Annotated in this window: 104 protein-coding genes, 1 tRNA gene and 1 pseudogene; 50 read left to right on the forward strand and 56 right to left on the reverse strand. The window is 57.6% G+C overall.

The genetic code is table 11. The annotated features are described in order from the left end of the window. The first annotated feature begins 213 nt into the window (after positions 1-213). The 5 genes and pseudogenes from VRY85_RS12750 (at position 214) to VRY85_RS12770 (ending at position 2,800) form a co-directional block, all read left to right on the forward strand. Positions 214-468: a type II toxin-antitoxin system Phd/YefM family antitoxin gene (locus VRY85_RS12750; protein WP_414598980.1), complete on the forward strand. Its 255-nt coding sequence runs from the start codon at positions 214-216 to the stop codon at positions 466-468. Further along, complete coding sequence (locus VRY85_RS12755) at positions 461-724, forward strand: Txe/YoeB family addiction module toxin (RefSeq protein ID WP_414598981.1); 264 nt, start codon at positions 461-463, stop codon at positions 722-724. The genes VRY85_RS12750 and VRY85_RS12755 overlap by 8 nt, the downstream gene beginning before the upstream one ends. A 348-nt stretch (positions 725-1,072) precedes the next feature. Continuing rightward, a pseudogene (locus VRY85_RS12760) lies at positions 1,073-1,347 on the forward strand (catalase); the annotation flags it as partial. An 18-nt stretch (positions 1,348-1,365) separates the two neighbouring features. Then, positions 1,366-1,821 (forward strand): catalase, encoded by a 456-nt coding sequence (locus VRY85_RS12765; protein WP_414598982.1) that lies wholly within the window; start codon positions 1,366-1,368, stop codon positions 1,819-1,821. A 235-nt stretch (positions 1,822-2,056) separates the two neighbouring features. Continuing rightward, positions 2,057-2,800 carry a metallophosphoesterase gene (locus VRY85_RS12770; protein ID WP_414598983.1) on the forward strand — a complete coding sequence of 248 codons (744 nt, stop codon included), beginning with the start codon at positions 2,057-2,059 and terminating at the stop codon, positions 2,798-2,800. Between the two features lie 40 nt (positions 2,801-2,840). On the opposite strand, the gene VRY85_RS12775 is transcribed toward VRY85_RS12770, so the two are convergent. The 4 genes from VRY85_RS12775 to VRY85_RS12790 all read right to left on the reverse strand — a co-directional run bounded on the left by VRY85_RS12775 (position 2,841) and on the right by VRY85_RS12790 (position 6,205). After that, positions 2,841-4,751, reverse strand: coding sequence for a DUF2207 domain-containing protein (locus tag VRY85_RS12775; RefSeq protein ID WP_414598984.1), 1,911 nt, complete (start codon positions 4,749-4,751; stop codon positions 2,841-2,843). 11 nt (positions 4,752-4,762) lie between these two features. Continuing rightward, positions 4,763-5,323: a LemA family protein gene (locus VRY85_RS12780; protein WP_414598985.1), complete on the reverse strand. Its 561-nt coding sequence runs from the start codon at positions 5,321-5,323 to the stop codon at positions 4,763-4,765. 45 nt (positions 5,324-5,368) lie between these two features. Further along, a complete protein-coding gene (locus VRY85_RS12785) occupies positions 5,369-5,791 on the reverse strand; it encodes a hypothetical protein (protein ID WP_414598986.1) in 423 nt (140 codons plus the stop codon). A gap of 102 nt (positions 5,792-5,893) precedes the next feature. Beyond that, positions 5,894-6,205, reverse strand: coding sequence for a hypothetical protein (locus tag VRY85_RS12790; RefSeq protein WP_414598987.1), 312 nt, complete (start codon positions 6,203-6,205; stop codon positions 5,894-5,896). 299 nt (positions 6,206-6,504) lie between these two features. Here VRY85_RS12790 and VRY85_RS12795 point away from each other — a divergent pair, with 299 nt between their 5' ends. From VRY85_RS12795 to VRY85_RS12805, 3 genes are all read left to right on the forward strand, one after another. Then, complete coding sequence (locus VRY85_RS12795; protein WP_414598988.1) at positions 6,505-7,266, forward strand: LuxR C-terminal-related transcriptional regulator; 762 nt, start codon at positions 6,505-6,507, stop codon at positions 7,264-7,266. Next, positions 7,263-9,131, forward strand: a complete 1,869-nt coding sequence (locus VRY85_RS12800) for a 7TM diverse intracellular signaling domain-containing protein (RefSeq protein ID WP_414598989.1) — start codon at positions 7,263-7,265, stop codon at positions 9,129-9,131. The genes VRY85_RS12795 and VRY85_RS12800 overlap by 4 nt, the downstream gene beginning before the upstream one ends. A 171-nt stretch (positions 9,132-9,302) precedes the next feature. Continuing rightward, positions 9,303-10,430 carry a hypothetical protein gene (locus tag VRY85_RS12805; protein WP_414598990.1) on the forward strand — a complete coding sequence of 376 codons (1,128 nt, stop codon included), beginning with the start codon at positions 9,303-9,305 and terminating at the stop codon, positions 10,428-10,430. Positions 10,431-10,831: 401 nt separating this feature from the next. Here VRY85_RS12805 and VRY85_RS12810 read toward each other — a convergent pair whose 3' ends face one another. From VRY85_RS12810 to VRY85_RS12830, 5 genes are read right to left on the reverse strand one after another with little or no spacing between them, the layout of a single operon-like run. After that, entirely contained in the window at positions 10,832-11,341 is a 510-nt protein-coding gene (locus VRY85_RS12810; RefSeq protein WP_414598991.1) for an acyl-CoA thioesterase, read from the reverse strand. After that, positions 11,292-11,990 (reverse strand): tRNA-uridine aminocarboxypropyltransferase, encoded by a 699-nt coding sequence (locus tag VRY85_RS12815; RefSeq protein ID WP_414598992.1) that lies wholly within the window; start codon positions 11,988-11,990, stop codon positions 11,292-11,294. The genes VRY85_RS12810 and VRY85_RS12815 overlap by 50 nt, the downstream gene beginning before the upstream one ends. Then, positions 11,959-12,783, reverse strand: coding sequence for a MetQ/NlpA family ABC transporter substrate-binding protein (locus VRY85_RS12820; RefSeq protein ID WP_414598993.1), 825 nt, complete (start codon positions 12,781-12,783; stop codon positions 11,959-11,961). Before VRY85_RS12820 ends, VRY85_RS12815 begins: the two co-directional genes overlap by 32 nt. 49 nt (positions 12,784-12,832) lie before the next feature. Further along, on the reverse strand, positions 12,833-13,495 hold the full coding sequence (locus VRY85_RS12825; RefSeq protein WP_414598994.1) for a methionine ABC transporter permease: 663 nt from the start codon (positions 13,493-13,495) through the stop codon (positions 12,833-12,835). 4 nt (positions 13,496-13,499) lie between these two features. Next, the gene (locus VRY85_RS12830) at positions 13,500-14,342 is read right to left on the reverse strand and encodes a methionine ABC transporter ATP-binding protein (protein WP_414598995.1); all 843 of its coding nucleotides are present in this window, start codon (positions 14,340-14,342) and stop codon (positions 13,500-13,502) included. Positions 14,343-14,781: 439 nt separating this feature from the next. Between VRY85_RS12830 and nrdA the strand changes: the two genes are divergently transcribed. Genes nrdA through yfaE form a run of 3 tightly spaced genes read left to right on the forward strand, consistent with a single transcriptional unit; the run spans position 14,782 to position 18,504 of the window. Next, entirely contained in the window at positions 14,782-17,061 is a 2,280-nt protein-coding gene (nrdA, locus tag VRY85_RS12835; RefSeq protein ID WP_414598996.1) for a class 1a ribonucleoside-diphosphate reductase subunit alpha, read from the forward strand. 10 nt (positions 17,062-17,071) lie between these two features. Then, a complete protein-coding gene (nrdB, locus tag VRY85_RS12840) occupies positions 17,072-18,205 on the forward strand; it encodes a class Ia ribonucleoside-diphosphate reductase subunit beta (RefSeq protein WP_414598997.1) in 1,134 nt (377 codons plus the stop codon). Next, positions 18,202-18,504: a class I ribonucleotide reductase maintenance protein YfaE gene (yfaE, locus tag VRY85_RS12845; RefSeq protein ID WP_414598998.1), complete on the forward strand. Its 303-nt coding sequence runs from the start codon at positions 18,202-18,204 to the stop codon at positions 18,502-18,504. The genes nrdB and yfaE overlap by 4 nt, the downstream gene beginning before the upstream one ends. Positions 18,505-18,530: 26 nt before the next feature. Here yfaE and VRY85_RS12850 read toward each other — a convergent pair whose 3' ends face one another. The 5 genes from VRY85_RS12850 to VRY85_RS12870 form a co-directional block, all read right to left on the reverse strand. Further along, the gene (locus VRY85_RS12850) at positions 18,531-20,231 is read right to left on the reverse strand and encodes a diguanylate cyclase domain-containing protein (protein WP_414598999.1); all 1,701 of its coding nucleotides are present in this window, start codon (positions 20,229-20,231) and stop codon (positions 18,531-18,533) included. Positions 20,232-20,646: 415 nt separating this feature from the next. Next, positions 20,647-21,885 (reverse strand): TIGR03862 family flavoprotein, encoded by a 1,239-nt coding sequence (locus VRY85_RS12855; protein ID WP_414599000.1) that lies wholly within the window; start codon positions 21,883-21,885, stop codon positions 20,647-20,649. 83 nt (positions 21,886-21,968) lie between these two features. Next, positions 21,969-23,105, reverse strand: coding sequence for an aminotransferase class V-fold PLP-dependent enzyme (locus tag VRY85_RS12860; RefSeq protein ID WP_414599001.1), 1,137 nt, complete (start codon positions 23,103-23,105; stop codon positions 21,969-21,971). Positions 23,106-23,184: 79 nt separating this feature from the next. Then, positions 23,185-24,150: a 2-hydroxyacid dehydrogenase gene (locus VRY85_RS12865; RefSeq protein ID WP_414599002.1), complete on the reverse strand. Its 966-nt coding sequence runs from the start codon at positions 24,148-24,150 to the stop codon at positions 23,185-23,187. Between the two features lie 62 nt (positions 24,151-24,212). Next, the gene (locus VRY85_RS12870; protein ID WP_414599003.1) at positions 24,213-25,115 is read right to left on the reverse strand and encodes a spermidine synthase; all 903 of its coding nucleotides are present in this window, start codon (positions 25,113-25,115) and stop codon (positions 24,213-24,215) included. A gap of 251 nt (positions 25,116-25,366) precedes the next feature. Here VRY85_RS12870 and VRY85_RS12875 point away from each other — a divergent pair, with 251 nt between their 5' ends. Then, entirely contained in the window at positions 25,367-27,061 is a 1,695-nt protein-coding gene (locus VRY85_RS12875) for a methyl-accepting chemotaxis protein (RefSeq protein ID WP_414599004.1), read from the forward strand. A gap of 50 nt (positions 27,062-27,111) precedes the next feature. Here the strand turns inward: VRY85_RS12875 and VRY85_RS12880 are convergent, their stop codons facing one another. After that, positions 27,112-28,707, reverse strand: coding sequence for an FMN-binding glutamate synthase family protein (locus tag VRY85_RS12880; protein ID WP_414599005.1), 1,596 nt, complete (start codon positions 28,705-28,707; stop codon positions 27,112-27,114). 237 nt (positions 28,708-28,944) lie between these two features. On the opposite strand from VRY85_RS12880, the gene VRY85_RS12885 reads away from it, so the two are divergent. The 3 genes from VRY85_RS12885 (at position 28,945) to VRY85_RS12895 (ending at position 31,585) form a co-directional block, all read left to right on the forward strand. After that, complete coding sequence (locus VRY85_RS12885; protein WP_414599006.1) at positions 28,945-30,144, forward strand: CaiB/BaiF CoA transferase family protein; 1,200 nt, start codon at positions 28,945-28,947, stop codon at positions 30,142-30,144. A 77-nt stretch (positions 30,145-30,221) separates the two neighbouring features. After that, positions 30,222-30,659: a hypothetical protein gene (locus VRY85_RS12890; protein ID WP_414599007.1), complete on the forward strand. Its 438-nt coding sequence runs from the start codon at positions 30,222-30,224 to the stop codon at positions 30,657-30,659. Between the two features lie 74 nt (positions 30,660-30,733). Continuing rightward, positions 30,734-31,585 (forward strand): EcsC family protein, encoded by an 852-nt coding sequence (locus VRY85_RS12895; protein ID WP_414599008.1) that lies wholly within the window; start codon positions 30,734-30,736, stop codon positions 31,583-31,585. 52 nt (positions 31,586-31,637) lie between these two features. Here VRY85_RS12895 and VRY85_RS12900 read toward each other — a convergent pair whose 3' ends face one another. Further along, a complete protein-coding gene (locus tag VRY85_RS12900) occupies positions 31,638-32,192 on the reverse strand; it encodes a hypothetical protein (protein WP_414599009.1) in 555 nt (184 codons plus the stop codon). Between the two features lie 136 nt (positions 32,193-32,328). Here VRY85_RS12900 and VRY85_RS12905 point away from each other — a divergent pair, with 136 nt between their 5' ends. The 6 genes from VRY85_RS12905 (at position 32,329) to VRY85_RS12930 (ending at position 37,897) form a co-directional block, all read left to right on the forward strand. After that, positions 32,329-32,610 (forward strand): peptidylprolyl isomerase, encoded by a 282-nt coding sequence (locus VRY85_RS12905; RefSeq protein WP_414599010.1) that lies wholly within the window; start codon positions 32,329-32,331, stop codon positions 32,608-32,610. Between the two features lie 181 nt (positions 32,611-32,791). After that, positions 32,792-33,520: a response regulator transcription factor gene (locus VRY85_RS12910; RefSeq protein ID WP_414599080.1), complete on the forward strand. Its 729-nt coding sequence runs from the start codon at positions 32,792-32,794 to the stop codon at positions 33,518-33,520. Beyond that, entirely contained in the window at positions 33,510-34,931 is a 1,422-nt protein-coding gene (locus tag VRY85_RS12915) for an ATP-binding protein (RefSeq protein WP_414599011.1), read from the forward strand. Before VRY85_RS12910 ends, VRY85_RS12915 begins: the two co-directional genes overlap by 11 nt. Before the next feature lie 86 nt (positions 34,932-35,017). After that, the gene (locus VRY85_RS12920) at positions 35,018-35,476 is read left to right on the forward strand and encodes a tripartite tricarboxylate transporter TctB family protein (RefSeq protein WP_414599081.1); all 459 of its coding nucleotides are present in this window, start codon (positions 35,018-35,020) and stop codon (positions 35,474-35,476) included. A 20-nt stretch (positions 35,477-35,496) separates the two neighbouring features. Next, positions 35,497-37,002: a tripartite tricarboxylate transporter permease gene (locus VRY85_RS12925; RefSeq protein WP_414599012.1), complete on the forward strand. Its 1,506-nt coding sequence runs from the start codon at positions 35,497-35,499 to the stop codon at positions 37,000-37,002. Positions 37,003-37,138: 136 nt separating this feature from the next. Then, entirely contained in the window at positions 37,139-37,897 is a 759-nt protein-coding gene (locus tag VRY85_RS12930) for an IclR family transcriptional regulator (protein WP_414599013.1), read from the forward strand. Between the two features lie 14 nt (positions 37,898-37,911). On the opposite strand, the gene VRY85_RS12935 is transcribed toward VRY85_RS12930, so the two are convergent. Beyond that, complete coding sequence (locus VRY85_RS12935) at positions 37,912-38,910, reverse strand: Bug family tripartite tricarboxylate transporter substrate binding protein (protein WP_414599014.1); 999 nt, start codon at positions 38,908-38,910, stop codon at positions 37,912-37,914. Positions 38,911-38,937: 27 nt separating this feature from the next. Then, positions 38,938-39,318, reverse strand: a complete 381-nt coding sequence (locus VRY85_RS12940; protein ID WP_414599015.1) for a cupin domain-containing protein — start codon at positions 39,316-39,318, stop codon at positions 38,938-38,940. Positions 39,319-39,639: 321 nt separating this feature from the next. Between VRY85_RS12940 and VRY85_RS12945 the strand changes: the two genes are divergently transcribed. The 5 genes from VRY85_RS12945 to VRY85_RS12965 all read left to right on the forward strand — a co-directional run bounded on the left by VRY85_RS12945 (position 39,640) and on the right by VRY85_RS12965 (position 43,765). Then, the gene (locus VRY85_RS12945; protein ID WP_414599016.1) at positions 39,640-40,443 is read left to right on the forward strand and encodes a transporter substrate-binding domain-containing protein; all 804 of its coding nucleotides are present in this window, start codon (positions 39,640-39,642) and stop codon (positions 40,441-40,443) included. 33 nt (positions 40,444-40,476) lie between these two features. Further along, positions 40,477-41,130 (forward strand): amino acid ABC transporter permease, encoded by a 654-nt coding sequence (locus VRY85_RS12950; protein WP_414599017.1) that lies wholly within the window; start codon positions 40,477-40,479, stop codon positions 41,128-41,130. A 37-nt stretch (positions 41,131-41,167) separates the two neighbouring features. Next, a complete protein-coding gene (locus tag VRY85_RS12955; protein WP_414599082.1) occupies positions 41,168-41,920 on the forward strand; it encodes an amino acid ABC transporter ATP-binding protein in 753 nt (250 codons plus the stop codon). 8 nt (positions 41,921-41,928) lie between these two features. Next, entirely contained in the window at positions 41,929-43,185 is a 1,257-nt protein-coding gene (locus tag VRY85_RS12960; RefSeq protein ID WP_414599018.1) for a DUF445 domain-containing protein, read from the forward strand. A 160-nt stretch (positions 43,186-43,345) separates the two neighbouring features. Beyond that, on the forward strand, positions 43,346-43,765 hold the full coding sequence (locus tag VRY85_RS12965; protein ID WP_414599019.1) for an Hsp20/alpha crystallin family protein: 420 nt from the start codon (positions 43,346-43,348) through the stop codon (positions 43,763-43,765). 91 nt (positions 43,766-43,856) lie between these two features. Here VRY85_RS12965 and VRY85_RS12970 read toward each other — a convergent pair whose 3' ends face one another. Then, positions 43,857-44,594: an FUSC family protein gene (locus VRY85_RS12970; protein WP_414599020.1), complete on the reverse strand. Its 738-nt coding sequence runs from the start codon at positions 44,592-44,594 to the stop codon at positions 43,857-43,859. Between the two features lie 388 nt (positions 44,595-44,982). On the opposite strand from VRY85_RS12970, the gene VRY85_RS12975 reads away from it, so the two are divergent. Continuing rightward, positions 44,983-45,738 (forward strand): SDR family oxidoreductase, encoded by a 756-nt coding sequence (locus VRY85_RS12975; protein WP_414599021.1) that lies wholly within the window; start codon positions 44,983-44,985, stop codon positions 45,736-45,738. Positions 45,739-45,978: 240 nt separating this feature from the next. Further along, positions 45,979-46,491 (forward strand): lipocalin family protein, encoded by a 513-nt coding sequence (locus VRY85_RS12980; RefSeq protein WP_414599022.1) that lies wholly within the window; start codon positions 45,979-45,981, stop codon positions 46,489-46,491. A 65-nt stretch (positions 46,492-46,556) separates the two neighbouring features. Here VRY85_RS12980 and VRY85_RS12985 read toward each other — a convergent pair whose 3' ends face one another. Together VRY85_RS12985 and VRY85_RS12990 are read right to left on the reverse strand one after the other, a co-directional pair. Continuing rightward, positions 46,557-46,766, reverse strand: a complete 210-nt coding sequence (locus tag VRY85_RS12985; RefSeq protein WP_414599023.1) for a dodecin — start codon at positions 46,764-46,766, stop codon at positions 46,557-46,559. An 89-nt stretch (positions 46,767-46,855) separates the two neighbouring features. Beyond that, on the reverse strand, positions 46,856-47,203 hold the full coding sequence (locus VRY85_RS12990) for a hypothetical protein (RefSeq protein WP_414599024.1): 348 nt from the start codon (positions 47,201-47,203) through the stop codon (positions 46,856-46,858). A 145-nt stretch (positions 47,204-47,348) separates the two neighbouring features. On the opposite strand from VRY85_RS12990, the gene VRY85_RS12995 reads away from it, so the two are divergent. Together VRY85_RS12995 and VRY85_RS13000 are read left to right on the forward strand one after the other, a co-directional pair. Continuing rightward, positions 47,349-47,840, forward strand: coding sequence for a CinA family protein (locus VRY85_RS12995; RefSeq protein WP_414599025.1), 492 nt, complete (start codon positions 47,349-47,351; stop codon positions 47,838-47,840). 211 nt (positions 47,841-48,051) lie between these two features. After that, complete coding sequence (locus VRY85_RS13000) at positions 48,052-49,101, forward strand: cytochrome-c peroxidase (protein WP_414599026.1); 1,050 nt, start codon at positions 48,052-48,054, stop codon at positions 49,099-49,101. A 160-nt stretch (positions 49,102-49,261) separates the two neighbouring features. Here the strand turns inward: VRY85_RS13000 and nadE are convergent, their stop codons facing one another. Beyond that, positions 49,262-50,101: an ammonia-dependent NAD(+) synthetase gene (gene nadE, locus VRY85_RS13005; RefSeq protein WP_414599027.1), complete on the reverse strand. Its 840-nt coding sequence runs from the start codon at positions 50,099-50,101 to the stop codon at positions 49,262-49,264. A gap of 20 nt (positions 50,102-50,121) precedes the next feature. Beyond that, complete coding sequence (gene ilvD, locus VRY85_RS13010; protein ID WP_414599028.1) at positions 50,122-51,807, reverse strand: dihydroxy-acid dehydratase; 1,686 nt, start codon at positions 51,805-51,807, stop codon at positions 50,122-50,124. Between the two features lie 149 nt (positions 51,808-51,956). On the opposite strand from ilvD (VRY85_RS13010), the gene VRY85_RS13015 reads away from it, so the two are divergent. The 3 genes from VRY85_RS13015 (at position 51,957) to VRY85_RS13025 (ending at position 54,907) form a co-directional block, all read left to right on the forward strand. Beyond that, positions 51,957-52,394, forward strand: coding sequence for a CopD family copper resistance protein (locus VRY85_RS13015; protein WP_414599029.1), 438 nt, complete (start codon positions 51,957-51,959; stop codon positions 52,392-52,394). A gap of 138 nt (positions 52,395-52,532) precedes the next feature. After that, a complete protein-coding gene (locus VRY85_RS13020; protein ID WP_414599030.1) occupies positions 52,533-53,282 on the forward strand; it encodes an SDR family oxidoreductase in 750 nt (249 codons plus the stop codon). 14 nt (positions 53,283-53,296) lie between these two features. Continuing rightward, positions 53,297-54,907 (forward strand): HD domain-containing phosphohydrolase, encoded by a 1,611-nt coding sequence (locus VRY85_RS13025; RefSeq protein ID WP_414599031.1) that lies wholly within the window; start codon positions 53,297-53,299, stop codon positions 54,905-54,907. A gap of 36 nt (positions 54,908-54,943) precedes the next feature. Here the strand turns inward: VRY85_RS13025 and ilvD (VRY85_RS13030) are convergent, their stop codons facing one another. After that, positions 54,944-56,821 carry a dihydroxy-acid dehydratase gene (ilvD, locus tag VRY85_RS13030; RefSeq protein ID WP_414599032.1) on the reverse strand — a complete coding sequence of 626 codons (1,878 nt, stop codon included), beginning with the start codon at positions 56,819-56,821 and terminating at the stop codon, positions 54,944-54,946. A gap of 153 nt (positions 56,822-56,974) precedes the next feature. Between ilvD (VRY85_RS13030) and ppc the strand changes: the two genes are divergently transcribed. Beyond that, positions 56,975-59,902 (forward strand): phosphoenolpyruvate carboxylase, encoded by a 2,928-nt coding sequence (gene ppc / locus VRY85_RS13035; protein WP_414599033.1) that lies wholly within the window; start codon positions 56,975-56,977, stop codon positions 59,900-59,902. Between the two features lie 12 nt (positions 59,903-59,914). Here the strand turns inward: ppc and VRY85_RS13040 are convergent, their stop codons facing one another. Then, on the reverse strand, positions 59,915-60,379 hold the full coding sequence (locus VRY85_RS13040; protein WP_414599034.1) for a hypothetical protein: 465 nt from the start codon (positions 60,377-60,379) through the stop codon (positions 59,915-59,917). A gap of 41 nt (positions 60,380-60,420) precedes the next feature. Here VRY85_RS13040 and VRY85_RS13045 point away from each other — a divergent pair, with 41 nt between their 5' ends. From VRY85_RS13045 to VRY85_RS13055, 3 genes are all read left to right on the forward strand, one after another. Next, on the forward strand, positions 60,421-61,620 hold the full coding sequence (locus VRY85_RS13045) for a GGDEF domain-containing protein (RefSeq protein ID WP_414599035.1): 1,200 nt from the start codon (positions 60,421-60,423) through the stop codon (positions 61,618-61,620). Between the two features lie 85 nt (positions 61,621-61,705). After that, positions 61,706-62,395, forward strand: a complete 690-nt coding sequence (locus VRY85_RS13050) for an AzlC family ABC transporter permease (RefSeq protein WP_414599036.1) — start codon at positions 61,706-61,708, stop codon at positions 62,393-62,395. Between the two features lies 1 nt (position 62,396). Further along, positions 62,397-62,720: a branched-chain amino acid transporter permease gene (locus VRY85_RS13055; protein ID WP_414599037.1), complete on the forward strand. Its 324-nt coding sequence runs from the start codon at positions 62,397-62,399 to the stop codon at positions 62,718-62,720. Positions 62,721-62,733: 13 nt separating this feature from the next. On the opposite strand, the gene VRY85_RS13060 is transcribed toward VRY85_RS13055, so the two are convergent. Together VRY85_RS13060 and VRY85_RS13065 are read right to left on the reverse strand one after the other, a co-directional pair. Then, a complete protein-coding gene (locus VRY85_RS13060; protein WP_414599038.1) occupies positions 62,734-63,597 on the reverse strand; it encodes a zinc-dependent peptidase in 864 nt (287 codons plus the stop codon). Between the two features lie 22 nt (positions 63,598-63,619). After that, complete coding sequence (locus tag VRY85_RS13065) at positions 63,620-64,237, reverse strand: exopolysaccharide biosynthesis protein (protein ID WP_414599039.1); 618 nt, start codon at positions 64,235-64,237, stop codon at positions 63,620-63,622. A 114-nt stretch (positions 64,238-64,351) separates the two neighbouring features. On the opposite strand from VRY85_RS13065, the gene panB reads away from it, so the two are divergent. Beyond that, positions 64,352-65,173, forward strand: a complete 822-nt coding sequence (gene panB, locus VRY85_RS13070) for a 3-methyl-2-oxobutanoate hydroxymethyltransferase (protein ID WP_414599040.1) — start codon at positions 64,352-64,354, stop codon at positions 65,171-65,173. Between the two features lie 17 nt (positions 65,174-65,190). On the opposite strand, the gene VRY85_RS13075 is transcribed toward panB, so the two are convergent. Both VRY85_RS13075 and VRY85_RS13080 read right to left on the reverse strand, forming a co-directional pair. Next, on the reverse strand, positions 65,191-65,595 hold the full coding sequence (locus VRY85_RS13075; RefSeq protein WP_414599041.1) for a hypothetical protein: 405 nt from the start codon (positions 65,593-65,595) through the stop codon (positions 65,191-65,193). Between the two features lie 69 nt (positions 65,596-65,664). Next, the gene (locus VRY85_RS13080) at positions 65,665-66,339 is read right to left on the reverse strand and encodes a class I SAM-dependent methyltransferase (protein WP_414599042.1); all 675 of its coding nucleotides are present in this window, start codon (positions 66,337-66,339) and stop codon (positions 65,665-65,667) included. Between the two features lie 236 nt (positions 66,340-66,575). On the opposite strand from VRY85_RS13080, the gene VRY85_RS13085 reads away from it, so the two are divergent. From VRY85_RS13085 to VRY85_RS13095, 3 genes are all read left to right on the forward strand, one after another. Continuing rightward, positions 66,576-66,950, forward strand: a complete 375-nt coding sequence (locus VRY85_RS13085; RefSeq protein WP_414599043.1) for a tautomerase family protein — start codon at positions 66,576-66,578, stop codon at positions 66,948-66,950. A 122-nt stretch (positions 66,951-67,072) separates the two neighbouring features. Continuing rightward, positions 67,073-67,864: a crotonase/enoyl-CoA hydratase family protein gene (locus VRY85_RS13090; RefSeq protein ID WP_414599044.1), complete on the forward strand. Its 792-nt coding sequence runs from the start codon at positions 67,073-67,075 to the stop codon at positions 67,862-67,864. Positions 67,865-68,078: 214 nt separating this feature from the next. Further along, on the forward strand, positions 68,079-69,008 hold the full coding sequence (locus tag VRY85_RS13095; protein ID WP_414599045.1) for a LysR family transcriptional regulator: 930 nt from the start codon (positions 68,079-68,081) through the stop codon (positions 69,006-69,008). Between the two features lie 73 nt (positions 69,009-69,081). On the opposite strand, the gene VRY85_RS13100 is transcribed toward VRY85_RS13095, so the two are convergent. From VRY85_RS13100 to VRY85_RS13130, 7 genes are all read right to left on the reverse strand, one after another. Further along, entirely contained in the window at positions 69,082-70,239 is a 1,158-nt protein-coding gene (locus VRY85_RS13100; RefSeq protein ID WP_414599046.1) for a thiolase, read from the reverse strand. Further along, positions 70,236-70,640: a Zn-ribbon domain-containing OB-fold protein gene (locus VRY85_RS13105; protein WP_414599047.1), complete on the reverse strand. Its 405-nt coding sequence runs from the start codon at positions 70,638-70,640 to the stop codon at positions 70,236-70,238. Before VRY85_RS13105 ends, VRY85_RS13100 begins: the two co-directional genes overlap by 4 nt. Positions 70,641-70,697: 57 nt before the next feature. Then, on the reverse strand, positions 70,698-71,654 hold the full coding sequence (locus VRY85_RS13110) for a tripartite tricarboxylate transporter substrate binding protein (protein WP_414599048.1): 957 nt from the start codon (positions 71,652-71,654) through the stop codon (positions 70,698-70,700). Between the two features lie 54 nt (positions 71,655-71,708). Next, positions 71,709-72,350, reverse strand: coding sequence for a 3-oxoacid CoA-transferase subunit B (locus VRY85_RS13115; RefSeq protein WP_414599049.1), 642 nt, complete (start codon positions 72,348-72,350; stop codon positions 71,709-71,711). After that, a complete protein-coding gene (locus VRY85_RS13120; RefSeq protein ID WP_414599050.1) occupies positions 72,343-73,008 on the reverse strand; it encodes a 3-oxoacid CoA-transferase subunit A in 666 nt (221 codons plus the stop codon). Before VRY85_RS13120 ends, VRY85_RS13115 begins: the two co-directional genes overlap by 8 nt. 84 nt (positions 73,009-73,092) lie before the next feature. Further along, positions 73,093-74,106: an acyl-CoA dehydrogenase family protein gene (locus tag VRY85_RS13125; protein WP_414599051.1), complete on the reverse strand. Its 1,014-nt coding sequence runs from the start codon at positions 74,104-74,106 to the stop codon at positions 73,093-73,095. 10 nt (positions 74,107-74,116) lie between these two features. Continuing rightward, entirely contained in the window at positions 74,117-75,268 is a 1,152-nt protein-coding gene (locus tag VRY85_RS13130) for an acyl-CoA dehydrogenase family protein (protein ID WP_414599052.1), read from the reverse strand. Positions 75,269-75,553: 285 nt separating this feature from the next. Between VRY85_RS13130 and VRY85_RS13135 the strand changes: the two genes are divergently transcribed. Continuing rightward, positions 75,554-76,534 (forward strand): Bug family tripartite tricarboxylate transporter substrate binding protein, encoded by a 981-nt coding sequence (locus tag VRY85_RS13135; protein ID WP_414599053.1) that lies wholly within the window; start codon positions 75,554-75,556, stop codon positions 76,532-76,534. A 61-nt stretch (positions 76,535-76,595) separates the two neighbouring features. On the opposite strand, the gene cls is transcribed toward VRY85_RS13135, so the two are convergent. Next, positions 76,596-78,041 carry a cardiolipin synthase gene (cls, locus tag VRY85_RS13140; RefSeq protein ID WP_414599054.1) on the reverse strand — a complete coding sequence of 482 codons (1,446 nt, stop codon included), beginning with the start codon at positions 78,039-78,041 and terminating at the stop codon, positions 76,596-76,598. A 226-nt stretch (positions 78,042-78,267) separates the two neighbouring features. Between cls and chrA the strand changes: the two genes are divergently transcribed. Then, positions 78,268-79,485 (forward strand): chromate efflux transporter, encoded by a 1,218-nt coding sequence (gene chrA / locus VRY85_RS13145; protein ID WP_414599055.1) that lies wholly within the window; start codon positions 78,268-78,270, stop codon positions 79,483-79,485. A 62-nt stretch (positions 79,486-79,547) separates the two neighbouring features. Beyond that, positions 79,548-81,791: a heavy metal translocating P-type ATPase gene (locus tag VRY85_RS13150; RefSeq protein ID WP_414599056.1), complete on the forward strand. Its 2,244-nt coding sequence runs from the start codon at positions 79,548-79,550 to the stop codon at positions 81,789-81,791. Here VRY85_RS13150 and VRY85_RS13155 read toward each other — a convergent pair. After that, the gene (locus VRY85_RS13155; protein ID WP_414599057.1) at positions 81,788-82,720 is read right to left on the reverse strand and encodes a LysR family transcriptional regulator; all 933 of its coding nucleotides are present in this window, start codon (positions 82,718-82,720) and stop codon (positions 81,788-81,790) included. The genes VRY85_RS13150 and VRY85_RS13155 overlap by 4 nt on opposite strands. A 193-nt stretch (positions 82,721-82,913) precedes the next feature. On the opposite strand from VRY85_RS13155, the gene VRY85_RS13160 reads away from it, so the two are divergent. Continuing rightward, entirely contained in the window at positions 82,914-83,333 is a 420-nt protein-coding gene (locus VRY85_RS13160) for a DUF4148 domain-containing protein (protein WP_414599058.1), read from the forward strand. A gap of 118 nt (positions 83,334-83,451) precedes the next feature. On the opposite strand, the gene wrbA is transcribed toward VRY85_RS13160, so the two are convergent. The 5 genes from wrbA to VRY85_RS13185 form a co-directional block, all read right to left on the reverse strand. Beyond that, a complete protein-coding gene (gene wrbA, locus VRY85_RS13165) occupies positions 83,452-84,051 on the reverse strand; it encodes an NAD(P)H:quinone oxidoreductase (protein ID WP_414599059.1) in 600 nt (199 codons plus the stop codon). A gap of 273 nt (positions 84,052-84,324) precedes the next feature. Continuing rightward, the gene (locus tag VRY85_RS13170) at positions 84,325-85,299 is read right to left on the reverse strand and encodes a Bug family tripartite tricarboxylate transporter substrate binding protein (RefSeq protein ID WP_414599060.1); all 975 of its coding nucleotides are present in this window, start codon (positions 85,297-85,299) and stop codon (positions 84,325-84,327) included. Positions 85,300-85,582: 283 nt separating this feature from the next. Continuing rightward, positions 85,583-85,882: a helix-turn-helix domain-containing protein gene (locus tag VRY85_RS13175; RefSeq protein ID WP_414599061.1), complete on the reverse strand. Its 300-nt coding sequence runs from the start codon at positions 85,880-85,882 to the stop codon at positions 85,583-85,585. Between the two features lie 311 nt (positions 85,883-86,193). Then, positions 86,194-86,270, reverse strand: a tRNA-Pro gene (locus VRY85_RS13180). Between the two features lie 21 nt (positions 86,271-86,291). After that, positions 86,292-87,257: a polyprenyl synthetase family protein gene (locus VRY85_RS13185; RefSeq protein ID WP_414599062.1), complete on the reverse strand. Its 966-nt coding sequence runs from the start codon at positions 87,255-87,257 to the stop codon at positions 86,292-86,294. 250 nt (positions 87,258-87,507) lie between these two features. Here VRY85_RS13185 and VRY85_RS13190 point away from each other — a divergent pair, with 250 nt between their 5' ends. Together VRY85_RS13190 and VRY85_RS13195 are read left to right on the forward strand one after the other, a co-directional pair. After that, positions 87,508-88,374, forward strand: a complete 867-nt coding sequence (locus VRY85_RS13190) for an ATP-binding protein (protein WP_414599063.1) — start codon at positions 87,508-87,510, stop codon at positions 88,372-88,374. Beyond that, the gene (locus VRY85_RS13195) at positions 88,367-89,338 is read left to right on the forward strand and encodes a Nudix family hydrolase (RefSeq protein ID WP_414599064.1); all 972 of its coding nucleotides are present in this window, start codon (positions 88,367-88,369) and stop codon (positions 89,336-89,338) included. Before VRY85_RS13190 ends, VRY85_RS13195 begins: the two co-directional genes overlap by 8 nt. A gap of 8 nt (positions 89,339-89,346) precedes the next feature. Here VRY85_RS13195 and VRY85_RS13200 read toward each other — a convergent pair whose 3' ends face one another. From VRY85_RS13200 to VRY85_RS13230, 7 genes are all read right to left on the reverse strand, one after another. After that, complete coding sequence (locus tag VRY85_RS13200) at positions 89,347-90,771, reverse strand: efflux transporter outer membrane subunit (protein ID WP_414599083.1); 1,425 nt, start codon at positions 90,769-90,771, stop codon at positions 89,347-89,349. 161 nt (positions 90,772-90,932) lie between these two features. Then, entirely contained in the window at positions 90,933-94,076 is a 3,144-nt protein-coding gene (locus tag VRY85_RS13205) for an efflux RND transporter permease subunit (protein WP_414599065.1), read from the reverse strand. Next, the gene (locus tag VRY85_RS13210; protein ID WP_414599066.1) at positions 94,073-97,180 is read right to left on the reverse strand and encodes a multidrug efflux RND transporter permease subunit; all 3,108 of its coding nucleotides are present in this window, start codon (positions 97,178-97,180) and stop codon (positions 94,073-94,075) included. The genes VRY85_RS13205 and VRY85_RS13210 overlap by 4 nt, the downstream gene beginning before the upstream one ends. 8 nt (positions 97,181-97,188) lie before the next feature. Beyond that, complete coding sequence (locus VRY85_RS13215) at positions 97,189-98,481, reverse strand: MdtA/MuxA family multidrug efflux RND transporter periplasmic adaptor subunit (RefSeq protein WP_414599067.1); 1,293 nt, start codon at positions 98,479-98,481, stop codon at positions 97,189-97,191. Between the two features lie 115 nt (positions 98,482-98,596). Beyond that, on the reverse strand, positions 98,597-99,385 hold the full coding sequence (gene zapD / locus VRY85_RS13220) for a cell division protein ZapD (protein WP_414599068.1): 789 nt from the start codon (positions 99,383-99,385) through the stop codon (positions 98,597-98,599). Then, a complete protein-coding gene (gene coaE, locus VRY85_RS13225; protein WP_414599069.1) occupies positions 99,364-99,969 on the reverse strand; it encodes a dephospho-CoA kinase in 606 nt (201 codons plus the stop codon). Before coaE ends, zapD begins: the two co-directional genes overlap by 22 nt. A 14-nt stretch (positions 99,970-99,983) precedes the next feature. Then, positions 99,984-100,694 (reverse strand): prepilin peptidase, encoded by a 711-nt coding sequence (locus VRY85_RS13230; protein WP_414599070.1) that lies wholly within the window; start codon positions 100,692-100,694, stop codon positions 99,984-99,986. Positions 100,695-100,787: 93 nt separating this feature from the next. On the opposite strand from VRY85_RS13230, the gene VRY85_RS13235 reads away from it, so the two are divergent. Next, positions 100,788-101,456, forward strand: coding sequence for a hypothetical protein (locus VRY85_RS13235; protein ID WP_414599071.1), 669 nt, complete (start codon positions 100,788-100,790; stop codon positions 101,454-101,456). Here VRY85_RS13235 and VRY85_RS13240 read toward each other — a convergent pair. The 6 genes from VRY85_RS13240 to metH form a co-directional block, all read right to left on the reverse strand. Continuing rightward, positions 101,396-101,797 (reverse strand): response regulator transcription factor, encoded by a 402-nt coding sequence (locus VRY85_RS13240; protein WP_414599072.1) that lies wholly within the window; start codon positions 101,795-101,797, stop codon positions 101,396-101,398. The two genes, VRY85_RS13235 and VRY85_RS13240, sit on opposite strands and share 61 nt — an antisense overlap. Positions 101,798-102,029: 232 nt before the next feature. Beyond that, complete coding sequence (gene panC / locus VRY85_RS13245) at positions 102,030-102,878, reverse strand: pantoate--beta-alanine ligase (RefSeq protein WP_414599073.1); 849 nt, start codon at positions 102,876-102,878, stop codon at positions 102,030-102,032. A gap of 36 nt (positions 102,879-102,914) precedes the next feature. Further along, positions 102,915-103,793, reverse strand: a complete 879-nt coding sequence (locus VRY85_RS13250) for a segregation and condensation protein A (protein ID WP_414599074.1) — start codon at positions 103,791-103,793, stop codon at positions 102,915-102,917. 11 nt (positions 103,794-103,804) lie between these two features. Next, positions 103,805-103,993, reverse strand: a complete 189-nt coding sequence (locus VRY85_RS13255) for a DUF3460 family protein (RefSeq protein WP_414599075.1) — start codon at positions 103,991-103,993, stop codon at positions 103,805-103,807. 43 nt (positions 103,994-104,036) lie between these two features. Next, entirely contained in the window at positions 104,037-104,855 is an 819-nt protein-coding gene (locus VRY85_RS13260; protein ID WP_414599076.1) for a helix-turn-helix transcriptional regulator, read from the reverse strand. 9 nt (positions 104,856-104,864) lie between these two features. After that, positions 104,865-108,638, reverse strand: a complete 3,774-nt coding sequence (gene metH, locus VRY85_RS13265) for a methionine synthase (RefSeq protein WP_414599077.1) — start codon at positions 108,636-108,638, stop codon at positions 104,865-104,867. Between the two features lie 550 nt (positions 108,639-109,188). Here metH and VRY85_RS13270 point away from each other — a divergent pair. Continuing rightward, positions 109,189-111,012 (forward strand): TonB-dependent receptor domain-containing protein, encoded by a 1,824-nt coding sequence (locus tag VRY85_RS13270; protein ID WP_414599078.1) that lies wholly within the window; start codon positions 109,189-109,191, stop codon positions 111,010-111,012. A gap of 126 nt (positions 111,013-111,138) precedes the next feature. Continuing rightward, positions 111,139-112,080, forward strand: a complete 942-nt coding sequence (locus VRY85_RS13275) for a cobalamin-binding protein (RefSeq protein WP_414599079.1) — start codon at positions 111,139-111,141, stop codon at positions 112,078-112,080. The last annotated feature ends 245 nt before the right edge of the window (positions 112,081-112,325 follow it).

Consider the following 112,325-nt stretch of genomic DNA (forward strand, 5'->3'; position numbering starts at 1 on the left):
GCGGCATCAATTTCCTGACGGCTTGTTCTTTGAATTCTGGGCTGTAACTGGGCACTTCTTCACTCCGACCGCTCCCTCAAATATTAACGAAAAACGAGCGGACATCTATTGTGACGCAGGGGGCAGGCAACGCACACCAAACACGTACAACTTCTTGTACATCCCATACGCGTCGCGTAAACTTGTACAGTAAATTGAACAAGTGAGGTCAAGATGAAAGTTGTCTCTTTTACAGAAGCGCGCAACAGCTTAAAAGCCGTTCTTGATCGCGTCGTTGAGGATGCGAACCCGACCATCATCACTCGTCGAGACTCCCCTGATGCAGTCGTGATGTCACTCGACTATTACAACAGCCTGATGGAAACCGTGCATTTACTGCGCTCTCCGGCTAATACTCAGCACCTCAGCCGCTCTATTGAGCAATACCAAGCAGGAAAAACGAAGGCGCGGGGGTTGGTGGATGCCTGAACGTCTATTGAGTTGGACTGATGAAGCATGGAGCGACTACATTTACTGGCAGGGCCAAGATGGCAAAACGCTGAAACGTATCAACACTCTTATCAAGGATGTCATGCGTTCGCCGTTTGAGGGCATCGGCAAGCCTGAGGCCCTGAAAGCGAACCTGACAGGCTTTTGGTCACGACGAATTGATGATGTTAACCGCCTCGTCTACGCCGTTGATGACTCGGCAATTACGATTATTTCCTGCCGCTACCATTACTAGCTACATGCCAAACTTCTACAGTATCGCCCCCCTACCGCGAGGCGTGCCGGTTCGATTCCGGCCTAATCCCGTCGCTGGGAAACATCAATGGTCGGGATTGACTCCCAACATCCAATCAACTGCCAATAGCGTAGCCATCAGGTGCCCGAGGTTGCTGTTCGCTGCTTGTCGTTTCGATACTGGCATATTACGTGCCTAACTCCGCCGGCTGGGAACCCGTGCACTGCACGGCAGCGCCTGCCGAATTCTGCGCGTAACGAAAAAGCGGGCATCGTCGCCGGTCTGGCCTCGGTGACGGGCGGCAAGGCAGCGCTGGGGGTGAATGCTGTTAAGGAGGACTTACCCCGCGTGCGAGCCGACAGTACTGGCCAAATACTGACAACCAACCAAGGCGTTCCCATCGCGGATAACCAGCACTCGCTGACAGCGGGCTTGCGCGGGCCGGCGCTACTGAAGGATTTCATCCTTAGGGAAAAGCTTACACACTTCGACCACGAGCGCATTCCCGAGCGCGTCGTGCACGCCCGTGGCTCCGCCGCGCATGGTTACTTCGAGTGCTATGAAGCGCTGACCCGGACTTTCACCGCCGAGACTTATGGGAAGCCATCAAGGCGGGCGAGTACCCAGAGTGAGAGCTCGGCGTGCAGATCTTCGACGAAGAACAAGCCGAGCGATTCAGCTTCGACGTTCTCGACTCTACGAAGATCATTCCCGAGGAATTGGTGCCTGTTACGCCCATTGGCCGCATGGTACTCAACCGTAACCCGGACAACTTCTTCGCCGAAACCGAGCAGGTTGCATTCTGTACGGCGCATGTTTTGCCCGGCATCGACTTCACCAACGACCCTTTGCTTGCTGGGCGCATTCATTCTGGCCAAGCCCTTGAGTTTGTGAGAGAGCCATTCCGCCATGCCAAACCCATCATGGTGATCAACGACGGCCGGCAAGTATTGGAGGACGCAGGCGTGCCCTTAGATGAGGGAGATAGCGGGTTGGTCATCACCCAAAGGGCAACACGCAATGACATCAATGCATTCATTGAAGCCATCGCTCAGCACCGCCACCCTGCGCGAGAAACAGACCCGCCAAAAGTGTAAATACGGTGTCTCGCCTGACCACGCCTCCATAACATTGAAGCGGTCAGGCAAATTACTGAGCCACATCGAGCACGAGCCGATGTGGCTCAGTGCCGTTATGCATTAATCGTTCTAACAGCCTGCCCGCTGACAGGCAGACACAACGCGCCCACGCGCTTATGATTAAAGCGCACCCCGTGTGTCAGTAACCCCCGTTCAATTAACCGGAGCCTCTCCACCCTTCTCGCCCTTACCCATGCGCATCCACGTTCTCTCCGACCTGCATAATGAGTTTCAGCCTTTTCAGCCTTCCCAGGTAGAAGCGGATCTCGTCGTTCTGGCCGGCGACATTCACTCCAAAGGGCGCGCTGCGCAATGGGCGCTCGACACTTTCTCCGGGCCGATTCTGTTAGTGGCGGGGAATCACGACTACTACCAGTCCACCATCGAGAAAACGGACGCCGCCTTGCGGGAAGCCGCAGCGCAAAGTGGTGGCCGCTTACATTATTTGCAGCGAGACAGCATTGTGATTGATGGCGTGCGCTTCCTGGGTGCCACGGCCTGGACAGACTATCAAATTGATGAAGACCCGGCCCATGCGATGTACGAGATCGGCCAAATGCTGAATGATCATCGCAAGATCAGGGTGGGCCCGCAGTATCGGCGCTGGTCGACTCGGGATGCTGCACAAGAAGCCCACAAGACCCGCCACTGGCTGGAAAGCACGCTTAAGACGCCGTTCGCGGGGAAAACCGTCGTGGTCACGCATCACCCGCTCAGCGTCCGGTCGCTCGACCCTTTCCACCGCGGCTCCGTCCTGGATGCCGCTTTCGCCAATTCATGGGAACACCTGTTTGGCAATCACCTGGCGCTGGCCATTCATGGCCACACGCATTTCGCAGTCGATTACACAATCAACGGAACACGCATTGTCAGCAATCCCGCAGGCTATCCGGGAGAGGGAACGGGTTTTAACCCGAGCTTTATCGTGGAGGTCTGAACCCCACTGGCACAATCTGGCTGCAATTACCTGGCTAACCTCACCAGCCACTGACGCCCCCACCCCCACGGCCGCTCCCGCTGCTGCCGGACGAGCCCGAGCCAGAAGAATCTTGCTCTCTTGGCAGGCTATCTTGGATGCGGTTGGCCATGCTAGAGCTGAACCCACTGACATCGTATGAGCGGCCGCTCGTTCCGTACCAGACGGGCTGATAGCTCGCCTGCGCTTCCGCTGTATTGGCCAGAGCCGTTTCAAAGTGAGTCGTCCACGCTTTCTCGACGCCGAGCGCGACAGCATAGGGCAGCAAGGTTTCGTAGTGGGCGGGCGACAACGTGGGTGCATCTGCCAGAGCCATCCGTTCTTTTTCGGCAAGCTCCAGGTACAGCCGCAAGCCGTCGATGTCGTCCATCACCTTGCGCCCCTCGCGGCTCAGCCGCCCGATGAACGCCCATAGCAGGGTGGTAATCATCAACACAGCGAAAGCTAGCAGCAGGTTGTCGCGGGTGACGGGAGCATCGTCGTAAATAAATTCGGTAAATAGCAGCAAAATGGCAGCGGAAATCAGCAGGTTCCGCAAAATCGAGACGCGTGCCTTGCGACGCTTGTAGCGTGCTGCCGAAGGCTGTTGCCGCCACGTTTTCACCGCTTTCAAGGCGAAGTACCAAGCTACAACGGCGGTCACCCAATGGGCTGGGATCCAGCCATCCATGTATTCGACACCGGCGCTATGGTCGGATTCGTGCACGATCAGGACCAACAGCATCAGAATACCGAAACACATCCAGATCGCTTTTCTGGGCTTATAGAATGTGTGGCCGATTTCTTTCTCCACCGCATTGGAAAAAGCCTCTCCCAACTCAAGCGTTTTCACGCCGTTCTGTATATTGAACCGGAGGCTTTCCCCAACCGGTGGCAACATCTGCATGATGACCGCTTGTTCTGTGGGTAACGCTGCGTCCTCTTGGTCGGAAAGCTTGCGAACAGAAATACCTTCTTCAAGGTCTTCCAGAACCACCTTGCCTTTCACGGCCAGATCAATGATGGAAGCAGAGAATGCCGTCCAAAAGCCTGCTTCAAAATTCTTAGAAGCGTTGTAATTGACGCTGGCCGGCGACAAGCCAGCAGGCGGGTTCCATTGGGGAACCACAACGCCGGGACGAGGGTCGCGGCCAAACATCAACCACAGGGTGAACGCCAGCAGCGCACTCCAGGTGAATGTGGTCGCCCCCGCAATCGCAGATGCATAATCCTCCGACTCCCATTCACTCAGGGTTGCCTCATCGGGGGGCTGAATCACCCCCTTGGGAAGCAACAACTCAATCGTCATGTTTTCACCCGCCTCATAGGGCCGGGTTGCCGAGAACGTCACCTCGTTGCCATAGGCCTCGAATTCGGCCTCATTGCCGTCGTCACCGAAATACCCCGTATATACATTCACCGCGAGCGGCTCCACACCATCGGGCAAGACGACACGAGCCGAGAGCGCATCGATGGGGAACTCATTTTCGTTGCCGTTGACGTTCCAGATCAACCGGTCGTGGTTATCTGAAAAACTAATGACGCGGTTGATTGTGTACCGGATCTCATACTCGTAATCGCCCGGTGCCAGCTCAACATCCGCGCTTCCAATGCGGATCACCACACCACGATTGGTCTGCGTAGTGATATGGTGCTCCGCATTGCCATCGCGCTCGACGCCATACACCCACAGCCGGGATCTGGCGCGTCGCCCTTCAGCGGTGATAAAGGCAAGCGGGATTTCTCGTTGAATCCCATGCACGATCTCATCACGCTCTGCCGTAACGTGGATACGCTCAGTGACGTCGAGCTGCCCGTCCTCCAAGACCTCGATGTCGACGTGAAAATCGTTAATCCGTTCCTCAGCCTGCAGGGTCAAGGGTGCAACAAGCAGGGCAGCGGCACAGACGAGGCCCGCGATCAACCTTCCCATCACGGCCATGATTAGAACGAGACTTCGGGTACCGCGCGCTCGGCGGCGTCGGCGATTTCAAAAAACTCTTTCTTGGTAAAGCCGAAATGGGCGGCGACCAAGCTGGAGGGAAAGCTTTCTATGAGGATATTCAAATCGCGCGCTGCTGCGTTGTAATAGCGCCGTGCCATTTGAATTTCACTTTCCAAATTCTCAAGCGAGTTTTGCATCCCCAGGAAATTCTCGCTGGCCTTGAGGTCCGGATACGATTCGGCCAGTGCAAAGAGCTTGCCTAGCGCCTGGCCCAACGCCCCTTCGGCAGCCGCACGCTCCGCGACATCGCCCCCCGCAACGTTGAGCGCGTGGTTTCTTGCGTTCACCACGGCATCCAATGTTTCGCGCTCATGCGCAGCATAGCCGCGCAGCGTATTCACAAGGTTGGGAATAAGGTCGGCGCGCCGCTTAAGCTGCACATCAATGCCGGACCAGCCTTCTTCGGCAAGCTGCCGCGAACGTACCAGGCTGTTGTACAGGTAAATGACGTAGACGACTGCCGCCACGACAAGGGCGAGAACGATGAGAAGGTTTTCCATGAGACTCGTTTTTTTATTCTAGTCATCACCGCGCACCCATTCGCACTACCTCGACGCTGTTCTGGACTTGCGGCATATAAACGTAGCGGCAATCCACCCGACGAGAAACCCCAGCAGCAAAACACCAAGGTTAATCACCGGAACGACCAGCAAAACCAAGGATGATGTAGAGGTGGACGGTGTGATGAATGCCTCGTGAAATGCGAGGATATCCAGCAGGAGTATGGGCAGAATCGCGCAGACAGCCATCAACGGCCCGCGTGAGTGCCTCAACCCGACAATCACACAAGCGAGATACGGCAGAATCGACAGCATGAACAAGCCAGACGTAAAGACGTCTGGCCCGCCTTCCGGTACGAAAAAGCACGTATAAGCATGCAGAACGCACCCGGCAAGGACACCCGGCAATACGCCCCAGCGAAAAACAGCGTGAAGCGCGTCGCACCGACGCAGAACAAGGGGTTTCATTCCGCCTCCATGCGGCTCAACAGCCTTCAGCGTGCGCCAAGACTGCTGCCGGGTCGCCTGCCTTCGGACACGGTTGTGCCGTTGGAAAAAAAAGGGGTGTTCTTATTGTGTGAATGAGAACTCGCTGACGGTGCAAACGTCAACGTTCTTTTTCACGACTTCGTCACCGTCCTCGAACTCGCCTTTGAAGTCGAATTTGCAGGCGCCGCTACCGTCGTCGATATTAATCCTGATCGACTCTCCCGGCATGATGACGTCGTCGCCCAGGATGTCCTCTTCCCAGTCATTGCTGGAGGTGCGCGATGCATAGAAAGCGAAAAGGGCCGTCTTGGTTTTGTTGATAACGGTGACGTGGCGGTCCGCCGCCAGTGCAACATTGGTTCCCGCCAGGGCGGCGACGGCGATGGATGACATCAAAAGAAAACGCTTGAGCATAACTAAGCCTTATTAAAACGTTGAAAGGACAGCGGTTGTGTGCGTCGTACTGTACGATTCTGAAAAATTTCGCAACATCCCTGAAATTGGGTAATTTTGCGGTTTATCGCTAAAAACCCTGTTTCTACAGATGACAGGCGGCGTTCAGTCTCATACGATTCCGTAGCTGCGAGGTATTTAAAAATTCGCCTAGCCTGACCGCGCCACGCAGGGTGAGCCTTGCGCATCCTTGCATAGTCAATAAGGGCGCCAATGCGGCAGATCCAAAGGAACTTCGTATGAGTGACTCCCTTCCCCAACTACAGGCTGTGTTGCCGTCTCCGGTGCTCGTCGTAGAGGATGAACCCCTGCTGCAACAGCGCCTGCATGGAATTCTGTTGGGGCTTGGCTATGCTCCGGAGGCGCTGCATTGCGCAGCTAGTCTGAGCGAAGCCCGTCGATACTTGGCCAGCCACCCTGTCACACTGGCATTGGTCGACTTGATGCTGCCCGACGGCAACGGGCTGGACCTCATCGCCCAGATGCGCGCCGAGGTGCCGGACATGGGCATTTTGGTTGTCTCCGCCTGGAGTTCTGAGGAATCCATCTTGAGCGCCTTACGTGCAGGCGCTACGGGCTACGTGCTGAAGGAGCGGGACGATATCGAAGTGTCTATGGCCATTCGCAGCGTGCTGCGCGGCGGCGCACCGATCGACCCTTTTATTGCCCGCCGGATTCTGCAGTTGCTGCCCTTGGGCAACGCTAACCAGGGGGCGGGGCTGCCAAAGGCAACGCACTTCCCTCAGATGTCGCAACAATCCGGGCGCCCCGGCCCTGCCGCCATGGCTCCCGACGTCACTCCAAGCGACTCCCTCAGTGAACGCGAAGAACAGATTCTTTGTCTGGTCGCGGATGGGCTGACAAACCGGGAAATCGCCGAACACTTATTTATCTCGCGCTATACGGTAGAAAGCCACGTCAAACGCATCTACCGCAAACTGTCGGTTTCCTCTCGAACCATGGCAGTACGCGCAGGCCGGGCACGCGGGGTCATCGAATGACCCGTCTGCTAGCCTTTTGGCTGGCTCTGTGCGGATTCTGTTTAACGCTGGGTGCAACGCCTGCCCTGGCGGAATCAGTACAAGACTGTGCGCCGCAAGTGCTGTCCATTGAAGCAGCGCGCGCCGGCACTGAAGATATGCAGCGCCCCGTCGACGGCTGGGTGCCGGTAACATTGCCCGATATCTGGCTGCAGCGCTGGCCCGGCTACGAAGGCACGGTGTGGTATCGCATCATGTGGAAGCGCAGCTGCGAGCTCGAGACGTCCACGGCAGAGAACCCGCCGCTTGGGTTGAGCCTGGGAGGCATCAGCATGGCGGGCGAAGTCTACCTGAACGACGATCTGCTGTGGCGCGATGCGTCTCTGGTGGAGCCCTTGTCACAGTCATGGAATATGCCCCGCCGCTGGGTGCTGCCGGAATCCGCGCTGCGCGACGGCGTCAATACGATCTGGGTACGTGTGGTCGGCATGGCTGCGTACACGCCCGGTCTTGGGCCAATGTATTTGGGCACTGCAGCTGAAGCCGAAGCGGTTCATACCGCCAACCTTTGGCGTCAGCGCAATGTGCATTACATCGCCCTTGGCCTGTCGGCGGCTATGGGTTGTATCTACTTGGTAGTCTGGTGCCTGCGGCGTTCTGAGCAAGCGTTCGGCTGGTATGCGCTGATGTCACTGTGCTGGGTGGTTTACATGGCCACCATTCTTGCAACCGATGCCTGGCCATTTAACAGCATTCAGGCGCATTCACGCTTGAACAACATCAGCTTCTTGCTATACGTGACGGCTTTTTGCCTGTTTACCTGGCGTTTTGGCGCGCAACACCTGCCGCGTACGGAAAAAGCATTGTGGGTCGTTACAGGGCTTGGGCTGATCGTGTCGTTAGTTGCGCCCCGCTCGGCCATGGAACTGGTGTGGGCCGTTTTTGTACTGATTTTCCTGGCAAACTGCCTGCAATTTCAATGGCATGCCTGGCGCACACGCGATCCGCAGCATTTACTTTTGGCGCTATGCTGGCTGATCTTCTTAGTGGTCGGCACTCACGATGTCGTTGTGCTGCTTAACGGCTGGGGCTCACACGAGATGTGGGGAGCGGTTTCTAGCCCGATCACCGTCCTGTTCATGGCACTGCTGCTAGGCGGGCGGCTGGCTTCCAGCATGCATCGCATCGAACACTTCAACCAGGAATTGCAGGAACATGCTTCCCAGGCGCGTGCTGAGCTGGCAGACGTTCTGGCACGAGAACACGATCAGGCGCTCTTCCACGCTAGGCTGCGAGAACGAATGGCGATTGTCCATGATCTGCACGACGGCTTGGGCGGCAGTCTGGTACGCAGCATGGCGCTAGTCGAGCAGACACAGCAGCCTCTGAGCAACGAGCGCATGCTATCTCTATTGAAAGTCCTGCGCGACGACCTGCGCCAAGTGATAGATTACGAATCCAGCGCCAGCACAGTCGTGCCGGATACACCAACTCAGTGGATCGCGCCCTTACGCCATCGTTTCACGCGTCTGTTTGATGAGCTCGGGATCGATATTTCATGGCAAGTAACCGGCCAGTGGCAGGCAAGGCCTAGCGCTATCCATTGCCTCGGTTTGGCCCGTGTTATCGAAGAAGCCCTATCCAATGTCATCAAGCACAGTCGCGCGCGCCAAGTCCACGTGACCTGCTCGCAACCGACAGCGGACACCTTGCGTATCACTGTCGAAGACGATGGGTTGGGCTTCGATCTGGAAGCCGTGCGCGAAGCCGGGCTAGGCGTGGGCATGCGCAGCATATCGGCACGCGTCGAACGCATGGGCGGGAACCTGGATGTGTCGTCAGGCCCGAATGGAACCCGTGTGTGCGTGGTGATTCAACTGGCTTAAAGCATTCCGCCCTGGCAGAACAACAGGAATAACAACGCCCTGAAGCCTTTTGCTCTGGCAGAAAACAAGCCAATCAAAAACCGGCTTTTCTCAATCCAGCAAACAAACTATAAATTTCAGCCCAATTCTTCCGTTAATAAATCATTGCTTAAGAAACTTAACGGAGCCGTCATGAAAATTGCCGACTACAGCATCGGTATGAACAGCGAGCATACCTATGCCAGGCAAGTCAGCCGTACGGAAACGCTGCGCGCCTGGGTGGGCGACCAACGCCCAGACTTCGAAGCGCAGGCCAACCCCGGCCAAACCACCACAACATCCGCACAAGTAGCGATTTCCGAAGCCGCCCGCCAGGCTGTAGCCGCCGCTGCGGAACAACAGAAAACAGCCCCCTCAGAAGCTGAAGCGGAGCAGGCCGCAGCCGTCGAATCCATCAATGACGACACGATCACCGACCCCAAGCTAGGCTTGCTGATAAAAATTGTCGAGGCGCTGACCGGGAAAAAGGTCAAGCTCATGGATGCGGGAGAAATCGGCAAAATAGCCGGCTACAACGATGAGCTTGCCGAGGTTGAATCTCAAAAGATTAACCTCCAGGCTAACCACGGTAGCGGTGAGGCTGAATTGCAAGGCTGGGGCGTGGAATACGACTTCCACGAAGAAATATACGAGTCCGAGAAAACCTCATTCAGCGCCAGCGGTGAAATTCATACTGCAGACGGCAAGCGCATCCAGTTCGATATCACCCTGCAGATGAGCCGCGAGTTTTATCAGCAAACTTCTGTCTCATTCCGGGCAGGTGACGCCCAACGCAAAGACCCTCTGGTCATCAATTTTGAGGGCAATGCGGCCGAGCTCACCGACCAAAAGTTTGATTTCGATATTGATGCCGACGGCCAGGTAGACCGCATTTCCTTCCTCAGTTCCGCCAGCGGCTTTCTGGCGCTGGATAAAAACGGCAATGGCACAATTGACGATGGCAGTGAGCTGTTCGGCACCCGCACGGGTAACGGCTTCGCTGAGCTGGCTGCTTACGACAGCGACGGCAATGGCTGGATAGACGAGAACGACGCCATCTTCGCCAGCCTGCGTATCTGGACCAAAGACGCCAACGGTGACGATCACCTGAGCACGCTGGCCGAACGCAATATCGGCGCCCTATATCTGGGGCAAACCGCTACGCCGTTCGACCTTAAAGACAAGCGCAACAACCAGCACGGCCAGATACTGAGCACCGGCCTATATTTGTCTGAAAATGGTCGGGTAGGCACCATGCAACAGCTAGACTTATTCGTCTAAGGCAGGCACAAAACCGTTCAAGCTTGAAAAACATTCCTCATCTGATATTATGAAATGTCGTTTAATAACAATGAGGTATGCCTTTGTTTACATTAATTCTTCCAAATTCCCGTGCACATCACCGTTCACATCACGCCCTGCACGACAAAGGGAAACCCTCTTTTGTCAGGCGTGTTTTCTCGCGTGGCCAGGCTTTCGGCCAGCGCAACGGCTTAGAAAAAAATCATATCAACGCCGATAATCAGGGCAGCCCCGCCACAAGCACTCAGGGCTGATCACCTCTCACCCGCAGAACTCGCGGGTTGATCTCTCTTCCAGTCGCATCGGCAGGTGCCTTCCCACATCGCAGCTTACAAGCAGCTACGGGCTCGCCGGACTGGAGATACGCGTGCAACTGAGGGCTATTGAGCCGCCCCATGTTCCGCTTCTGAATACGGCGCCAACATTTCTTTTTGACGCTTTTCCATTTCCTTACGCAATTGGCGCCGCACCTGGGCCGCGGCAAAGCGACGCTTTTCATCGTACGTGGACGGCTGCAGGGGTGGCACAGCCACCGGCTTGTGGTTGTCGTCCACAGCGACCATAGTAAAAAAACAGCTGTTTACGTGCCGCACCACCCCATCGCGGATGTTTTCGGCAATCACCTTGATGCCGATTTCCATAGACGAATTACCGGTGTGGTTCACACTGGCAAGGAAGGTCACCAGTTCACCCACATGCACAGGCTGGCGGAAGGTGACCTGGTCAACGCTTAGGGTAACGACATAACGCTTGGCGTAGCGGCTGGCACAGGCATAAGCCACTTGATCAAGTAACTTGAGTATTGTGCCGCCATGCACGTTTCCAGAGAAGTTCGCGGTGTCAGGGGTCATCAGTATCGTCATGGATAGCTGATGTGCGGGCAAGTTCATGTCTTTCCTCAGTATGATTTCTGCGATAGGTGTCTTCACCCATGGCCTGAATCTGCTGCGCTACCATTTTATTGAAAGGTTTCAATAAAGGCTGGAAATCTTGCTCAGGCTCCAGAATATGCAGCGCGCGCACGATGGCTTCGATGCTGGCCACCGCCGCAGGCTCGCTGGCTTTACGCACCCGGTATGCAGAGGGCTCGCCCGGAGGCAAGCTCAGGCGCAGCAAGGTGTTCAGAATGGGGTTTGAACGAATGAGGCGACGGGCCTTGCGCCAGGTTCCATCCGGCACAACCAGAATCGTGGACGCCTTGGCCGCCACCGTCGGCGCTTGCAACACACTGCTTTCATTTTCTGCTGGAAACAGCAGCAAGGCCTGTTCGGCCACGGCGAGCTTGTCGGCCAGTTGCGGGAAGGTTTCTCCCACCAACAGTTCGGCCCTGGCCAGCCCTAACACCGCCAAGCGAGCGGTGTTCAAAGGGTGGCGGGCTTCATCGGGGTGTTGCAGCACAAGCACATGCGTGTGATTGTGCAGATTTGGAATGTCGGCGCACAGACAGTGCGAGGCGGGCCGCAAACAGCGGCCACAGCGTGGCCTGCGCGCCTTTTCCTGTTCCAGCTTACTTGCCTGCCAATGCGGCCGGGCGCACATAGCCGGGGAAGTGCTTATCGAGCGCTTCCTTGAAGAACGGCGACTCGAACGCTTTGGCCAGATCCTGAGCCCAGGGCTTTTCAGCGTCTTCCGTGCGCACCGCTACGACTTGCTGGTACTCAATGGGCGGCTCTTCCAACACCAGGGCGCTGGTCAAGTCCAGGCCTGCGGCAATCGCGAAGTTGCCGGGCACGATGGAAAACTCGGAATCACCGACAGTACGCGGCAATTGCGCAGCTTCAACAGGCTGCAGCTTGATTTTCTTGGGATTCTCCGTGACATCGCGTTCAGCAACGCGCAGCGGGTCGATATCCTGCTTGACTTTCACCATGCCGTGGACTTGCAGCAGCTGCAGGGCACGAGCCAGATTGCTCGGGTCGTTAGGCAGCGTGTAGCGGTCGCCTTCCTGCGTTTCTTCCAGGCTCTTGCGTGACTTGGAATAAATGCCCATGGGCGCGGTGGTGCTTTGCGCCAGGTCGATGAGGTCCAGCTTCTTATCGGTCTTGAAGCGGTTCAGATAAGCAATGTGCTGAAACAGGTTGGCATCCAGCGAACCTTGTGCCAACGCCAGGTTGGGCTGCACGTAGTCGTTGAACTCAACCAGTTTGACTTTATAGCCTTGCTCTTCGAGCTGGGGCACGATGGCCAGCTTGAGAACGTCGTAGTTATAGCCAGCGGTGGCCCCGAAGACCAAGCTGGTTTTGTTGGGATCTGCTGCTTGTACGGCGGTAGTGCCCAGTGCCACGGCGGCAGCGAATGCTGCCAGGACGGTACGGCGACGAAGATTCAACATGGAACGACTCCTGGAGTGTCAAGAACGATAATAAAAACAAGCAAGCGGATCAGCGTTTGTCGAGCCGGTGGGCAATCGCGTTGCCGCCAAACTGAATGATCTGCACCAGCACAATCAGCAACGCCACGGTCAGCAGCATGACGTCTGTCTGGAAGCGGTAATAGCCATAGCGAATGGCCAAGTCGCCAATTCCGCCGCCGCCCACCACACCGGCAACGGCTGAATAAGAAAGAAAGCTTACGGCCAGAACGGTGAGCGCCAGCACCAGCCCGGCGCGCGCTTCACGCACCAGTACGCGGCGCACAATCTGCAGTTGCGAGGCCCCCATGGCTTCGGCGGCTTCAATCACGCCACGCGGCACTTCACGCAAGCTTTGCTCAACCAAACGCGCGAAGTACGGCACCGCCGCCACAGAAAGCGGCACGGACGCCGCCAGCGGCCCGATAGATGTGCCCACCAACGCTGCGGTGACAGGGGTCAGCACCACCAGCAAAATGATGAAGGGGAAAGAACGCACCGTATTAACGACCCAACTGACAATCAGGTAGGCGCTGCGATTTTCCAATGTCTGGTTCGGCCCCATCTGGAACAGCAATACACCCAGTGGGCCGCCCAGGACGATGGCGCAAGCCACGCCGATACCCAGCATGAGAAAGGTCTGAGCGATGGACACCCAAAGCTCGGGCAAAATGGCGATGATGTTTTCACTCATGGGATTAGGCTTCGCTGAAAGACTTGGCAGGTTCACCGATACGGGCGGCGTGCTGACTCAAAATAACGGCCTTTTGGCGCTCACGCTCCAATTCGCGCCCCAGCACGCTGATGCGCTGAATCGAATGGTCGTCGGTATCAAACTGTTCCACCAACTCGCCGTTTTCCAAAACGGCCACGCGTGTGCAAAGGGCCTGCACGACCGGCAGCTCATGGGTCACGATCACAATGGTGACGCCGAGCTTCTCGTTAATGTCGCGCAAGGTATCCAGCACGGTGCGCGTGGTGTCGGCATCCAGCGCAGAAGTGGGCTCATCGCACAGCAGCACCTGCGGGCGCGGCGCCAGCGCACGGGCAATCGCCACACGCTGCTTCTGCCCGCCCGACAACTGCGCGGGGTAATGCTGTAGTTTGTCGCTCAACCCCACCAGCGCCAAGCACTCATGCACCCGTTCCTTCAATGCTTTCTTGCTAAAACGGCCATGCAAGGTGAGCGGGAACGCCACGTTTTCGTACACTGTGGCGTTTTGCAGCAAATTGAACTGCTGAAAAATCATGCCCAGATTTTGTCGGGCAACACGCAATTGCTTCTTTGAAAGCTGGGTGAGATCTTCACCATTCAGAAGCACTTTCCCGGTATCGGGCCGCTCCAGCAGGTTGATCAGTCGCAATAAGGTAGACTTGCCCGCGCCGCTGCGGCCGATCAGCCCGAAAATCTGTCCTTGAGCGATATCCAGCGTCACGGGGCGTACGGCATTGAATGTGCCGCCGTCCGGAAGAACAAACGTCTTGCTGACCTCCATCAAACGTATCAGGGGAGGCGCATCGGATTGATTTAGTGAATGCATGTGAGATCGGTTGACTACCGAACGGTCTAAAGGCGCGGTGGTAACAAACATTAAATTATAACGCGCCGCCGCTGGCGCCGAATGCATTGTCCTACCATTATTTACTTATAAGCTTATGCCGGAGCTTTTGCTCACCCCACCCTCTTCCCACTCAGCGACGCCAGAGGCTTGGCCCTCTCTAAGCCCTTGAAACGCAAATTATTCAAGTTGGTACACGATGTTTGTTAAAGTAATTTATCACTAGATGTAGTAAGGCAGCATATTGCGCACACTACATATAGTTTATAAACTGTGGCTTCAAAAACAGACGACGCGGGTGCATTAAGCCCTCCAAACCAGCGATCGCAGCGGCTTTAACAGCCTCCACAAAACATCCCCACGCCTGTCATCATCAGCGTTGACGGGCGCCTCCAAAGACAGAATTGAGGTTTTAAACCAAATGAACCAGCCAAAGACATTGAACGTCACCAAACGTGACGGCCGAACAGAACCCATTGATCTGGACAAAATCCACCGCGTCGTCGAATGGGCAGCCAAAGATCTGGACAACGTTTCGGTGTCTCAAGTCGAGCTGCGTTCGCACATCCAGTTCTACGATGGAATCCGCACCAGCGACATCCACGAAACCATTATTAAATCGGCTGCCGACCTCATCTCGGAAGACACTCCCGACTATCAATACCTGGCCGCCCGTCTAGCTATTTTCCATCTGCGCAAGATCGCCTATGGTCAGTTTGAGCCGCCTCATCTGTACGACCACGTGCAGCGGCTGACTGAAATGGAAAAGTACGACGCTCACCTGCTGGCCGACTACAGCCGCGCCGAATTCGATGAGCTGAACGATCATATCGACCACTGGCGCGATATGAACTTTTCGTATGCGGCAGTCAAGCAGCTGGAAGGTAAATATCTGGTCCAGAACCGCGTCACCAAGGAAATCTACGAAAGCCCGCAGTTCCTGTACATGCTGGTGGCCATGTGCTTGTTTTCCAAGTACCCAGCCGACACGCGACTGGATTACATCAAACGTTTCTACGATGCGGTATCGCAGTTCAAGATCTCTCTGCCCACGCCGATTATGTCCGGTGTGCGCACCCCCACCCGCCAGTTCAGTTCCTGCGTGCTGATCGAATGCGGCGACAGCCTGGACAGCATCAATGCTACGACCAGCGCCATCGTGCGGTACGTCTCGCAACGCGCCGGCATCGGCATTAATGGCGGCCGTATCCGCGCACTGGGTAGTGAAATCCGTGGTGGCGAAGCTCAGCATACGGGCTGCATCCCCTTCTTCAAGATGTTCCAAGCCGCCGTCAAATCGTGCTCCCAGGGTGGGGTCCGGGGCGGCGCAGCCACATTGTTCTACCCCCTATGGCACCTTGAGGTGGAAAGCCTGCTGGTCTTGAAGAACAACCGGGGCGTGGAAGAAAACCGTATCCGCCATCTGGATTACGGCGTGCAGATCAACCGCCTGATGTATCAGCGCCTGATCAAAGGCGGCAACATCACCCTGTTCTCGCCGCACGATGTGCCCGGCCTGTACGATGCCTTCTTTGCTGATCAAGACGAATTCGAACGCCTTTACGAACAGTACGAGCAAGACCCCGCCATTCGCAAGCGCAGCTTGCCCGCCGTTGAACTGTTCTCCCTGATGATGCAGGAACGTGCCGGCACCGGCCGCATTTACATCCAGAACGTTGACCACTGCAATACGCACAGCCCCTTCGACCCCAAGCAAGCGCCCGTGCGTCAGTCGAACCTGTGCATGGAAATCGCCCTGCCGACCAAGGCATTGAACGACCTCAACGACCCGGAAGGCGAAATCGCCCTGTGCACGCTGTCGGCCATCAACCTAGGCGAGCTGGAATCGCTCGATGAACTCGAAGGCCTGACCGACCTCATCGTGCGCGCACTGGATGCCCTGCTCGATTACCAGGACTACCCCGTAAAGGCCGCTCTGAACGCAACAGAAAAGCGCCGCTCCCTGGGCGTCGGCGTTATTAACTACGCCTACTACTTGGCCAAAAATGGTGTGCGTTATTCCGATGACTCTGCGCTGGGCCTGACCCACCGCACATTCGAGGCCATGCAGTACTACCTGCTCAAGGCGTCGGTACAACTGTCGCAGGAATACGGGCCTTGCAAAGCGTTCAACGAAACCACCTACGCGGCCGGCATCCTGCCTATCGACACCTATAAGAAAGACCTGGACACCCTCTGCAATGAGCCTCTGCAATTGGATTGGGAAACGCTGCGCGCCGATATCCAGAAGCATGGCCTGCGTAACTCCACCCTCACGGCCCTGATGCCTTCCGAAACCTCCAGCCAGATCGCCAATGCCACCAACGGTATTGAGCCGCCGCGTGGCCTGGTTTCGGTCAAGCAATCCAAAGACGGCATTCTGCGCCAAGTCGTGCCCGAGTTTGAACGCCTGAAAGGTCAGTACGAGCTGCTATGGCAAATGCCCAGTAACGATGGCTACCTGAAACTGGTGTCCGTCATGCAGAAGTTCGTTGACCAATCCATTTCGGCTAACACCAACTACGACCCGCAGCGTTTTGAAGGCGGCCGTGTGCCCATGAAGCAGTTGCTGCGCGACCTGCTGCTGGCCTACAAGTATGGCGTAAAAACGCTGTATTACCACAACACCCGCGATGGCGCCGACGACCCCAATGCCATGCTTGAGGACGACGACTGCGCAAGCGGTGCATGCAAGATCTAAGGGGTTCACAATGAGCTACAGCATTTTTCCGAAAACCGACAACGACCAGTTGAAGGAGCCCATGTTCTTTGGCCAGCCGGTCAATGTGGCCCGCTACGATCAGCAGAAATACCCTATTTTTGAAAAACTGATCGAAAAGCAGCTGTCCTTCTTCTGGCGCCCGGAGGAAGTCGATATTTCACAAGACCGTATCGACTACCAGAACCTGCCCGACCATGAAAAGCATATTTTCATCAGCAACCTGAAGTACCAGACCTTGCTGGACTCCATCCAGGGCCGCAGCCCCAACGTGGCCTTTCTGCCGCTGGTATCGCTGCCGGAACTTGAAACCTGGATTGAGACTTGGGCGTTTTCCGAAACGATACACTCGCGCTCTTACACCCATATTCTGCGAAACATCGTTAACGACCCGTCGGCCATTTTCGACGACATTGTGCGCAACGAAAACATCAAGGCACGCGCGGCGGATATCTCGTCCTACTACGACGACCTCATCCGCGACACCATGCTGTATTCGCAATTAGGGGCGGGCGACCACGTCATCAATGGTGAAACCTACAAGGTCAGCCAGTACGAGCTCAAGAAGAAACTCTACTTGTGCCTGATGAGCGTAAACATTTTGGAAGCCATCCGCTTCTATGTCAGCTTTGCCTGCTCTTTTGCTTTCGCAGAGCGCAAGCTGATGGAAGGCAATGCCAAAATCATCCGCTTGATCGCCCGTGACGAAGCCTTGCATCTGACCAGCACCCAGCACATGCTTAACATCATGCGCTCAGGTCAGGACGACCCGGAATTCGCCAAGATCGCGCAGGAACTCAACCAAGAGTGCTACGACATGTTCAAGCAGGCGGCTGAACAGGAAAAGCAATGGGCGGAGTACCTGTTCCGCGACGGCTCCATGATCGGCCTGAACAAGGACATCCTCGGCCAGTATGTGGAATACATCACGAATATCCGCATGACAGCCGTCGGTCTGAAACCGGCGTTCGAAGGGGCCAAGCACAACCCCATTCCATGGATCAACACCTGGCTGGCTTCCGACACGGTACAGGTCGCACCGCAGGAAGTAGAACTGAGCTCGTATCTCGTGGGGCAAATCGACTCGGAGGTCTCGGCAGACGATTTGAGCGGGTTTGAACTGTGACGCTGGTCACCACAACAGACCTGAGCTTCAATCTGTTGCCGGGCGAATCCCTGCTGGACGGCCTGGAACGCACCGGTCACGAAGTGGAGTATCAATGCCGCAGTGGCTACTGCGGCATGTGTCGGCTCACCCTGTTGGACGGCTCAGTCACGTATGATGAGCCGCCACTGGCCTTTGTTGGCCAATCGGAAATCCTGCCATGCTGCTGTACCGTCACCGGGCCTGTACGCATTGAATGCCGCACCGCTGCTCAAGCGGAGCTGCCCCTGGAAACCGAGCAACAGGTATTTGATTTCTAACGTGTTGCCCGGCGGCGCATGCTGCATCAAGAAGCCGATTGACTCTTTCTTGCACGTTTAACCGCATACATCTCTTCATCCGCGTGGCGAATCAAGACCCGAAAATCAGCTCCATCAATCGGATAGACCGCTGCGCCAATGCTGGCCGCGATATTCACCGTGACCCCTTCAATCAAATACGGCTCGGACAACACCTTATCCAGCTTGGCGATGAAGCGTTCACAATCCGCAGCGGAACTGATGACTGACAGCACAACGGCAAACTCGTCTCCGCCAAAGCGGGCGACAGTATCTTCAGCCCGTACGCTGTCTTGCAAGCGTTGCCCTACGTGTTGCAAGAGGATATCGCCGATTGCGTGGCCGTGGGTGTCATTAACATTTTTAAAGCCGTCAAGATCCATGTAGAGCACTGCGGCGAGCTGATTATAGCGCCGCGCCACTGCCAGCGCGTGATTCAAACGGTCATGAAACATATTGCGGTTCGCGAGCCCGGTCAGCATATCGTGCATGGCCTCATACGATAAACGGGCTTCCAAATCCTTACTCCGTGTGATGTCTTGCGTACTTACCACCAAGTAGTCTGGCGCCCCATCCGCCCGCCTGACTACCCCCAACGCTTCATGCACCCAGAGCAAGGAACCGTCTTTCCGCCGGTAGGCCATTTCAATTTCGGGCGATGCGGCTGAAGGCCCTTCCGCCACGCAGCGCGCTAAAAATTGTTGCGCTGTCTCACGGCATTCCGAGTCGGTTAAATCCGACAGAACCCGGCCGCTCAGTTCGCCTGGCGCAAACCCCAGCATGTCATGGAATGTTTGATTCGCTTCAATAATCTCGCCCGCAGGCGTAGCGTAAACGATTCCGGTCGCTGCTTGATGAAAGGTCGCCCGATACTGTGCTTCACTCGCTTTCAGGGCCGAAACAGCCTTGCGCTGCCGATCCAGTTGCACAATCAACAAATAAGTGAAGAGCAGCAGAACTGCAGTGGCGGCACCGCAGGCAGCGAAGTAGTACATACGCCGCTGCAAGGCGGGAGCCACAGCCTCATCGTAGGCTGTCCCCACCGCCACAATGAGCGGATAATCAGGCACGCTGCGATAACTCACTATACGGGCGACGCCGTCAAGAGCTGCTCCGTCATCAATAAAACTGCCTATAGGGAACTCAGCATGATTGGCGAACCAGTCAAATTGGCTGACATCCTGCCCAAAGCTGTTTTCATGCCCAATTTTGCGGGCTCTGACCACCCCATCCTTGCCTGTGAGTTCAAGCAGCCCCTGGCTGCCAAGATCTGCCTCACCGTAGAAATCTGTGAGCTTTGAGGGGCTGACCGAAAGGACGACCACCCCGGCAAAGCTGCCGTCTGGTCGTGACATGCGTAGGGACATCGGCACCCTCGGTTCACCGGATACGCGCCCGATGACAGGCGTATTGATGAATAGACCAATGTCCTTGCTGTTGCGTTGAACCGTGAAAAAGTCACGATCCGAATAATTGACCCGAGCACGGGTCTGACTACTCTCCACGACATCGCCCGCCTCATTGACAACGCTGATAATGGTGAACATATCTGCACGTATCACCCCCTGCTCTAGCCACCGATCCAGCCCAACATTCTTATCGGTACGTGAATACAGTTCTCGCACCAGCGCCGCGACTTGCTCAGCCGCCAATAGCGTCCGACTCGTATGCTTTTCGAACGCAATCGCCAGGTTAGAGTTGGTATGCATAGCTTTCGCTACAGCCTGACTATGCTCAATAGAAACACGCTGATAGGCACTCAACCACATGACGGCAAGCACCACAGCACATAACAAAACAACTGCGGCTGCAGGCCGATTTCGGATACTTGGCAAGCGAGTCGCCATGGCCCAACTCCCCAGGTTTTAAGTGATCTTGCTAGTGAAATCACTCTACCGCAACCCGGCGTTAATAAATGACGACTTGTCCCTCCTTAACAAACGTTGTTGTAATAAAGTATCTACTAATATCCCATCTTCTTATGGAAACCTCCATAGCCATTCACTTGCCACATAAACGCGAATACAAGGTGGCCAAATCTGCGTCCCGTCGCCTTGCCCAACCATTACAAACGACTTATGCCATGCTGTGAGTCACACCGAACCAAGGGCTTGGCTGTGCTCATCAACTGGCGCTCAGCCAATCGCGCACACCCTCGGCCACCCACGCGCCTTGCGCCAGGCAGGCGGTCAGCAAATACCCCCCTGTGGGTGCTTCCCAATCAAGCATTTCTCCCGCCACAAATACGCCCGGAACGGAAGTCAGCATTAACCGCTCATCCAGCGCTTCGAAGCGCACGCCACCCGCTGTGCTAATGGACTCAGCCATCGGGCGGGCGGCTTTTACCACCACGGGCAGCGCTTTGATGGCCTCCGCCAACTGACTCGTATCGGTATAGGCTTCCTTGCCCAAAGTTTCGCGCAACAAGGCGGCCTTCACCCCTTTAATGCCGACACGACTTTGTAAATGGCTGGAAATGGATCGCGCTCCACGAGGATGTGTGAGCTCTTTCATCACCCTTTCCGCACTGCGCCCCGGCGCAAGATCAAGCGTAAACGTCGCCTGCCCATCGGCCAGAATAGCGTCACGCAAATGCCGTGAAAAGGCATAGATCAAGCTGCCTTCCAGACCGTATTCTGTCGCCACGAGCTCGCCCTGACGGCGATGCACAACGCCTTGGGCATCGGTAAAACTCAAGGCCACCGGTTTGACCTGCTCCCCGGCAAAACCCTCTTTGAAGTGATCGCTCCAAGCGACATCAAAGCCGCAGTTGGCACTTTGCAAAGGCGCGATATCAACGCCTTTTTCCTCCAGCCAGGGCAACCAACTGGCATCAGAGCCCAGTTGTGGCCAACTACCGCCTCCTAAAGCGAGAACAGTAGCCTGGGCCGCCACCTCAATTTCGCCGTCAGGCGTGGCAAAACGCAACGCCTGAGTTTCATTCCACCCCAGCCAACGATGCCTGAGCCGGAAGCGCACACCCTGAGCACGCAAGCGATGCACCCAGGCACGTAATAGAGGGGCCGCTTTCATATCGACTGGGAACACTCGCCCCGACGAGCCTTCAAACGTTTCTATGCCCAGTTCCGCCGCCCAGGCACGCACTGCAGACGGCGAAAAGCGATCCAGCATGGGTTGCAGCTGCGGCTGCCGGGCTTCATAACGTGTGCAAAACTTTTGATAATCCTCGCCGTGAGTCAGGTTCAGGCCGCCAATCCCTGCTCTCAGGAACTTGCGCCCCAGCGAAGGCTTGGCTTCATATACGGTGACGCTGATACCGGCGCGCGCCAGCCCCTCGGCGGCCATCAGCCCAGCGGGGCCGCCACCAATCACGGCCACTTGATCAACACGGGGGTCAGACATTTGTGATTTCCAATAAACAATCACCCTGGCGAGTCAGGCTTTCCCGCCAGGGTGACCGCTATGCATAAAAGTAATTAAAGTCCTCAGGCCATCGCCTGAATTTCATCGATGGCCTTTTCCAACCTGGCGACGGTCGCATCGATATCCGCCCATTTATCCAGGCCGAACAAGCCAATACGGAAGGTTTTGAAATCGGCCGGTTCGCCACACTGCAACGGCACGCCCGCTGCCGCTTGCACGCCGACTTGAGCAAACTTCCTGGCCGACTGAATGCCATCGTCATCGGTATAGCAAACCACCACTCCAGGCGCCTCAAAGCCGGGAGCGGCTACGCTTTTGAAGCCTTTTTCGGCCAGCATGGCGCGCACCCGGTCGCCGAGCGCCTGCTGAGCCGCACGCAGGTTCTCAAAACCGCGTGCCTCAGCTTGCGCCATGACATCGCGCAGCACCAGCAAAGAGTCGGTGGGCATGGTGGCGTGATACGCGAAACCGCCCTGCTCGTAGGTTTCCATCATTTGCAGCCACTTGCGCAGGTCGCAAGCGAAGCTGGTGCTGGTGGTGGAGTCAATGCGCTGCCGCGCCAGAGCGCTCAGCATGACCAGACCGGCACAAGCCGGGCCGGACCAGCCCTTTTGCGGAGCGCTGATGAGAATATCCACGCCGGCTGCCTGCATATCGACCCAAATGGCACCGGAGGCAATGCAATCAAACACGAACAGCCCGCCTTCGGCATGAATCGCGTCAGCCACGGCGCGCAGGTAGTCGGGCGGCAAGATGATGCCTGAAGCGGTTTCCACATGGGCGGCGAAGACGAGGTCGGGTTTGTGCTCACGAATGGCGGCTACGACTTCCTCAATGGGCGGCGGTGCAAAAGGCGCTTGCGGACCGCTGTAGGGTTGTGTGGCGGTAAGCACAGTCGTCTTGGACGGAATGCCGCCCATATCGAAGATCTGGCTCCAGCGGAAACTGAACCAGCCGTTACGTATCACCAGGCAATGCTTGCCGGTGGCGAACTGCCTGGCAACCGCTTCCATGCCATAGGTGCCGCTACCCGGAACAACAATGGCCGACTGCGCGTTATAGACCTGTTTCAGCGTGCGGCTGATGTCGTTCATCACTTGCTGGAAGCGTTTCGACATGTGGTTGAGGGCGCGGTCGGTATAAACCACAGAATACTCAAGCAAGCCATCGGGATCGACATCGGGCAAAAGACCGGGCATCTCGTTCTCCTTTAATGGAACATGTACGGCTGATTATTGAACGACCAACGAGATTGAGCAATCGGTACAAGAAGCCGGGTCACGCCACTCGGTTAGAAGGCTGCGCTCCCGAAAAGTAAGCTTGCAGCCCATCACATAGCAGCCGACCCATCGCCAGGCGCGTGCTTTCGGTCGCGCTACCAATATGCGGCAGGCCGAAAACATTGGGCAGGCGCCGGTAGGCAGGGTGGATATCTGGTTCACCTGCGAACACATCCAACCCGGCGGCTGCAATGGCGCCGGATTCCAGCGCCTCCACCAGCGCGGCATCGTCGATGATGTCGCCCCGCGCAATATTGCAGACGACGGCCTGAGGGGGTAAGCGAGAAATGATGGCCGTGTTCACCAGGCCGCGCGTAGCGGGGCTGGACGGGCAGGCAATACAGAAGAAGTCGCTCTGCGCTGCCAGCTCGGGCAAGGAGTCGTGGTAGATAGCCCCCGCCTCCAGCGCTTCGGCGAGGCGATTTCGGTTGTGATAATGCACTTCCATACCAAAGCCGCGGGCGCGCTGCGCAATTGCCCGGCCGATACGGCCCATGCCCAAAATGCCCAGGCGACGCCCCCAGACGTCCACCCCCAGCAGTTGTCGGGGAGTCCAGCCCGTCCATTCGCCGCTGCGCAGCAATGCACTGCTTTCCAGCACGCGGCGGGCAGCCCCTAGCATGAGCAAAAAGGCCGTATCTGCACAAGATTCGCTCAACACATCGGGAGTGGCCAACACGGCAATCCCGCGCGCTTTCAGTGCATCAATATCCATATGTTCCATGCCAATGGAATACGTGCATACCACTTCCAGCGTATCCGGCAGTTGCGCCACGATATCTGCGCTTAAGCAATCGGTCGCGGTGATGACAAGCGCCCGCTTGCCTTTCACGCCTTCCAATAGCTCGGGCGCTGTCAGCGTACGGCCTTTATCGTTGCATCGCGCCTGGAATCGCTCGACAAACAACGCCTGTACGCTTTCTGGAAGATCGCAGGCGACAAACACATGGGGAGAATCAGTCATGACAAGGTTTGTGGTTGAGTTGAACTAGGCGGGACACAACGGCGGCGCCAGCAAGCCATGGCTTATTGCAAGGCCGGGCGGGCGTCTCTCAAGGGTGTCTGCAAGCCAGGCAGCTGACTATAAACCATGAAAGCATCGACAATGCTTTCGGCATCAATACCAAAGGGTCGCAGACGCTTAGCCAGGAGAGCGGCGTTGCGCCGGACTTCACTCTCGTCCGGCAGTTCGCCCACCGTGGCGATGATGACCCGGTTGCCCTCCAGCCCCGCGCGTAGGTTGAAAAAATCACCAAACGCCGCAGCGTAAGTGGCTGACTCACGTTCATACATATGGCTTTGCGCAAAGGAATTACCCACCACGACACCATCCGGCGACAAAACGCCCCGTATCTGCTCAAAAAACTCCAGCGTTAGCAAGTGGGCGGGAATGTAATCCGCATCAAAAGCGTCCAGCATCACCATGTCGTAGCGACGCCCTTCTTGCAAAGCGCGTTCAACAAACGCGCGGCCGTCTTCCACAAACACCCGCTGACGGGGGCCAAGCTGGTAGCCAAAGTAACGTTGCGCCACCTTCACGACTGCCGGGTCGATTTCGACACTGTCTATCGTGGCCGCAGGCAACACCTTGTGCAAAGCCTGGGGCAAAGTCCCGCCGCCCAGGCCGATGATCAGTACATTCTTTGGCTCAGGATTAACAAATAGCGCAGACATCATCAGGCGCGTGTATTCGAAGACCATTTTTTCAGGGTCATTCAACTGAATGCAAGTTTGACGCCCCCCGCCCTCGATCTCGTTGAAATTCATGCAACGCTCGCCGTGCTCCTCGAACACCACGATAGGCGCAAACTCTGAAGGCTCCGTATGCACTAAACCGTCGCCTTTGAGGAGATCGTTTGCGACCAGCCCCGCCATCGCCAGCGCCAGAGCCAGAACGCCACCAAACAGAACCCAAACTCTCTTTTTCATGGATCTGATTGAAACACCAATCGGCCCTTGAGTTCAAACGATTTATCGTCTTTCCAACTGATCCGCATGGCGAGTTCAGGTTGCCTGCGTCGGGAATACCATACCTGTCAGATGTACGGGTAAATCAAGTTTCTTTTAAAAATATATTGATACATTCTGGCTTGTGATGCGATTTTTTCCATCTATTGGAGCAGGCCAATTCTGTCGCCCTCCTCCCCTTCTCTGGCCCTATTCGCGAACATCAACGTGTCATGGAACGCTCCAACGTTATTCATCCTATCGTGCCCAATACGGCTCCCGCTTCCAACTTGCGCAAGCAGGCGGCAAACGCAACTGATGCGCAGCTTCGCGCCCCCGATATAACCAAAGGGTTTTTTGGCCCAGGCGTATGGCTGTTCGCTCGTGCCGGCTTTCTCTCCAAGGCCATGCTGATGGGGGTTGTTCTGGTGATCCCCTTGTTGGCGCTTATCGTGTGGCAACTCACTGCCCGGTATAACGATGCCTGGGACGCTCGTATGGTGGCAACCGCCCATCACGTTGAACTCGTGCAAGGCATGCTCGCCCACTTCCACGCTCAAGAAGTGGCCAACACGCTTACGCGCGAAGAAGCGCAAGAACTGGCGAAAAATACGGTTAACAAGCTACGCTACAACACCACCAATTACTTTTGGATACACAATGTCTCCTCAAGAATGGTCACCCACCCCATGAATCCCGCCTTGAATGGCCAAGATCTCAGCCAGATGCGTGACGCAAACGGGCGTGCATTCTTCCAAGAAATGATTCAGGTCGGGGGGCAGGAAAACGGCGGTTTTGTCCGTTATCTGTGGCAGAACCCGGGGGAAAGCGAACCCACAGAAAAAATCTCCTATGTACGGCTTTTCAAGCCCTGGGGTTGGGTCGTGGGCAGCGGCGTCTACATGGAAGACGTCATCATCGCTGCACGCCAGCAACTGATCTTCAATGGCTCGGTCATTCTCATCGCACTATTGCTGACCTCCTATCTGTTCGTCGCTTTCTATCGGCTCATGACCCGCTGCCTGAACGACTTACAAAACAATATCCGAGCCATCCGCGACGGCGACCTCACCACCACCATCACGTATTACGGCAAGGATGAAATCGCCAACGCCCTGCACAACCTTGCCGATATGCAGTCCTCTTTGCGAAACATCGTATCTGCAGTACGTACCAGCAGCGCCGACATCGCCCACTCCGTGCGTGAGGTCGGCCATGCGGCTAACGACCTGGCATCCCGTACCGAACATACGGCCAGCAACCTGACGGAGTCCGCGTCCGCCATGGAAGAAATTCAGTCGACGGCTGCACACACGGCAGCCAATACTGAAGAGGGCAGCCGCCTTGCTCGCGACAATGCCGAAGCCGCTACGCACAGCATGCAGGTCATGCAGGAAATGGTCAGAACCATGCAGACCATCAGTCAGACCTCCGACAAAATCCAAGACATTGTGTCCACCATGGACAGCATCGCCTTCCAAACCAATATCTTGGCGCTGAATGCGGCCGTCGAAGCCGCCCGCAGCGGCGAGGCCGGGCGCGGTTTTGCAGTGGTTGCGGGCGAAGTACGGGCATTGGCTCAGCGTTCCTCGCAGGCTTCAGGCGAGATCTCCGACCTGATCGCCGAAAGCGTCAAGCAAGTGGAAACCGGCCGCAACATTGTGCTGAAGTCAGAGAACGCCATCAAAGATGTCCTGACCTCTTCAGAACGGGTCAACCAGCTCTTGAAGGAAATCTCGACCGGGGCTCAGGAACAGACCGTCGGTATTTCAGAAGTCAGCCAGGCGCTGGCAGAACTGGATAGCATGACTCAGCAAAATGCCGCCATGGTGGAAGAAACCGCCGCCACGGCCGCCGCCATGGGCGACCTCGCCGAACGCCTGTCTGGCGAAGTCTCTCGTTTCCGTCTGCCTAACCACGGCTACTAACTCCGTGTCGGTGTGCCGGCCAGCCACAAAGTGGCCAGCACATTACTCCCCTAAGGTCGGATCAGCCCGAACGAGTCACTGCTCACCCGGTTCCAGTAACGCTCATAGACGGGGTGCCCCAGCTTGCCCGCAAGCAGGTCGCCGGGTTCAAGATAGGTCAAAATCATCGAGATCGGCTTGGCTTCGTCTCGCGATAAACGCCGCAGAATGTGATCCGGCCTGAATTCCGATGGGTGGAGCAGGCCGGTCGCCTGCACCAGTTCCTTCAAGGCATGCATCGTGTTGCGATGAAAATTAGCCACGCGCTGCGACTTGTCGCCAACGTCGATGGCGCGCTGGCGCTGCGGGTCTTGTGTCGCCACTCCGGTCGGGCAGCGGCCGGTTCCGCAAACACCGGCTTGAATACAGCCCACGGCAAACATGAAGCCGCGCGCGCTGTTGCAATAATCTGCACCCAGGGCCAACGTCTTGGCAATATCAAAAGCCGTGATGATTTTGCCGCTGGCGCCAATTTTTATCTGGTCGCGCAAACCCACGCCCACCAGCGTGTTATGCACCAACAGCAAGCCTTCTTGCAGCGGCGCGCCCACGTGGTCAGTGAACTCCACCGGCGCTGCCCCCGTTCCCCCTTCAGCCCCATCAACCACGATGAAGTCAGGCAGAATACCGGTTTCATGCATGGCCTTGGCCAGACTCATGAATTCCCAGGGGTGGCCGATACACAGCTTGAAGCCAACTGGTTTGTCGCCGGAAAGTTCACGCAAGCGCTCAATGAAAGCGAGCAGTTCCTTAGGCGTAGAAAACTCCGAGTGCGAGGAAGGAGAAACGCAATCCACCCCCATGGGCACCCCGCGCGTGCGCGAAATTTCCGGGGTGATCTTGGCCGCTGGAAGAATGCCGCCATGCCCGGGCTTAGCCCCCTGTGACAGCTTGATCTCTATCATTTTGATGTGTTCATTGGCGGCTGTCGCGGCAAAGCGCTCGGGGTCGAATTTCCCGTTCTCATCACGGCAGCCAAAATAACCCGACCCCAGTTGCCAGATCAGATCGCCCCCTTGCAAATGGTAGGGAGACACTGAACCTTCGCCCGTATCATGCGCAAACCCGCCCATTTGAGCGCCTTTGTTCAGCGCCATGATGGCGTTGGCCGATAAGGCGCCAAAACTCATTCCTGAAATATTGAATACCGACAAGGCATACGGCTTCTTTCGACCCTGCCCCACCGGAATACGGAAATCCTGGCTTTCCAGTTGCGAAGGCGACATGGAGTGGTTCACCCATTCGTAACCGGCTTCTTGCAGTTCCAGCTTGGTGCCAAAAGAGCGGCCGTCGGGTTCGCCTTTGGCACGCTGATAGACCACGCTGCGCTGCAAGCGCGCAAACGGCACCTCGTCGGTGTCGGAATCCACCAAATACTGCTGGATTTCCGGCCTGACAGTTTCGATCAGGTAGCGCAGATGACCGATGATGGGGTAGTTACGCAAGACGGCATGCCTGCGCTGCAAGACATCATGCACACCTAGTGCCGTCAACAAGGCAGGCGGTACAACAAAGCCCCAATGCCAGTTCCATAATCCCGTTCCAAGCAAGGCCACCAAGAGCGCCAGACCACAGGCCACAAACACCAGATAACGCAATGCAAACATTGAACAGCACTCCTGTACGTGAACGAGGACAAACGTTCAGTTCTTCAGCGCTTAATCATAAGCGCTGCAATCGCCAACGCCGTCGCGAGCCTTTACAACGCTGCAGCCCTTCAACCCACCGTTACATGCAACGCGCAGACTTGCTTAGCACCATCTTAAGAAGGTATCAGATGGTAAACATCAGTCAACGTTCCGGGCGCTGTACCATTCAATTAATCCAGAGGAGTACATACAACCATGTCCAAACAGATCCTTTCCGGTATTCGGATCATTGAGCTCGGGCAACTGATCGCCGGCCCCTTCGCCGCGAAGACGTTGGCTGACTTTGGCGCAGAGGTCATCAAAGTCGAACCTCCACGCACCGGCGACCCGCTACGGAAGTGGCGTTTACTACATGAAGGCACGTCTGTGTGGTGGGAGGCCCAATCGCGCAGCAAGAAATCAGTCTGTGTGGATTTGCGCCAACCCGAAGGGCAGGCCCTTATTCGTCGGCTGGCGCAAGAGGCCGACGTCCTGATCGAGAACTTCCGGCCTGGCACCATGGAAAAATGGGGCTTGTCTTGGGAAACCCTGCACGAACTTAACCCCCGCCTCATCATGCTGCGCGTATCCGGTTACGGCCAGAACGGCCCCCGTGCTCAAGAACCGGGGTTTGCTGCCGTTGGGGAAGCCTTCGCAGGCTTACGCTACCTGAACGGTGAGCCAGGGCGCGCTCCCGTGCGCGCAGGGCTTTCTCTGGGCGACACCATTGCGGGTTTGCATGGCGCGCTGGGCGTGTTACTGGCGTTGTATCAACGTGATGCACGTGGCGGCAAAGGCCAGATGATTGACGCCGCGCTTTACGAAGGCCTGTTCAACCTGACCGAAAGCCTGCTGCCGGAATATTCCGTCTTTGGCGTAGTGCGCGAACCTGCCGGCGCTGCCCTTCCCGGCATCGCCCCCTCTAATGCCTATCAGTGCCACGATGGCAGCCATATATTGATTGCGGGTAACGGCGACGCTATCTTTCAGCGGCTCATGCATTGCATAGAACGTGAAGACCTCGCGAATGACCCCGCCCTGGCGCACAACGATGGCCGGGTCGCCCGAGTAGAGGAAATCGACGCAGCCATTGAGGCTTGGACACGCGCTCAGACCGATATTGACGCCATGCTCGACAAGCTGAAAGCAGCCAGCGTGCCTTCAGGCCGCATCTACTCCATCCGCGAAATCGCTACAGAACCCCACTACCGCGAGCGCGGCGCCATTGCCCGTTTACAAGCCGCCAGCGGTATAGAAGTGGAAATGCCGGCTGTTTTCCCCGTGCTATCCGAAACACCGGGAGGCATCAGCCACCGTGCGCCTACATTAGGAGAACATACCGACGCAGTGCTGACGGAGGCCGGCTTTGATGCCGAAACGCTGGCAGATCTGCGCGCCCGCGGCATCATTGCATGAAGTGGTACGAGGCTTGCTGCTTGGAATCATACTGCCGCATACGGCAGACCGGTTCACTTAGCTAAGGAGCTTTCACCATGTTGAGGTTCAATTCCGCCGCTTTTACACTCGACGCGTCTCGTAGGAAACTGTTTGCCTGGCTAGCCAGGCTGATCATGCTTATAGGCTTTGCATTCAGCCATACAGCCATCGCGCAGAACGCTTTACCGGGTGGCGCCACCGACCAACCCATTATGCAGCAACTCCTGCAATCCATCGCTCAAAATGATTACGCCGGCTTTGTGAGTCAAGGCACGCCCGCCTTTGCGTCATTAGACGAGTCGCAATTTACGCAAGTGGCGCAAACCGTTGCTCCCCGCCTGCAGAAGGGCTACACCGTGCAGCATTTAGGCAACCTGCAACAACAGGGGCTGGACATCTCGGTATGGAAAGTCAGCTTCAAAGACCAGGGCGACGACCTTCTCGCCACACTGAATGTGCAGAATGGCCGTGTCGGAGGCTTCTTCCTACGTTAAGCGTATAGCGGTAAAGGCGCGACAGGATTATGCTGGATGCCTGTGCCCATCATCGGCCTTAAACGAAATACAGCATGATTCCCCTTGATTCACCGGAAGACCTTGAAACCTTGACCAAGGCAGTCGCCCTGCTTGAGTCACCTTCACTCACCATACGGATTGCCAACCTGGTTGGTACGCCGGTTGAATGGGCGATGAAAAAGCTGCCAGGCTCAACTGCGGATAAAGTTCAGAAAGCGATAAAGGTGGCTTTGCAAAAAGCCGTCGGCGGCGCGCTACGCACCATGGACGACACGTCCACAGCAGCCGCGCGCCCCAAAACGCATACAGCAATGGTGGCGGCATCCGGCGCAGTAGGCGGCTTCTTCGGCCTCAAAGGCACCCTCATTGAGCTCCCCATCACCACAACGCTCATCATGCGCTCGGTCGCCGATATCGCACGCAGTGAAGGCTTTTCCGTTAAAGACCCTCTGATACAGGCGGAATGCGTTCAGGTGTTTGCGCTGGGCGGTCGCAGCCCCGACGACGATGCCGCCGATTCCGCTTATTACGCCGCCCGCGTGGGACTTAATGAATTGGCCCGTGAAACCAGCCGTTTGCTAGCTGAAAGCGCCGCTCACCATAGTGCGGGCATGGCGGCCCAGGGCATGCAATTACCCAGTGGCCAAGCTGCTGCCTGGCTGGCACAAATTATCGAAGCCGTAGCGCAACGCTTCGGCGTCAAAGTCACAGAAAAATTGGCACTGCAAGCCGCCCCCGTATTGGGCGCCGCCAGTGGCGCGGCCATCAATGCCATGTTTATCTCGCACTACCAAGACATGGCGCGCGGCCACTTTGCGATTCGGCGGCTGGAAGAAAAATACGGCGAAGCAGTGATCAGGGACGCCTATAAGGCGGTGCAAGAACGGCTTAACCGTTCGTCGTAAGTTTCATGCCAAGAAAAAACCCCAAGTGCGCCACTTGCCTGAGGCAACTGACTCAGGCCATCATCAACTGACCTACCGCGGCAGCCTGATCCATGGAAAGCTCAAGTTCAGTCATTAACTTATTGAGCGCTTGAGAAGCCGCGACCAACGCCGATGACAAGGCCATCACTTCAGACTGCAGCATGGCGATTTTCATCTTGCGCTGGTCGGGACGCATGGTGGAATCGGCCATAGCCTTACGCAATTCCTCTTGTTTCTGACGGAGCTCTTCGCGGATTTCGCGGATACGCTTGAGCAGGCTTTTGATGACGTCCGGTAAATCAGCCTCATCAATATCGGCATTAGGGTCAGCACTTTGCGTTGTACCGCCGCCCAAAGCCATAGCTTTGCCTGCTCCGGATAAATCCACATGCACACCTGCCGGACCCTGGGCATCAGTGGCTGTCTCGGCCCCTGTTCTTGTGTCCACCAGGCGCTCCTTTCCCTGCGCCCCTTCGCCACCACTTTGCAGCACTTGCACTTTGGTCACTGCAGCCACTGATCGTTGTAGTGGGCCACTGTGTGCGCCTTCATTAGCGGCTGATACCGCATTATCGATTCGAGTCATGGCAACCACCTGTCTAACCCATATAAACGTGTTAACGGCGGATCGCCGGTGTTTTTTACCGCAGGCAAGCCGCTTGCATGCCGAGTCATAGCAAATTGCGTTAACCTGTCGCCTCTACTATTCAGGAGCATTCCCCATGGCACGAGCCTCTGCCCGTCACATCCTCGTCGACTCTGAAGCCAAGTGCAATGAGCTGAAACAAGCCATTGAAAACGGCGCTGACTTTGCCCAAGTCGCAAAAGAGAATTCCAGTTGCCCCTCCAGCCGCGACGGCGGTGCTCTGGGCACCTTTGGTCGCGGCGAAATGGTTCGCGAATTCGACGAAGTGGTGTTTAGCGCACCCATCGGTGTTGTCCAAGGCCCAGTGAAAACCCAGTTCGGTTACCACTTGGTGGAAGTAACCGAACGCCAGGACTAACCCCTAGCGGGCCGTTCACGCCTGGGCCGCCAAGCGTCACCCAGGCGTGACCCCAAGCAGGCCAACCACTGCCTGAGCACCCACAATGTGCACACCCCCTGCCTGCAAGCGACTTTTTTCCCCCTGTTGCTACACTACCTTCTAACCGACCGCTTCATTCTTGAAGGAGAAAGCGACTGTGATGTGGAATTGCCTCATCATCGAAGATGACCGCGAGAACGCTCATTACATCGCGGACGGTTTTCGTGAACTCGGACATTGGCCCGTAATCTGCCACGATGGGGTTGAAGGTTTGCACCGCGCCTCTACTGAGCCGTGGGACCTCATCATTCTGGACCGCATGCTGCCCAATCAGGTGGATGGCTTATCCATTCTCACCAAATTGCGCGCAGTGGGTATCAAAACGCCCGTTATTGTGTTGAGCGCCCTCACGGCGCTGGATGAGCGCGTGAAAGGCCTGAAGCTGGGGGGTGATGACTACCTGACCAAGCCTTTTGCACTGATCGAGCTGCTGACTCGCGCTGAAGCACTGGTGCGCCGTTCTAAAAGCAGCCGCACCGAACGGGTGCTTGAGTACGCCGACCTGCGCTACGACTTGACCGTTCCGCGCGTGACGCGCAGCGGCAAAGTGCTTACGCTGCAGCCGCGCGAATGCCGCCTGCTAGCCTATATGATGACTCACCCTGAACAGGCATTGACCCGTGCCATGCTGCTGGGCGCCGTCTGGGGCTACCAGTTCAACCCCCAGACCAATGTGATTGACGCCACAGTCAGCCGCCTGCGCCAGAAGATCGACGACGGCTTCACGCCCCAACTGATCCACACTGTCCGTGGCGTCGGTTACCGCTTTTCCACCCACCCCGACGGCAATACCAACACGCCCGCGGGCGACGGCATACATGTGGTTTAACCGGGTTCTGACAGAATGGCGACGCCTATGGGGTTCCGTCGCTTTCCGGCTCACCCTGAATTACAGCCTGCTGGCTGTCGGCACCACTGCCTTCTTACTGATTTTTGCCTACGGTAAGATTGTCGACCTCTTACAGATACAGTTTTCCCGGCAAGTGACGCTGGCCGCCTCCCGACTGAGCGCCCATTATGAGTCACAGGGGCTGGTCGCCTTACAACGAGAAATCGAACAATTACTGTCTGACCAGACCGACATCGATACCGAAATGTATTTGCTGTCAACGTCTTCAGGTCTACGCCTGGTGGGTAACCTCGAGCTCATTTTTCTTGAAGAAGCGGATGAAGCGGCTTCTCCCTTAGAGCTCCTAGAGGAAACCACAAGCCCCATTTTGCTGAATGTTCTGCGTCAAGGCATGCCTGTCACCGGCTTGCTCACCCTGCGTCAACTCCAAGACGGCAGCACGCTCATCGTAGGCCGAGACATCGCAGACATGCGGGAAATTCAGGCGCTGATCGGCAATGCCGTAATCGCTGCCACGCTGGTCGCCTTGTTTCTTGTCATCATCGGCACCACCATCTTCCGGCGCGAACTGCGGCATCGTGTGCAGGCGATACGCGACACCGCACTGCGCGTGGGCACGGGCGAACTCACCCGGCGCGTTCCTGATTCAACTGAAATTGATGAGTTCGTGCAATTACGATACGACATCAACTACATGCTTGATCGCATTGAAACACTCATGACGGGTGTTCAGAATGTATCGGACTCGATTGCACACAACTTGCGCACCCCGCTTGCGCGTGTACTGGGGCGGCTGGAAAAAGCTCGTACTAACGACAATCAGGACCCTGAAAAACTGGTTGCTGCCATCGATGCCGCATCCGCCGAAATCATGGAACTCATCAGCGTTTCCGAAAAGCTGCTGCTGATCGCCGAAGCGGAGTCCGGCTTGCAACGCCAAGGGTTTTCCGTGATTGCCCTCCAGTCCCTGATCGATGATGTTTTCGAGCTTTACGAGCCGGTTGCAAGTGAAAGCGCCATATCCCTGAGCCACCGCGCAGAAGCCGTTTTCGTACAGGCCGATGCCGATTTGCTCGCTAGCGCCATCACTAATCTGGTGGACAACGCCTTTAAATATGCAGGCCCAGGGTCACATATCGAATTGAGCGCAACGCGTAAAAACGACATGGCCTGTATAACCGTCAGAGATAACGGAACAGGCGTGCCCCCTGAACACTTGGATAAGCTGGGAACCCGCTTTCACCGCCTGGAATCCGATGCTCAGGGCTTTGGGCTAGGCCTGGCTTCAGTATGCGCCATTGCTGCATTGCATGGCGGCCGCGTCGAATTCCGCGACGCCGCCCCTGGCTTGGCCGTCGATCTGCTTCTGCCGAACATTACCGAACGGTAATGTGTTGGTAATAAAACCACCCGTTATAAGCGCGGCTCCTCTCCTACTATTCCAGATGCTTTGAAATAAGGAGGCATCTGGTGAATATCAGAATTAAAAATCAGCAGGACTTCTGGTCCGGCATTATGTTTGTGCTCATAGGAGTCGGTTTCGCACTGGGCGCAACCAAATATTCCATGGGCACTGCCGCCCGCATGGGTCCCGGCTATTTCCCATTCTGGTTGGGAACCTGCCTGGCTCTGCTGGGGGCTTTCGTCGCTCTAGGCGCAACGTCTAAAAAGGCTGAAGAAACCAAGGTTGAAAGGTTCGACTTTCCCATCATGTTCATCTTGTTGGGCAGTGTGGTCCTTTGCGGACTGTTGATGAACTACCTGGGCGTGTATATCAGCGTCTTCCTGCTGGTATTCCTCAGCAGTTTCGCCAGCCACGTTTTCAACTGGAAAGTCGCTGCCATCACGGCCTTGTGTCTTGTGCTCTTTGTATGGGCCGCGTTCATCAAAGGGCTGGGTCTGATCTTCCCGCTGTGGCCCAGCTTCATGGGTTAACCGAGGAGCACTGAAAGAAAATGGAATTATTCGATAACCTGATACTAGGTTTCTCGGTCGCTTTGACCTTGGAAAACCTGGCTTACTGTCTGCTAGGGTGCTTGCTGGGCACCCTGATCGGTGTACTACCGGGCATTGGCCCTGTACCCACCATCGCCATGCTGCTGCCCATTACCTATGTGCTGCCGCCCACCGCCGGCTTGATTATGCTTGCCGGTATTTACTACGGCGCCGCTTATGGGGGCTCTACCACCGCCATTCTGGTGGCGCTACCGGGTGAAACATCCGCCGTGGTGACCGTCCTCGATGGGCACCAGATGGCGCGTAACGGTAGAGCCGGAGCGGCATTGGCAATCGCCGCGCTCGGTTCTTTCTTCGCCGGCTGCGTCACCACCTTCCTGATTGCCGGCTTTGCACCTCCTCTGGCGGAACTAGCCTTTAAGTTCGGCCCCGCTGAGTACTTCTCGCTCATGGTGCTGGGCCTGATCGGTGCTGTGGTGCTGGCTTCGGGTTCGCTGCCCAAGGCCATCTGCATGATCTTCCTGGGGCTGCTGCTGGGCATGGTTGGTACCGACGTGAACTCCGGCGTAGCTCGCTACGACTTCGGTATTCCTGAGCTGCAAGATGGTATCGACTTCGCCGTCGTGGCCATGGGCGTGTTCGGTTTCTCCGAAATCATGACCAACCTGGAACTGCGTGACCAGCGTGTAGACCTGACCGACAAGGTCGGCAAGCTCTACCCCAACAAACAGGAATTCAAGGAAGCTTGGCCTGCGGTGGTACGTGGTACGGCTCTGGGCTCTGCTCTGGGTATTCTGCCCGGCGGTGGTGCGGTTCTGTCATCCTTCGCTTCCTACACCCTGGAAAAGAAGCTCTCCAAGGAACCTGAGCGTTTCGGCAAGGGCCACCCCGCCGGCGTGGCAGGCCCAGAATCCGCCAACAACTCCGGTTCGCAGGCGTCGTTCATCCCGCTGCTCACCCTGGGTATTCCCGGCAACGCCGTGACCGCCCTGATGATTGGCGCCATGACGATTCACAACATTCAGCCCGGCCCGCAAGTCATGAGCAGTCACCCGGAACTCTTCTGGGGCCTGATTGTGTCCATGTGGATCGGTAACCTGATGCTGGTGGTGCTGAACCTGCCCCTGATCGGGCTGTGGGTAAAACTGCTCACCGTGCCGTATCGCATTCTGTTCCCAGCGATTCTGGTGTTCTGCACGATCGGGGTCTATTCCCTGAACTACAACGTGTTCGACATCTGGGTCACGGCCGCTTTCGGTTTAATTGGCTATATCTGGGTCAAGCTGAAGTGCGAAGGAGCGCCGTTGCTGCTTGGCCTGGTGCTTGGGCCCATGATGGAAGAAAACTTCCGGCGCGCCCTATTGCTGGCGCGTGGTGACTACTCCACCTTTGTGACCCGCCCGCTGTCGCTCACCCTGCTGGTTATGGCCGCCGTACTAGTCGTACTGGTCGCCCTGCCTTCAGTCAAGGCGAAGCGTGAAGAGGCCTTTGTCGAAGAAGGTTGATTCGTCCCCGCTTTACGCTGTTAAGAATGGCCGGCCTGTCCGGCCATTCTTTTTTCCTTCTGAGGCCCCATGGACGGTTCAGCATTGGTTCGGTAGGTTACATTAAAGTGTTCCCAAGACTGCTTGCAGTACCAGAATGCCCGCGAAAAAAAACGAATCCAATGTAAAGACCGCCCTTCGGGTGATCGAAATCATCGAAATCTTCGCCCGCGAAGGCAAGCCTCTGTCGCTGACCGAGCTCGCCCGCCAACTCGATGCGCCCGTGTCGAGCTGCCTGGGTCTGATACGCACACTCAGCAGCCTCGGTTACTTGTATGAAACAGCACGCCGCCAGGGCTATTACCCCACGGGACGGCTGCTCGCTATGGCTCAGCGCATCGCTCGCTCTGATCCAATACTGGAAAGGGTCGGTCCCACGCTGACAGCCCTTCGAGATGCCGTCTTGGAAACCGTCGTGCTTGGCAAGCTAGCCCCCACCGGCGAAGTCATCTATCTGGAAGTGATACCTTCCCTCAACCCCATCAGCTACATTGCCGACCCCGGGACTCAGAGACACCCGCACAGCAATTCCCTAGGAAAAGCGTTACTCTCACTTCTGAATGAAGAAGAAAGAAATAAGCTGCTGACCCACCGCAAGCTCGAACGCCTCAATGAACGCACAGTGGTTACTCGTGAGGAGCTGGAAGAAGAAATCGCCCTATCGCAGGAACGCGGATGGTTCCAGAACCTGGGCGAATCCATTCCTGATGTTGGGGCCATTGCATGGCCGCTCAACATGACTGGGGGTGATTATGCAGTCTCTATCGCTGGCCCTCTCTACAGGATCGAGCCGTGCATCGAACAACTGGCGCGGCAATTGCGAATGGCGTGTCAGACCATGATGCAGCGCCAATAGTTCGAACAATACCGCTATTCAGGTAAGAGATTGGCCTCTCTTATCCATTTCCCCCAAAGCTCATACTGCTCCTTCACGAACGTGCTGAACTCCTCGGGCGTGCCGCTAAACGCATCGAACCCCAGCTCTGCCAGGCGCGCCTTCGTATCTGGGTTATTGACCACCTTGTTAATCGCAGCATTCAGTGTGTTGACGATTTCCGGGTCCATACCGGCCGGGCCGAAATAACCATTCCAAGAGTTGATATCGAAATCGGTCACTCCTGCTTCCTCCATGGAGGGCAGATCTGGCAGCAAATTACTACGCGCGGCAGTGGATACCGCCATTGCATGCAATCGACCAGAATTTACAAAAGGCGTACCCGATGTGAGATCAGTAAACATGAAATCGACCTCGCCCGCCACTAGATCTGTCAACGCTTGCGGTGTGCCTTTATAAGGCACGTGGAGCATTGAAGTATCCGTGGCCGTTGCCAGCCTGCCACCCGCCACAATGCCCGTGCTATTACCGGTAGCGTAGGTGATTTCGCCAGGGTTGGCGCGAGCATGCTCTATAAGCTCACTCACGGTTTTGTATGGTCGGTCCGGGTTAGTCACCAAGATGAACGGTAGATTTCCTCCACGAGCGATAGGTGTGAAATCTTTGACTGGGTCATAGCTCACATTCTTCATCAACCATGGTGCAGCGGAATGCGACGTATTGGTTGTGACAAACAAGGTATAGCCATCGGGCTTGGCCCGTGCGACATGGTTGGCAGCAATCGTGGCGTTAGCGCCAGGCTTGTTCTCGACAACAATCGGCTGCCCCAGCTCCTTGCTTAATTCTTCAGCGAAGATACGACCTACCGAATCTGTTCCTGAGCCTGCTGGAAATGGGACGATCAATGTAATGGGCTTTTCGGGGTATGCCGCCTGCGCAGGCGTGATACCCAGTGCAAGCCCTGTGGCTAGCGCGCTAGCTAACAGCGCATGCCCCAACCGCGAGGCGTTGAAATATGTTTTTCTTATGTGCATTAATTTGTCTCCTTTCATCTTCTGTTTTCACCTGATGACGCGCTCAGGATTTTCCTCATAGGGTGGCGAATAAATAACTAGTAGTCGTGCAGGGGTGTCACTGGTCACCGTGAACACATGTTGTTTGTCTGCAGGAAAGAAGCAGCAGTCTCCCGGCTCCATGTGGCCCCGCTCCCCCTCTACCTCCACAACGGCAGTCCCCTCCAACAAATAGCAAACCTGCTCGATTCCAGGGTGGGCATGGGGTAACGCCCCTTCCCCTTTCTCGATCGTTCCGACAAGCACTTCCAAATGGTTTGAGCCCACCGTCTCCGGTGAGATAAGCCGCCGATTAAGTGTTCCACTGTGGTTCGCGGGCGAATAACCAGGAACATCGGACTCACGCACGATCCAAGACGGTCTGGACATACCTTCTCCTGAAACTTAATTCACAAGCATGAAAAATACTTTATAAACGTGTAAAAAATGATCGAACACCCGTGTTTACCCGAAATAATCAACGAATCTGGGCCCCATTTACACGGACCGCTCCCACCTCCGCGCACCGCTACAGTATTCCATCCATATGACACGCCCACACGCCTCTTGCGTCAGCCCGATATAATTGGCCCTTCGGCCACTTTTTTGTGGCTGGTTCGGCGGGGCTTCCCAAACACCGGAACCCCGTTTTGTCATGCCTGCAACATCAGGCGCCCTCTGCTTTTTTTTCGTGCGCTGCACATTCAAGAGATGAAAAAACTGACTGGTATTTTCCTGGCATCCGCCGCTGTTCTGCTGACTGCCTGCGGCCCAAGCAACGACACCACCGCAACGGCTGAAGCCCCCGCGCCTGCTCCCGCAGAAGTGCGCAAAATCGTAGTGGGTCTGGACGACAACTTCCCGCCCATGGGCTTTCGCGACGAAAAGAACCAGCTGACAGGCTTTGACATCGACCTGGCCCGCGAAGCGACCAAGCGCTTAGGCCTGGAAGTTGAATTCAAGCCGATCGACTGGAGCGCCAAGGAAGCTGAACTGCATGGCAAGCGCGTCGATGTGTTGTGGAATGGCTTGACCATCACCGAAGAGCGCAAGAAGCACATCAAGTTCACCAAGCCCTACATGTCCAACCACCAAATCATTGTGGTTGCTCAAGCGTCCGACATCCAGACCAAGGCAGACCTTGCTGGCCAAGTCGTGGGGGCTCAGGAAGGCAGTACCGCCGTTGACGCCATTAAGAAAGAACCTGAAGTCTTTGAAAGCTTCAAAGAGCTCAAGACTTTCGGCGATAACGTCACCGCCCTCATGGATCTTTCCGCCGGCCGCCTGCACGCCGTCGTTCTGGACGAAGTCGTGGGTCGCTACCTGGCCGACAAGCGCGAAGGCGAATACCGCATTCTGGAAGAAAACTTCGGTACTGAAGACTACGGTGTAGGCGTTCACCTGGAAGACACCGAGCTGCACGCTCAGCTGGATAAAGTGCTTGATGAAATGAAAGCCGACGGCTCCGCCGGCCGCATCGCCACCCAATGGTTTGGCGCCGACATCATCAAATAAGCACGACAGCTAACGCATACCCGCCGCCTCAGCATGGATTACGCTCTTTCCCTGATCGGGCCGATGGCAGATGGCGCGAAAGTCACGCTTTCGCTCTTCTTCATCACCTTGATTCTTTCTGTCCCGCTGGGGCTGGCGCTTGCGCTCGCCCGCCTTTCAAGCTGGCGGCTACTCAGCAACCTCGTCAACGGCTATATCTGGCTGATGCGAGGCACGCCGCTCATGCTGCAATTGCTGTTCGTGTATTTCGCCCTGCCCTTTGTCCCGGTCATTGGGATCCGGCTGCCGGATTTTCCCGCAGCCGTAGTGGCGTTCGCACTGAACTATGCGGCTTATTTCGCCGAAATCTTCCGCGCCGGCATACAGTCGGTGGATCGCGGCCAATACGAAGGCAGCAAGGTGCTGGGCCTGAACTACCTGCAGACCCTGCGGCGTATTGTGCTGCCGCAAATGGTGCGCAACGTTTTGCCGCCCATGAGCAATGAAACCATTACACTGGTGAAGGACACCTCCCTTATTTACGTATTGGCACTGAATGATATTCTGCGCACAGCGCGCGGAATCGTGCAGCGCGACTTCACCACCACCCCGTTTCTGGTCGCCGCCATTTTTTACCTTGCCATGACGCTGGTGCTCACCTGGTTCTTCCAGCGCATGGAAAAACGCTATGCCAAATTCGATGAATAACGCGGTCGCCCCCGCTGTGGCCGACACGCGCGAAATCATGATCGAAGCCGACGGCATTACTAAGTCCTTCGGCAGCAACCTTGTACTCGATGGCGTATCTCTCACGTTACGCAAGGGCGAAGTTGTCGCCATCATCGGCCCGTCGGGCTCGGGAAAAAGCACGTTTTTACGCTGCCTGAACCACCTGGAAGTCATTGATGGCGGCAGCATCACCGTAGAAGGCGAGCCGCTGGCCACTGCCGTTGAGTCCGGCCCCAGCCGCTATGTGAGCGATTCAGAAGTGCGCCGCATCTGCCGCAAAATGGGTATGGTGTTCCAGTCATTCAACCTGTTTCCACACATGACGGTGCTGCAAAACATCATTGAAGCGCCCATCACCGTTAAGCGTCAGCCCAAAAGCGTCGCCATTCCGAAGGCCGATGCCTTACTGCAGAAAGTTGGCTTGCTGGCGAAACGCGACAACTACCCAGGCAGGCTGTCAGGCGGCCAGAAGCAGCGTGTGGCCATTGCCCGCGCTCTGGCCATGGAGCCGGACATCATGCTGTTCGATGAGCCCACTTCGGCGCTCGACCCCGAACTGACCGTGGAAGTGCTGCGCACCATGCGCCAACTGGCGGAAGAACACATGACCATGCTGGTTGTCACGCACGAAATGGGGTTTGCCCGCGAAGTGGCCCACCGGGTGATCTTTATGGACAATGGCCGCATAGTGGAAACTGCGGAATCCGCAGAATTCTTCCGCGCCCCCAAGCATGAACGTACTCGCGCGTTCCTGGGCCAAATGCTGTAACAACGGCTATGGCGGACACTGAACTCAAGCGCCGCAAACTCCGCAACGCCCGCCGCCGCGCCACCGGCCTCCTGGCGCTCTTCGCAGTCATCTACGTACTCGCCACACATTACGGTCATTTACACGCTTCCCTGGCCTGGGTCGCCGCGTTTTCCGAAGCCGCCATGGTCGGTGCGCTGGCCGACTGGTATGCCGTGGTGGCCCTCTTTCGCCACCCGCTGGGCCTCAAGCGCCTGCCCCACACGGCCATCATCCCCCGCAAAAAGGACCGCATTGCCGACAACCTGGGGGAATTCATCCAAGGCGAATTCTTCTCGAACGAACGCATCATCCATGTAATTGATAACGTGGACCCGGCCATGCGCGCGGCCCACTGGTTGCGCAATGCCGACAACGCTGAACGCGTCGCCGCATGGTTGCGCAACGGCTTGCGTAACGCTGGCGGGCTACTCAACGAAAACGAAGTACGTACCTACTTGCAACGCAGCGTTTCGCGCCATGTGCTAAGTACCGACTTAGCCGCACTAACAGGCCGTATTCTCGCCAGCCTGACCCGCAGTGGCCGCCACCAGGAAGTCCTTGACCTGCTGCTACGCTACGGCGCAGGGCAGCTCAAGCGGCCGGAATTGCAGCAGTCCCTGAACGATATCTTCGCAGAGAAGCTGCCCTTCTATTTCCAGCGGCTGAAGCATTGGGTGGGCACAAAAGGGGGGGAATTCACTGCCCGTACTCTGGCTGATCTACTGGAAGAGGTAGAACAAAACCCGGACCACCCGCTACGTCAGCACTTCGAAGACTGGCTTCAGGAATTCATCCTCAAGCTACAGACCGACCCCGACTATCGCTGGCGCCTCGAACAACTCACGCAGAAACTGGCCCAGCACCCTGCCCTCTACCGCTACGTTGACAATGTTTGGCGCGAATGGCGCGACGCTGCGTTCGCAGATCTGAACGCAGAGCATTCGCGGCTAGAAGCCTTCCTATCTAAGCAGATCAGCCGTTTTGGTGAAGTGCTAGAGCACGATGAAGCCATGCGTGAATGGGTGAACCAGCGTATTCGCGAACAAGCACCCAAGTGGGCAGACCGTTACCGCCACCGCCTGAGTCAGTTCATCGCCGAGAAGATGAAAGAATGGAATGAAAGTGAACTGGTGGAAAAACTAGAACTAAATATCGGCACTGAACTCCAATACATACGCATCAATGGCGCAATCGTAGGTGGCCTGGTGGGGCTGATCATTCACGCCGTTTCCCGCTATCTGTAAAACGCTCCAACCGCACACGCCAGAATGCCGCTAAGCGTTTGATACAAATCAATAATTTCAAAAACAGCCCTTGAAACCCTGTGTTGCGCCCTTATCTGAAATATCAAAGTCAGACATCCAAATGGAACTGTCTGCGTAACCGACTATCAAGGAGCAACCTATGAATGACATTGTTCGCCGCGATCCTTTCTCCGATCTTCTGCGTGGCTTCTTTGTTCGCCCAGTAGACTTCGATTTTGATGTATCAACCCAAGCGCCTGAAATGCGCGTGGATGTAAAAGAAAATGCCGACCACTATGCCGTCTCGGCAGAATTGCCCGGCGTTGCCAAAGATGACATCCATGTCAATATCGACGGCCAACTGGTATCCATCAGCGCTGAGCGCAAACAGGAAAAAGAAACTCGCGATGGTGAGCGCGTATTGCGCACAGAACGCTATTTTGGCAAGGTTTCCCGCAGCTTCCAGCTGGGTCAGGAAGTCGACGAGGCCCGCGCTTCAGCCAAGTTCAAAGATGGCGTTCTGGAACTGACATTGCCGAAAAAAGCGCCTGCACAAGCCAAGCGCCTGACCATCGAATAAAAGGCAGCCACCCGTCCTTGCGAACCTGCTCGTAAGGTTGAGATTGCCGTCGATGTAAAGCCACGCATACATCATGCGTGGCTTTTTTTCTTTATTTACGGCCCCCAGCCCGCTGCTCACGCTGCAACCGCGCCAAATAGCGGCGATCATCCCAAGTGGAAAAAACCACGGCAAAGACAATACCTAGAATGGCGCCGAGCATGGTGTCGAACACCCTCTCCACAGACATTTGAGTTGCATCGGCAACGGGCGCTGCTAGGTAGGTCATGAGCAACGCCATCGGTGTAGTAGCAATCTGCCCCAGGGCGTAGTTGTAGCCAATGACGACTTCTGTGATGAACTGAAAAATCACAACCATTCCCACAATCGCCCAGAAAGGCGGCTGAGATTCCAGTATGAACCACACGATTAGCGCCCCCACCAAAGTGCTGGCCATACGTTGCAACGCCCGGTGCAGCGTAATGTGCAGATGTGCGCCTTGCATCACAGCAACCGCACCGATTGCTGCCCAAGAAGGGTGATTCCAGCCCGCCGCATACGCAATCAGCGCTGCGGCGCCGGCGGCAAACACAATAATGACAGCCCCCGGCCCGCCCAGCTTCCAGTAGCTAAAGCCCATCGTAGCGACACCCGCCACACAGGCCACCATCAGCACGGCGACAAAGGCCGGCGTGCCTTGCCATGACGCAAGGAACGTGACAAACACAGCGCCAGTCAACATCACAGCACATATCCAGACAATGCCATGACGCTTAAGCAGAGGCGCAAACCGGCCAAATAAAGCCGCCAGCGCACCCAATGCGGCAAACCCCACTAGATGCGGCCACATCGAATGGCGTAACAATACAACGGCCGTCAGAACAGCCAGCGCCGCCTACAACCCCGCTATAGAGCTCATCCAGAGCGAAGGCTGAGGGTTAAGGCGCAGGCTCGCTTGAAAATGCTCGGGAGCAAGCAGCCGCCGCGCCGTGACACGTCGGGCCTTCAGAGCACGCGCGCGTGCTGCACGTTTGTTACGGGCACCGGAGGGTGTCGGGAGAATAGGTTGTGATGGTTTTATTTTCATGACCACGCGCCTGTGTGCAAGCCCCAGCCTGCAGGTCGGGGTCAAGCGAGGCAAATTCTGAATACGGCACGAGCTTCTTCACACACTGATTCTATCGTCATTGAACAGGGGTTAAAGTAGTCCCACCCACAAAAGAAGGAGAAGCAGAGATATGAGCGAAGAAAAATTCGCCCTGGTCACAGGCGCTGGTTCAGGCATTGGAAAACACGTCGCCCTGGCGCTGATGAAAGAAGGCTTTCACGTTGCCCTGGCCGGGCGCCGCCTGGCCGCGCTGGAAGAAACAGCCCATGAGGGCAGCCAGTTCGGCGTCCGCTGCCTGGTGCAATCCACAGATGTCGGCGACCCACAAAGCGTCGAGCGCCTGTTCACGCGCATCACCAGCGAATTCGGCCGACTCGACCTGCTTTTCAACAATGCCGGCATTTTTACCAAGGCCGCCAGCATCGAAGATATTCCCTACGAACACTGGAAGGCGGCATTGGATGTGAACTTGACCGGCTACTTTCTATGTACCCAAGGGGCGTTCCGTGTGATGAAGGCCCAACAGCCACGTGGGGGGCGCATCATTAACAACGGCTCCATTTCGGCCTATGCCCCTCGCCCACAAGCCACCTGCTACACCACGACCAAACATGCCGTAACCGGGCTGACAAAAGCCACTTCGCTGGATGGCCGTGCTTACGACATCGCCTGCGGTCAAATCGACATTGGCAATGCAGCCAGCGATATGACAGACATGATGCGTAGTGGCATTCTGCAGGCCGACGGCACAACGCGCCCCGAACCCGTCATGGACGTGCAACATGTGGCCCAAGCCGTTGTGTACATGGCCGGCCTCCCCTTGGACGCCAATGTCCAATTCATGACGGTCATGGCAACAAAAATGCCATTTATCGGACGCGGGTAACCATTTAGCGGGCGCGGGTAATATACTGAACAAAAACCACTCATAAAAAAGGTGTATGCAGGGCACTTGCAGGAATGAAATTTGCCCTTGCCCACACCACACACGAGACCCCGCGCCTATGCGCACACCTCGCCACCCATGGCGAGGCTAAGCGAGGCAGTCTTCATACGGCGCCAACAGCGTTCCCGCTAGGGCACGCGAGCACCCCACCCCGGTGGGCGTGACACATAGGAGGTTTGTATGCGGTTGCTGGCGACTAAACAGGAATCACAACTTTTAACGCATCCCGACCTTGACCTGCGCAGGTATGCGGGCCTCTGGTACGAATATGCACGGCTGCCCAACGATTATCAGATGGACTGCACAGGTGAAGTGACTGCCGAATATACCTGGCACGAAGGCGACACTTTGTCCGTGCATTTCAGCTGTTCAAACTCAGAATGTCAGATCCTCGAAGCGCGGGGGGAAGTTCGCCCTGTGCAACGGGATCACGGCATTGACCCTGCCAAGCTTGAAATCCGTTTCAGCTCAGATTGGCTGTCCGCGCCCTCATCCGTATGGCGCGACCACTGGATACTCTATGTAGATCCCGACTATCTGCACGCCATGATCGGCACCTCAGATCGACGCTGCCTGTGGATGTTAGGCCGCAGCCGCACCCCAGACCGTCTGGCGTTACAGAAAATGCTGCGCTACGCCGCCCAACTGGGCTTTTGTGTAAACCGGGTGCTGCGCACCGGGGAAACAGGCTAACACCCGGGCAACACGCATTTTTTCAGGCAGTGGCCTCGCAAACGGCCACTGCCGTGGCTGTTTCATCACTCGTCGAGTGTGAACCCCACCTTGATGGTGACCTGCCAATAGGCCACCTTGCCTTCCTTGACATGCCCCCGTGTTTCCACCACTTCAAACCAGTTGATATTCCGTAGCGTATTGCTGGCACGCGCAATCGCTGTGTTGACGGCATCCTCAATGCTTGTTGTGGAAGAGCCGGTCAGCTCTACACTCTTGTACACATGATTATTCATAAAACGCTCCTTTAAACGTCACTAGACCAAGCAGCAACCAGACGGCAGGGTCGTATCAACCGAAGCTGCGCCTGCACAACAGGCGCCACCTACTGTGTCTTTTCTACAGGTTGCCTTACCTCGCTTGGCACTGAAGGGACAGGCTTTTGCGCAGGTGCACGGTCGCTACCCTCTGGAACAGTATTACGCTGAATCTCGCCATCCCGCAATATCTCCTGCCCGCCGCGCCGCTCTATCCTCGGGCCTTGATCTGGCGTGCGGCGCATGTCGTGACCGCTACGCTTTTCGAGCATGGGGTGCTCAAATTCTGTAGATCGCTGTTGCTTAGCCGGGTTGGAAGTGGAATCTGGAGAAGAGGGCGATGTTTGCGCGCCCGCCACTGACACTATGCCAAAACACACCAAGCTGGCAGCTTGGAGTTTGCTGAAACGGTTCATGGTTGAGCTCCTTGTTGATATCTACCTCAAGCAAGCTCCATACCTGTAACGTTATACACACCCAGACGGCACGCCCGGCACGGAAGATGGCCCGCCACTTGCCTCATCAGCGCACCTCCCGCAACCACCTTCTGGAGACGCTAAGATGAAAGACATAGAACAAATAGCGGACTACATGCATGAGCACAAGTTGCTGCTGACCACCGCCGAATCATGTACAGCAGGGTTAATCGCCGCCACCTTGGCAGACGTGCCAGGCGCGGGGGCATTGCTGGACTGCTCTTTCGTTACCTATTCTGAGCAATCGAAACGCAGTTGCCTGAAAGTGAGTGAGCTCACTATTCTTCGAAACAACCTGACGAGTGAACCCGTGGCGCGCGAGATGGCGCTAGGTGCGTTAGCGCGCAGCCGGGCGAACGTAGCCGTATCCAATACAGGGGTAGTGGACAATACCGACGATGAGGTCCCTGCCGGAACCCAGTGTTTTGCCTGGGCGTTCAGGTCGCAAAGCGTGCCAGAGGGAGTCGCGGTTTTTTCAGCAACGCGCAGGTTTGAAGGAGACCGGGTAGAGATTCGCCGCCAAAGCGCAGAATTCGCCTTGCGGCAGATACCGAAATATCACACCCAACACAACTGATACATGTGCTGATAGGGGCGTACCGATACAGCGGAACCTTACATTTTACGCTGAACGGCATACACGCACTTAAGTACTTGAGAGATTCACTCCGGAGCTCGTTCAAAATGACCGACGCACTCCAAATATTTGATTCGCATCAACTCTCTAATAGTCGCGGCATGATGATATAACACCGTAAGTAACCTTTACCGTAACAGGGGGATTAAGTATGTATAAACGCCTCACCGTGGCCGTACTGTCGGCCTTCGCGATGGGTTCGTCAGCCATGGCCGCCGACTCCAGCGTCGAAGATCTGCGTGCGCTGGCCAACAACCTGTTCAAGCCCATTCCAACCGCTGATGTCGTCGTCAAGGAAAAAGGCCTCACTGCCGAACAAATTGAGCTCGGCCGCTGGCTGTGGTTTGAACCTCGCTTGTCCAAGAGCCACATCATCACCTGTAACACCTGCCACAGCGTAGGTACAGGCGGTGCCGACAACATTCCAGCATCAGTGGGGCATGGCTGGCAGCACGGGCCTCGCAACTCGCCCACCGTTCTGAACGCAGTGTTCAACGCCGCCCAATTCTGGGATGGCCGCGCACCCGACCTGGCGGAACAGGCCAAGGGCCCGATTCAGGCCAGCGTTGAAATGAACGCTACGCCCGAGTTTGTGGAAGAAACTCTGCGCAGCATTCCCACCTATGTGGAAAAATTCACAGCTGCTTTCCCAGACGAAAAACAGCCTGTCAGCTTTGACACGGTTGCCAAGGCTCTGGAAGCATTTGAGTCCACCCTGGTCACGCCTAACTCGCGCATGGACCAGTTCCTGCTGGGCAGCAACTCGCTCAACGAGCAAGAACTTGGCGGTCTGCGCCTGTTTATTGACAAGGGCTGTATTGCTTGCCACTCCGGTGTGAACTTCGGTGGCCAGAACTACTACCCCTTCGGCTTGGTCAAGCGCCCCGGCGCCGACATCCTGCCTGAGGGCGACCGTGGCCGCTTCGACGTCACGAACACCGCTTCGGATGAATACGTGTTCCGTGCCGCGCCCCTGCGCAACGTTGCACTGACTGCGCCCTACTTCCATAGTGGCGAGGTCTGGAGCCTGGAAGAAGCTGTCGCCCTCATGGGCACCAGCCAGCTGGGCACCGAGCTGAACGAAGAGGAAGTCAAGGCCATCACTGCCTTCCTGCACACCCTCACCGGTGATCAGCCCGTGGTGGAGTACCCCACTCTGCCCGCCAGCACTGCCAATACGCCCAAGCCTTCGCGCATGTAAGCGTACAGTTATGACTTGTGGTGGTTCACCACAAGTCATACTGAACACGTGCTGATAACAATGCCCCGCCTGCTTTACAGCTGGCGGGGCATGTTTTTGCCCGGTCGCCAAAACCGTAACGGCTAAAAATCGGCCTTCTCAGGCCGAGGCTTGGAAATGCTCAGGCGACAACGGGAAAAGCCGGCATCGCCCTTTTGTGCGCGGTACGGCGGAACGTAGAAAAAATAACTTCGTAGGCGGAATCCGAAACCACTTTCCCTTCGAGGAAGTCGTCGATTTCGTCGTAGCTCACGCCCAGGGCCAGTTCATCCGGTTGCAGGGGGCTCAGGCTTTCAAGGTCGGCTGTAGGCACTTTGTACACTTGCTCCGGCGGGGCGCCCATAAATTCGGCCAAACGACGCACCCTGCGTTTGTTCAGGCCGGTAAGCGGCATGACATCTGCCGCACCGTCACCAAACTTGGTGAAAAAACCCATCAGCGCTTCCGCTGCATGGTCAGTTCCTACCACCAGCCCTTGCCGTGCGCCCGCCACCGCAAATTGAGCCACCATGCGCTGACGCGCCTTGATATTGCCGTGCACGAAATCCCTATGGCCGGCATCACGGAATTCCAGCCCCGCAGCCAAACATTGCTCAAGTATCGAATCACTGGCGGGTTTGACATCGACCATCAGCGTTTCGTCGGGCTGAATCACTTGCAGGCTAAGCTGTGCATCCGATTCATCGGCCTGTTCGCCATACGGGAGGCGCATGGCGATGAATGCAGCTTCGTAGCCACGCGCGCGGCAAAGCGCCGCCGCCCGCTGCGCCAACAGCCCGCCAACCAGAGAATCCACCCCCCCACTTATGCCCAGCACCAGCGTGCGTAAACCGGCGGACTGCAGATGATTGGCCAGGAATTCACTACGGCGCTCGATTTCAGAACCGGCATCGAAGGTAGGGCTCACATAAAGCTGTTCAATGATGTCGCGCTGCTGAGCGCGCTGTTCAGGGGTTGCCACCTTACTTTCCTTGGAAAAAATCAAAAACGGTCGAGAACTGCGCCTGTGCTGGCATTGGAGACATTAAAGGCAAACTTTGCCTGTACGCCCCGCGTATAGCGTGGGGGCGGCGCAGACCATGCGGCCCGCCGCTGGGCGAGCTCATTATCCTCTACATGCAATTCTAGGGCCTGGCGGTGGGCGTCAATAGTGATGCGGTCACCTTCTTGCACCAAGGCGATGCAACCGCCTTCCGCCGCTTCAGGGGCGACATGACCCACCACCATGCCCCAAGTGCCGCCGGAGAACCGGCCATCAGTAATCAGCCCCACGGAATCGCCCAGCCCGGCACCGATGAGTGCGCTGGTAGGCGCCAGCATTTCCGGCATGCCGGGCCCGCCGCGCGGGCCCAGATAACGCAACACCAAGATATCTCCAGCCTGGATACGCCCGTCGAGTATGGCTTTCAAGGCGGACTGCTCGTCATCAAACACCCGTGCAGGGCCGGACATAACAGGGTTTTTCAGGCCGGTGATTTTGGCCACAGAGCCTTCAGGCGCCAGATTACCCTTCAAAATCGCCAGATGCCCTTCTGCATACAAGGCGCGACTCAGTGGGCGAATGACGTCTTGCCCCTGCGGCGGCGTTGCAGGTATGTCGCGCAGGGTTTCGGCAATCGTGCGCCCGGTGATAGTCATGCAGTCGCCATGCAGCAAACCAGCCGCCAGCAGCAGCTTCATAACTTGCGGTACACCACCAGCACGGTGAAAGTCGACAGTGAGGTAATGGCCACTGGGCTTAAGATCGCAGATAACGGGCACTTTGCGCCTCACCCGTTCGAAGTCGTCGATGCTCCATTCAACATCCGCGGCGTGCGCAATCGCCAGGATGTGCAATACCGCATTCGTGGAACCGCCCACTGCCATAACGACGGCCACGGCATTTTCAATGGCTTCGCGGGTAATGATGTCACGCGGTTTGAGATCGCGTTCAATGGCCTGCAACAACACGCGGGCGGACTCCGCCGCAGACGCGGTTTTCTCGTCGTGGATATTGGCCATGCTGGATGAATACGGCAGACTCATGCCCATGGCTTCAAAGGCAGCGCTCATGGTGTTGGCCGAATACATGCCGCCACACGAGCCGGGGCCGGGAATCGCGTGGCGCTCGATATCTTTAAGCCCGCTATCGCTCAAGCGGCCCGCCGCATGTTCACCTACGGCTTCGAACACACTGACGATGTTGAGATCGTTGCCGTTCAGGCGGCCCGGCATGATGGTGCCCCCATACACATAAATGGCCGGCACGTTGGCCCGCAATATGCCCATCATTCCGCCGGGCATGTTTTTATCGCAACCGCCTATGACTAACACGCCGTCCATCCACTGGCCCTGCACGCAAGTCTCGACGCAATCGGCAATCACTTCACGCGACACCAACGAATACTTCATTCCTTCGGTGCCCATGGACATGCCATCGGAAATGGTTGGGGTGCCGAAAACCTGAGGGTTGCCACCCGCTTGCTGAATAGCTTGGACGGCCGCATCGGCCAACTTCTGCAAACCGCTGTTGCATGGCGTGATTGTGCTGTGACCGTTGGCGATGCCCACCATGGGCTTGGAGAAATCGGCCTCGGTGTAACCCAGACCGTAGTACATGGACCGGTTAGGGGCCCGTTCTGCGCCCTCCACGATATTTGCTGAACGCCTGCGCTTTGAAATGCTCATCGTGTCGTCTCCGCCTGAGTATTGCGGGCCGCAAACAGAGCGGCCTGCAAAGTGTTATTGGGCCTGTCTTGAATGAAATATTAAGGCACATCAAGGATTCTGGGTTCACAATCATGGGAATATCGTTATCCCATCCGACCCTGCTCCCTATGTCCTACCCTCTACTTGTCATTCTGCATCTTTTTGCCGCAATCATGTTTGTCGGCACCGTTTTTTTCGAAGTCATCATGCTCGAAAACGTTCGCAAACATGTTCCCAAGGAAGCCATGCGCAGCGTGGAAGGGGCAATCGGCACCCGCGCCCGTGCCATCATGCCTTGGGTGTTGTTGCTGCTTTTTGGTGCGGGCTTCGGGCTGTCCTGGTTTCATCGCCAGGCACTGGCGGCTCCCATGGCATCCAGCTTCGGGCTGCTACTGTCTATAAAGATATTGCTGGCGTTAAGTGTGTTCGGCCATTTCCTGACAGCCATGGCATTGCATCGCATGGGGCGCCTGCGCTCACGTGCCTCACAGCGCATCCATATCAGCGTATTCATTCACGTGGTAGCCATCGTACTGCTTGCCAAACTGATGTTCTATGCAGGTTAGTGTCCATTTTGTCTAATACGCATACCGGCCGTTGCCCCCGCGCCTACCCCGCGATGTTGCGAAGTCATCCACGCTTATACAGGACGGCTAAATGCGTCATAATGAACCACAATCCGCATCACCGTTTTGGGAGGCAGTATGGCAGAAGCAAACCCTGTAGTCCTGATTACGGGCGCCAGCCGCGGTATTGGCGCAGCCACTGCGATTCTTGCTGCACGCGACGGCTTCGATGTCGCCATCAGCTATGTACAGAATGAAGCCGCCGCGCAGCAAGTTGCGGACGCAGTACGCAGGCGCGGGCGCAAAGCAGCGGTCATCCAAGGCGATGTCGCCAGACCGGCAGACATCTATCGCATGTTTGTGCAGGCTGAAGAACAGCTGGGCGCCATCACCGCTTTGGTGAACAACAGCGGCGTTACCGGCCCGATCGGCCCCTTTACCAACACCGACAACGCCACCATTGAACACGTGTTTCGCGTGAATGTCTTCGGCACCATGGAATGCTGCCGTCAGGCCGTGGAACGCTTCCAGAAAAACGGCATACCGGGCGTGATCGTGAATATTTCGTCGGTTGCCGCCCGCACCGGCAGCCCGCACGAATACATTCACTATGCTGCCAGCAAAGCAGCGGTGGAGACTTTCACCCTGGGTCTGGCGCGCGAAGTCGCAGAACACGGCATTCGGGTGTGTGCCGCATCACCCGGCTCCACCCTGACCGACATCCACGCCACGGCGGGCGAACCAGACCGGCCACAGCGCGTGGCTCCGCGCATCCCCATGGGCAGGCTGGCCCAGCCAGAAGAAATCGCCGAAACCGTGGTGTGGCTGTTATCACCCGCTGCCTCCTACCTGACAGGCACCGTTGTGAATTGCGCGGGCGGGCTTTAAGCGATTCCTCCACCATGCCCCCGATCCCACCCGATCAAGCAACATTCCAGCGTCTGCTACAAATCGTGCTGGCGCTGTCCGGCGAACGCAATATCACCCGTTTGTACGAGCAGATTATCGAGGCCGCGCAAGATCTCACCCATGCGGAAGGTGGGGCACTGTACATCGCGCAAGAGCATGAAGGCCGCCCAATCTTGCAGTTTGAAGTGGTACGCAATGATGCCTTGGGCCTGAGGCTGGGCGGAACATCCGGCCAGCCGGTCGCACTCCCGGGCATCCCCTTGATTTTTCCCGATGGCCGCCCGAACTACGGCAACGTCTGCGCCTTCGTGTATCACCATGGCCACCCCCTCAATATCAAAGACTCCTATGCCATTGAGGGTTTCGACTTTTCCCGGGCACAGGCACTCGACGAACAATCAGGCTACCATTCGCAATCTTTGCTGGTCCTGCCGCTCATCAACCATGCAGGCGACGTTATCGGCGTCTTGAAGTTGATCAACGCCAAGTCCGCCGACACTGGGGAAACCATACCGTTTGCGCCTTGGCTGGAGCCCATTGCCGCCGCGCTGGCTTCCAGCGCCGCCATCACGCTCGACAACCAGAAGCTGCTGCAAGCGCACCGCGACCTGCTGGACGCCTTTGTCAAAGCCATCGCGCAAGCCATTGATGCCAAGTCAACCCATACTTCCGGCCATTGCCAGCGCGTGCCCGTCCTCACGGAACTCCTGGCGCAAGCGGCCTGCCGCGCACAGGAAGGGCCACTGAAAGATTTCAATCTGGATGAAAACGACTGGTATGAATTGCATGTAGCCGCCTGGCTACATGACTGTGGCAAGCTGAGCACACCTGACTCACTGCTGGACAAGTCCACCAAGCTGCACGCCTTGTGTGACCGTATTGAATCCGTGAAAGTCCGTTTTGCGGCCCTGATCTCCCAGACTCGCCTGTGTTACGCAGACAACCCCGACCCTGCCGCACGGCAGGCCCTTGAGGCTCGCATTACCGAGCTGCGTGAAGATTGCGCTTTTCTGGAACGAGCCAATACGGGCAGCGAGTTCATGTGCCCCGACGATCAAGCGCGTGTGCGCCGCATTGCCGCCCTGACTTGGCAAGACCACCTGGGGGTTGAACAGCCACTGCTCAGTGAAGAAGAGGCCGACATGCTGTGTATTTCTCGCGGCACCCTCAGTGGGGCCGAGCGTGAACGTATCAACGACCACATCAATGTCACCATTCAGATGCTGGAAGGCTTGCCCTTCCCCAAACACCTGGCACGGGTGCCGGAATATGCAGGCGGCCATCACGAAAAAATTAATGGCACCGGCTACCCGCGCGGGCTGCACAGGGAACAGATGTCGTGGCCTGCACGCATGATGGCAATTGCCGATGTGTTTGAAGCACTAACCGCCGGCGACCGACCCTACAAGCCGCCCATGAAGCTGTCACAAGCGCTGTCGATTCTGAAGAATATGGCCACCAACGGCCACATTGACCCCGATCTTTACGATCTGTTCATCGCCGAGCGCGTCTGGGACACTTACGCTCGAAGCCATTTGCTACCCGAACAAATGGATGTCATCGACTCCAACCCATACCGGTTACCGGCGCACGCCTTGCTCTGAAGAACACGGCGTGCGCGGTTTCAACTCCGCTATAGCTTAACGCTGGGTTGCCGGGCCACGCAGTTGAGAGAGGTCCCGCACGGCACCGCGGTCAGCAGAAGTCGCCAGCGCCGCGTAAGCCATTAAGGCCTGCGAGACCACACGTTCGCGATTTTCCGGCTTCCACGCCTTGTCGCCACGCGCTTCCATTTCGGCGCGACGTTCGGCCAGTTCGGTATCGGAGATCGCCAGGTGGATGCGACGATTGGGGATGTCGATCTCGATACGGTCGCCATCACGCACCAGCGCAATGTTGCCGCCTTCAGCGGCCTCTGGTGACGCATGGCCGATAACCAGACCGGAAGAACCACCCGAGAAGCGGCCATCAGTTAACAGTGCCGAAGAGGCCCCCAGGCCTTTGGACTTCAGGTAGGACGTGGGGTACAGCATTTCCTGCATGCCGGGGCCACCCTTGGGGCCTTCGTAGCGGATGATGACCACATCGCCCGCCTTCACCACATCGCCCAGAATGCCGTCTACCGCATCTTCCTGGCTTTCAAACACGCGTGCCGTGCCGGTAAAGGTAAGAATGCTCTCGTCCACCCCCGCCGTCTTCACGATGCAGCCGTTCTCTGCCAAGTTGCCATACAGCACCGCCAGACCGCCGTCTTGTGAATAGGCGTGCTCCACCGAGCGAATGCAGCCATTCTGACGATCCAAATCCAGTTCGGCATAGTAGGTGTTCTGGCTGAACGCCTCCTTGCTGCGCACGTTGCCGGGCGCCGTTTTGAAGAACTGCCGCACTTCCTCAGACACTTGAGGATTCATGACGTCCCAGGTTTCGATGGCCTTGCCCAGCGTGCCGCAAGCAATGTTGCCCACATCCAGGTGCAGCAGATCGGCGCGTGCCAGTTCGGCCAGAATCCCCAGAATACCGCCTGCGCGATGCACGTCTTCAATATGATATTTGTCTGTAGCGGGCGCCAGCTTGCTCAGGCAAGGAACCCGGCGCGACAGGCGATCAATGTCCGACATGGTGAAATCGACCTCGGCCTCCTGAGCGGCAGCCAGCAGGTGCAACACAGTATTGGTCGAGCCGCCCATGGCGATATCCAGCGTCATAGCATTTTCAAATGCCTTGAAGGTGGCAATATTGCGAGGCAGAACCGAAGCGTCGTCCTGTTCGTAGTACTGGCGGCACAGTTCAACAATCTTCTTGCCCGCGTCTTCAAACAAGGTTTTACGGCGGGCGTGGGTGGCCAGCACCGTGCCATTACCCGGCAGGGCCAGGCCCAGCGCTTCCACCAGGCAGTTCATGGAGTTGGCCGTAAACATACCGGAACAGGAACCGCAGGTCGGGCAGGCATTACGCTCCGCTTCGGCAGCTTCTTCGTCCGTCACATTCGGGTCGGCCGCCTTGACCATGGCATCCACCAAGTCGAGCTTTTGCACCACCATGCGGGTGTTGGGGTCGACCACCTTGCCGGCCTCCATGGGGCCGCCCGAGACGAAGACCACCGGGATATTCAGCCGCATGGCCGCCATCAGCATCCCCGGCGTGATTTTGTCGCAGTTGGAAATGCACACCATGGCATCGGCGCAGTGGCCGTTAACCATGTATTCCACGGAATCGGCGATGAGTTCACGCGAAGGCAGCGAATACAGCATGCCGCCATGGCCCATGGCAATACCGTCATCAATGGCGATGGTATTGAATTCTTTTGCTACGCCGCCCGCTGCCTCGATCTGACGGGCCACTAGCTGGCCGAGATCTTTGAGGTGCACATGCCCTGGCACAAATTGAGTGAACGAGTTCACAACGGCGATAATAGGCTTTTCGAAATCTTCATCGTTCATGCCCGTAGCGCGCCACAGAGCGCGGGCGCCGGCCATATTGCGGCCATGCGTGGATGTGCGTGATCGGTATTGCGGCATTTTTCTCTCTGTTAAGGATTCAAAAATCACGGATGCGTCAAACGTGAATCGCCCCCTCGGGAAATTCAAAGCGTCCTTTTGAGCCCACAATGATAATCTTCATCAGCGAAGATTTCTTTCTCACCCCATCGCAACACAAGGTCATACCCTGTTATGACCCTAAAAAGAGGAGCAATAGTGAGCACGACGCAGAAAGTAGCATCCCCCCATAGCGCTTTACGGCAAGACATCCGGTTGTTGGGCAAAGCACTGGGCGAAGTCATACGGGAAAGCGATGGCAAGGCAATCTACGACACCATCGAAAAACTGCGTCGGGCGGCCGTGACTTTCCGCAGGGAAGGTGATGTGACTCAAGAACCGGTGCTAGAAAGCTCCATTCAGCAGCTCGATGATGCGCAGGTCAACTCTGTAGCGCGCGCATTCAGCTACTTTCTGCACCTGTCGAATATCGCGGAAGATCGCGAACAGAACCGCCGCCAGCGCGAACACGAACTGAACGAAGCTACGCCCATGCATGGCAGCCTGGGCGATGCGCTGAACTTTCTGACAGAACGCGGCGTCGAGCCACGCGCCATTTTGCGCGCCTTGGACGAAATGAGCATTGTGCCCGTGCTGACCGCCCACCCCACGGAAGTCCAGCGCAAAAGCACGTTGGATGTGCACCGTGAAATCGCCCGCCAGCTTCAGCATAATGACGATATCCAGACCCCAAGCGAAACGCTGCGCAGCCGCCAGCGGCTGACCGGCCTGATCGCCACGCTCTGGCAAACCCGCATGCTGCGCCAACAGAAGCTCACCGTGCTGGATGAAATCGACAACGCCCTTGGCTATTACGAGCATACCTTCCTGAAGGCGATTCCGCGGCTTTACCAAGATTTGGCCACCCTGTTGGAGGCTGAAGGCAAAGACGCCCTGCAAAGCCGCCCTGCACTACTACCGCCCTTTCTGACAACTGGCAGTTGGATTGGCGGCGACCGCGACGGCAACCCCAATGTCAATGCCGAAACCCTGGAACTGGCGCTCACCCGCCAGGCAACCCACGCGTTCCGCTACTACCTTGATGAGGTCAAGGCGCTGGGCACGGAACTTTCCATGTCGCGCAACCTGGTGAACATCGATGCCGCCCTGGAGGAGCTTGCCCTTGAAAGCCGCGACACCTCCTTACACCGCATCGACGAACCCTACCGCCGGGCCTGCATCCATATCTATGCCCGCCTGGTGGCCACGGCACAAGGCATATTGCAACGCCCGTTGCTGACCCGCCCAACCTACGAGGCGGAGCCTTATTCCGGCCCCGAAGAGTTCGACGCCGATCTCGCCGTCATCGCTGATTCTCTGCAGAATAATCATGGCACAGCCATCGCCCACCTGCGCTTGGGCGAACTGCGCCAAGCACTGCGCGTATTCGGCTTCCATCTGGCGACGCTCGATATGCGCCAAAGTTCGGATGTCCACGAACGCGTGCTGGATGAGCTGTTCTCTGCCGCCGGCGTCAAGCACAATGGCCAGCCTGTGCGCTATCTGGAGCTGGGCGAAGAACAGCGCATCGAACTATTGCGCGGCGAACTGGCCCAAAACCGCCCCCTGTATTCGCCATGGCTGACGTATTCCGAAGAAACAGACAAGGAACTGGCTATTCTGAGAATGGCCGCCCGATGCCGCGCCCGCTTCGGCCCGCGCGCCATCGAACAGACCATTATTTCGCATACCGAAACCCTGAGCGATCTGCTGGAAGTGCTGGTTCTACAACAGGAAACCGGCTTGCTGCGCCCCGATGCCCAGCATTTCGACCCTTCTCAGCCGGCGCCCGCTAACGCAGCGGAAGTACGCCAAGCCAAATTGGCGGCAGGTTTAATGGTTGTCCCTTTGTTCGAGACTATTCCTGATTTGGAACGGGCCGCAGAAATCATGGCGGGCTGGCTCGACCTTCCCGAAGTCAAGCAACGCGTGCGCGGTGTCCAGGCGGGTATTCAGGAAGTCATGCTGGGCTATTCAGACAGCAACAAGGATGGCGGCTACCTCACTTCTAACTGGTCGCTGTATTGCGCCGAGCGCGAACTGGTCAAGGTGTTCCAGAAGCGCAATACGCGTTTACGGCTCTTTCATGGCCGGGGCGGTTCCGTGGCACGAGGCGGCGGCCCCAGCTTCGAAGCCATCATTGCCCAGCCACCCGGCACGGTGAACGGGCAAATCCGCCTCACCGAACAGGGCGAAGTGATTCAGGGCAAATACAAGGATGCCGAAGTCGGCCGCTGGCACCTGGAAAACATTGTCGCCGCCACATTGGAGGCCAGTCTGACCCCTGCAGCCGAAGCTGCCCGCATAGAAAATGAGCGGTTGGATAAATACTTCAGCGCCATGAACTGGATGTCGGAGCAAGCTGAGGCTGCGTACCGCGACCTTGTATACGGCACACCGGGATTCACCGAATACTTTTTCGCCGCAACCCCCATCAGCGAGATTGCAGAATTAAATATCGGCTCGCGCCCGGCTGCACGCAAATCCACGCAACGCATTGAAGACCTGCGCGCCATTCCGTGGGGCTTTTCTTGGGCGCAATGCCGGCTCATGCTGACTGGCTGGTACGGCGTCGGCACGGCCCTGAAACGCTATGTGGACGAAGGGTGCGACGGCGCGCCGGCCTCAGCAGAGGCGCGCCTGGAACAGCTGCAGGAAATGGCGCGCGAATGGCCGTTCTTCCGCAGCCTGTTGTCCAATATGGAGCAGGTTCTGGCCAAAACCGACCTCACCATCGCTCGCCGCTATTCCCTGCTGGTGGCCGACAAACGTCTACGCGAAACCATCTTCCAAAGTATGGAAGATGAGTTCCACACAACCTTGACGATGTTCCGCAAAGTCAGCGGCCATGATTTGCTGGAACGCGACCCGCAACTGGCGGCCGCGCTGCTGGAACGCTTTGCCTATATTGACCCGCTCAACCACCTGCAAGTGGAGCTTCTGCAACGCCACCGCAAGTGCGGCCCGAAAGAGTTCAATGAGCATGACGCAGAAAGCCAAAGCCAGCGCGCCATTCACATGACGATTAACGGTATTGCCGCAGGGCTGCGCAACTCAGGTTGAGCGGCATACAAGCTAGCTAACGCGGCAATCACGCAACAGCACGGTGCCGACCACTCTGGTCTGGGCGCCGTGCGTACCCGCATAACGGTCGGTCACTGAACCGTATTGGCTTGCCGGTACGGTGCCTGCCGGGGCGTCCTGCGTCAACATATCGCCATCCACGTCGTCTACATCATCAATATCAAACGCGCCGGTGGTCCAGGTGTAGCCTGCTCCACGGAAGGTGTTACCCGCCCTATCGGCATGGCCCACGGTCACACGCACCATGTCCACAGCCTGATTCATGTAAACAATGCGCGCCGACTGCGCTTCTTCCCCATGGAAGGTGTACTGAACCGTTAAAGGCTGCTCGCCGCCCGGCCCACACTCATACTCAACCGTTTTCTGAGTCAGCTCACGACTATCGGGGGAGCTCCCGCACCCTGCCAACGCCATCGCGGCCACACTTGCAAAAATTAAAGTGGGGATTTTGTTCATAGCATAAACTCCTGGGTTGACACATCGTCCATGCGGACTTGATGAATATCAACCCAGCATGTGCCGTGCCATGCAAGGATGAAACGTTTACCTATCTGACTGCTTTCATGAAGATGCCTGAACTGCAATCCGTGCTGACCGGCCTTTTAAGCATGATTAAAATGAGCCTGAGTTCACTACGTGATACCTTTTCAAGCCACTCGCACTCACGCGATTTTGCGTATGCGCGCGGAGACTATCTACGCAACCGTGTTGTGATAGTGGGCCTCGTATTCTTGGCTCTACTGCCTTTCTGGGCTCTGGTGGACTGGCTGATGCTGCCTGCCGGCAGTCTCGGTGCGGCTCTGGTGTCGCGGCTGGTTATGCTGGCGGCCCTGGCGCTCATCATTCTGCTGGCGTACTACAGCAAAGCACGTTTACAACTGGCGAGACTCTCGGCGGGCCTGATACTTGTCACACCGGCCGCCTTTTACGCTGTGGTGCTGTTCTCGGTTTCAGACGAAACCACATCCCTGATCGGCTACAACTTTATTCCCTACATGCTGGTGGCTATGCTGGCCATCTTTCCCTTCACCCTGAGCGAATCCGCAATATTGGGGGGCGGGCTCATCCTGCTGGAAGCGTATGCACTGCATATCGCCGGTGTGCTTTTCACCGCCGAAGGCCTGCAAGCCATCTGGCTGCTGGCGGCACTGCTAAGCATTTCCATTACCGCCAACTATTTTCAGTTGGGGCTGATGCTGCGCTTGTATCGTGAAGCCACGCATGACCCGCTCACCAGCCTGCTCAACCGGGGTGCCCTGGCACGCACCATGGAACAGCTCACCACCCGCGAGCCAGACGCCCCGCGCGCCCTGCTCATGATGGATCTGGACCATTTCAAACGCATTAACGATAACCATGGCCACGCTTTTGGCGATGATGTGCTGCGCAATTTCGCCAGCATCCTGAGGCGCTCCCTCAGGCCTAACGACCTGGCAGCCCGCTACGGTGGCGAGGAATTCGTCGCCGTCCTGGTCAACACCGATAAAGCAGCTGCGATGGCAATCGCAGAAAATATCCGGGCCCAGACAGAAGCATCGTCGATCAATAACTATGATGGAGAAACCATCAACTACACAGTGAGCATTGGTGTCGCCTCTTTCCAGCCCGGTGAACACTTCGAAGGCGCAGCCATGCGGGCAGATAACCGCCTGTACGAAGCCAAGAAAATCTCGCGCAACTGCGTTGTTGGGGTTTAAACCGCTAGAGACGACTGCGGTATCATACTGATTGCCCGCCGGCTATTTTGGCGGGCACTCTCTTTTTCAGCCTTTTTGCAGCACTATGCCTTCGTCGCAGCACTCCGTCGCATCCCCCCCTCCCCTGTCGATTTTCAACCTCACCATGCCCGTTGCCATGGGTTATATCCCGCTAGGCATGGTATTCGGTTTTCTGTTCGTACAAGCCGGAGCCAGCTGGTTTATGGCCGTGCTCACCAGCCTGGTGGTCTATGCGGGCGCCGCACAGTACATGATGGTGCCCATGGTGGCGGCGGGCATGCCGGTCAGCACCATCGCGTTAGCCACATTGCTAGTCAACCTGCGGCATATTTTCTATGGCTTGTCGCTGCTTGAGACCTTTCCCCGGAAGTTTGTACTACGCTGGTACACCGCCTTCGCCCTGACGGATGAAACGTATTCCGTTCTAACAACCTTACCGGCCGGCACGCCTGCAAGCCGGATGACACTGTTAGCGCTACTGAATCAGGGTTGGTGGGTGCTAGGCACCTTACTGGGTGCTGTGATCGGCTCCCAAGCCAAAATCCCCTTAGACGGGCTGGATTTCGTTCTGTGCTCCTTATTTGCCGTTCTCACCGTTGAACAGTGGCGGGCACGCAGCAGCCCCTTGCCGCTTTGGACCGCCATAGTGTCCTACGCGGTGGCGGCAGCCATTGCGCCTAAACATGCGCTGGTGTTGGCGATTACGCTAAGCATCGCCGTGGGCGTCATCGCCTACAAGAAGGAGAAACGCTGAGATGAACGATATCTCTTACTTGTTGGCAGTGATTGCCGCCATGGGCGCGGTTACCTTCGCTTTGCGTGCCCTGCCCTTTCTTAGCGCGCATTGGCTGCGCCGTTCACCTGTTATTCAGCACCTGGGGCGCTTTCTGCCACTGGCCATTATGGCCTTGTTATTGGTGCACTCAGCCGGCAGCGCAGCCCGTGAACATGCCACCGGGCCCTGGCCTGAACTGTTATCCATTGCCCTGACCTGCCTGCTGCAATGGCGCAGCCGCAACCCCTTGCTGAGTATTGTGCTTGGCACAGCCCTGTATGTATTGCTGCGCAACTGGCACTGACGCCGTCACCCATCTACGGTGAGGGCTGTATTGCGCCGGCGCTTAATCTACGCAAAGGGTCTTGGCGGTAATAGTGACTGAGCAAAGCGTACCAATCGGGATAAGCGCCAGCCAGCGGTGCGGGGTTCACAAAAAAAGCTTCTGAACTGACGGCGAAGAACTCTGCCTTATCGGTTGCCGCGTACGGGTCCAACGGCAAAGTCTGATACCAAGGCTCTGCGGCATCGGATTCGGGGTCAACATCAGGGGGAATGGCTGCCTCGACCTCATCCAGCCTGCTGCAAAAGTCGTCGAAAACCGCGTCCAGCGTCTGCCCCCACATACGGGGCGTTAGCTGCGGCCCATGCTGCCCCAGCCAGGGTATGCCATCGGCCTCGCTGTGATAGAGGTCCAGCTTGTGGGCGAACTCATGAATCACAACGTTGATATCGGGTCCCTGGCCGGGGCCGCAGTCTTCCCACGAAAGAATGACCGGCCCGCCTTCCCAGGCTTCGCCCGCCGCTTCCTGCATGTATTCGTGCACCACGCCGCTTTCATCCATTTCAGACCGGGGTATGAGAAAACCGCCCGGATAAATGATGATTTCCGTCCACCCTTCATAAACGGCCGGGTCCAGATTGATAATGGGCAAAGCGGCTTGCGCCGCAATAGATAACAGTATTTCGGGGGTGATGGACAGCCCCTGAGCGCCAATAAAACTTTTACTGGCCAGCAACCACCCCACACGCTGAAACAAGGCGGCTTCTTCCTGGGGACTCAAACCCGTCAGAAAATAGTGCTGCGCCAAGGTTGCGGCCCATTGGTCTGGGTCGATCGTCGCCAGCTCACGCTTAACGCGCGCAGGCCGCGCTCCTTTGCCCATCAACCATCTAAACATCGCCGCACCGCCCTACCGCCCTTTAGCTAAGCAGCGTGCTGCCCGCCCAGAAGGCCGCGAATAACAACACACTGAAGTAGACGACGGTCAGCACCGTGCCCAGGTAGCCCAACAGCACGAACACGCCATCGCGCTGGATCATGCCGATGGATAACAGCAGGATGCCTATCGCAGGTGCGGTATTGGAAAACGGAATTAAACCGAATGGCGCCATGAGCAGAAGGCCGCCAAATACCAGCACACACCCATTCACGACCGCCATGCGACCGGCAGTCAGGCTTAATGCACGCGGCCGCACCCAGGCGTCGATGCGCGACACCAGCTTTACGCCTTTGCGCAGCGCAGGCAGCAGCTTGGCGGCATCGAGTTCACGATCCAGAATACGATCGGGCAGCCACGGTGAACGATTCAGCGTAATCGCCACTGCCAGCAGCACGATTGCGGCGCCAAACACGGTGGATACGCCTGGTATGGAGACCGGAATCAAGAAAGGCAGGGCCGCAAGCGCACACAACAACAGCATCCCCTGCTCGCCAATCGCAGCCACCAGTTCCCGCAGCGTTACGGTTTCGCCCTGTATGCTATTAATCGTACGCGTTAGAGTGTCGCTGAGCGAAACCGTAGTGTCGTCGAATCGCATGATTGTCCTTGTGCCGACTGTCTGCGTCACAAGCCCGAGGCTCGACATCTGATGGTGGAACCCCATGCTATAACGCCAGATTACCGGCTTTTAAGCCTGACTTGGAGAAAGAAAGTGAGTGTACACGCAGAAGTGCGCCGTATCAGCGTCCCCCAACTGACCGCTTACAAAGGGCAAAAGAAGCTTGCAGCCCTGACCGCCTACAGTGCGCCGATCGCCCGCTTGCTGGACGCCCACCTTGACATGATACTCGTGGGCGACTCGACCGCCATGGTCGGCTATGGCATGCCCGACACCCTTTCCATTACTGCTGAAATGCTCACGGCCCATGCTAAGGCAGTAGTGAATGCCACTCAGCGGGTTTGTGTGGTGGTGGACATGCCTTTTGGCAGTTACCAAGAATCGCCTGAAGCCGCATTCAGGAACGCGGTGGCCATGGTGGCAGGCAGCGGTGTTCAGGCGGTGAAGATCGAAGGCCCGGCGGCTCTGGCGCCCACCACACGCTTTATGGTCGAGCGCGGCATCCCGGTACTGGCCCATGTGGGCCTGATGCCCCAATACATGAACGTTATGGGCGGCTTCAAGGCGCAGGGTTTCAGCGAAGAAGTCGCCGAACGCATTGTTGAAGACGCCTTGGCCCACCAGGAAGCCGGCGCATTCGCCGTGGTTCTGGAAGGCATTACCGAAGCACTGGGGCGCCGCATCACCGAAACGCTATCCATTCCCACCATAGGCATTGGCGCCTCGCCCGCCTGCGACGGGCAGATTCTTGTCACGGAAGATATTCTTGGCCTCAGTGGTTCCCGCATTCCCAAGTTTGCCAAGCAGTTCGCCGACGTCGGTTCAGTCATCAGCAACGCTGCACAGCAGTATGCCGACGATGTTCGAGAAGGCCGATTCCCGAGCCTGGAACACTGCTTCGGCGTAAAGAAGTAAGGGCGGGCCAGGTGTTTTTATTGCGCTTTGCCGCTGCGTCGTTCCGCGATGCGCACGATCACGTAAGCGATCAGGGCGAATAAAAACACCACCAAGTACATCCAAGCCATGCTTTGCAAGCATTCGATGACGGTGCGATAAATTTCCAGCGTCCATCGCTCGGCGGTCAACACCAAGGGCTGCCCCCCGCCTTCCGGCAGGCGTTCGGGCTGAATATAGCGTTCCAGCGAATAAATGCGCACACCGCCTGATACGCCCACCACCAACGCAGCAAACGTAATGTAACGATGCCAGGCAGCACTAATGCTGTCGTCGATGATGCGGTCAAGAATGCCCCGGACGGGGCGGCTGAACGCTTTTACAACGGCGACAGAAACAGCCAGCGCAATAAAGAATGTGGCAAAAAGCAGGGAAAAAAACATGGGTAGGCTCCCGGTAGGCGGCACGCTGCGCAATCATCGCACAGGCACGCCTGCCTTACCAGCGCACATCTACCGCATGTAACGCAACAAACGCCCTTTGTAAGCCATGCCACCATCGTTCATGGTGACCTCTTCAATGCGTTCCTGCTCAACCAGTTCAAAACCATACGTGGCCATTTGGCGGGTAAACGCAGGCCGATGCCCCCGATCGGGGTCGATGATCCAGATTTCAGCCTGGGCTTTAGCGTGGTCATCAATGAAGTCGGCCAGTTGCGCCGGCGCATCGCGATCATAAAGCAGGTCGCTGCCCAGAATGAGATCGTAACGGGCGGAAAGCGGCTCAGCTCCCGCGTCGTTGATGCAGACTTCTCCCGCCTCGCCCCACTGCCCGTGGCGATACTTGATGGTGGTAATGTCGTTAAGGCCCGCGTTATGTTCCAGAAAACGGCGGGTAAAAGGGTGGCGATCGCTGGCGGTGATGGTTGCCCCCTGTCGGCGCCCCGCTAGCGTGGGTAGAGCGAGCCCGCAGCCGATTTCCAGTATGCGTTCAACCGGCGTAACGGGCCGCTGCAACAGTTTTTGCGCCATATAAATGCTAGAGGGCCACACAAGCCCGAACAATGGCCATGATGCAGAACAGATGCCCAACCGTTCAGCGGCCCCTGTGGGGTCGTAATATTGCTGGCGGTCAAGCAACGACCGGATCAACAATTCTTCACCGCCGGGAATGGTTATGCGCTGCATACGCGTTTCAAAACCGGGGTGACTACAAAGAGGGTTGTCCAATTTAGGGAAAATCCTTAAAAAACAAACACTTCTTTAGTATCCGCCATAAGTGATAAAAAGGCCAATCAGCCCCTGTAGGCGTCATACGTGTTCCGACCTGAACAGGCTGAGCCCTCAGGTTCTCGTTGTGATTCGCGTATATTTCCCTTTCCAACAACCCAATACGCTGCCACCCCATACGGAGGAACACCAACATGCCTATTCTGACCGCCCACCTGAACACCGGCCATTCCGCCGCCCAGAAACGCGCCTTACTGGAGCAGTCCACACAAGCGGTTGTCACAGCGCTCAACGCCCCGCTGCCCAGCGTGCGAGTCTTGCTCCAGGAGCATGAAGCCGATCATGTCATCGTTGCCGGGCAAGTTGGTGCGCCTCAGGTGCTCTACCTTGTCTATCTGATAGAAGGCCGCACCGTCGAGCTGAAAGCGGGGCTCATTGCGGCGTTGTGCGAAGCAGCCAGCGCCAGCCTTGGCGTGTCGATCGACGATGTCAGAGTCGTCATTCGGGACATTCCTAAATCAGACATGGGTGTCGCCGGCGGCATATCTGCACTGGCTGCCGGGCGCTAACCCGCACCCTTCCCTGATTGGCACGACGATACACAATACGTATCAGATAACAAATAAATAATATTAGTGTGAATCAGGCACAGCCCCTATGCTGCCCCAAGGTTTGATAAAAAGAGGACGCAATGACCGACATTCTGCATTTTGAACAAGACGAACAGGGCATCGTCACGCTGACGATGGACTACCCGCCCACCCGCAATGCACTAACCGGCAGCGGGCTGGTAGACGCTTTCCTGGACGCCTTCCATCGCATTCAGACTGAACATACCGCTCGTGTTGTCATCATCACCGCCAAGGGCTCGGTGTTTTCATCGGGTGGCAGCATCGACGAAATGGAACGCCAGTTACGCCCCGAGTTCAACAGCGCCGTTCTGCGCCACGAATATCGCGAAGGCATCCAGCGCCTGCCCTTGGCACTGCATAATCTTGAAGTGCCCACTATTGCAGCAATCAATGGTCACGCCATTGGCGCGGGTTTTGATCTGGCCTGCATGTGCGATATCCGCATCGCCAGCGAAAACGCCAAAATGGCGGAAAGCTTTGTCAAGCTGGGCATCATTCCGGGCGACGGCGGCGCTTGGTTCCTGCCGCGCCTGGTCGGCCCTTCTCGAGCCGCCGAACTGGCGCTCACTGGCGATACCTTCAGCGCGCAACAAGCGCTGGAGTGGGGCATTGTCTCGCGCGTCGTCCCGGCCGAGTCCCTTATGGAAGAAGCCCGCAGCCTGGCGGCCCGCATTGCGGTCAATCCCCCAGAAAGCGTACGCATGGCTAAACGCCTGTTGCGCGAATCGCCATTCACCCGCTTGGATTCCCACCTAGAAATGTGTGCTGCCTTCCAAGCCATTGCCCACAAATCGCCTCAGCATGCTGAAGCGGTTGAAGCGTTCATGGCATCTAAGCGCGACAAAAAATAAGCGTCCCTGGGCCTCCTCTTACCCAACAGCGCGGTTCCCCACGCATCTCGGGTGAGAGGATATCCGTATCTTCAGCGGCTGCTGCCGCACAGCTTGGGTGCACTGCGCTGACAAGCTTTTGCTGCGGACTGAAGCAAACCGTATTTACGATGTTGATTCAAACACCTAATATGGCTTTGTTTTAGTTGATACTTTTTCTGTATAGGCCCTTGCCATGGATTTTCGCCATCTGCGTCAGTTTGTTGTGCTCGCCGAGACGCTGAACTTCCGCAAAGCGGCGGAAAAGCTCCATATGTCGCAGCCGCCCCTGTCTGTTTCCATACGCAAGCTGGAAACGGAACTTGGGGTTGAGCTTTTCCATCGCGGCAAAAACGGCGTGCGCCTGACCAAAAGTGGCGAAGCCGCCTTACAAGATGCACGGCGCGCCCTGTTCCATGCAGGAGAGTTCGTGCAATCGGCCCGGGCGGCCACCAAAGGCGAACGAGGGGTGCTGAGCATTGGTTTCGTGGGTTCCGCCACACACAGCATTTTGCCGATTGTCGTACCCCTTTTCCGCCAGCGCTACCCCGGCGTACAACTGATACTGCGCGAATCACGCTCGGTGCAGATTATCGATGCGCTTGCAAATGGCACATTAGACATCGGCATTTTGCGCACACCCGTGCCCAGTCGCAGCCAACTGCATATGCAAACCCTGCAAACTGAAAACCTCATACTGGCCGTACCGCGCAATCACGCATTGGCCAGCGTCACCCACGTGCGCATGGCAGACCTGCGCAATCAGGATTTCATTTTCTATGCCCACGAAGCGCACGGCTTGCGCATGGCTGCGTTACACGCCTGCGAGGCGCACGGGTTCACCCCTCGCATCACACAAGAAGCCCTGCAAGTGGCTACGCTAATAAGCCTGGTGGAAGCCGGTTTGGGCATTGCCCTCGTGCCATCTGTCAGCCGCCAATCGGGCAGTAACCAGAGAGTTGCCTGGAAAACGATTATCGACTTCCCCAGCAGCGCTTCCATCGCTATCGCCCTGGCCTGGCGCCCAAATGATGAAACCGTGCTGATCCGCAACTTTCAGGCCGTGGCGCAAGCTGCATTTCCACAAGACCGCGAGCCCGACCCTGCCACGATCCCCGGCGAGTGACTTGCGCCGCTGCTCACAAAACGCCCTGACCATGCCGGCCAAGGCGGCTCTACGAGCAAGCGGGAACACTGGCTTAAAGTGTATCGGCGCTGCCCAGCACCAGGGTCGCTTGGCTCGATAGTTCTCCACCGTTACCGTGCGCCAGCGCCAGCTTGGCATTAGCCACTTGACGGTCACCTGCGCTGCCAGCCAGTTGCTGAGCGGCCTCGACCATGGTGAATAAGCCATACATGCCCGGATGCACGCAGGACAAGCCACCACCATTGGTATTCACCGGCAATTGGCCACCGGGCGCAATACGCCCATTCTCCACAAAAGCCGCGCCCTCACCCTTGGCACAAAAGCCCAGGTCTTCGAGGAACAGAATGGTATTCAGCGTAAAGGCGTCATACAGTTCGACGACATCAATGTCTGCCGGTTTCACTCCCGCCTGGCTGATGGCACGCGGCCCGCTGAGCGATGCGGCTGTAACGGTGAGATCAGGCATATTGGTGATGTCCTTGTGCCAAGCGGCCTGCGCGCCCCCCAGCAGATAAGCCGGCCGATCGGCAAGATCGCGAGCGCGGTCTGCCCGCGTCATCACCACAGCCGCAGCGCCATCTGTGACCAGGCAGCAGTCGCGCACCGAGAAGGGGTCCGCCACCATGCGCGAAGCCAGGTATTCATCCATGGTGAGCGGGTCACGCATGAAAGCATCCGGGTTCTTGGCCGCCCACTGACGCGCGGCCATGGCCACCGCGCCAAGCTGTTCCTTTGTTAACCCATACTGTGCCGCATAACGTGAGGCCGCCAGCGCATAAGCACCTAACGGGCGCGCCAGCTTATAAGGCCCTTCGTAAGGCGAAGGCCGCATTGAGCTCACCAGCTTACCCGCAGCGCTGCGCTGATTGCTGCCGTAAGCAATCAAGGCGACATCGCACAAGCCTGCGTCCAAAGCCAAGGCTGCATGAATGGCGTGTGTCAGAAACGCCGACCCGCCCGTCCGATTGTTGTCAGTCAGACGCGGCGAAATTCCCAGATATTCAGTAAAGCTCAAGCCGGAAAGAAAATCGTCGGGCAAAGCGATGAACAGCCCGTCGACATCGGCGGGAGTCAAGCCCACATTGGATAACGCCTGAACGCTGGCCCGCACAGCGAGATCCAACGATGACAGCCCTGGCGCCTCGCCCATGCCATAGGTTGCAGAAGAAACTATGGCAGTCTTGCCGCGGGGAAAATGCTCAATACTCATTCCTGCTCCTGCACTCGAACATCAAAGACCACCAGCGGCTGACCGTCGGAATCCTGGGAAATGCGCGCCTGTACAGGCATGCCTACCCGTACATCCTGAGGGTCTATGCCTTCGACGCGGCTCATCATGCGCGGCCCTTCTTCCAGCTCGACCAGGCAAACGTTGTAAGGCTGCGCCGGGGGGCGCACACGCATCACGGTAGTGGCATAGACAGTGCCACGGCCAGACGCCTGCACCCATTCAAGGTCAAGGGCGCCCGTACGCGGCGCGGCCACACGGGGGTAAAACACATATTCGCCACTGCTGCGCGACCGCTGAATCATGAACCGGCCCGCCGCCAAATGCGCGAAATACTCTTGCTGCGGCAGTACCGTCGCAGCCATTTCGGTACTTGGGGACATTGTCTCTCCTAGAAGTGTTGATGCAGGCCGGAACGACCCGGCCCACTGCACAAACGATTACTCAAGCTGAGGAATATTGGCCTCGGCCATCACTTTTTCCCATTTCTTGATCTCGCTCTCAACAAAGGCCGAAAACGCTTCAGGCGTGTTGGAAGTTGCTTCGACCCCCATGGTGCCGAGCTTGTCCTTGATCTCAGGTAGAGCGGAAATCCGCGCGATTTCCTTAGCCCACGCTTCGGTGGCTTCCTTGGGCATATTGGCTGGCCCCATGAAGCCCACCCACGATGTCACGAAATAGCCTGGATATTTTTCTGCGATAGCCGGAACGTCCGGCAATGAGGCCACCCGTTCCTGGCTTGCCACAGCGATGAATTTCAGTTTGCCCGCCTCGGCCTGCGGACGCATCAGGAAGACCGAATCAAACGACATATCCACTTCGCCTGCCACTCCCGCCATGACGGAGGGACCGCTACCCTTATAGGGAACATGCATCATGTCTACGCCGGCCAGCGATTCAAAAAGCTCACCGCCCAGATGAATAATGCTGCCATTGCCCGACGACGACCAACTCAGGCTGCCCGGCTTTTCCTTAAGTGTGCTCACCAGTTCATCCAGCGTATTTACCGGCGTGTTGGGATTGGCCGCAATAGCCAAGGGAATGATCCCCGCCATGCTGAGATAGGTGAAATCCTTAAGCGTGTCGTAGGGTAATGTCTTGTATAGCGGCGCGTTACTCGTGATACTGGCGGTCGCAAGAATGACAGTGTGGCCGTCCGGTTCTGCCCGGGCCACTTGATTCATGCCGATGGTGGTACCTGCTCCCGGGCGATTCAGCACCACAACGGGCACACCCCAGTTATCCGATATTTTTTCAGCATAAAGCCTGGCAATGGGGTCCACCGCCCCGCCCGGGGGATACGGCACGACCAAATTAATAGGCCTGTCGGGAAACGCTGCGGCTGCCGACACAGACGAGAAAAGGCAAAGCGCTGCGAAAATATTTCTGATTTTCATGTTTGTCTCCTTCTGTAGTTCTATTGATTTGTTTAATTCAACTCCGAGGCTTTATCAGCCAAACTCCAGCCTCGCTCCTGTCCGGGATCGCAGTTCATCCTGCCCGATACCCGGCGCACACTCCCTGACCAAGAAGTGATCTCCCGCACACTCAAACACGCCCAGTTCCGTGTACACCAGCGCCACAGTCTTTACCGCCGTCAACGAAAAAGAGCACTGCTCAACCAGCTTGGGCCGGCCTTTTTTATCCTGGTGGCGCATCATGACAACCACTTTCTTCGCTCCAACGGCAAGGTCCATGGCGCCTCCTACGCCACCCCCGCCTTTTTGTCCCGGCACCTTCCAATTGGCGATATCGCCGTTTGGCGCCACCTGAAGCGCTCCCAAGATAGAGAAATCCAACCTCCCGCCGCGTATCAGAGAAAACGAATCCGCGTGATGAACAATGGAGGCGCCCGGGATCAATGTGGCGCGCTGCTTGGCGGCATTAACAATGTCCGGGTCTTCAAAGCCCTTCTGCGGGGCCGGCCCCATGCCGATGATGCCGTTTTCCGAGTGGAAGAAGACCAGTCGTCCTTCCGGCACATGATCTGCAACGCCAACAGGCATGCCGATACCCAGATTCACGACTGCGCCATGCGGCAAATCCAGCGCCACGCGTCGCGCCAGCGCTTCGTCTGACCAACCCTTACTCATTTCCGATCTCCACGATCCGATCCACAAAAACACCCGGCGTATGAACATCGTCAGGCCCGATATCGCCGACAGGAACGATTGTTCCGACTTCGGCTATCGTGTTGCGGGCAGCCATCGCCATGATGGGATTGAAAGTCCGGCTGGCCAGCCGGTATCTGAGGTTGCCGTAGGCATCGGCAAGATGCGCTCTGATAAAAGCAAAGTCACCCGTCAATGCTTCTTCGTAGACATAGCCTTTGCCATTGACCTCGCGTGTTTCCTTGCCCTGGGCCAATTCTGTGCCATAGCCTGTGGGTGTAAAAAAGCCCGCCAGGCCGGCTCCGCCGGCCCGGATACGCTCTGCCAACGTTCCCTGAGGCACCAATTCGAGCTCCACCCCGCCTTCTTCGTAGGCATCGTAGTAATGCAAGGAGTCCGGCTGTGATGGAAAAGAGGCAATCAACTTTGACACCTGCCGGTTCTTGAATAACCTGGAAAGGCCGAGTTCTCCCGTCCCGGCATTGTTGGACACGATGGTGAGGCCCTTCACCTTGGTGCGCGCCAAGGCATGCAGCAGTTCGAACGGCAAGCCGATATCGCCAAAACCGCTCACCAAAATGGTGGCGCCATCCTCGACGAAGCTCACGGCTTCGTCTGCTGATTCATATATTTTTTGCATTGTCTCCTCTCAGCTGAACATGAATCTGTCTGGCTTGACCCCGCCCGCAAAGGCGGGGCTCACACATAGGCGCTTGGTCAGAGCTCAGGCTTTTACGCAGGACAATATGTAGTCCAACACCGAGCCCTTGCTGTTCTCGATGACATCACGACCCAGGCGGCGTGCCCACCAGGCTTCGGAGCCTGCGGCTCGACGCCATTCACGCAAACGCCTTGTGTACAGCTGCAGGTCGAACTCTTCGGTAATGCCGATGGCGCCATGCAAAGCATGGGCGATATCCGCCACTAAAGCCGCTGCTTCACTGCAACGTGTTTTGCCGATGGCGGTCATGCCGAACGATGGCATGGGGCCGGATGCCTGCAAAGCCATACGCGCTGCCATGCGCATGGCCCACACCCTTTCTGCCATGACGCTGATCTGATTCTGCACAGCCTGGAATTGCGCAATCGCCCTGCCGAACTGCTGGCGTTCAGCCACATGGGACAGTGCCATGTCCAGCGCCTGATGAGCCGCGCCCGCCAGCAAGGGGGTTAGTGATGCAGCAGCCAGTTGCGCGGGCGGGCACACATCGCCCTCGCCCATGCTGACGATAAGCGCCGTTCCCGGCAAACAAGGCCAACTGAAATCGGCCGTTTGGCTGCCGCGAGCCTGGTCGCCTTCCACCCGAGCGGCTTCGGTGGGCAGTACCACCCAAAGGTCATCAAACTCGGCTAACACCCATTGAGCCGTCTTGCCAAACGCCACCGACCTCACACTCAAGCCGCCATCAGCCAAACGCACGGATTCCGGGCCGGCGAGCGCAATAGCGCCTTCCGGAGCCTGGACGCCGCGAGCATGCAGCCAGGCGCGCGCCATAACGGTCTGCACAAAAGGCAGGGGCACGGCGTATTGACCCGCCAACATGAAGGCAGGAAACGCTTCATCCAGGGACACCCCTGCACCGCCTTCATCTTCAGGCAGAAGAATATCCAGAAAACCGCTTTCTACGATTTCCGCCCACAATGGTGCGGCATCACCCCCTACTTCAATATTCCGAATCAGTTCGGGCGTGCACCGTTCGCGGAACAGGCGCTCTATTGCTTCCGTAAGCATATCCATACAACAACTCCTAGCGCAGTTTGAGGCCGCGGGCGATAATGCCTCGCATGATTTCACGTGTGCCGCCACGCAAAGAAAACGACGGCGCCAATTGCTCCAGATACGACACCGTGCGACGCAGTTCGGCAGAAGCAGCCAACTGAGGTTCAGCACCAAGGACATCGCCAATCCAGCGCGGAATCGCCTGCTCAATTTCGGTGCCCATATCCTTCACCAGCGACGCCTCAATGGCGGGGCTTTCGCCACGCACCAGTTTGGCCGTCAGGGCGACGGATAGAGAACGCAGGACCGCCAGCCAGGAAACCACATGCCCCATGGTTTCTTGGCGCACACTTTCATTCGATACATTATCTCTACAATGCCTGAGCCAACTTTCCACCAGAACCATGCTGGAATACAGGCGTTCCGGGCCGCTGCGCTCAAATGCCAACTCTGCATTCACTTGAGCCCAGCCATTGCCTTCTTCGCCGATCAAGGCTTCTGCCGGGCATTCCACATTGTCGAAAAAGACTTCGGAGAAATGCGCATCGCCAGACATATCTTCAATCGGACGGATGGTCACGCCCGGAAGGCTGAGATCAACAATGATCTGCGACAGGCCCTTATAGCGGTCCTGCGGCTCGCCCGAAGTACGCACTAAGGCAATCATGTAATGCGAGTGCTGAGCGTTGGTTGTCCAGATCTTGCTGCCGTTCAGCAGCCAGCCGTTATCCGTGCGGGTGGCACGGCTACGTATGCTGGCCAGGTCTGAGCCCGAACCGGGCTCGCTCATGCCAATACAAAAGAAGGCTTCAGCGCGGCTGATCCGCGGCAAATAAAAATGCTTTTGTTCTTCAGTGCCGTACTTCAGAATGAGCGGACCACTCTGGCGGTCGGCAATCCAGTGCGCCGATACCGGCGCGCCCGATGCCAGCAATTCCTCGGAAATCACAAACCGGGCAAAAGGGCCGAGTTCGGCGCCGCCATATTCGCGCGGCAAGGTCAGCCCCAGCCAACCACGTTGCGCCAGCGCCTTGCTGAAGTCAGCATCAAACCCCATCCAAGACCGGGCGCGCCTATCAGCCGGCAAGTCCATGACGGTTTCTTCAAGAAAGCTGCGCACGGGCCCTCGAAGGGCCTCGTCTTCCTCGGGAATCGCAGTGAAATCCAGAGTGTCTATCATTTTTGCGTGCATCCATCTAAAAACATGAATACACACTATCCATGGAAAGCCCATGGGCGTCTAATATTATTATTTGCCATTGTGATATTTAAAAAATATCAATTGCTACCACGTAACTACCGCCCTATCTGCCCGCCGGAGATGGGGTAGACAGAGGCAGGAGCGACAACACCGCGTTGTTGCAGTCGCCCCGTTGGCGGCTGCCATCGCCCTCCAAGTTTGGAGCACCCATTGGGCGTATGATGTCTAGGCAGCGAAAACATAATTCAAGGGGACAAAACCACCATGCAGCCCAAATTCACTCAGCTCGCATACGCGGTAATCGCAGCCGCAGCCCTACTGCCGCTAGCCGCGCAAGCGCAGGCCGATAGTTACCCGGATCGGGCAATCACCATGGTGGTCCCTTTCCCGCCAGGCGGGCCGACCGACCTTGTGGCGCGGGTATTGTCAAAGCAGCTGAACGATCAGCTGGGGCAGCCCGTGGTGGTGGAAAACAAAGGGGGCGCCAACGGCACCATTGGCATGCAGGCCGTCGCGAATGCCAAGCCCGACGGCTACACGATTCTGTACAACACCTCGTCTATTTCTTTAAGCCCCAACCTGTACAGCAAATTACCTTTCGACCCCGAGAAAGACTTTGCCCCGATTTCCTCGACTGCCGTCGTGCCCATGGTCTTGCTGACACACCCTTCTGTACCCGCCGACACTGTCCAGGAATTCATCGAATACGCCCGGAAAAACCCCAGGGCCCTGTCCTATGCGTCAGCGGGCAACGGCAACGTCACCCATTTGACCGCTTTTTTATTCACACAATCCACCGGCATTGAAGCGGTACATATTCCGTATCGAGGCAGTGCTCCCGGCATGACCGACCTGGTAAGCGGGCAAGTTCAATTCATGGCCAACACGTTGAACGATTCACTGCCTTTCGTGCGCCAAGGCCGCGTTAAGGCGTTGGCCATTACCAGCGCCCAGCGCAGCGAACTATTGCCCGACGTCCCCACCTTGGCGGAGAGCGTCATGCCCGGCTATGAAAGCGGCGCTTGGCAAGGCGTAGTCGCCCCCACAGACACGCCAGACGCTGTCATCAATCGCCTGAACGAGGAAATCAGAACGGCGCTGAAGTCAGACTTGGTTCGCGAACAACTGAGCCAACAAGGGGCGCAAATCCTTGGTTCCACCCCCGCTGACTACCGGCAATATATCTCTGACGAGATTAGCCGCTGGGGAGAAGTGATTCGCGCAGCTGGCGTGAAGCTGGATTAATTGCACAGGCCGTTCACGAACAGCCCTCAATTTGCCGCCTGCAGCGTGCCCCGGGCGGCTCTCACAGCACAGGGCTGAGTATGGCCATGACGCTGTTGCGAAGCCGCTGCGCCAAGCTCCAAGAAGCAAGATCAGCCTCGCTGACTCGCATGGACTGCGCAATGTATTGCGTTTGCCTGCCGCGAACCGCCTGCGTCAAGTCGGCGTCAACAAACAGAATATTGTTTTCAAAGTTCAGGTCGAAGCTGCGTCTGTCCATGTTCGCTGACCCCACCAGCGTCGTTTCTCCGTCTACTGTCAGAGTCTTGGCATGCAACAAGCCCCCCTTGTACTCGTAAATGCGCACGCCCGCCTCGAGTAATTCCGCATAGTAGCTACGACTGGCGGCGCCCACGAACCAACTGTCGTTTCTGGCCGGCAGCACGATGGTGGTGAGCACTCCTCGTCTAGCGGCGGCGCACAGCGCAGCCTGCATAAAAGCGTTGGGTACGTAATAAGGCGTAGAGATCACCAGTTCATGCCGGGCGCTGAACATCAGCGTCGCAAAAAGCTCCGGCATGGCGGCGTAGTGGTTCTCCGGCCCTGTGGCGATTACCTGGGCCGCAAACCCATGCGGCGATGGCGGCACGGCTTGCGCGACAAGTTCACTGCAATCTTCCCGCGTGCAGCCCCACCAGTCGGACAGAAAAACCTGCTGGTTCTGCCTGGCCACAGGCCCTTCAAACCGGACAACAGCATCCACCCAGGGCGCATATTTGGCCTTAATGGCGAACTCTGGGTCTGCGCAATTCTGGCTGCCGCAATAGGTAATGCGGTTATCAATCACCACAATCTTGCGATGGTTACGCACATCGACCCGCCCCTTCAGGATACGCACAAAAATATTCCCTATGGGCTGCGCCCGCGCCAGCTTGACCCCGGCACGCGCCATCGTCGCCCAGTATTCGCTGCGGATAAAACTACGTGAACCGAGGTCATCAACAATCACCCGGCATGTGACTCCTCTTTCGGCGGCCCGTGTCACCGCCTTGGCCACTTTGCCACCGTTTCTGTCAGTCAGCCAGATATAGAAAAGCAGATGCACATGTTCTGTGGCCGCATCAATATCCGCCACCAGCGCGTCTATCGTCGCGTTCGAATCATCCAGCAAACGCCCCACATTGCCTTCAACCGGCGCAAAGCCGCTGATCGAACTGCCGATGGCGAAACCCGCCGAGGCATGCTGGCTGATGTCGGAAGTAGAGGCTTGCCCTGGCCCAGAAGAAACAGGCTTGCACACAGGCTCAAGCTTAGGCGTGGCAAGTGCGCTGCTGCCGGGCAGTGGCTGACGCATCGAAGCACTGGCCGGCCGGACTTCACCTAGCAGCAGATAGGCCACTGCGCCCACATAGGGCAAAGCCATAATGAAAAGAATCCACGCGATACGCGAGGCCGGGTCACGCTGCGGTCGCAACAGTACGCGGACGGATAGCCCGGTGATGATGAGCAGATGGACAACCAACCACATTACTAGCCCCCTTCCTTAAGCGCCTCTGATTAAATCTAACGCCAAGCCCGCACTTCGGCTTGGGGTGGAACCCAGGGCGAGCCCCCCACCATAACCCTAGCTTGCGCAAGCATACCGCCCGAAGATGTATTCATAGGCGCTGCTGTGATTTTTCATAGGGTGCGAATCGCCGCCCCCATGAACAGCCGGGGTATTATCCCCTTGGATAAACGATCACAGAACAGCAATGACACCCCTGACGGAAACGGAACCCGGCCAAACGCGCCACCAGGGCTCGCCAAGCGAGGTCTTAGGCGCTTTTCTCAAGCTGGGGCTGACTTCTTTCGGCGGGCCCATTGCTCACCTGGGTTACTTCCGTACGGAATTTGTTGAGCGCCGCCGTTGGCTGGACGACAACGCCTACTCCGACCTGGTCGCTTTGTGCCAGTTTCTGCCTGGGCCGGCCAGCAGTCAGGTCGGCATGGCGCTGGGGCTGGGCCGGGCGGGATGGGCGGGCTTATTGGCCGCCTGGGCAGGCTTCACCCTACCTTCGGCGCTCGCCCTCATTCTCTTTGCCTACGGCATCGCTCATCACCAAGATCTGGCCCAGTCGGGCTGGGTACACGGGCTGAAAATCGTGGCTGTCGCCATAGTTGCCCAAGCGGTATGGGGCATGGCAAAAAACCTGTGCCCCGACCGGCCACGCGCCACCGTAGCGATTCTTGCAGCGCTGATCACACTGACTCTGCCTTCTGCGTTGGGTCAAATCTCAGCAATTGCCCTGGCTGGGTTATGGGGCGCCGTAAGCCTGCGACATATATCGGCGCCCAGCTATGCGGCGCACGCGTACCCGGTATCACGAAGACAGGGCATAGCAGCCCTGACATTATTTTCTTTACTTCTGATCGGCCTGCCACTGTGGGTGGCAAGCGCAAGTTCCCCTGTGCTGACCCTGCTCGATGGCGTCTACCGTGCGGGTGCTTTGGTGTTTGGCGGCGGCCATGTCGTCCTGCCTTTGCTACAGGCCACGGTTGTGCCTGACGGGTTTGTCAGCAACGCTGACTTTGTTGCCGGTTACGGCGCAGCTCAGGCCGTGCCCGGCCCTTTGTTCACCTTTGCCGCCTATCTGGGCACGATCGCTGACGGCCCTCTGGGAGGTTGGGCTGGTGGTTTGACGCTTCTAGGAGCCATCTTTCTACCGGCCGTGCTGGTACTGATTGCCGCGCTGCCTTTCTGGGAAGCATTGCGCCACCGCGCAGGCATGCAGGCAGCCTTAGCCGGTGTGAACGCAGGCGTAGTGGGCATACTGCTTTCCGCCTTGTACGACCCTGTCTGGACCAGTGCCATTCACGATAAAACCGATTTCGGCTTGGCGTTGGCCGCATTTGCTTTACTGGTTTACGGCCGTATGCCCCCCGTATTCGTAGTCGCACTAACATCGGCCTCGGCCTGGTTGATTGGCTGATTTCACGCTTGACTCTGAAGTCGCTACAGGGTTTCTAATGACTCCATTACAGGAGAACCCTTATGCGACCACATGGAGCCGATGCCATGGACTACGCTTTACCCCGCTCCACGGGAACAGAAACTCACCTGTCCTTGCATGTTGAAGGCATGGACTGCAGCAGTTGTATATCCAAAATAGAAACTGCCCTGTCTCGCATACCAGGGGTGTCCGACATTCATGTGAATTTTGCCAGCGAAATGCTGACGCTGACACTAGACGACACATCGGCCACGCAGCCCAGCGACATTGTGCAAATCGTAAACAGCCTGGGCTTTAGCGTAGCGGCTGATAGCCCAGCAGCCCCCACGGCGGAAGCCGCGCTTTCTCCACCGCCCCCAACTACTACCCGGTGGTGGCACACCAAAAAAGGCAAGCTCGTCCTGACACTGGGCGCGCTCATGGCCGGAGCTTACGTCGTGGCCCTCCTATTCCCCGCCTACAAAGCTTGGGCCTTTTCCATCGCAGTCCTGACAGGCGTCATTCCTTTTGTGCGGCAGGCCTGGGCGCTGGCCAAGTCAGGCACGCCCTTTTCCATCGAAACCCTGGTATCGGTGGCCGCACTTGGCGCACTCGTCATTGGCGAAGCCGAAGAAGCGGCAGCGGTTGTCTTCCTGTTTGCAGTCGGTGAGCTGCTGGAAAGCGTGGCCGCGGGCCGGGCGCGCTCAGGTATTAAGGCACTGGCCTCGCTGATACCCAAAACCGCCATTCTGCTGGACCCTGCCGGCGGGCAGCGTGCTGTCCTCGCTGCAACATTGCAAGTCAATGACCGGGTGCTGGTCAGGCCGGGCGACCGGGTCGCCGCTGATGGCATCATCGTGGAGGGCGCTTCCAGCCTGGATGAATCCCCCATCACTGGTGAATCTATACCCCGCGCTAAGGCGGTCAATGACCCGGTCTTTGCAGGCTCGGTCAACCTCGATGGCGTGTTGCACATCCGGGTGGAAAAAACATCCGTTGACAACACTCTTTCGCGCATTATCCATCTGGTTGAAGAAGCACAGGCCACCAAAGCCCCCACGGCGCGTTTTATTGAACAATTCAGCCGCTATTACACGCCAACCGTGATGGCGATTGCCGCTCTGATTATGCTGGTGCCACCCCTGGCCTGGGGGGCGGACTGGCAGACCTGGCTGTATCGGGGGCTGGCGCTATTGCTGATCGCCTGCCCTTGCGCACTGGTGTTATCCACCCCGGCGGCCATCGCATCCGGCCTGGCAGCAGGCACACGACGCGGCCTCCTGATTAAAGGCGGCGCGGCGCTTGAAACCATGGGCAAAGTGGGCGTCATCGCTTTCGACAAGACCGGCACCCTGACAGAAGGCGCGCCCGCAGTGACAGACGTTGTGGCGTTTGATGGCGGCAACGAGAACGATCTGCTAGCCCGGTGCGCCGCTATAGAGTCCGGCTCCAGCCACCCGCTGGCCCTTGCCATTTTGAAACGCGCCACGGAAGCCGGCCTTACTATCCCTGCCGCTTCAAATGCCTCCGCAACGGCGGGCCAAGCCGTCCATGCAGAGATTGCAGGGCGCCAGCTGAGCGTGGCGTCACCCATCTACGCCGCACAGGCCGCCCCACTTGCCGCCGAGCAAACTCACCGCATTGCGGCCTTGCAGGCTGAAGGGAAAACCGTGTCTGTGCTGATAGATAACCAGAACCGCCAAGCGCTGGGGCTGATCGCCCTGCGCGACGAGCCCAGGCAGGATGCCCGCCAGGGCGTCGCGGCGCTGAATGCCATGGGCGTGCGCGCCCTTATGCTCACTGGCGACAACCGCCTAACGGCTCAGGCGATTGCAGGCAAACTCGGCATCGCGTACGAGGCGGAACTCCTGCCCCAAGACAAACTTCGCTTGATCGATGACATGAAGCGCCGCCAGCGAGTCGCCATGGTTGGCGACGGCATCAATGATGCGCCTGCACTGGCCAGCGCAGATGTCGGCATCGCTATGGGCGGCGGCACCGATGTCGCCATGGACACCGCCGACGCCGCCTTAATGAAAAGCCGCGTTACCGATATTGCCCACATGGTGGCATTGTCGCGCGCCACCCTGGCCAACATCCACCAGAATGTAGCCTTTGCATTGGGCTTAAAAGGCGTATTCCTCGTGACCACCATTCTTGGCATAACAGGCTTATGGATCGCCGTACTGGCCGACACAGGCGCCACGGCCCTAGTCACTCTAAACGCCCTACGCTTGCTGCGCTTTAAGGGCGCCCGACCAGCCTTGCTGGATCAGGCCCAAACAGATATTGCGGCGCAGCACTAACACACCTCACAAGCCCTCATGGCGTCGTCGTACTGCTTCCGTGTGTGTTCAACAAGATAATCCAGGAACACACGCGAGCGCTGCGGTATGAATTTGCGGCTGGGCAGCGCGGCGTACATCGCCAAACGCCCGGTGATCCATGGGTTAAGCACACGAACCAGCTCTCCACTGCTTAGGTACGGAGCCACAATATCTACAGCCACCGACGTGATACCGGCACCGTCCAACACGGCACGCAATAAGGTATCGGTGTGGTTGGCCACAATGCCGGGCGTCACATCCGCAGCAACCCGCTGTTCGGGCGCTTCGATAGACGACAGGTTCCATGCACGCAGGGACCCGTCGCTGGCCCTCAGTTGCAAGCAATGATGGCGCGTGAGATCGGCAGGGGTCTGGGGTGCGCCATTACGCTTAACGTAGGCGGGTGACGCCACGAGAATCACCTCAGATTCAATAACCTTGCGGGCGACGATATCCGCATTAAAGCTCGCATCGGTACCCATCAATGTGATGTCGAAGTCTTCTATGGGCGGATCCCTGTATGCGCCCACATCAATCTCCACAGAAATATCCGGGTAATGCTGGCGAAAATTCGCCAGCATGGGCGAAACCACATAGCTGGCAAGCACTGGCAGGGTATGCAGACTTAAGCGCCCGGACAGTTCGCTGGTGTTCGCACCGGCGAGCGCATCAGCCTCGTCGACGTCTTGCAGGATCTGCCGCACACGCCAGAGATAAGCCGCGCCGGCATCCGTCAAAGCCACACGCCGGGTCGTGCGTTGGAGTAACCGCGTACCCAGATGAGCTTCCAACTCGGCTACCAACCGAGTCACAACCGGAGGCGAGATATCGAGAGCCCTGGCCGCAGCCGCAAACCCCCCTTCACTAGCCACCCGCTCGAACACCCGCATTGCGACTAACTGGTCCAACTCAGCCTCCTTGCTATTTAGATTATTCCGATTTTCGAAACATATCATGAATATTTTCTACATTTATTCCCTTAATGGAAACAACTAAAGTTACACCATCGACGCAGTACAGACAGTCTGCTCATCGAAATTCAACCGGGAGACAGCCCCATACGAGGCGCCCCCGTAAACCGTAAACCAAAGGACTTACATCATGACACGCACTCAATTCTCTGCTATCGCGCTTGTTTTCAGCACCGTGTTTGCCAGTCAGGTCATGGCGGCCGACAACGGCCCCATCACCCGCGCCCAGGTCAAGTCAGAATTGGCTGACGCAATTCAAGCTGGCAATATGATTCTCGACGAAGGCGGCCAACTGTACAGGGAAGCGTTCCCCAACAACTACGCCGCAAAGCAGGTTGAAGCAAAATCCCGCACAGAAGTTCGCGCCGAACTGGCCCAAGCCATTCGCAACGGTGACATGCTCATCGATGAAGCGGGACAGCGCTATAACGAAGTTCTCGCCCACAACTACGCTGGGGACAATGCAGCATCCAAGACCCGTGAACAGGTTCGTGCGGAACTGGCCGAAGCGATTGCCAGCGGCGCACACAGCAACCATGTGGCGGCATAAACATCTGTGCAACGCTGGGCACACCCTTCCAGACCTAAGCCCGTTCACCTCGCAGCGTGCATACCGCTAAGATGCATCAAGCTTGAAACCGTGCTTTCGCACTGTTTCAAGCCCATGCCTAGCCTTTCAACTTGATAGCGATCTGCGCAACGTGTTTGCCCTGGTAGCGCGCCCCTTCCAGTTCGACCTGACTCGGCTGGCGCGAACCGTCGCCATCCGCAATGGTGGAAGCGCCATAGGGTGAGTTCCCCATAACTTCAGCCACTCCCATCTGGCCCTGAAAGGCATAAGGCAGGCCCACCACCACAAAGCCCAAATGCAGCAAAACAGGATGAAAAGTGAGAATGGTGGATTCCTGACCACCATGCTGCGTTGCGCTGGAAGTAAACACCGACCCCACCTTCCCGACCAGGGCGCCGCTGGCCCATAAGCCCCCGGTTTGATCGATGAAGTTCTTCATCTGCGCGGTCATGTTTCCATAACGTGTGCCTGTACCAAAAATAATGGCATCGTACTCAGGCAGTTCCTGCACTGTCGCAATCGGCGCAGACTGATCCATCTTGTAGCCGGATTTTTTAGCGACTTCTTCGGGTACCAGTTCGGGAACCCGCTTGACCACCCCTTCCGCTCCGGCCTCTCGAACGCCTTCGGCCACAGCGTAGGCCATGGTTTCTATATGCCCGTAGGCGGAGCAATACAGCACCAATACCTTTGCCATGACGACCTCTCTAGTGATTGAGGGTTGAGCAACAGGGCTGCCGCATTGAAGAAATGCGACAGGCTGCTCATACATCATGATCCACATTGTTCCTACATTCAAGATGGAATGCGATACGAATTGCGTGTAAGACAGAACGTCCGCACAGCCGCGAACGCGTCCCGCATCACCACCGCGCTCAACGAAATTGGGGTCTGTCCCCAATTTCAATTTTTGGAAAAAGGGTCAGACCCCGATTTTCAAAAAGGCCTGACCCCCGCTCGCTCGCGTTGCTTAGTCGGCTTGGACACCAAGAGATTTGGCGAGGGGAACCCAGCGTTCACGCTCTGCGTCGATGAAGCGTGCGAATTCTTTCTGGTCGCCGGGCATGGGCTGGGCGCCAATTCCGCGCAAGCGTTCGATGAGCTCCGGGTTTTCCAGAGCTTTGTTCACTGCGGCATTCATCGCTTGGATGTCGGCGTCTGGCGTCCCGGTGCGCGCCATCACGCCAAACCACGCAGCGGCTTCCAGCCCTGGATAGCCAAGCTCTTCGGCGGTGGGAACGTCCGCTAGCTGGGGAAATCGTTGCGTGTCTAAGATAGCCAGAGGCACGATGCGCCCAGAGGCGGCTTGAGCAATACACGAGGGCAAGGCGTCAAACATAATGTCAATCTGCCCACCCATCAAACTGACGATTGCCGGGGCGCTGCCTTTAAAAGGTACGTGTGTGACCTTAAACCCCATTTTGTTCACCGCATACTCGCCCGCCAAGTGGGTAATATTGCCGCTGCTGGCAGAACCCATGTTCAGCCCTTTTTCGGACGATTTACCCAGCTCGATCAAAGACTTCAAGTCGCTGACGCCCAGATCCTGACGAGTGACCAACAGCAAAGGCGCTTTGCCCATACCCGCCACGGGAACAAAGTCCTTGGCCGGGTCATACGACATTGTTTTGTAAATGGCTTGGTTAATTACGATAGGTGCATTCGACCCTACGTAAAAAGTCGCCCCATCCGGCGCCGCCTGCAGCACTGTTTCGGCAGCAATCATCCCCGCCGCCCCGCCTTTGTTCTCTATCACGATGGGAACGCCCAGCACGTTAGAGGTTTCGTTCGCCACCAGCCGGCTGATCTGGTCTGCCGCGCCCCCCGCCGGGTAAGGCACCACAAATCGAATAGAAGAATGCGTGCTCTGCGCAAACGCCCCGGAACTGCAGCATGCGGCCATTATTAACGCCGCGGCACTGCGTAAGAAAAAACGACGTTGCATCACTGTCTCCTGTTTTATTTTAGGAATCGAAACTACCGTGCAGCAACCTTATAGAGAGTCAGGCGTTACACCTGATGAATCAGGGTAAAGGCGGCATATCCAGTTTGCCAATATTATTTTTCTTCTTGTTGATACGATATAGATATCGCTTGTAATCGCCGGTTCCATGCTTGCCAAATGGGTGGGTGTGTGCGGCGAGAACGCACTCTTTTCACTGCATAACCGCCGGAACTACACAGCCACGCCTTGATCAGATAGGAGGACATAGCGCGCAACCAGGTGTTCATCCATGCGTCTTTTCCCGTTGGAGCAACTCGCGTAAACCGATGTGCCCTTTGGGCGCCACTAAGAGTTCCAGGCCCAAACCAGCCAGAACCATCAAGACTTTATCCGTGCCTACACTACCTTTGCCATTTTCCAGCCTGGACAATAAATCAACCGATACACCACATAAACTTGCCGCATCATCAATACGCAAGCCTTTATGCTTGCGCATGGCTCGGATCTGAGCGCCGATATCGGCCAGGGCCTTGATAGGTTGTAGGGCAGATACAGAAGGAGCGGGAGAGGGGTGCTCGTTCATTCTTAAGTGTTAAGCCGTAAAAATTTCTGATATTCCGAAATTAGCGCGATTTGAATAGGAATTCAATCAATATTTCGGGATATCAGAAATTTAGCGGTTTATGAGCCATCCCAATCATTTATTTCGGAATACCAGAAACACTGCTTATGGGAGTTTCATAAGAAACACAGAGTTTATATGTATGTTTTGGCACATACCCGAAAAAAATCTAGATGCCTCGGGCGCAATTAGAGCCTAAGGCGATTTTTTGTGCCCCAATGCTCCGCAAAAAACAAAAGCCCTTGCATAACAAGGGCTTAAGTTTAATAAGTTGGTCGGGGCGAGAGGATTCGAACCTCCGACTCCTACGTCCCGAACGTAGTACTCTACCAGGCTGAGCTACGCCCCGATTCTTATTTTTTAGTGCTTTTTATCGGTCTCTGCCGACCGAGAAAGAGCATAATTCTAGCAAAGAATTACTGTAGGTGGAAACAGGCCAGGCAGCGAGTGCTTCGCGGGCCAGGTCGGCTTCGGCCACAGCTGCAGCGCGGGTGTATTGCAGGGCGTCGGTTTCCTGAACGGCGCGCGCTACAGCGGCGAAATCGCCGTCGCCATGCAAAATGGCGTCTTGCACCAGGAAGCGCTGAGCCGGGGTGCCAACTTCCATGACGCGGATCAGCGGCAGGGTGGGTTTGCCTTCACGCAGGTCGTCGCCTACGTTCTTACCCAACGCGTCTTCGTCGCCTTCGTAATCCAGCACGTCGTCAATCAGCTGAAAGGCTGTGCCGATGTGGCGGCCATAGGCAGCTGCGGCCTCTTGTTGTTCGGGCGTGGCGCCTGCCACGATGGCCCCAACTTGGGCGGCGGCTTCAAACAATTTAGCCGTTTTGTAGCGCACCACCTGTAAATAGCGTTCCAGCGATACGTCGGGGTCGTGCACGTTCAGCAATTGCAGAACTTCGCCTTCGGCGATGACTGTTGTGGCGGCCGACAACACCGTCATGGCGGGCATGGATTGCGATTCCACCATCATTTCGAACGAACGCGAATAGAGGTAGTCGCCCACCAGCACGCTGGCTGCGTTGCCAAATACCGCATTGGCGGTATCGCGGCCACGACGCATGTCGGATTCATCCACGACATCGTCGTGCAGCAAGGTAGCGGTATGGATGAATTCCACGACCGCCGCCAGCAGGTGGTGCACTGTGCCTTCGTAGCCCAATGCACGCGCCACCATGAGCAGCATGGCGGGACGCATACGCTTACCGCCGGCACCTACGATGTAATCGCCTATGGTTCGGATGAGAACAACTTCAGAATCGAGACGCTTGCGGATGACGGCATCCATTGCCTTCATGTCGTCTTCGATGGGTGCGAGCAGGTCGTTAAGATTCAAAGCGGGCCTGAGGGAAGTAACGAGTAAGTGGGTTGGGCTTTTCAGCAGACAATGATTATACGTGACGTGCCGTGTTGCATTGCGGCAAACCTCTCAGCTCTCCAGCCGGGGGCACGGACGCCAGGCCAAAATTAGCGATAATGGGGGTTTTGGCAAAAGACTAGAGGAAGCGCGAAGTCGCACCGGGAGAGCCTTTTAGTGGCCCCGCCCCCTGGTGGCTATCACTTCCCATGGCGTTGGAGAGATTTTTGTGACTGCGTATGATTTGACCACCCTTATTGAGCGGGCTGAACGGGTGTTGTCCCAACTGGAAGCCTGGCTGCCGCCCACACCCCCGACCATTAACTGGGATGCGCACGCATTTCGTTGGCGTAAACGCGGCACACGCGGCTGGCTGGATGCCGTGAAAAACGTTGCACGCATTAGTGTGGACGATCTGCATCACATTGAACGCCAGAAAAAGGTGATCGACCGTAATACCCGCCATTTCCTGGAAGGCCGGCCCGCCAACAACGTACTGATGACTGGCGCCCGCGGCACGGGCAAGAGCTCGCTGGTAAAGGCCATGTTGGCGCAATACGGGCAACAGGGTCTGCGCCTGATCGAAGTGGATAAATCCGACTTGGCCGACCTGGGCGATATTGTGGACCTGGTTGCCGGTCGCCCAGAACGCTTCATCATTTTCTGCGATGACCTTTCCTTTGAAGAAGGCGAAGCCAGCTACAAGGAACTGAAATCGGTGCTGGATGGCTCGATCAGCGCGGCGGGCGACAACGTATTGATTTACGCCACTTCCAACCGCCGCCACCTCATGCCGGAATACATGAGCGAAAACCTCAGCGCCAAGCACCAACCGGATGGCGAGATTCATCCAGGCGAAACGGTGGAAGAAAAAATCTCGTTATCGGAGCGTTTTGGTATCTGGCTGTCGTTCTACCCGTTCAAGCAGGATGACTACCTGAACATTGTGCGTTATTGGCTGGAAACCCACGGCTGCTCACCGGAATCCATCGAAGCTTCCCACACCGAAGCCTTGCAATGGGCGCTGGAGCGCGGCTCGCGGTCAGGCCGTGTCGCCCGCCAGTTCGCTCGCGACTGGGCGGCTCGTCATGCCTAAACCCTTTATTGACGTCGCCGTTGGTGTGATTCTGCGGCCCGACGGGCGCGTTCTGCTAGGGCAGCGTCCTGAAGGCAAGCCATGGCCGGGCTGGTGGGAACTTCCGGGCGGCAAAATCGAACCCGGGGAATCCGTTCAACAGGCTTTGGTGCGCGAGCTCGACGAAGAGTTGGGCATCCGGGTGACGGCATGCGCCCCCTGGGTCACTTACGTGCATGATTACCCAAAAACCACGGTACGGCTGGCTTTCTGGAAGGTCACGGCCTGGGAAGGCGAGCCCCAGGGCTTGGAAAACCAGGCCTTGGCCTGGACTTTCCCCCACTCGCAGTTAGAAGTCGGGCCGGTACTGCCCGCCACCGAACCCCCGCTGCGCTGGCTGACCTTTCCCAATCGGTACTTTGTCAGCTCGATCGGCACGGCTGATGGGGTGGAAGCTTGGCTGCAGCGGTTGGATCACGCCTTGGAAAACGGGGTCGGCTTGGTGCAATTCCGCGAACCTGAATGGCAAAAACACGCCCACCAGGACGACACGCAACGGCAGCAACTGGAAACAGCGTTCGACGCCGTTTTACAACGTTGCCGCCAGGCGGGTGCGCTGTGCTTGGTGAACGCCGTCCACCCGGAATCGTGGTGGACACGCGCGGATGGCGTGCATCTGCGTAGTTCCGATGTGCTGCTTAAGCGGGCCGTGCCTCCCAAACCCGCGCTGGTCGCGGCATCGGTGCATAACGAAGAAGAACGGCAGGCCGCTAGCGCCATGCAGGTGGACTTCATGGTGATGGGCCATGTGCTCGCCACGGATTCACACCCCGGCGCAGAGCCGATGGGCTGGGCGCGCTTTACGGAACTGGCACAAGGGGCGAGCTGCCCGGTTTACGCCATTGGCGGGCAAAGCGCCGCCACGCTGGCCACCGCGCAGCAGCACGGCGCGCACGGTATTGCTTTTATGCGGGGCGACGCCTGAAGGAAAAGTCAGTCAGAGGCGGCATCCGCCTCGGGCTGGTTCTGGTTCTGCGGGGCCTCAGGCGTCCAGCCCCCGCCCAGTGCAGCCATAAGGCGGGCACTCGCATTCAGGCGCTCTTGCAGCAGGTTCAAGGCGCTTCTTTCCGTGCTGAGCGCCGTGGTTTCAGTTTGCACAACACTTAAGTAATCAATCAGGCCCGCTTCATACTGATTCTGGGTGAGCCGCAGAGATTCGCGGGCGGACTCCAGCGCCCTGCCCTGCGTCACCTGCTCCATGCCCATGACGCGTAGCTGCACCAGCAAGTCCTCGACTTCCTGCAAGGCGGCCAGCACCGTCTGCCGCCAGCTCAAGGCCTGAATATCAAAGTCGGCCCGCGCCTGCTCTACTGCCGCGCTACGCGCGCCCCCATCGAACAAGGTAAGCGCCAGCGCCGGGCCTAGCGCCCAATAGCGTGCCGGTGCGGTCAGCCATTCCGCCCATTGGCCTGAACGAAAGCCCCCTTGCGCACCCAGCGTAAGCGCCGGAAACCAGGCCGCCTGGGCAACACCGATTTTGGCATTGGCTTCGGCCATGCGGCGCTCAGCGGCAGCCACATCGGGGCGGCGCTGCAATAGCTCAGCCGGAATCCCAACGGGGATAGTGGGAAGCTGCGGAATATCGCCGCCGGCCGCCAGTTCAAAAGCAGCAGGTGGCTGCCCCAGCAGTACAGCAACGGCATGCTCCAACTGGGCACGCTGACGTTGCAACGCCAAGAGTTGGGTGCGGGCATTTTCAAGTTGGGTGCGGGCCGCTGCCACATCGACAGGCGTGGCCACGCCAGCGTTATAGCGATTCTCCGTAAGCTGCAGCGAACGCTCGTAGGCCTGCACGGTTTGCTCCATTAAACGGATTTCCGCATCGGCGACACGAATTGAAAAATAGGTTTGAGCCAGCGTGGACTGCATGCTTAGCCGTACATCGCCTATATCCGCCACACTGGCATCCAAGCCTGCCTGGCTGGATTCCACCGAACGCCGCACCCGGCCCCAGAGATCCAGTTCCCAGCTCACCGAACCTGACAGGGCGTAGTTATTGTTCACACCATTACCGGCGGAACCGCTACCTGTACGTTCCGCCGACGCGTTACTGCCCACTGTGGGAAAGAAGCTCGAACGCGCCGATTGCAATGCGGCTTGAGCCTGCCGATACCGCGCTTCAGCCAGTTGGATGTCCAGGTTCTGGGATTGCAGCGACTGCATCAAACTATTCAGCGCATCATCGCCGTAAAGCACCCACCAGTCGGGGCGCAGCACATCCGCCCCCGGTTCCACCTGCACCCAGCCGGAATTAGCCGCGGGGTCCAAGGGCTGGTTGGCCTGCCCATAAGAGGCTCCAACGTCAACGGCCGGCTGTTGATAGTCCGGTCCGACCGCGCAACCGGCCAGTGCCAGCATGCTCACCACACCCACCAGGGTGGCGCGGGCACGAGTAAACGGCCAGTGCCGTACCGCCCTGCGCACGGCCTGAAGCGTGCGTTTTCCGGCCTCAGAAAGCAGCGGCTTGCAGCCGGCTTGCGCCAAGGTGGGGGAAGGCCCCTGAATGGTGGATATTCTGGTCATGTTGTCGAGTCAATCACAGCAGTGGGGGCTGCCTTGCCACGGCGGCGCGCAAAACGCCAGCGCAGGCGGTCAAGGTAAAGGTAGACGACCGGCGTCGTATACAGAGTAAGAATCTGGCTGAGCAACAGGCCGCCGATAATGGTAATGCCCAACGGGCGGCGCATTTCCACACCCGCCCCGGTCGCCAGCACCAGGGGCAAGGCGCCCAGCATGGCTGCTAAGGTTGTCATCATGATGGGCCGGAAACGCACCAGGCAGGCCTGATAGATCGCTTCGCGCGAACTCAGGCCATCGCGCCGCTCCACCAGTAAGGCAAAATCCACCATCATGATGGCGTTTTTCTTAACAATGCCAATCAGTAGAAACACGCCAATCAAGGCAATCAGGGTGAACTGTTCACCCAACATCATGAGCGCCAACAAGGCCCCGATACCCGCTGACGGCAAGGTAGAAAGAATGGTGATGGGGTGCATATAGCTTTCGTATAGCATGCCCAACACCAGATACATGGTGACCAAGGCCGCCAGAATCAGCCAAGGCTGCTGTTGCACGCCATGCTGCAGGGCACCTGCCGTGCCCAAAAAGCCTGCCTGAATTTCCTGGGTCGGCAGGTCGATCCGTGCGACGGCATCCTCGATCGCGGCCATGGCTTCATCCAGCGCCACCCCTTCTGCCAAACTAAAGGAAATCGAATCCGCTGCCATCAGCCCTTGGTGATTCACGCTCAAAGGCGCGCTGCCACGTTCCAGCCGGGTAAAGGCCGATAGCGGCACCCGCCTGCCTTCACCATCAATCACCTGTACCAGCCGCAAGGATTCGGCGTCTTGAGCGTAGCGTTCATCAATGCCCATCACCACATGGTATTGGTTGAGGCGACCATACATAACCGACACCTGCCGCTGGCTGAAAGAATTATTCAGCGTGGCAGCCACCATGTCCATGTCCACACCCAGACGCTTAGCCTGTTCCCGATCAATAATCAGCTCGACCTGACGGCCTTTGTCTTCAACGTCGGTATCGACATCCACCAACTGCGGCAGGGCCGACAACGCCTGTTGCACACGCGGCATCCACGTCTTGAGTAAATCAAGGTCGCCGGTCATCAAGGTGTAGTCGTAGCTGCCGGAGCTTTGCTGGCGGCCCCCAACGAAAATATCCTGTTGCGGCACCAGCGTCAGGCGCGCGCCGGGGGTGCGCTGGAATTCTGGCCGCAAACGGTTGACGACTTCCTGGGCGCTTTCGGTGCGCTCATCCAGAGGCTTCAACTCAATCATCAGAAAGCTGGAATTGCTGCCGCCACGGCCCCCTGCGTGGACCGTCACACTCTGGATGGCATCATCTTCCAGCAGCTTCTGCCGGAAAGCTTCCAGCTTGGGCATCATGGCTTGGAAGGATGTGCCCTGATCGACCCGGAAGAAACCCATTAACTGCCCGGTATCCTGTTGCGGGAAAAAGCCCTTGGGCACAATGGTGTACAGGTAGACATTCAGGCCAATGGTGGCAAACAAGGTGAACAGCATGAAGCGGCTGTGCTTGAGCGCCCAATTCAATGAATGCTTGTAGCCGGCCCAGAACCAGGCGCCCATGGCACGAAAAGCACGGTTCAAAACGCTGCGGCGCGGCGCAGCCGAAGGCGTCGTTTCACCTGCCTGTTTGCGCGGCCCCACCTTCAGTAAATGGGCGCACATCATGGGCGTGACAGTCAGGGAAATCAGCAGCGACACCATGATGGCCACCGACAGCGTGACCGCGAATTCCCTGAATAGTCGCCCCGGCAGCCCCCCCATAAACAGCATGGGAATAAAGACCGCCACCAGGGAAAGACTCATGGCGACCACGGTGAAGCCGACCTCACGCGCGCCAAGCAGGGCGGCGCGCACAGGCGGCACCCCTTTTTCGCGATAGCGGATAATGTTTTCCAGCACAACAATGGCATCATCCACCACAAAACCCGTAGCCACAATCAACGCCATTAAGGAAATCGTGTTCAAGGTGTAGCCGAACCACAGCATGAAGCTGAAGGTGGTGATCAGCGAGGCGGGCACGGCAATGGCAGGAATCATGGCCGCCCTGACATTGCGCAAAAACATCAGAACCACACCAATCACCAACACGACGGCAACGATCAGCGTGAGCTCTGCCTCCTTCATGGAGGCGCGAATGCTGGGGGTACGGTCTTGCGCCACGGATAACGTGACATTGGCGGGCAACATGGCTTCAAACTGTGGCACCCGGCTGCGGATCTCATCCACAGTCTTCAGAATATTGGCATCCGCCTGGCGGCGCACAATCAGCAGCACGGCACGACTGTCGTTATAAAAGCCTATGTTGTTGCGGTCTTCAACCGAGTCTTCCACCACGGCCACATCTTGCAGGCGAATGGGCGCACCGTTACGCCAGGCCACGATCAAGGGCGCAAACTGCGACGCACGGTTGATTTGGCCCCCCGTACTCACCAGCCAGTGATGGCGATCGTTTTCAACAATGCCGTTGGGCCGCAAGGTGTTGGCATCGTTCAAGGCGCGGCGAACGTCGTCCAGTGCCACGCCCGCGGCATACAAAGCTTGTGGGTTCAGTGTCACCCGCACCGCCGGTAACGAGCTGCCGCCCACTTCCACTTCGCCCACGCCCGGCACTTGGGCCAGCTTCTGCGCAACCAGGGTGGAAGCCAGGTCGTAAAGCTCGCCTTGAGTCGCCACCGGCGAGGTCAGCGCCAGCACCATAATCGGCGAAGACGATGGGTTGACCTTGTGATACGACGGGTTGCTTCTCAGGCCGGAAGGCAGCATGGCGCTCGCCGCATTGATGGCCGCCTGCACGTCGCGCGCGGCACCGTCGATATCGCGGCCCATGTCGAACATCAGCATGATGCGGGTCGAGCCCTCGGAACTGCGCGAACTCATTTCCGCCAACCCGGCAATCGACCCTAACGCCTGCTCCAGCGGCGTGGCCACAGTGGAGGCCATGGTTTCAGGGCTGGCCCCCGGCATGCTGGCCGACACGGTAATCATGGGGAAATCCATCTGCGGCAGCGGTGCGACAGGCAAAAGAAAGTAAGCCAGCCCACCAGCCAACATCATGGCTAGACAGGCGAGCGTGGTCGCCACCGGCCGCATGATGAATGTCCCGAACCACCTCATGCCGATGGCTCCCCGATCACAGTTTCGCCAGCATCGCCTTTTCTAAAGCGGCGTGCGTAGCGGTCAAAGAACAGGTAGATGACCGGCGTGGTGAACAAGGTGAGCACTTGGCTACAGATCAACCCGCCCACCATTACCAACCCTAGCGGCTGTCGCAACTCAGCGCCCGAGCCGGTTGCCAGCATCAAGGGCACAGCACTGAACAATGCCGCCAGCGTGGTCATGAGAATCGGCCGAAAGCGCAGCAAGGCGGCTTCGTGAATGGCGGCTTGTGGGTCCATACCGCGCGTGCGTTCGGCATCCAGGGCGAAGTCAATCATCATGATGGCGTTCTTCTTGACGATGCCGATCAGCAAAATAATGCCGATCACCCCTATCATGTCCAGGTCTGTGCCGGTCATTAGCAATGCCAGCAGCGCTCCCACGGCCGCAGAAGGCAGCGTGGAAAGAATCGTTACCGGGTGGATGTAACTCTCATAGAGAATACCCAGAACGATATACATTGTGACTACAGCCGCCAGAATCAGCCACAAGGTGCTTGAAAGCGAAGATTGGAAGGCGCGTGCCGCCCCCTGGAAGGTCAGATCTGACGACAGCGGCATTCCCATTTGCGCTTGCACCGCGCGTATGGCGTCCACGGCATCCGATAGCGCCACACCTGCGGCGGTATTGAAGGAGATCGTGGAGGCAGGAAACTGCCCGAGTCGCTCAATGGAAAGCAAGGTGCTGTCGTGCTCGATACGCGCCACCGCACTTAAGGGCACTGGGGTGCCCAAACTGCTGCGCAGATAGATATGTTCCAGCGCGGATGGGTCTTGCCGGTATTGCGGCGCCACTTCCAGCACCACCCGGTATTGGGCCGCCTGCGTAAATATCGTGGAAATCAAACGCTGGCCGAACGCATCGTAAAGCGCATCGTCCACCATGGCGTTGGTAATGCCCAGCCGCGCCGCCGCATCACGGTCGATCCGCACGATGGCTTCACGCCCCATGGGCTGTAGATCACTGGCCACGCTTTCCAGTTCTGGTAATTGCGCCAGCGCATCCACTAAGCGCGGCACCCATTCCAGCAATACGTCGTGATCCGGGTCGGACAGCGTCATCTGGTACTGATTGCGGCTGACCCGGTCGTCCACCGTTAAATCTTGCACTGGCTGCATGAAAACCTGGATATCAGGCAGATCCGCCAGCTGCGCGCTTAAGCGTCTGATGATTTCCTGCGCACTGGCGCTGCGGTCACCCAGCGGCTTCAACGCGATCTGCATGTGGCCGGTATTCAGCGTGGCATTGGTACCGTCGATACCCGTGAAGGACGTTACCGAGTCGACATCAGGGTCTTGCAAAATACGCTCAGCCGCCATGCCCTGGCGGGCCGCCATGGAAGCGAAAGAGACATCCTGAGGGCCCTGGCTAATCGCCTGAATCAGGCCGGTATCCTGCTGCGGGAAAAACCCTTTTGGCACGACAATGTATAGCAACGCGGTGACCCCAAGCGTGGCGACGGCCACCAACAGCGTCAGCCCCTGGCGGCCCAGCACCCAGCGCAAGCCGCGGTCGTAAGCGGCGATCAGCCTATCCATTCCCTGCCCGGCCGCCTGCTGAAAGCGGCCCAGCTTCATTTCCGATTCCGGCTTCAGCATGCGGGCGCACATCATGGGCGTGAGCGTCAGCGAAATCAGCAAGGAAAGCAGTATGGCGACCGCCAACGTCACAGCAAATTCCCGGAACAGGCGGCCAATGACATCCGTCATGAATAGCAGCGGGATCAACACGGCAATCAGCGACAAAGTCAGCGATACCAGCGTGAACCCAATCTGCTTGGCGCCTTTGAGCGCCGCCTGCATGGGCGGCTCGCCCTCTTCAATATGCCGGGCAATGTTTTCTATCATGACGATGGCGTCATCCACCACAAAACCGGTGGCAATGGTCAAGGCCATCAAGGTCAGCGTATTCAAGCTGAAGCCGCTCAAATACATAATGCCGAACGTCCCCACCAGCGACAGCGGCACCACCACGCTGGGGATGAAGGTGGCTGACCAACTGCGCAGAAACACGAAGGTGACAAGCACCACCAGGCCAATCGCCAGCATCATTTCCACCTGCACGTGGCGGATGGCTTCGCGTATGGTCTGGGTACGATCGGCGGCGATGGCCATATCCACCCCGACCGGCAATGCACTCTGCAAGCTGGGCAGCATGGCCTTGACGCTGTCGACCACCTGCACCACATTCGCGCCCGGCTGGCGCTGGATATTCAACAAAATCGCCGGGGTGCGGCCCACCCATGCGGCCTGCCGCACGTTCTCAGCGTCATAAACCGCGACGGCCACATCGCGCAGGCGCAGCACAGAACCATCTTCATGATGCAGGATGAGGTTTTCGTAATCTTCCACTGAGCGCAACTGGTCGTTGGCGTCGATGGTGGTGGAGCGTTCCGGCCCATCCAGATTCCCTTTGGGCTGATTGACATTGGCGGTGTTAATCGCCGAACGTATATCGGCCAGCGTCAGGCCGCGCGCCGCCAGCGCGGCGGCATCTGCCTGGATACGCACTGCCGGGCGTTGCCCGCCCGCAATGCTCACCATGCCCACCCCGGTAATCTGCGAGAGCTTTTGTGCCACCCGCACGTCGATAAGGTCGCGCACCTGATGCAATGGCAAAGTGGGCGATGTCACCGCCAGAGTAATAACCGGGGTATCAGCCGGGTTCACCTTGTTATAAACAGGCGGCGCGGGCAAGTCATTGGGCAGCAAGCTGGATGCAGCATTGATGGATGCCTGTACTTCCTGCTCTGCCACATCCAGAGACAGATCCAGATCGAATTGCAAAGTAATGATGGAAGAGCCGCCAGAACTCGACGACGTCATTTGGGTCAAGCCCGCCATCTGACCGAATTGCCGTTCCAGTGGCGATGTCACCAGCGCTGTCATGACATCCGGGCTGGCCCCCGGGTACAAGGTCGTAACCTGTATGGTGGGGTAGTCTACCTGCGGCAGAGCGGAAACCGGCAACAACCGATAAGCCAGCAGCCCCGACAGCAGCAAAGCCACCATAGCCAATGTTGTGGCTACAGGCCGCAGGATGAAGGTACGCGATAAATTCACGACTACCCTCAGTGCCCAGCGGGCGCAGCGCCCGCACTGCCCTGGGCGCCACCTGACATCGTTGCCGGCCGGCCTGGAGCGCCACGTGGCGTGACGGCGACTTCCTCACCGTCCACCGTCACCACATCGACCTGATTGCCCTCGCGCAGGCGGTCTGTACCTTCAACTACCACACGGTCGCCCGCTTTCAGCCCATCGAGCACCGCCACCCAGGAGCCGTCCACCCGCCCCGCCGTGACCCGCTGGATGCGAACCGTATTGTTTTCATCCACCACGTAGACGAAGCTGCCGATCGAACCGACTTGTACTGCGGCGGCAGGCACTGCCAGGTTTTGCTGGCTTGAAACCAACAAGCGCACGTTAACGAACTGGTTGGGGAACAGGCGCTCTTCTTCGTTATCAAAACGCGCTTTAAGGCGCAAAGTACCGGTAGACACATCAATAAGGTTATCCACCGACATCAACTCACCGCGCGCGAGTTCTTGGGTGTCGTTCTGGTCATACAACACAGCTTGCAGTGTTTGGCCTTGGCGCAACTGTTCAAGCACCTCTGCAGCCTCGGCCTGGGGCAAGGTGAATTCAACGGAAATCGGCTGAGTTTGAGTAATAGTGACAATGCCTTCGGTATCGGAGGCCGTGATGATATTTCCCTGGTCCACCTTACGCAGGCCCAGCCGCCCTGAGATCGGCGCGGTAATGCGGGTGTAGCTCAGCTGCAAACCCGCGCTGTCTACCGCAGCCTGGTCGCTCACACGCGCCCCTTCAAGTTGTTTAACCAAGGCTTCCTGCTGATCCAATTGCTGGCGGGCAATCGAGTTTTGGCGAAACAGCAGGCGGTAGCGTTCGAGATCAGCGCGGGCGCTTTGCAGCTGCGCTGCATTCTGCTGTTGCTGGCCGCGTGCTTGGTCCAGCGCAACCTGATATTCACGCGGGTCAATCTGTGCCAGCAGGTCGCCCGCCTGCACCGACTGCCCTTCCTCGAAGTGCAATTGCAAAAGCTCGCCACCCACCCGACTGCGCACCACGACTGTATTGAATGCCGTTACCGTGCCGATGGCCCGCAATGTGTGCTGCAAAGTGCGCTCCTGTGCCGTGGCCAGCCGCACGGGCACAGCCATGCTGCGAAAGCCTGCAGCACCGAACCCGCCACTCATGGCAGCAGGCCCTGTCGCGCCAGGGGGAGTCGCATCGCGAGCAGTGAGATACCAATAAGCCGCCCCAGCGCTTATTGCCAGCACGATCAGCCAACTCCACAGGCGCCCACGGCGCTTGCCCGCGGACGTGGGTTCTTGAAACGACATGAACTTACCTCGGCATACGAAGACAAGCCGACATTGTCGCGCAAGATCAGGCTGCTACGCACGACCAAGGGCGGCGTAGAAACGAGATGCAACAGGATTTTGGGTTATTTACTGCCTAGATATGGCAGCATGCAAGCTGAAACGGGGTATCAACCCCCACGGGCTGCGGCTTGAGATCGGCGCCTTGCGCCGCAAAGCGCACCCAGATCAGGTATTTATTGGCGCTCATTTCAGGGAATACGCGGCGGGAGTCGTCAATCCAGACTCGCAACAATTGATAGGTTTTGCCACTCAACATTTCCTGGTAGGCGCCGTCGCGCGCCATCATGTCGCGCACATCGCCAGAATCGCGCAACATGCGCAGAATGAGGGCCAACCCCCTGTACAGCGACATAAAGGGTTCTATCCAGGTACGCAGATCGTTGCGCCGTTCCTCAAAGCTTTTGAGCTGCCAGGAAAAAAACGAAGGCATATCCACAGGCGAAGAGCCGCCGGGCACGGCCAAGCGCCCCCGCAAACTGGTTAGCCATTCGTTATCGCGCAGGCTCTGCCCCACCTTGCCTTGATTGGCGAGTTCGCCATTGACCAACTGGATCTCTTCCAGCATCGCGTTCAGCCTGTTTTCATCGACACCTGGGTGCTGACGCAAAGCCGCCAACGAACCGCGCTGGCGTTCGAGATCTTGCATAATCGCGCCCCGCAGATCCGTGCGCTCGAAAATGTCGAGCAGATCGAACAAGGTGGCCATGGTGACCTGATGGTGTCTGACATCTTCGCCTTCGGCAAAGAAGAACAAGCGATCGAACAAATGCTCGACCCTGAGAAGAGAGCGAATGCGTTCGTTACATGGATATTCGTAAAGAATCACGCGACCTATAACCCTTACAGCAGCGCCTGCATGCACCAATACTCATGCAGCGCCCGGACACTGAGTTCCAGTTCTTGGAGGGAAGTTTTCCCGTCATTGAGGACGACATCATGCGCGGCGGCGATGCGCTCTTCACGTGATGCCTGTGCTGACATGATACGCTCAATAGCTTCGCGCGTCAGCCCGCTGCGCGCCTGCACCCGGGCGATCTGCGTCTCGGGGTCGCAGTCCACCACGCAGATGCGGTCCAGCTGCGTGTGCCAGCTTCCCGATTCCACCAGCAACGGCACGACAAACACGACATAACTGCCCTGAGCCACATTGGCCCGAGCACGGGTTTCCCCGCGAATCATGGGGTGAAGAATGGCTTCCAGCCGTCGCCGCACTTCAGGGCTTTGGAATGCGAGTTCCCGCATGACGGCACGATCGAGCGCACCATTTGCCGCAATGACATCCGGCCCAAAAGCCTGACGGATCGGCTCAATCGCCGCCCCCCCTGGCGCCGTGAGGTCATGAGCAATGACATCCGTATCGACGACTGCTGCTCCCCAAGCGGCCAACATGTCCGCCACCTTGCTTTTCCCGGAACCGATTCCGCCGGTCAGACCCACCTTGTACATACGGTATTCCTGGCTCAAAAAAGGAACTGTACAACAGGGCCGCCCAAGAGCCCATACGCACCGGCAAAAGCCAGGAAGGGGCCAAAGGCCAGCGGGCGGTGCCGGCCGTTGGCGCTCCGCCTCAAAACCGCAAATAAAACGCCCACTAGACAGGCCGCCAACAGCCCTTGCGGCAACCACGCCCACCCTAACCACGCTCCCAACGCAGCCAACAACTTCATGTCGCCCCCGCCCATGCCGGGATACCCCCGCCATGCCTGGAACAAAATATTCGTGCCACGCAGGAATGCGTAACCTGCCGCCGCCGCAGCCACCGCGTCGTGCAGGGCCACCCCAAACCCTGCCCAAGACAACAACAGACCCGCCCACAGCAAAGGCAGGGTCAGCGCATCAGGCAACAGCCCGCACCGTATATCGATTACGGCCAGCACCAGCAAAACGGCACAGGCGACAAAGCGGGCGGCGGTCAGGAGCGAGGGCTGCCAGATGAAAGGGAGACACGCCAGCGCAAGCAGGCATGCGCACACCAGGCCCAAAGGCCAAGGTACGGCCCACCCACCGCGCCCTTGGGTCACAACCCGCAGGGCCGCGCACAGCGTGGCGCCGTCAATGGCGAAACCCTCGGCAATATGTCGGGCATAGGCCAAAGACAGTGCGGCGCACCACACCCCTAACACAGCGGCGCCGGGCAGGGCCAGCCAAACCCAACTTCCCAGACTTTCCATCACGATGCCCCCAACCGCGATGGAAATGCGTAGAATAAATCCCCGAAAGCCTTTTCCAGTGCTTTCGTAACGCGCTTTCGATGGATATTCCTCATGTCTTCACACTCCACCTCTTCTGCTATCGCCGCCTGCAAGACACTTGGTTCGCTGGCTGTTCTGCTCACCCTGGCCGCCTGCGCCACCCCGGACGAAAGCGCAGCGCGATACGACACCACTCGCGAAAACACGCAACTTGATGCCCAGAACCAGGGCATGGGCCCCGGGCCGCGCGCCGCATCACAAATTCAGTTGGGGTTTGGTGGTACCGGCCCCGTCAGCGCAGCCCCGCAGGCGGCTGTCGTGACAGAAGGTGAACAGCCTTTGGCGGCCGCACAGCCGCGTCCCTTGGCGGAAGCCCGCAGTTTTCTGGGAACCGTGCCTTGCCCTGCCGGCCTGAGCTGCGAAGCGGCGCGATTCGCTGTGACGCTCGCGCCCAGCGGTGAATGGCGCTCCCGCACAGTGTTGCTGACAAATAACCAGCCAGGGCAGACATTGGTGGATCAGGGCTGTTGGAACGTCATCGGTTCCGAACCGCTGCGCATCGTGCTTGCGCAGCCCGATCAGGGCGGCACAATGGCCGACCTGACGTTTTTGAATGGAAACACACTGCGTGTGAACATGCTGCATGGCTCGCAGCCTGTGCTGGAGCACCGCCTGTCCCGTCAGGCCGACATCGACCCCATCGACGAGCTGCAAGGGAAACCCGCCATCAGTTGTTCTTGATGGGCCGGCAACCCACTCATGAGCGGCTCGGTGCAATGTAGCGCTCTGGCCGCCAGCAAGTAGTGGGTGAGCTCCACCGCATTGCGCACCTGCAGCTTCTGAAACACCCGGGCGCGATGGGCTTCTATGGTGCGCTGCGATACGCCCAATTCCGCCGCTATGATTTTATTTGGCTTGCCGGCTGCTACATACGCCATGACATCACGCTCGCGCGGCGTCAGTGCTGAAAAACGAGCATCGCTATCGAACCCGCTTTTATCTCTTTTTTCAGCCCATGCGGTCGGCCTATTCGTGAGCCCGAAAGTTTGCCTCTTCATGAGCGCAGCTGTTTGCCTCTTCATGACCCCTCCTATGTGGTTTAAGGAAGCGTTTCACCAACACCCACTTGCTTGATATTGCAGTGGTTCTGGTGGACTCGGGCGCTCATTCTGCCATGTGCAATCTTGGCGGGCCGCTGTCACTTATGGGGTGGATAAAAACATCACACTTTTCTGCCTTGTTTGACCCTGCTCCAATGCACAAACCCCGGCTTTCAGGGCCGGGGCTTGTGAGGAAAATGTTGGCAAGAGGGGCTCAGCGCTCGATTTCCAGATTGTCGATCAGGCGAGTCGCGCCGAGTTTGGCCGCTGCCAGTACAACCAGAGGCTCGCCAGCCTGCACTTCCTCACGACTGGGCGCCAATAGATCGCGCTGGCGTCGCACGCTGAAGTAATCCATTTCCCAACCGCGCCGTTCCAGCTCTTGAGCTGCTAAGCCTTCCAGTTCGGCGACATCGGAGTGGCCATCGCGCACACGCTGTGCCACCGCCTGCAACTGCCGATACAACTGAGGCGCTTCAGCGCGCTCTTGCGGCGTCAGGTAAACGTTGCGTGACGACAAGGCCAGGCCGTCGGCATCGCGTACGGTTTCATGAGCCAGCACATTGACAGGCAACTGGAACTGCCTGCACATGGCGCGCACGACCATGAGCTGTTGGTAATCCTTCTTCCCAAACACGGCCACACGGGGCTGCACACAGGAAAACAGCTTCATCACCACGGTGCTAACGCCGTTGAAAAACCCAGGTCGAAACTCGCCTTCCAGGATGTCGCCCAGCACTGGCGGCGTCTGGATGCGATAGCTTTGCGGCTCGGGATACATTTCGCGCTCATCGGGCGCGAACAGCACATAGACATTACGTTCGCGCTCAAGCTTTTCGATATCGTTGGCCAAGGTGCGCGGATAGCGGTCGAAATCCTCGTTGGGCCCGAATTGCAGTCGATTGACAAAGATGCTGGCAACGACTGGGTCGCCATGCTGGCGGGCCATTTTCATCAATGCAAGATGGCCGGAGTGCAGATTGCCCATGGTGGGCACGAAGGATACGTTCAACTGCCCGCGCAGCTGATCACGCAATTCTTCGATGGTGTGAACGACTTTCAAGGACTTCTCCGTTCGGGTATTAAGCGCGTCAGCCGCTCAGGCTGCCGCGCGCACGTATGAAAGGCGCACATAAATGGGCGCGTAGGGTTCTGCCTGAGTGATGTCCAGCAACGACTCACGGGCCAGTTCCAGCATGGCCAGAAAATGCACGACGACCACCGCCACGGCATCCCCTTGTTCGACGCGTTCCATAAAGAGTTCGGAAAACTCCATGAAGCGTACATCGGACAAGCGGCGCAGGATAAGCGTCATGTGCTCGCGCACGGACAACTGCTCGCGGGTGATCTGGTGGTGCGCGTTCAATCGGGCGCGACGCAGGATCTCCCGCCAGGCATCCCGCAAATCTTCCGGCGTGACCTCCGGCAGCAATTCTTCTACCTGCAAATTGAGCAACGCATGGCTGCGCTGGAAATCGCGCCCCAATTGCGGCAGCTTATCCAGCTTCTGCGCCGCCAGCTTCATCTGCTCGTATTCAAGCAGGCGGCGCACCAGCTCAGCCCGCGGGTCGTCCACTTCCTCGCCGGTATCGGACTTGCGTACCGGCAAGAGCATGCGCGACTTGATTTCAATCAGCAAGGCAGCCATCAACAGGTATTCGCCCGCCAGCTCAAGATTCTGACGACGGATCTGCTCTACATAGGACAAATATTGCCGCGTGACATCCGCCATGGGGATGTCGAGCACATTGAAGTTTTGCTTGCGGATCAGATAGAGCAGCAAATCCAGCGGCCCTTCAAACGCTTCCAGAAAAACCTCAAGCGCGTCGGGCGGAATGTAGAGGTCTTGCGGCAGATCGAACAAGGGTTCGCCGTATAGGCGAGCCAGCGCCACGGTATCCACCGTATCCGGCGTGCTGTCCAGGGGCGGTGATACCAGGGCGTCGAAATCGCCCCCGACAGCCTTGTGCGGGGTCATGCTGTGATCAATCAGTTGGTCTGGTAAACGTAGGGCTTCTGCGGCACGCGCGCCTGCTTAAAACCTTCCTGCAGCTCAGGGTCGAGGTTCTTATCCCACAGACGTGCACGCCCCTCGCGCTGACGCAGCTCGGTATCGGGGTGCTGTTTCTTGTACTGATTGATGAATTGAGTGACGTCTGACTCGTAATGCTTTGCCATAGTGCTGAAGTAGTCTCGGTTAGCGTAGATACCCGAGTTTACTTCACGGCAGCAACATCACCAATTTGCAATCCGGCCGTACCGCTAGGCGGAAAGTGATTTGCTGATAACTCAAGCGCCCCTCTTTGGGGTGATGGAAGTCGCGCACCCCGCCCGCACGGTCTACAACCGTGTGGCGTGTCCACCAATGGGCGAAAACGGGGCTTTCGCGCTGCAGTTCCTGAACAAGCTCGCTGACACCGGCATCGCCTGCGTGGGCCGCGACATCGGCACGAAATTCCGCTACAACGCGACTGGCGCGTTCTTCCCAATCCACCACCAGAGACCGGGCGGCAGGGTCCAGAAAGATATAACGCAGCATATTGGGTTTTTCGTCGCGCTGCGGCCAACCATCGAACAAGTACAGAAAGGGTGCGTTCCAGGACATCACGTTCCAGCAGCGGTCCATGATGTAGGCGGCAGCCGTGATGCTGTGTACGCAATCGGCCAGCACGGGTGGCAGGGAATCGTCGCCTGCGCCGCCGTGTTCGGGGTCGGTGCAGTCGGCCAATTCAAACAGGTAATGGCGTTCGGCCCGTTGTAAGCGCAACACCGAGGCCAATCGTGCCAGGACGGCAGGCGACACGGTAACCGGGCGACCCTGCTCTATCCAGGTGTACCAGGTGGTGCTGATATCACACAGTTGGGCCACTTCTTCCCGGCGCAGCCCGGGGGTACGACGCCGCGTACCGGCAGGCAGGCCCACCATGTCGGGCTGGACCCGCGCCCGGGCGCTGCGCAGGAAGTCCCCCATGGCTTTGCGCCTGGCGGTATCAGGCGCAGGCATTTTCCCTGTACCCGAACCGGAGGCCTGGCTCACCATGGTTTGGGCCTAGCGCAACACGCTTGCCAGGGTGCGCCGCACGTCGTCTTCATCCCGCCCGCTGCGCTGGATGTAATCCTGCAGTTGGTCGGCATCAATATTTCCAATATTGAAATACTGCGACATCGGGTGGCTGAGGTAGAAGCCCGACACACTGGATGCCGGATACATGGCATAGCTGTCGGTCAGTTGCATGCCCACTTCCTCGGGCCGCATCACGCGGAACATGTCCGCCTTGACGATATGCTCCGGGCAAGCCGGATAGCCCGGAGCAGGGCGGATTCCCTGATATTTTTCAGCAATCAGCGCTTCGTTGTCGAGGTCTTCGTCGACCACATAGCCCCACAAGTCGCGCCGCACCCGCGCATGCAGACATTCAGCAAAGCCTTCGGCGAACCGGTCGCCCAGCGCCTTAAGCATGATGGAGGAGTAATCGTCGCCGGCATCCAAGAAGCGCTGATCGTGTTCTTCGATGCCCAAGCCGCCCGTCACGGCAAACATGCCAATGTAATCGGCCACGCCGCTTTCTTTGGGCGCGATGTAATCCGCCGGAGATTTGTAGTCAATGCCTTCGCGCTTTTCCTGCTGCTGGCGCAAATTGCGCCAAGTGAATAGCACTTCGGAGCGGCTGTCGTCGGTGTAGATTTCGATATCTTCGTGGTTCACCGTATTGGCCGGGTAGAAAGCCACCACGCCACTGGCTGTCAGCCAGCGCCCTTCGATAATCTTCTTCAGCATGACTTGAGCATCGGCGAAGAGTTTACGCGCCTGCTCACCCACGACTTTATCGTCCAGAATGGCGGGGTATTGGCCAAACAAGCTCCATGTCTGAAAGAATGGGGTCCAGTCAATAAAGCGAGCAATTTCCGCAAGATCGTAGTTTTTGAACTCGCGTCGCCCGATAAATTTGGGGCGTGGCGGGGTGTAATTGTTCCAATCGATGGCGGGCTTGCCCTTGCGCGCCTCTTCCAAGCTAACCAACCGAGTTTTAGGGCGGTTGGCATGGCGCTCGCGCACTTTCTCGTACTCGGCGGCGAGTTCTTGTAGGTAGTCTGCGGACTGATCCGACATCAACGAAGTGGCCACCCCCACCGAACGGCTGGCATCCGGCACGTAAATGACTGGGCCTTCGTAATTTGGAGCGATCTTCACCGCTGTATGCACTTTGCTGGTTGTGGCGCCGCCGATCAGCAAGGGGATTTTGCGCTCGCGGAAGTAGTCGTCGCGCTGCATTTCGGACGCGACATAGGCCATTTCTTCAAGGCTGGGGGTGATGAGACCGGACAGCCCCACCATGTCGGCGTTCTCTTCCTTGGCTTTCGCCAGGATTTCCGATGCCGGGACCATGACCCCCATATTCGTGACTTCAAAATTATTGCATTGCAGCACGACCGTGACGATGTTTTTGCCAATATCGTGAACATCGCCCTTGACCGTGGCAATCACCACCCGGCCCTTGGAGCGAACATCGCCACCCGCCGCCTCAATCTGGCGTTTTTCTTCTTCAATAAAGGGGATGAGGTGCGCCACGGCCTGCTTCATGACGCGGGCCGACTTCACGACCTGGGGCAGGAACATCTTGCCCGCGCCAAAGAGGTCGCCCACCACATTCATGCCGTCCATGAGCGGGCCTTCGATGACCTGAATCGGGCGGCCACCCGCAGCGGCGATTTTCTGACGGACTTCTTCCGTATCTTCAACAATGAAATTGGTAATGCCGTGCACCAGCGCATGGATAATGCGCTCTTCCACCGTGGCTTCACGCCACGTGAGGTCTTCTTCCTTGCGTGCGCCGCTGCCTTTAATCGTTTCCGCCAGTTCTACCAGGCGTTCCGTCGGTGTGCGCTCGTCAGCCGGGTCGGTCTTGCCTAAAGGCTCAGGACGATCCAGCACCACGTCTTCCACCATGTCGCGCAGCGTTTTGTCGAGGTCGTCATACACCGCCAATTGCCCGGCGTTGACAATGCCCATGGTGAGGCCCTGGCGGATGGAGTAGTACAAGAAGACCGCGTGAATGGCTTCGCGCATGGCGTCGTTGCCACGGAAGGAGAAGCTGACGTTGGAAATACCGCCCGACACTCTGGCATGCGGTAGATTCTGGGTGATCCAGCCCGTGGCTTCAATGAAATCGACCGCGTAGTGGTTGTGTTCTTCAATACCGGTGGCGATGGCGAACACGTTGGGGTCGAAAATAATATCTTCGGGTGGGAAACCGACCTCATCCACCAGAATACGGTAGGCGCGCTCACAGATTTCCTTGCGGCGCTCCAGGCTGTCGGCCTGCCCTTGCTCGTCAAACGCCATGACAACTGCCGCCGCGCCATACTTGCGGCACAGTTTGGCGTGCTCGATAAAGGCTTGCTCGCCTTCCTTCATGGAAATCGAGTTCACCACGGCCTTGCCTTGCACACAGCGCAAGCCCTGTTCGATGACGTCCCACTTGGAACTGTCGATCATGATGGGCACGCGGGAAATATCCGGCTCGGAGGCAATCAGATTCAGGAAGCGGCGCATGCAGGCGGCTGAATCCAGCATCGCCTCGTCCATGTTGATGTCGATGATCTGAGCACCGTTTTCTACCTGCTGGCGGGCCACCTGCAAGGCTTCTTCGTATTTTTCTTCGCGAATCAGGCGCAGGAACATCTTGCTGCCCGTGACGTTGGTGCGTTCGCCCACGTTCACGAACAAGGAGTCCTCATCAATATTCAGCGCTTCCAGGCCCGACAAGCGCGTTTTGATGGGGATTTCCGGCACCACGCGTGGCGCGACACCTCGCATTTTTTCAGCAATGGCGCGAACGTGATCCGGGGTGGTGCCGCAGCAACCGCCTGCCACGTTGACAAGGCCGGAGCGTGCGAACTCTTCCAGTAGCGCCGAGGTTTCTTCAGGGCCTTCGTCAAACCCAGTTTCCGCCATTGGGTTGGGCAAGCCGGCGTTGGGGTAGACACAGAGCCAGGTATCGCAGATTTTTGACAGCTCTGCGATGTAGGGGCGCATTAGCGCTGCACCCAACGCACAGTTCAGGCCGATGGTAACGGGCCGGGCGTGGCGCACCGAATTCCAGAAAGCTTCGACCGTCTGGCCGGAAAGAATGCGGCCGGAAGCATCCGTAACCGTTCCCGACACCATGACGGGCAGACGAATACCGCGTTCTTCAAACACGGTTTCTACCGCGAAGATGGCGGCCTTGGCATTCAGCGTATCGAAAATCGTCTCGATCAGAACGATATCAACACCGCCATCGAGCAAGCCGTTAAGCTGCTCCGTGTAAGCGTCGCGCAATTCCTCAAAGGTGACATTACGTGCGCCCGGGTCGTTCACATCGGGAGAAATTGAGGCAGTACGCGGCTGCGGCCCCATCACACCCGCCACAAAACGCGGCCACTCGGGGGTGCTGAAAGCATCCGCAGCGGCCCGCGCCAGTTTGGCCGATTCCAGGTTGAGTTCATAGGCGATGCTGGCTAGGTCGTAATCGGACTGAGCAATTGCCGTCGCGCCAAAGGTATTGGTGCTGATAATATCGGCGCCCGCTTCCAGATACTGCTTGTGAATTTCCGTGATGATGTGCGGCAGCACCAGGGAAATCAGCTCGTTATTCCCTTTAACATCCCGACTATGCTCGGCGAACCGCTGGCCGCGGAAATCCCCTTCCGCCAGCTTGTAACGCTGAATCATCGTCCCCATCGCGCCATCCAGAATCAGGATGCGTTGACCAAGCCGGCGCACAAACTCGGCGCCATGCGTGTACGAAGAAATCGGATAAGGCAATGCGGGATAATTCACTGAAATAGACCCAGAGCCGGAACGCCGCCCATCCAGACCCCCCTGAACCGGCACGCCCGACGTTGACGTTTAAAGTAAAACGACATTGTATCGTCGCTACCCGCCCCAGTCAGACCCATTCACCCTACCCCACCAAGGGCTATATCCTTACATTTCCCTTAAACCGGGACAGACCCCATTCTCTTGTATACTTTCAGCCGTCGAAAAAGGTGCTTCCCGGCGCGGATTCAACCCCGCCTGGAGGAAGTCAAACGGGAAACAGACGTCGTCATCGCCGACAGAACTCACGCAGTGGTTCAACGAGCCTGAAGCGCAAATGCGCGCCGGCTTCGCGCGATAAGTCAAGCAATGAACGACGGGATGTGCTGCCCCCGCAACGGTGTGCATGCAACGCTGCTCCACACAGCCGCATGCCAGCCCGATACCGGCCTGGATCGCCCCTGAACCCGCCACGCTCTCGTGCCCGGACGGCCCCCGCCGTCCATCACGCTGACGGGCGCCATACTCATGCTTACTGATGTGCGGGGACGCACATCTTCAAGGGATCCTCATGCCTCTGCACCCATTGCGGCGCGCGATCGCCGTTGCCTTCTGTATTTCCCCCCTGTCTGTATTTGCCCAGAACGCAGTGCCTCAGCTGGATGACATCGTCGTCACGGCCAGCCGCGCACCCCAGGCGCTGGACGATGCGATGGGCGACATCACCGTTGTCGGCCGCGAAGAGCTGCAGCGCGCGGGCGGCGACAGCGTCGCCGAGATTCTGTCGCGCCAGCCGGGTGTGCAGATCACCAATAGTGGCGGGCCGCAGACCTTGACCGGCATCATGCTGCGTGGCGCCAACACAGACCATACCCTGGTGATGGTTGATGGCATGCGCATCAACAGTTCCTTCAATGATAGCGTCCACTGGAACGCCATTGACCCCGCCGCCATTGAACGCATTGAAATCCTGCGCGGCGCAGCCAGCAGCCTGTACGGTTCCGATGCCATTGGCGGCGTCATCAACATCATTACCCGCAAAGGCGAGCAGGACCGTCCGTTTTCAGCCTGGGGAAATATGGGTTTCGGCTCCCATGAAACCTTCAAGTCCTCCACCGGGTTTTCTGGCGCAGCGGCAGGCTGGGATTACTCAATTTCAGCCAGCATGGCCGATAGCGGCGGTTACGAAGCTACCAACCCCGACAACATCAACAGCTACTACAAGGATAAGGACGGCTACAACCAGCACAGCCTGGCTGGCTCGCTGGGCTATCGTTGGGCGGAAGGCCAGCATCTGGGCCTGAGCTTCTACAACAGTTATATCAATGGCGATTACGACGCAGGCGACTGGGCCAGCCAGCCGTCTTATGCACTGACGCGCCAGCAGGCTTATTCCCTCACCAGCACCAATACCATTACCGCCAAGTGGCAAAGCGTGCTGCGCCTCGGACTGAGCAAAGAGTCTTACGATGACCGCGCCTGGGACTCCGTTTCCACCAGTCTGCAACGCAGCTATAGCTGGCAGAACAACTTCCAGCTGACAGACAACCACAAGATAGCGGCCTACGTAGAACGTCTTGAAGAACGCCCCACCAACAACGACGGAATAGAGGTCACCCAGCGTAATACGAACTCTGTCGGTGCGGTTTATAACGGCCGTTTCGGCCGTCATAGCCTGCAGGCCAGCCTGCGCAACGATAACGTCAGCGGCTATGGCAATGAAGTCACTGGCGGCCTGGGTTATGACCTGGCCATCACCGACGCCTGGACAGTGGGCATTGCCGGCAGCACCGGCTTCAAAACCCCGAACATGCGCGATTTGTATGGTCCCTGGGTCGCCAACCCCGACCTCAAGCCGGAAAAATCCCGCAACTTTGAAGCACATGCCCGTTACCAGAAAGACGGTCTGAACCTGGGCGCCACCATCTACCAGAACAAAATACGCGACCTGATTATTGGCAATCCGGCCAACGCCTGGCTGCCCGAGAACATCAACCGCGCCACGATACGCGGTGCCACACTGACCGCAGGCTATGAATGGGAAAACACCACGCTGCGTGGCACAGCTGATTTCATGCGCCCCCGCAACGACGAAACCGGTAAACGCCTCCAACGCCGCGCGCAGCAGCAATACTTGATCGCAGCGGAACAACGCTACAACGACCTGCGTGTAGGGGCTGAATACCAATTCACCGGTCACAGCTATGACGACGCAGCCAATAATGTCAGGGTAGGCGGCTACAGCCTGGTCAACCTGACCGCAGGCTACGACTTCAGCAGCAACGTGGCCGTGCAAGTCCGCTGGAACAACATACTCGACAAGGATTACAACAACCTCTACGGCTATGAAACCCCGGGCTCCAACTTCTTCATAAACCTTTCGGTGCGCATGTAGGGCCGGGTAAACGTGTCTCAAACACACAAAAACCCAACCCGGAGCACCCGGGCCGCCATCCTGGCCCGGGCGCTCCGGCGGAAAGCCGCCACGGCCGCCGCCGGGGCTCTCCACTTGCCTGCCCACATGCGCTGGCAGGCAAAAAGCGCCCAGCCGCGCCGGGCAAAACGACTGGCAATCGCCGCCCTGGCGCTCGCGGCGATTGTCGGCCCGCTTTCCGCGCGCGCCGACATCGCCGTCCAACAAACAAAAACCGGGGCCGACAAACCTCACCGCATCATCACCCTCACCCCCCATGTCACCGAAATGGTCTTTGCCGCCGGGGGCGGCGAGCACATCGTCGGCACCGTCACCGCCAGCGACTTCCCACCCGCCGCAAACGCCATCCCCCGCGTGGGCGACGGCATTACTGCGAACCAGGAACGCATCATCATGCTGCGGCCCACGGCATTGATAGGCTGGCTGCGTTCGGGGCTGGCCCTGCAGCTCGAACCCCTGGCAGAACGAATGGGCGCGCAAATGCTGTATTCGCGCCCCCTGACGCTACGCGACATTCCCGCCGACATCCGCCGCATCGGCCAACTGCTGGACAGCGCAACCACCGCGAATGAAGCGGCAACCCACCTGGAAGCCCGCATCAACGCCCTGGAAAACCAGTACGCACAGCGCGCGCCAGTCAACGTATTCATTGAAGTCGGCAGCAAGCCGCTCTACACCATCGGCGACGACCCGCTGCTGAACGACGCCCTGCGCATCTGCGGCGCCACCAACCTCTACGCCTCCACCGGCATCCCCGCACCCCGCGTCTCCGTGGAAAGCGTGCTGGTACAGAACCCGCAACTCATCATCGCCACCGGCCACCCCGGCAGCGCCCCCGACGAAATCCGCCACCGCTGGGCCTCCTACGGCCTGCCCGCCGCCCTCAACGGCCATATTCACATCGCCAACCCCGACGCCCTATACCGCCCCGGCCCCCGCCTGATAGACGCAGCAGAAGCCCTCTGCCCAGCCGTAGACGCAGTTAGAACCACCCACTCACCAAAACACCACCCACCTCCCAAGCCCTAGACCCGGTTAGAACCACCCCAACAAAAGGCCAGTAAGGAGGCGGGCAGACAAGCCCATTCTGGAGAGCCGCCGCCCGCAACCCCAACGGGGACTCAAGGGCGCAACTGTTTGAGCGCGGCGTTTTCGGACAGCCGGGGGCTGTCCGATCGCGCGAGTTTTGCGCCCGCCCCGGTGGGGGTGTGGGCAAGGGCAGTCCGGCCCCCGGCCGGACCTCGAAAGCCAGGCTTGACTGCCCGCCTCCTTAC

It is taken from the genome of Achromobacter sp. F4_2707 (assembly GCF_047501535.1).
Classification (GTDB): Bacteria; Pseudomonadota; Gammaproteobacteria; order Burkholderiales; family Burkholderiaceae_B; genus Yanghanlia.

Excerpts from the sequence above, each read along its gene's own strand:
- VRY85_RS12750 (WP_414598980.1), top strand. The coding sequence starts at position 214 with ATGAAAGTTGTCTCTTTTACAGAAGCGCGCAACAGCTTAAAAGCCGTT.
- VRY85_RS12755 (WP_414598981.1), top strand. The coding sequence starts at position 461 with ATGCCTGAACGTCTATTGAGTTGGACTGATGAAGCATGGAGCGACTAC.
- VRY85_RS12770 (WP_414598983.1), top strand. The coding sequence starts at position 2,057 with ATGCGCATCCACGTTCTCTCCGACCTGCATAATGAGTTTCAGCCTTTT.
- VRY85_RS12775 (WP_414598984.1), bottom strand. The coding sequence starts at position 4,751 with ATGGGAAGGTTGATCGCGGGCCTCGTCTGTGCCGCTGCCCTGCTTGTT.
- VRY85_RS12780 (WP_414598985.1), bottom strand. The coding sequence starts at position 5,323 with ATGGAAAACCTTCTCATCGTTCTCGCCCTTGTCGTGGCGGCAGTCGTC.
- VRY85_RS12785 (WP_414598986.1), bottom strand. The coding sequence starts at position 5,791 with ATGAAACCCCTTGTTCTGCGTCGGTGCGACGCGCTTCACGCTGTTTTT.
- VRY85_RS12790 (WP_414598987.1), bottom strand. The coding sequence starts at position 6,205 with ATGTCATCCATCGCCGTCGCCGCCCTGGCGGGAACCAATGTTGCACTG.
- VRY85_RS12795 (WP_414598988.1), top strand. The coding sequence starts at position 6,505 with ATGAGTGACTCCCTTCCCCAACTACAGGCTGTGTTGCCGTCTCCGGTG.
- VRY85_RS12800 (WP_414598989.1), top strand. The coding sequence starts at position 7,263 with ATGACCCGTCTGCTAGCCTTTTGGCTGGCTCTGTGCGGATTCTGTTTA.
- VRY85_RS12805 (WP_414598990.1), top strand. The coding sequence starts at position 9,303 with ATGAAAATTGCCGACTACAGCATCGGTATGAACAGCGAGCATACCTAT.
- VRY85_RS12810 (WP_414598991.1), bottom strand. The coding sequence starts at position 11,341 with ATGAACTTGCCCGCACATCAGCTATCCATGACGATACTGATGACCCCT.
- VRY85_RS12815 (WP_414598992.1), bottom strand. The coding sequence starts at position 11,990 with ATGTGCGCCCGGCCGCATTGGCAGGCAAGTAAGCTGGAACAGGAAAAG.
- VRY85_RS12820 (WP_414598993.1), bottom strand. The coding sequence starts at position 12,783 with ATGTTGAATCTTCGTCGCCGTACCGTCCTGGCAGCATTCGCTGCCGCC.
- VRY85_RS12825 (WP_414598994.1), bottom strand. The coding sequence starts at position 13,495 with ATGAGTGAAAACATCATCGCCATTTTGCCCGAGCTTTGGGTGTCCATC.
- VRY85_RS12830 (WP_414598995.1), bottom strand. The coding sequence starts at position 14,342 with ATGCATTCACTAAATCAATCCGATGCGCCTCCCCTGATACGTTTGATG.
- nrdA (WP_414598996.1), top strand. The coding sequence starts at position 14,782 with ATGAACCAGCCAAAGACATTGAACGTCACCAAACGTGACGGCCGAACA.
- nrdB (WP_414598997.1), top strand. The coding sequence starts at position 17,072 with ATGAGCTACAGCATTTTTCCGAAAACCGACAACGACCAGTTGAAGGAG.
- VRY85_RS12850 (WP_414598999.1), bottom strand. The coding sequence starts at position 20,231 with ATGCATACCAACTCTAACCTGGCGATTGCGTTCGAAAAGCATACGAGT.
- VRY85_RS12855 (WP_414599000.1), bottom strand. The coding sequence starts at position 21,885 with ATGTCTGACCCCCGTGTTGATCAAGTGGCCGTGATTGGTGGCGGCCCC.
- VRY85_RS12860 (WP_414599001.1), bottom strand. The coding sequence starts at position 23,105 with ATGCCCGGTCTTTTGCCCGATGTCGATCCCGATGGCTTGCTTGAGTAT.
- VRY85_RS12865 (WP_414599002.1), bottom strand. The coding sequence starts at position 24,150 with ATGACTGATTCTCCCCATGTGTTTGTCGCCTGCGATCTTCCAGAAAGC.
- VRY85_RS12870 (WP_414599003.1), bottom strand. The coding sequence starts at position 25,115 with ATGAAAAAGAGAGTTTGGGTTCTGTTTGGTGGCGTTCTGGCTCTGGCG.
- VRY85_RS12875 (WP_414599004.1), top strand. The coding sequence starts at position 25,367 with ATGGAACGCTCCAACGTTATTCATCCTATCGTGCCCAATACGGCTCCC.
- VRY85_RS12880 (WP_414599005.1), bottom strand. The coding sequence starts at position 28,707 with ATGTTTGCATTGCGTTATCTGGTGTTTGTGGCCTGTGGTCTGGCGCTC.
- VRY85_RS12885 (WP_414599006.1), top strand. The coding sequence starts at position 28,945 with ATGTCCAAACAGATCCTTTCCGGTATTCGGATCATTGAGCTCGGGCAA.
- VRY85_RS12890 (WP_414599007.1), top strand. The coding sequence starts at position 30,222 with ATGTTGAGGTTCAATTCCGCCGCTTTTACACTCGACGCGTCTCGTAGG.
- VRY85_RS12895 (WP_414599008.1), top strand. The coding sequence starts at position 30,734 with ATGATTCCCCTTGATTCACCGGAAGACCTTGAAACCTTGACCAAGGCA.
- VRY85_RS12900 (WP_414599009.1), bottom strand. The coding sequence starts at position 32,192 with ATGACTCGAATCGATAATGCGGTATCAGCCGCTAATGAAGGCGCACAC.
- VRY85_RS12905 (WP_414599010.1), top strand. The coding sequence starts at position 32,329 with ATGGCACGAGCCTCTGCCCGTCACATCCTCGTCGACTCTGAAGCCAAG.
- VRY85_RS12910 (WP_414599080.1), top strand. The coding sequence starts at position 32,792 with ATGTGGAATTGCCTCATCATCGAAGATGACCGCGAGAACGCTCATTAC.
- VRY85_RS12915 (WP_414599011.1), top strand. The coding sequence starts at position 33,510 with ATGTGGTTTAACCGGGTTCTGACAGAATGGCGACGCCTATGGGGTTCC.
- VRY85_RS12925 (WP_414599012.1), top strand. The coding sequence starts at position 35,497 with ATGGAATTATTCGATAACCTGATACTAGGTTTCTCGGTCGCTTTGACC.
- VRY85_RS12930 (WP_414599013.1), top strand. The coding sequence starts at position 37,139 with ATGCCCGCGAAAAAAAACGAATCCAATGTAAAGACCGCCCTTCGGGTG.
- VRY85_RS12935 (WP_414599014.1), bottom strand. The coding sequence starts at position 38,910 with ATGCACATAAGAAAAACATATTTCAACGCCTCGCGGTTGGGGCATGCG.
- VRY85_RS12940 (WP_414599015.1), bottom strand. The coding sequence starts at position 39,318 with ATGTCCAGACCGTCTTGGATCGTGCGTGAGTCCGATGTTCCTGGTTAT.
- VRY85_RS12945 (WP_414599016.1), top strand. The coding sequence starts at position 39,640 with ATGAAAAAACTGACTGGTATTTTCCTGGCATCCGCCGCTGTTCTGCTG.
- VRY85_RS12950 (WP_414599017.1), top strand. The coding sequence starts at position 40,477 with ATGGATTACGCTCTTTCCCTGATCGGGCCGATGGCAGATGGCGCGAAA.
- VRY85_RS12955 (WP_414599082.1), top strand. The coding sequence starts at position 41,168 with ATGATCGAAGCCGACGGCATTACTAAGTCCTTCGGCAGCAACCTTGTA.
- VRY85_RS12960 (WP_414599018.1), top strand. The coding sequence starts at position 41,929 with ATGGCGGACACTGAACTCAAGCGCCGCAAACTCCGCAACGCCCGCCGC.
- VRY85_RS12965 (WP_414599019.1), top strand. The coding sequence starts at position 43,346 with ATGAATGACATTGTTCGCCGCGATCCTTTCTCCGATCTTCTGCGTGGC.
- VRY85_RS12970 (WP_414599020.1), bottom strand. The coding sequence starts at position 44,594 with ATGTGGCCGCATCTAGTGGGGTTTGCCGCATTGGGTGCGCTGGCGGCT.
- VRY85_RS12975 (WP_414599021.1), top strand. The coding sequence starts at position 44,983 with ATGAGCGAAGAAAAATTCGCCCTGGTCACAGGCGCTGGTTCAGGCATT.
- VRY85_RS12980 (WP_414599022.1), top strand. The coding sequence starts at position 45,979 with ATGCGGTTGCTGGCGACTAAACAGGAATCACAACTTTTAACGCATCCC.
- VRY85_RS12985 (WP_414599023.1), bottom strand. The coding sequence starts at position 46,766 with ATGAATAATCATGTGTACAAGAGTGTAGAGCTGACCGGCTCTTCCACA.
- VRY85_RS12990 (WP_414599024.1), bottom strand. The coding sequence starts at position 47,203 with ATGAACCGTTTCAGCAAACTCCAAGCTGCCAGCTTGGTGTGTTTTGGC.
- VRY85_RS12995 (WP_414599025.1), top strand. The coding sequence starts at position 47,349 with ATGAAAGACATAGAACAAATAGCGGACTACATGCATGAGCACAAGTTG.
- VRY85_RS13000 (WP_414599026.1), top strand. The coding sequence starts at position 48,052 with ATGTATAAACGCCTCACCGTGGCCGTACTGTCGGCCTTCGCGATGGGT.
- ilvD (WP_414599028.1), bottom strand. The coding sequence starts at position 51,807 with ATGAGCATTTCAAAGCGCAGGCGTTCAGCAAATATCGTGGAGGGCGCA.
- VRY85_RS13015 (WP_414599029.1), top strand. The coding sequence starts at position 51,957 with ATGTCCTACCCTCTACTTGTCATTCTGCATCTTTTTGCCGCAATCATG.
- VRY85_RS13020 (WP_414599030.1), top strand. The coding sequence starts at position 52,533 with ATGGCAGAAGCAAACCCTGTAGTCCTGATTACGGGCGCCAGCCGCGGT.
- VRY85_RS13025 (WP_414599031.1), top strand. The coding sequence starts at position 53,297 with ATGCCCCCGATCCCACCCGATCAAGCAACATTCCAGCGTCTGCTACAA.
- ilvD (WP_414599032.1), bottom strand. The coding sequence starts at position 56,821 with ATGCCGCAATACCGATCACGCACATCCACGCATGGCCGCAATATGGCC.
- ppc (WP_414599033.1), top strand. The coding sequence starts at position 56,975 with ATGACCCTAAAAAGAGGAGCAATAGTGAGCACGACGCAGAAAGTAGCA.
- VRY85_RS13040 (WP_414599034.1), bottom strand. The coding sequence starts at position 60,379 with ATGAACAAAATCCCCACTTTAATTTTTGCAAGTGTGGCCGCGATGGCG.
- VRY85_RS13045 (WP_414599035.1), top strand. The coding sequence starts at position 60,421 with ATGAATATCAACCCAGCATGTGCCGTGCCATGCAAGGATGAAACGTTT.
- VRY85_RS13050 (WP_414599036.1), top strand. The coding sequence starts at position 61,706 with ATGCCTTCGTCGCAGCACTCCGTCGCATCCCCCCCTCCCCTGTCGATT.
- VRY85_RS13055 (WP_414599037.1), top strand. The coding sequence starts at position 62,397 with ATGAACGATATCTCTTACTTGTTGGCAGTGATTGCCGCCATGGGCGCG.
- VRY85_RS13060 (WP_414599038.1), bottom strand. The coding sequence starts at position 63,597 with ATGTTTAGATGGTTGATGGGCAAAGGAGCGCGGCCTGCGCGCGTTAAG.
- VRY85_RS13065 (WP_414599039.1), bottom strand. The coding sequence starts at position 64,237 with ATGCGATTCGACGACACTACGGTTTCGCTCAGCGACACTCTAACGCGT.
- VRY85_RS13075 (WP_414599041.1), bottom strand. The coding sequence starts at position 65,595 with ATGTTTTTTTCCCTGCTTTTTGCCACATTCTTTATTGCGCTGGCTGTT.
- VRY85_RS13080 (WP_414599042.1), bottom strand. The coding sequence starts at position 66,339 with ATGCAGCGCATAACCATTCCCGGCGGTGAAGAATTGTTGATCCGGTCG.
- VRY85_RS13085 (WP_414599043.1), top strand. The coding sequence starts at position 66,576 with ATGCCTATTCTGACCGCCCACCTGAACACCGGCCATTCCGCCGCCCAG.
- VRY85_RS13090 (WP_414599044.1), top strand. The coding sequence starts at position 67,073 with ATGACCGACATTCTGCATTTTGAACAAGACGAACAGGGCATCGTCACG.
- VRY85_RS13095 (WP_414599045.1), top strand. The coding sequence starts at position 68,079 with ATGGATTTTCGCCATCTGCGTCAGTTTGTTGTGCTCGCCGAGACGCTG.
- VRY85_RS13100 (WP_414599046.1), bottom strand. The coding sequence starts at position 70,239 with ATGAGTATTGAGCATTTTCCCCGCGGCAAGACTGCCATAGTTTCTTCT.
- VRY85_RS13105 (WP_414599047.1), bottom strand. The coding sequence starts at position 70,640 with ATGTCCCCAAGTACCGAAATGGCTGCGACGGTACTGCCGCAGCAAGAG.
- VRY85_RS13110 (WP_414599048.1), bottom strand. The coding sequence starts at position 71,654 with ATGAAAATCAGAAATATTTTCGCAGCGCTTTGCCTTTTCTCGTCTGTG.
- VRY85_RS13115 (WP_414599049.1), bottom strand. The coding sequence starts at position 72,350 with ATGAGTAAGGGTTGGTCAGACGAAGCGCTGGCGCGACGCGTGGCGCTG.
- VRY85_RS13120 (WP_414599050.1), bottom strand. The coding sequence starts at position 73,008 with ATGCAAAAAATATATGAATCAGCAGACGAAGCCGTGAGCTTCGTCGAG.
- VRY85_RS13125 (WP_414599051.1), bottom strand. The coding sequence starts at position 74,106 with ATGGATATGCTTACGGAAGCAATAGAGCGCCTGTTCCGCGAACGGTGC.
- VRY85_RS13130 (WP_414599052.1), bottom strand. The coding sequence starts at position 75,268 with ATGATAGACACTCTGGATTTCACTGCGATTCCCGAGGAAGACGAGGCC.
- VRY85_RS13135 (WP_414599053.1), top strand. The coding sequence starts at position 75,554 with ATGCAGCCCAAATTCACTCAGCTCGCATACGCGGTAATCGCAGCCGCA.
- cls (WP_414599054.1), bottom strand. The coding sequence starts at position 78,041 with ATGTGGTTGGTTGTCCATCTGCTCATCATCACCGGGCTATCCGTCCGC.
- chrA (WP_414599055.1), top strand. The coding sequence starts at position 78,268 with ATGACACCCCTGACGGAAACGGAACCCGGCCAAACGCGCCACCAGGGC.
- VRY85_RS13150 (WP_414599056.1), top strand. The coding sequence starts at position 79,548 with ATGCGACCACATGGAGCCGATGCCATGGACTACGCTTTACCCCGCTCC.
- VRY85_RS13160 (WP_414599058.1), top strand. The coding sequence starts at position 82,914 with ATGACACGCACTCAATTCTCTGCTATCGCGCTTGTTTTCAGCACCGTG.
- wrbA (WP_414599059.1), bottom strand. The coding sequence starts at position 84,051 with ATGGCAAAGGTATTGGTGCTGTATTGCTCCGCCTACGGGCATATAGAA.
- VRY85_RS13170 (WP_414599060.1), bottom strand. The coding sequence starts at position 85,299 with ATGCAACGTCGTTTTTTCTTACGCAGTGCCGCGGCGTTAATAATGGCC.
- VRY85_RS13175 (WP_414599061.1), bottom strand. The coding sequence starts at position 85,882 with ATGAACGAGCACCCCTCTCCCGCTCCTTCTGTATCTGCCCTACAACCT.
- VRY85_RS13195 (WP_414599064.1), top strand. The coding sequence starts at position 88,367 with ATGCCTAAACCCTTTATTGACGTCGCCGTTGGTGTGATTCTGCGGCCC.
- VRY85_RS13200 (WP_414599083.1), bottom strand. The coding sequence starts at position 90,771 with ATGCTGGCACTGGCCGGTTGCGCGGTCGGACCGGACTATCAACAGCCG.
- VRY85_RS13205 (WP_414599065.1), bottom strand. The coding sequence starts at position 94,076 with ATGAGGTGGTTCGGGACATTCATCATGCGGCCGGTGGCGACCACGCTC.
- VRY85_RS13215 (WP_414599067.1), bottom strand. The coding sequence starts at position 98,481 with ATGTCGTTTCAAGAACCCACGTCCGCGGGCAAGCGCCGTGGGCGCCTG.
- coaE (WP_414599069.1), bottom strand. The coding sequence starts at position 99,969 with ATGTACAAGGTGGGTCTGACCGGCGGAATCGGTTCCGGGAAAAGCAAG.
- VRY85_RS13230 (WP_414599070.1), bottom strand. The coding sequence starts at position 100,694 with ATGGAAAGTCTGGGAAGTTGGGTTTGGCTGGCCCTGCCCGGCGCCGCT.
- VRY85_RS13235 (WP_414599071.1), top strand. The coding sequence starts at position 100,788 with ATGTCTTCACACTCCACCTCTTCTGCTATCGCCGCCTGCAAGACACTT.
- VRY85_RS13240 (WP_414599072.1), bottom strand. The coding sequence starts at position 101,797 with ATGAAGAGGCAAACAGCTGCGCTCATGAAGAGGCAAACTTTCGGGCTC.
- VRY85_RS13250 (WP_414599074.1), bottom strand. The coding sequence starts at position 103,793 with ATGACCCCGCACAAGGCTGTCGGGGGCGATTTCGACGCCCTGGTATCA.
- VRY85_RS13255 (WP_414599075.1), bottom strand. The coding sequence starts at position 103,993 with ATGGCAAAGCATTACGAGTCAGACGTCACTCAATTCATCAATCAGTAC.
- VRY85_RS13260 (WP_414599076.1), bottom strand. The coding sequence starts at position 104,855 with ATGGTGAGCCAGGCCTCCGGTTCGGGTACAGGGAAAATGCCTGCGCCT.
- VRY85_RS13270 (WP_414599078.1), top strand. The coding sequence starts at position 109,189 with ATGCCTCTGCACCCATTGCGGCGCGCGATCGCCGTTGCCTTCTGTATT.
- VRY85_RS13275 (WP_414599079.1), top strand. The coding sequence starts at position 111,139 with ATGCGCTGGCAGGCAAAAAGCGCCCAGCCGCGCCGGGCAAAACGACTG.